At 72.5% G+C, this 113100-nt stretch carries 106 protein-coding genes and 1 riboswitch (1 of these 107 only partly in view); of the genes, 67 read left to right on the top strand and 39 right to left on the bottom strand.

Annotated features, from left to right (window positions below):
- Both J7F03_RS15725 and J7F03_RS15720 read left to right on the top strand, forming a co-directional pair.
- Nucleotides 1-847, top strand: the 3' portion of a protein-coding gene (locus J7F03_RS15725; RefSeq protein WP_214949895.1) for an ROK family glucokinase. The gene continues 95 nt to the left of window position 1, outside the view; the window shows 847 of its 942 coding nt (coding positions 96-942); its start codon lies beyond the left edge, outside the window; its stop codon occupies nucleotides 845-847.
- Between the two features lie 74 nt (nucleotides 848-921).
- A complete protein-coding gene (locus J7F03_RS15720) occupies nucleotides 922-1680 on the top strand; it encodes an endonuclease/exonuclease/phosphatase family protein (protein ID WP_214949894.1) in 759 nt (252 codons plus the stop codon).
- 96 nt (nucleotides 1681-1776) lie between these two features.
- Here the strand turns inward: J7F03_RS15720 and J7F03_RS15715 are convergent, their stop codons facing one another.
- Nucleotides 1777-2346: a hypothetical protein gene (locus tag J7F03_RS15715; protein WP_214949893.1), complete on the bottom strand. Its 570-nt coding sequence runs from the start codon at nucleotides 2344-2346 to the stop codon at nucleotides 1777-1779.
- The gene (locus J7F03_RS15710; protein ID WP_214949891.1) at nucleotides 2339-3118 is read right to left on the bottom strand and encodes a carboxylesterase; all 780 of its coding nucleotides are present in this window, start codon (nucleotides 3116-3118) and stop codon (nucleotides 2339-2341) included. The genes J7F03_RS15715 and J7F03_RS15710 overlap by 8 nt, the downstream gene beginning before the upstream one ends.
- Nucleotides 3119-3417: 299 nt before the next feature.
- Between J7F03_RS15710 and J7F03_RS15705 the strand changes: the two genes are divergently transcribed.
- The 5 genes from J7F03_RS15705 to J7F03_RS15685 all read left to right on the top strand — a co-directional run bounded on the left by J7F03_RS15705 (nucleotide 3418) and on the right by J7F03_RS15685 (nucleotide 8394).
- Nucleotides 3418-4170: a 1-acyl-sn-glycerol-3-phosphate acyltransferase gene (locus J7F03_RS15705; RefSeq protein ID WP_214950017.1), complete on the top strand. Its 753-nt coding sequence runs from the start codon at nucleotides 3418-3420 to the stop codon at nucleotides 4168-4170.
- Nucleotides 4171-4209: 39 nt separating this feature from the next.
- The gene (gene macS / locus J7F03_RS15700) at nucleotides 4210-5418 is read left to right on the top strand and encodes a MacS family sensor histidine kinase (protein ID WP_214949889.1); all 1209 of its coding nucleotides are present in this window, start codon (nucleotides 4210-4212) and stop codon (nucleotides 5416-5418) included.
- A gap of 38 nt (nucleotides 5419-5456) precedes the next feature.
- Complete coding sequence (locus tag J7F03_RS15695) at nucleotides 5457-6119, top strand: response regulator transcription factor (RefSeq protein ID WP_214950015.1); 663 nt, start codon at nucleotides 5457-5459, stop codon at nucleotides 6117-6119.
- A 170-nt stretch (nucleotides 6120-6289) separates the two neighbouring features.
- A complete protein-coding gene (locus tag J7F03_RS15690; protein WP_214949887.1) occupies nucleotides 6290-7318 on the top strand; it encodes a 6-phosphofructokinase in 1029 nt (342 codons plus the stop codon).
- Between the two features lie 83 nt (nucleotides 7319-7401).
- Entirely contained in the window at nucleotides 7402-8394 is a 993-nt protein-coding gene (locus tag J7F03_RS15685) for a 2-hydroxyacid dehydrogenase (protein WP_214949885.1), read from the top strand.
- A 35-nt stretch (nucleotides 8395-8429) separates the two neighbouring features.
- Here the strand turns inward: J7F03_RS15685 and J7F03_RS15680 are convergent, their stop codons facing one another.
- Nucleotides 8430-10313, bottom strand: coding sequence for an anthranilate synthase family protein (locus tag J7F03_RS15680; RefSeq protein ID WP_214949883.1), 1884 nt, complete (start codon nucleotides 10311-10313; stop codon nucleotides 8430-8432).
- 280 nt (nucleotides 10314-10593) lie between these two features.
- Between J7F03_RS15680 and J7F03_RS15675 the strand changes: the two genes are divergently transcribed.
- Both J7F03_RS15675 and J7F03_RS15670 read left to right on the top strand, forming a co-directional pair.
- Nucleotides 10594-11958 carry a class II 3-deoxy-7-phosphoheptulonate synthase gene (locus J7F03_RS15675; protein WP_374104340.1) on the top strand — a complete coding sequence of 455 codons (1365 nt, stop codon included), beginning with the start codon at nucleotides 10594-10596 and terminating at the stop codon, nucleotides 11956-11958.
- Nucleotides 11959-12131: 173 nt separating this feature from the next.
- Entirely contained in the window at nucleotides 12132-12389 is a 258-nt protein-coding gene (locus tag J7F03_RS15670; protein ID WP_214949878.1) for a bacterioferritin-associated ferredoxin, read from the top strand.
- Between the two features lie 24 nt (nucleotides 12390-12413).
- On the opposite strand, the gene bfr is transcribed toward J7F03_RS15670, so the two are convergent.
- The gene (gene bfr / locus J7F03_RS15665) at nucleotides 12414-12893 is read right to left on the bottom strand and encodes a bacterioferritin (protein ID WP_214949876.1); all 480 of its coding nucleotides are present in this window, start codon (nucleotides 12891-12893) and stop codon (nucleotides 12414-12416) included.
- 174 nt (nucleotides 12894-13067) lie between these two features.
- Between bfr and J7F03_RS15660 the strand changes: the two genes are divergently transcribed.
- Nucleotides 13068-13700, top strand: coding sequence for a sulfite oxidase-like oxidoreductase (locus J7F03_RS15660; RefSeq protein ID WP_214949874.1), 633 nt, complete (start codon nucleotides 13068-13070; stop codon nucleotides 13698-13700).
- 36 nt (nucleotides 13701-13736) lie between these two features.
- Here the strand turns inward: J7F03_RS15660 and J7F03_RS15655 are convergent, their stop codons facing one another.
- The 6 genes from J7F03_RS15655 to thiO form a co-directional block, all read right to left on the bottom strand.
- Nucleotides 13737-14270, bottom strand: a complete 534-nt coding sequence (locus J7F03_RS15655) for a DUF4396 domain-containing protein (RefSeq protein WP_214949872.1) — start codon at nucleotides 14268-14270, stop codon at nucleotides 13737-13739.
- Nucleotides 14271-14354: 84 nt separating this feature from the next.
- Nucleotides 14355-15212, bottom strand: coding sequence for a deoxyribonuclease IV (locus J7F03_RS15650; protein ID WP_214950013.1), 858 nt, complete (start codon nucleotides 15210-15212; stop codon nucleotides 14355-14357).
- 9 nt (nucleotides 15213-15221) lie between these two features.
- Nucleotides 15222-17120 (bottom strand): Stk1 family PASTA domain-containing Ser/Thr kinase, encoded by a 1899-nt coding sequence (gene pknB, locus J7F03_RS15645; RefSeq protein WP_214949870.1) that lies wholly within the window; start codon nucleotides 17118-17120, stop codon nucleotides 15222-15224.
- Between the two features lie 164 nt (nucleotides 17121-17284).
- Nucleotides 17285-18079: a thiazole synthase gene (locus J7F03_RS15640; RefSeq protein ID WP_214949868.1), complete on the bottom strand. Its 795-nt coding sequence runs from the start codon at nucleotides 18077-18079 to the stop codon at nucleotides 17285-17287.
- 5 nt (nucleotides 18080-18084) lie between these two features.
- Complete coding sequence (gene thiS / locus J7F03_RS15635; RefSeq protein WP_214949867.1) at nucleotides 18085-18285, bottom strand: sulfur carrier protein ThiS; 201 nt, start codon at nucleotides 18283-18285, stop codon at nucleotides 18085-18087.
- On the bottom strand, nucleotides 18282-19469 hold the full coding sequence (thiO, locus tag J7F03_RS15630; protein ID WP_214949866.1) for a glycine oxidase ThiO: 1188 nt from the start codon (nucleotides 19467-19469) through the stop codon (nucleotides 18282-18284). Before thiO ends, thiS begins: the two co-directional genes overlap by 4 nt.
- A riboswitch (TPP riboswitch) is annotated at nucleotides 19467-19579 on the bottom strand. Its footprint overlaps the gene before it by 3 nt.
- Before the next feature lie 126 nt (nucleotides 19580-19705).
- Between thiO and J7F03_RS15625 the strand changes: the two genes are divergently transcribed.
- From J7F03_RS15625 to J7F03_RS15605, 5 genes are all read left to right on the top strand, one after another.
- On the top strand, nucleotides 19706-20962 hold the full coding sequence (locus J7F03_RS15625) for an NAD(P)/FAD-dependent oxidoreductase (protein ID WP_214949865.1): 1257 nt from the start codon (nucleotides 19706-19708) through the stop codon (nucleotides 20960-20962).
- Between the two features lie 124 nt (nucleotides 20963-21086).
- Nucleotides 21087-21452, top strand: coding sequence for an Rv2175c family DNA-binding protein (locus J7F03_RS15620; protein ID WP_214949864.1), 366 nt, complete (start codon nucleotides 21087-21089; stop codon nucleotides 21450-21452).
- A 111-nt stretch (nucleotides 21453-21563) separates the two neighbouring features.
- The gene (thiE, locus tag J7F03_RS15615) at nucleotides 21564-22214 is read left to right on the top strand and encodes a thiamine phosphate synthase (protein WP_214949863.1); all 651 of its coding nucleotides are present in this window, start codon (nucleotides 21564-21566) and stop codon (nucleotides 22212-22214) included.
- 103 nt (nucleotides 22215-22317) lie between these two features.
- Nucleotides 22318-23232: a methylenetetrahydrofolate reductase [NAD(P)H] gene (gene metF, locus J7F03_RS15610; RefSeq protein ID WP_214949861.1), complete on the top strand. Its 915-nt coding sequence runs from the start codon at nucleotides 22318-22320 to the stop codon at nucleotides 23230-23232.
- 52 nt (nucleotides 23233-23284) lie between these two features.
- Nucleotides 23285-24175, top strand: a complete 891-nt coding sequence (locus J7F03_RS15605) for a hypothetical protein (protein ID WP_214949859.1) — start codon at nucleotides 23285-23287, stop codon at nucleotides 24173-24175.
- Between the two features lie 97 nt (nucleotides 24176-24272).
- Here the strand turns inward: J7F03_RS15605 and J7F03_RS15600 are convergent, their stop codons facing one another.
- The 5 genes from J7F03_RS15600 to J7F03_RS15580 all read right to left on the bottom strand — a co-directional run bounded on the left by J7F03_RS15600 (nucleotide 24273) and on the right by J7F03_RS15580 (nucleotide 28521).
- Entirely contained in the window at nucleotides 24273-25685 is a 1413-nt protein-coding gene (locus J7F03_RS15600) for an NAD(P)/FAD-dependent oxidoreductase (RefSeq protein ID WP_214949857.1), read from the bottom strand.
- A 10-nt stretch (nucleotides 25686-25695) separates the two neighbouring features.
- The gene (locus J7F03_RS15595; RefSeq protein ID WP_214949855.1) at nucleotides 25696-26310 is read right to left on the bottom strand and encodes a DUF4126 domain-containing protein; all 615 of its coding nucleotides are present in this window, start codon (nucleotides 26308-26310) and stop codon (nucleotides 25696-25698) included.
- A gap of 152 nt (nucleotides 26311-26462) precedes the next feature.
- Complete coding sequence (locus J7F03_RS15590; protein WP_214949853.1) at nucleotides 26463-26864, bottom strand: DUF3040 domain-containing protein; 402 nt, start codon at nucleotides 26862-26864, stop codon at nucleotides 26463-26465.
- A 328-nt stretch (nucleotides 26865-27192) separates the two neighbouring features.
- Nucleotides 27193-27951: a methyltransferase gene (locus J7F03_RS15585; RefSeq protein WP_214949852.1), complete on the bottom strand. Its 759-nt coding sequence runs from the start codon at nucleotides 27949-27951 to the stop codon at nucleotides 27193-27195.
- A 72-nt stretch (nucleotides 27952-28023) separates the two neighbouring features.
- Nucleotides 28024-28521, bottom strand: coding sequence for an SAV_6107 family HEPN domain-containing protein (locus tag J7F03_RS15580; RefSeq protein WP_214949850.1), 498 nt, complete (start codon nucleotides 28519-28521; stop codon nucleotides 28024-28026).
- Nucleotides 28522-28762: 241 nt separating this feature from the next.
- On the opposite strand from J7F03_RS15580, the gene J7F03_RS15575 reads away from it, so the two are divergent.
- The 3 genes from J7F03_RS15575 to J7F03_RS15565 are packed head-to-tail and all read left to right on the top strand — an operon-like array spanning nucleotide 28763 to nucleotide 32360.
- Nucleotides 28763-29635, top strand: a complete 873-nt coding sequence (locus J7F03_RS15575) for an ATP-binding cassette domain-containing protein (protein WP_214949848.1) — start codon at nucleotides 28763-28765, stop codon at nucleotides 29633-29635.
- Nucleotides 29607-31691 (top strand): YhgE/Pip family protein, encoded by a 2085-nt coding sequence (locus J7F03_RS15570; RefSeq protein ID WP_214949846.1) that lies wholly within the window; start codon nucleotides 29607-29609, stop codon nucleotides 31689-31691. The genes J7F03_RS15575 and J7F03_RS15570 overlap by 29 nt, the downstream gene beginning before the upstream one ends.
- A 36-nt stretch (nucleotides 31692-31727) precedes the next feature.
- Nucleotides 31728-32360, top strand: coding sequence for a TetR/AcrR family transcriptional regulator (locus J7F03_RS15565; protein ID WP_214949844.1), 633 nt, complete (start codon nucleotides 31728-31730; stop codon nucleotides 32358-32360).
- A gap of 306 nt (nucleotides 32361-32666) precedes the next feature.
- Here the strand turns inward: J7F03_RS15565 and J7F03_RS15560 are convergent, their stop codons facing one another.
- The 4 genes from J7F03_RS15560 to J7F03_RS15545 all read right to left on the bottom strand — a co-directional run bounded on the left by J7F03_RS15560 (nucleotide 32667) and on the right by J7F03_RS15545 (nucleotide 38210).
- On the bottom strand, nucleotides 32667-35090 hold the full coding sequence (locus J7F03_RS15560; protein ID WP_214949843.1) for a DUF3488 and transglutaminase-like domain-containing protein: 2424 nt from the start codon (nucleotides 35088-35090) through the stop codon (nucleotides 32667-32669).
- Nucleotides 35087-36496 carry a DUF58 domain-containing protein gene (locus J7F03_RS15555; protein WP_214949842.1) on the bottom strand — a complete coding sequence of 470 codons (1410 nt, stop codon included), beginning with the start codon at nucleotides 36494-36496 and terminating at the stop codon, nucleotides 35087-35089. Before J7F03_RS15555 ends, J7F03_RS15560 begins: the two co-directional genes overlap by 4 nt.
- A complete protein-coding gene (locus J7F03_RS15550) occupies nucleotides 36496-37506 on the bottom strand; it encodes a MoxR family ATPase (protein WP_214949841.1) in 1011 nt (336 codons plus the stop codon). The genes J7F03_RS15555 and J7F03_RS15550 overlap by 1 nt, the downstream gene beginning before the upstream one ends.
- Before the next feature lie 152 nt (nucleotides 37507-37658).
- The gene (locus tag J7F03_RS15545; protein ID WP_214949840.1) at nucleotides 37659-38210 is read right to left on the bottom strand and encodes a carbonic anhydrase; all 552 of its coding nucleotides are present in this window, start codon (nucleotides 38208-38210) and stop codon (nucleotides 37659-37661) included.
- 342 nt (nucleotides 38211-38552) lie between these two features.
- Between J7F03_RS15545 and rsmH the strand changes: the two genes are divergently transcribed.
- The 16 genes from rsmH (at nucleotide 38553) to J7F03_RS15465 (ending at nucleotide 56569) form a co-directional block, all read left to right on the top strand.
- Complete coding sequence (gene rsmH, locus J7F03_RS15540; protein ID WP_251071996.1) at nucleotides 38553-39482, top strand: 16S rRNA (cytosine(1402)-N(4))-methyltransferase RsmH; 930 nt, start codon at nucleotides 38553-38555, stop codon at nucleotides 39480-39482.
- Between the two features lie 62 nt (nucleotides 39483-39544).
- Nucleotides 39545-39997, top strand: a complete 453-nt coding sequence (locus J7F03_RS15535; RefSeq protein WP_214949838.1) for a hypothetical protein — start codon at nucleotides 39545-39547, stop codon at nucleotides 39995-39997.
- 60 nt (nucleotides 39998-40057) lie between these two features.
- The gene (locus tag J7F03_RS15530; RefSeq protein ID WP_214949835.1) at nucleotides 40058-42067 is read left to right on the top strand and encodes a penicillin-binding protein 2; all 2010 of its coding nucleotides are present in this window, start codon (nucleotides 40058-40060) and stop codon (nucleotides 42065-42067) included.
- 44 nt (nucleotides 42068-42111) lie between these two features.
- Nucleotides 42112-43812 (top strand): UDP-N-acetylmuramoyl-L-alanyl-D-glutamate--2,6-diaminopimelate ligase, encoded by a 1701-nt coding sequence (locus tag J7F03_RS15525; RefSeq protein WP_214949833.1) that lies wholly within the window; start codon nucleotides 42112-42114, stop codon nucleotides 43810-43812.
- Complete coding sequence (gene murF, locus J7F03_RS15520) at nucleotides 43812-45236, top strand: UDP-N-acetylmuramoyl-tripeptide--D-alanyl-D-alanine ligase (RefSeq protein ID WP_214949831.1); 1425 nt, start codon at nucleotides 43812-43814, stop codon at nucleotides 45234-45236. Before J7F03_RS15525 ends, murF begins: the two co-directional genes overlap by 1 nt.
- Nucleotides 45233-46303, top strand: coding sequence for a phospho-N-acetylmuramoyl-pentapeptide-transferase (gene mraY / locus J7F03_RS15515; RefSeq protein ID WP_214949830.1), 1071 nt, complete (start codon nucleotides 45233-45235; stop codon nucleotides 46301-46303). The genes murF and mraY overlap by 4 nt, the downstream gene beginning before the upstream one ends.
- Nucleotides 46285-47742 carry a UDP-N-acetylmuramoyl-L-alanine--D-glutamate ligase gene (gene murD / locus J7F03_RS15510; RefSeq protein WP_251071966.1) on the top strand — a complete coding sequence of 486 codons (1458 nt, stop codon included), beginning with the start codon at nucleotides 46285-46287 and terminating at the stop codon, nucleotides 47740-47742. The genes mraY and murD overlap by 19 nt, the downstream gene beginning before the upstream one ends.
- 76 nt (nucleotides 47743-47818) lie before the next feature.
- Entirely contained in the window at nucleotides 47819-49234 is a 1416-nt protein-coding gene (ftsW, locus tag J7F03_RS15505) for a putative lipid II flippase FtsW (protein ID WP_214949829.1), read from the top strand.
- A gap of 6 nt (nucleotides 49235-49240) precedes the next feature.
- Complete coding sequence (murG, locus tag J7F03_RS15500; protein WP_214949828.1) at nucleotides 49241-50335, top strand: undecaprenyldiphospho-muramoylpentapeptide beta-N-acetylglucosaminyltransferase; 1095 nt, start codon at nucleotides 49241-49243, stop codon at nucleotides 50333-50335.
- Nucleotides 50336-50351: 16 nt separating this feature from the next.
- The gene (locus J7F03_RS15495) at nucleotides 50352-51197 is read left to right on the top strand and encodes a cell division protein FtsQ/DivIB (RefSeq protein ID WP_374104339.1); all 846 of its coding nucleotides are present in this window, start codon (nucleotides 50352-50354) and stop codon (nucleotides 51195-51197) included.
- A gap of 280 nt (nucleotides 51198-51477) precedes the next feature.
- Nucleotides 51478-52677 carry a cell division protein FtsZ gene (ftsZ, locus tag J7F03_RS15490; protein ID WP_214949827.1) on the top strand — a complete coding sequence of 400 codons (1200 nt, stop codon included), beginning with the start codon at nucleotides 51478-51480 and terminating at the stop codon, nucleotides 52675-52677.
- The gene (pgeF, locus tag J7F03_RS15485) at nucleotides 52674-53405 is read left to right on the top strand and encodes a peptidoglycan editing factor PgeF (protein WP_214949826.1); all 732 of its coding nucleotides are present in this window, start codon (nucleotides 52674-52676) and stop codon (nucleotides 53403-53405) included. Before ftsZ ends, pgeF begins: the two co-directional genes overlap by 4 nt.
- Nucleotides 53406-53408: 3 nt before the next feature.
- On the top strand, nucleotides 53409-54128 hold the full coding sequence (locus tag J7F03_RS15480) for a YggS family pyridoxal phosphate-dependent enzyme (protein WP_214949825.1): 720 nt from the start codon (nucleotides 53409-53411) through the stop codon (nucleotides 54126-54128).
- A 151-nt stretch (nucleotides 54129-54279) separates the two neighbouring features.
- Nucleotides 54280-54891, top strand: a complete 612-nt coding sequence (locus J7F03_RS15475; protein ID WP_214949823.1) for a cell division protein SepF — start codon at nucleotides 54280-54282, stop codon at nucleotides 54889-54891.
- A 60-nt stretch (nucleotides 54892-54951) separates the two neighbouring features.
- Nucleotides 54952-55248, top strand: a complete 297-nt coding sequence (locus J7F03_RS15470; protein ID WP_112450285.1) for a YggT family protein — start codon at nucleotides 54952-54954, stop codon at nucleotides 55246-55248.
- Nucleotides 55249-55330: 82 nt separating this feature from the next.
- Nucleotides 55331-56569 carry a DivIVA domain-containing protein gene (locus J7F03_RS15465; protein WP_214949821.1) on the top strand — a complete coding sequence of 413 codons (1239 nt, stop codon included), beginning with the start codon at nucleotides 55331-55333 and terminating at the stop codon, nucleotides 56567-56569.
- A 246-nt stretch (nucleotides 56570-56815) separates the two neighbouring features.
- Here J7F03_RS15465 and ileS read toward each other — a convergent pair whose 3' ends face one another.
- Nucleotides 56816-59974 carry an isoleucine--tRNA ligase gene (gene ileS / locus J7F03_RS15460; RefSeq protein WP_214949819.1) on the bottom strand — a complete coding sequence of 1053 codons (3159 nt, stop codon included), beginning with the start codon at nucleotides 59972-59974 and terminating at the stop codon, nucleotides 56816-56818.
- 614 nt (nucleotides 59975-60588) lie between these two features.
- Here ileS and J7F03_RS15455 point away from each other — a divergent pair.
- From J7F03_RS15455 to J7F03_RS15435, 5 genes are all read left to right on the top strand, one after another.
- Nucleotides 60589-61395 carry a TraR/DksA C4-type zinc finger protein gene (locus J7F03_RS15455; RefSeq protein ID WP_214949817.1) on the top strand — a complete coding sequence of 269 codons (807 nt, stop codon included), beginning with the start codon at nucleotides 60589-60591 and terminating at the stop codon, nucleotides 61393-61395.
- Between the two features lie 134 nt (nucleotides 61396-61529).
- Entirely contained in the window at nucleotides 61530-62093 is a 564-nt protein-coding gene (gene lspA / locus J7F03_RS15450; protein WP_214949815.1) for a signal peptidase II, read from the top strand.
- A gap of 75 nt (nucleotides 62094-62168) precedes the next feature.
- The gene (locus tag J7F03_RS15445; RefSeq protein ID WP_214949813.1) at nucleotides 62169-63110 is read left to right on the top strand and encodes an RluA family pseudouridine synthase; all 942 of its coding nucleotides are present in this window, start codon (nucleotides 62169-62171) and stop codon (nucleotides 63108-63110) included.
- A 47-nt stretch (nucleotides 63111-63157) separates the two neighbouring features.
- Nucleotides 63158-63580 (top strand): GNAT family N-acetyltransferase, encoded by a 423-nt coding sequence (locus tag J7F03_RS15440; RefSeq protein ID WP_214950009.1) that lies wholly within the window; start codon nucleotides 63158-63160, stop codon nucleotides 63578-63580.
- A 123-nt stretch (nucleotides 63581-63703) separates the two neighbouring features.
- Nucleotides 63704-65296, top strand: coding sequence for a Na+/H+ antiporter (locus J7F03_RS15435; protein WP_214949811.1), 1593 nt, complete (start codon nucleotides 63704-63706; stop codon nucleotides 65294-65296).
- Nucleotides 65297-65334: 38 nt separating this feature from the next.
- On the opposite strand, the gene J7F03_RS15430 is transcribed toward J7F03_RS15435, so the two are convergent.
- Together J7F03_RS15430 and J7F03_RS15425 are read right to left on the bottom strand one after the other, a co-directional pair.
- Complete coding sequence (locus tag J7F03_RS15430; RefSeq protein ID WP_374104338.1) at nucleotides 65335-66378, bottom strand: GDP-mannose 4,6-dehydratase; 1044 nt, start codon at nucleotides 66376-66378, stop codon at nucleotides 65335-65337.
- Nucleotides 66375-67565 carry a glycosyltransferase gene (locus J7F03_RS15425; RefSeq protein WP_214949809.1) on the bottom strand — a complete coding sequence of 397 codons (1191 nt, stop codon included), beginning with the start codon at nucleotides 67563-67565 and terminating at the stop codon, nucleotides 66375-66377. The genes J7F03_RS15430 and J7F03_RS15425 overlap by 4 nt, the downstream gene beginning before the upstream one ends.
- A 73-nt stretch (nucleotides 67566-67638) precedes the next feature.
- On the opposite strand from J7F03_RS15425, the gene J7F03_RS15420 reads away from it, so the two are divergent.
- Complete coding sequence (locus J7F03_RS15420; protein WP_214949808.1) at nucleotides 67639-68322, top strand: response regulator transcription factor; 684 nt, start codon at nucleotides 67639-67641, stop codon at nucleotides 68320-68322.
- Entirely contained in the window at nucleotides 68319-69773 is a 1455-nt protein-coding gene (locus tag J7F03_RS15415) for a HAMP domain-containing sensor histidine kinase (RefSeq protein WP_214949806.1), read from the top strand. The genes J7F03_RS15420 and J7F03_RS15415 overlap by 4 nt, the downstream gene beginning before the upstream one ends.
- 77 nt (nucleotides 69774-69850) lie before the next feature.
- Here the strand turns inward: J7F03_RS15415 and J7F03_RS15410 are convergent, their stop codons facing one another.
- Nucleotides 69851-70879: a mechanosensitive ion channel family protein gene (locus J7F03_RS15410; RefSeq protein ID WP_251071965.1), complete on the bottom strand. Its 1029-nt coding sequence runs from the start codon at nucleotides 70877-70879 to the stop codon at nucleotides 69851-69853.
- A 51-nt stretch (nucleotides 70880-70930) separates the two neighbouring features.
- Here J7F03_RS15410 and J7F03_RS15405 point away from each other — a divergent pair, with 51 nt between their 5' ends.
- A complete protein-coding gene (locus J7F03_RS15405; protein ID WP_214949802.1) occupies nucleotides 70931-71500 on the top strand; it encodes a dienelactone hydrolase family protein in 570 nt (189 codons plus the stop codon).
- Between the two features lie 85 nt (nucleotides 71501-71585).
- Here the strand turns inward: J7F03_RS15405 and J7F03_RS15400 are convergent, their stop codons facing one another.
- From J7F03_RS15400 to J7F03_RS15380, 5 genes are all read right to left on the bottom strand, one after another.
- On the bottom strand, nucleotides 71586-72521 hold the full coding sequence (locus tag J7F03_RS15400; RefSeq protein WP_214950007.1) for a zinc metalloprotease: 936 nt from the start codon (nucleotides 72519-72521) through the stop codon (nucleotides 71586-71588).
- Between the two features lie 223 nt (nucleotides 72522-72744).
- Nucleotides 72745-74427, bottom strand: coding sequence for an alkaline phosphatase D family protein (locus J7F03_RS15395; protein ID WP_308379560.1), 1683 nt, complete (start codon nucleotides 74425-74427; stop codon nucleotides 72745-72747).
- Between the two features lie 150 nt (nucleotides 74428-74577).
- A complete protein-coding gene (locus J7F03_RS15390; protein WP_214949800.1) occupies nucleotides 74578-75375 on the bottom strand; it encodes a DsbA family protein in 798 nt (265 codons plus the stop codon).
- Between the two features lie 64 nt (nucleotides 75376-75439).
- The gene (locus tag J7F03_RS15385) at nucleotides 75440-76135 is read right to left on the bottom strand and encodes a hypothetical protein (protein ID WP_214949798.1); all 696 of its coding nucleotides are present in this window, start codon (nucleotides 76133-76135) and stop codon (nucleotides 75440-75442) included.
- Between the two features lie 107 nt (nucleotides 76136-76242).
- Nucleotides 76243-77568, bottom strand: coding sequence for a DUF2252 domain-containing protein (locus J7F03_RS15380; RefSeq protein ID WP_214949796.1), 1326 nt, complete (start codon nucleotides 77566-77568; stop codon nucleotides 76243-76245).
- Between the two features lie 170 nt (nucleotides 77569-77738).
- Between J7F03_RS15380 and dnaE the strand changes: the two genes are divergently transcribed.
- Complete coding sequence (gene dnaE, locus J7F03_RS15375) at nucleotides 77739-81281, top strand: DNA polymerase III subunit alpha (protein ID WP_214949794.1); 3543 nt, start codon at nucleotides 77739-77741, stop codon at nucleotides 81279-81281.
- 94 nt (nucleotides 81282-81375) lie between these two features.
- Here dnaE and J7F03_RS15370 read toward each other — a convergent pair whose 3' ends face one another.
- On the bottom strand, nucleotides 81376-81546 hold the full coding sequence (locus J7F03_RS15370) for a hypothetical protein (RefSeq protein ID WP_214949792.1): 171 nt from the start codon (nucleotides 81544-81546) through the stop codon (nucleotides 81376-81378).
- 223 nt (nucleotides 81547-81769) lie between these two features.
- Here J7F03_RS15370 and J7F03_RS15365 point away from each other — a divergent pair, with 223 nt between their 5' ends.
- The 4 genes from J7F03_RS15365 to J7F03_RS15350 are packed head-to-tail and all read left to right on the top strand — an operon-like array spanning nucleotide 81770 to nucleotide 85782.
- Nucleotides 81770-83122: an NYN domain-containing protein gene (locus tag J7F03_RS15365; protein ID WP_308379558.1), complete on the top strand. Its 1353-nt coding sequence runs from the start codon at nucleotides 81770-81772 to the stop codon at nucleotides 83120-83122.
- A 28-nt stretch (nucleotides 83123-83150) separates the two neighbouring features.
- Nucleotides 83151-84191: an ABC transporter ATP-binding protein gene (locus J7F03_RS15360; RefSeq protein WP_214949790.1), complete on the top strand. Its 1041-nt coding sequence runs from the start codon at nucleotides 83151-83153 to the stop codon at nucleotides 84189-84191.
- Nucleotides 84188-85012, top strand: coding sequence for an ABC transporter permease (locus J7F03_RS15355; protein ID WP_214949788.1), 825 nt, complete (start codon nucleotides 84188-84190; stop codon nucleotides 85010-85012). The genes J7F03_RS15360 and J7F03_RS15355 overlap by 4 nt, the downstream gene beginning before the upstream one ends.
- 50 nt (nucleotides 85013-85062) lie before the next feature.
- Complete coding sequence (locus J7F03_RS15350; protein WP_308379556.1) at nucleotides 85063-85782, top strand: hypothetical protein; 720 nt, start codon at nucleotides 85063-85065, stop codon at nucleotides 85780-85782.
- Between the two features lie 18 nt (nucleotides 85783-85800).
- On the opposite strand, the gene ybaK is transcribed toward J7F03_RS15350, so the two are convergent.
- The 3 genes from ybaK to J7F03_RS15335 form a co-directional block, all read right to left on the bottom strand.
- The gene (ybaK, locus tag J7F03_RS15345; RefSeq protein ID WP_214949786.1) at nucleotides 85801-86289 is read right to left on the bottom strand and encodes a Cys-tRNA(Pro) deacylase; all 489 of its coding nucleotides are present in this window, start codon (nucleotides 86287-86289) and stop codon (nucleotides 85801-85803) included.
- Nucleotides 86290-86299: 10 nt separating this feature from the next.
- Nucleotides 86300-87037, bottom strand: a complete 738-nt coding sequence (locus J7F03_RS15340) for an LON peptidase substrate-binding domain-containing protein (RefSeq protein WP_214949784.1) — start codon at nucleotides 87035-87037, stop codon at nucleotides 86300-86302.
- 97 nt (nucleotides 87038-87134) lie between these two features.
- The gene (locus tag J7F03_RS15335; RefSeq protein WP_214949782.1) at nucleotides 87135-88736 is read right to left on the bottom strand and encodes an oxidoreductase; all 1602 of its coding nucleotides are present in this window, start codon (nucleotides 88734-88736) and stop codon (nucleotides 87135-87137) included.
- A 147-nt stretch (nucleotides 88737-88883) separates the two neighbouring features.
- Between J7F03_RS15335 and hisD the strand changes: the two genes are divergently transcribed.
- Genes hisD through J7F03_RS15290 form a run of 9 tightly spaced genes read left to right on the top strand, consistent with a single transcriptional unit; the run spans nucleotide 88884 to nucleotide 95947 of the window.
- A complete protein-coding gene (gene hisD / locus J7F03_RS15330) occupies nucleotides 88884-90206 on the top strand; it encodes a histidinol dehydrogenase (RefSeq protein WP_214949779.1) in 1323 nt (440 codons plus the stop codon).
- Nucleotides 90203-91345, top strand: coding sequence for a histidinol-phosphate transaminase (locus J7F03_RS15325; protein ID WP_251071964.1), 1143 nt, complete (start codon nucleotides 90203-90205; stop codon nucleotides 91343-91345). Before hisD ends, J7F03_RS15325 begins: the two co-directional genes overlap by 4 nt.
- The gene (hisB, locus tag J7F03_RS15320; RefSeq protein ID WP_214949778.1) at nucleotides 91342-91935 is read left to right on the top strand and encodes an imidazoleglycerol-phosphate dehydratase HisB; all 594 of its coding nucleotides are present in this window, start codon (nucleotides 91342-91344) and stop codon (nucleotides 91933-91935) included. Before J7F03_RS15325 ends, hisB begins: the two co-directional genes overlap by 4 nt.
- A gap of 1 nt (nucleotide 91936) precedes the next feature.
- A complete protein-coding gene (locus J7F03_RS15315) occupies nucleotides 91937-92104 on the top strand; it encodes a hypothetical protein (protein ID WP_214949777.1) in 168 nt (55 codons plus the stop codon).
- Nucleotides 92101-92751, top strand: a complete 651-nt coding sequence (gene hisH, locus J7F03_RS15310) for an imidazole glycerol phosphate synthase subunit HisH (RefSeq protein WP_214949776.1) — start codon at nucleotides 92101-92103, stop codon at nucleotides 92749-92751. Before J7F03_RS15315 ends, hisH begins: the two co-directional genes overlap by 4 nt.
- A complete protein-coding gene (gene priA / locus J7F03_RS15305) occupies nucleotides 92751-93485 on the top strand; it encodes a bifunctional 1-(5-phosphoribosyl)-5-((5-phosphoribosylamino)methylideneamino)imidazole-4-carboxamide isomerase/phosphoribosylanthranilate isomerase PriA (protein ID WP_214949775.1) in 735 nt (244 codons plus the stop codon). The genes hisH and priA overlap by 1 nt, the downstream gene beginning before the upstream one ends.
- On the top strand, nucleotides 93482-93898 hold the full coding sequence (locus tag J7F03_RS15300) for a RidA family protein (RefSeq protein WP_214949774.1): 417 nt from the start codon (nucleotides 93482-93484) through the stop codon (nucleotides 93896-93898). The genes priA and J7F03_RS15300 overlap by 4 nt, the downstream gene beginning before the upstream one ends.
- Nucleotides 93895-94650, top strand: coding sequence for an imidazole glycerol phosphate synthase subunit HisF (hisF, locus tag J7F03_RS15295; RefSeq protein WP_214949773.1), 756 nt, complete (start codon nucleotides 93895-93897; stop codon nucleotides 94648-94650). Before J7F03_RS15300 ends, hisF begins: the two co-directional genes overlap by 4 nt.
- Before the next feature lie 19 nt (nucleotides 94651-94669).
- Nucleotides 94670-95947 carry an MFS transporter gene (locus tag J7F03_RS15290; protein ID WP_214949771.1) on the top strand — a complete coding sequence of 426 codons (1278 nt, stop codon included), beginning with the start codon at nucleotides 94670-94672 and terminating at the stop codon, nucleotides 95945-95947.
- A gap of 69 nt (nucleotides 95948-96016) precedes the next feature.
- Here the strand turns inward: J7F03_RS15290 and J7F03_RS15285 are convergent, their stop codons facing one another.
- Complete coding sequence (locus tag J7F03_RS15285) at nucleotides 96017-96649, bottom strand: TIGR03085 family metal-binding protein (RefSeq protein WP_214949769.1); 633 nt, start codon at nucleotides 96647-96649, stop codon at nucleotides 96017-96019.
- Nucleotides 96650-96733: 84 nt separating this feature from the next.
- On the opposite strand from J7F03_RS15285, the gene hisI reads away from it, so the two are divergent.
- The 11 genes from hisI (at nucleotide 96734) to lgt (ending at nucleotide 105983) form a co-directional block, all read left to right on the top strand.
- On the top strand, nucleotides 96734-97123 hold the full coding sequence (hisI, locus tag J7F03_RS15280) for a phosphoribosyl-AMP cyclohydrolase (protein ID WP_214949767.1): 390 nt from the start codon (nucleotides 96734-96736) through the stop codon (nucleotides 97121-97123).
- Nucleotides 97124-97138: 15 nt separating this feature from the next.
- The gene (locus tag J7F03_RS15275) at nucleotides 97139-98629 is read left to right on the top strand and encodes an anthranilate synthase component I (RefSeq protein WP_214949766.1); all 1491 of its coding nucleotides are present in this window, start codon (nucleotides 97139-97141) and stop codon (nucleotides 98627-98629) included.
- 14 nt (nucleotides 98630-98643) lie between these two features.
- Nucleotides 98644-99327 carry a TIGR02234 family membrane protein gene (locus J7F03_RS15270; protein ID WP_214949765.1) on the top strand — a complete coding sequence of 228 codons (684 nt, stop codon included), beginning with the start codon at nucleotides 98644-98646 and terminating at the stop codon, nucleotides 99325-99327.
- 142 nt (nucleotides 99328-99469) lie between these two features.
- A complete protein-coding gene (locus J7F03_RS15265) occupies nucleotides 99470-99721 on the top strand; it encodes an HGxxPAAW family protein (protein ID WP_214949764.1) in 252 nt (83 codons plus the stop codon).
- 52 nt (nucleotides 99722-99773) lie between these two features.
- Nucleotides 99774-100340 carry a DUF2752 domain-containing protein gene (locus J7F03_RS15260; RefSeq protein ID WP_214949763.1) on the top strand — a complete coding sequence of 189 codons (567 nt, stop codon included), beginning with the start codon at nucleotides 99774-99776 and terminating at the stop codon, nucleotides 100338-100340.
- A gap of 162 nt (nucleotides 100341-100502) precedes the next feature.
- Nucleotides 100503-101312: an indole-3-glycerol phosphate synthase TrpC gene (trpC, locus tag J7F03_RS15255; protein ID WP_214949762.1), complete on the top strand. Its 810-nt coding sequence runs from the start codon at nucleotides 100503-100505 to the stop codon at nucleotides 101310-101312.
- A gap of 7 nt (nucleotides 101313-101319) precedes the next feature.
- Nucleotides 101320-101529 (top strand): tryptophan biosynthesis modulator TrpM, encoded by a 210-nt coding sequence (gene trpM, locus J7F03_RS41015; protein WP_251071963.1) that lies wholly within the window; start codon nucleotides 101320-101322, stop codon nucleotides 101527-101529.
- Nucleotides 101530-101724: 195 nt separating this feature from the next.
- Entirely contained in the window at nucleotides 101725-102972 is a 1248-nt protein-coding gene (trpB, locus tag J7F03_RS15250; protein WP_214949761.1) for a tryptophan synthase subunit beta, read from the top strand.
- A complete protein-coding gene (gene trpA / locus J7F03_RS15245) occupies nucleotides 102969-103781 on the top strand; it encodes a tryptophan synthase subunit alpha (protein ID WP_214949759.1) in 813 nt (270 codons plus the stop codon). Before trpB ends, trpA begins: the two co-directional genes overlap by 4 nt.
- Nucleotides 103782-103913: 132 nt before the next feature.
- The gene (locus J7F03_RS15240; protein WP_214949757.1) at nucleotides 103914-104900 is read left to right on the top strand and encodes a thioredoxin domain-containing protein; all 987 of its coding nucleotides are present in this window, start codon (nucleotides 103914-103916) and stop codon (nucleotides 104898-104900) included.
- Nucleotides 104901-104978: 78 nt separating this feature from the next.
- A complete protein-coding gene (gene lgt / locus J7F03_RS15235; RefSeq protein ID WP_214949755.1) occupies nucleotides 104979-105983 on the top strand; it encodes a prolipoprotein diacylglyceryl transferase in 1005 nt (334 codons plus the stop codon).
- Nucleotides 105984-106068: 85 nt separating this feature from the next.
- Here the strand turns inward: lgt and J7F03_RS15230 are convergent, their stop codons facing one another.
- From J7F03_RS15230 to J7F03_RS15205, 6 genes are all read right to left on the bottom strand, one after another.
- Complete coding sequence (locus J7F03_RS15230; RefSeq protein WP_214949753.1) at nucleotides 106069-106890, bottom strand: CoA ester lyase; 822 nt, start codon at nucleotides 106888-106890, stop codon at nucleotides 106069-106071.
- Entirely contained in the window at nucleotides 106887-108080 is a 1194-nt protein-coding gene (locus J7F03_RS15225) for a CaiB/BaiF CoA-transferase family protein (RefSeq protein ID WP_214949750.1), read from the bottom strand. Before J7F03_RS15225 ends, J7F03_RS15230 begins: the two co-directional genes overlap by 4 nt.
- Nucleotides 108077-109039, bottom strand: coding sequence for a ribokinase (gene rbsK / locus J7F03_RS15220; RefSeq protein WP_214949749.1), 963 nt, complete (start codon nucleotides 109037-109039; stop codon nucleotides 108077-108079). The genes J7F03_RS15225 and rbsK overlap by 4 nt, the downstream gene beginning before the upstream one ends.
- Entirely contained in the window at nucleotides 109036-110589 is a 1554-nt protein-coding gene (locus J7F03_RS15215; protein WP_214949748.1) for an ADP-ribosylglycohydrolase family protein, read from the bottom strand. The genes rbsK and J7F03_RS15215 overlap by 4 nt, the downstream gene beginning before the upstream one ends.
- On the bottom strand, nucleotides 110586-111746 hold the full coding sequence (locus J7F03_RS15210) for an ADP-ribosylglycohydrolase family protein (RefSeq protein ID WP_214949747.1): 1161 nt from the start codon (nucleotides 111744-111746) through the stop codon (nucleotides 110586-110588). The genes J7F03_RS15215 and J7F03_RS15210 overlap by 4 nt, the downstream gene beginning before the upstream one ends.
- Nucleotides 111743-113100, bottom strand: a 1358-nt coding sequence (locus J7F03_RS15205) for an ADP-ribosylglycohydrolase family protein (RefSeq protein ID WP_251071962.1), incomplete at its 5' end; no start/stop codon positions are given. The genes J7F03_RS15205 and J7F03_RS15210, both read right to left, overlap by 4 nt.

Raw genomic sequence — 113100 nt, 5'->3', positions numbered from 1 at the left:
CACCCCGCCGACCCCGGACGGAGTGACGGACGCGATCTGCGCCGCCGTGTCCGAGGTCAGCAGCAACCACACCATCGACGCCGTCGGCATCGGCGCCGCCGGATACGTGGACGACAAGCGCGCGACCGTGCTCTTCGCGCCGAACATCAACTGGCGCCACGAGCCGCTGAAGGACAAGGTCGAGCAGCGCATCGGCCTCCCCGTCGTCGTCGAGAACGACGCGAACTGCGCGGCCTGGGGCGAGTACCGCTTCGGCGCCGGCCAGGGCCACGAGGACGTCATCTGCATCACGCTCGGCACGGGCCTGGGCGGCGGCATCATCATCGGCAACAAGCTCCGGCGCGGACGCTTCGGCGTCGCAGCCGAGTTCGGCCACATCCGGGTCGTCCCGGACGGCCTGCTGTGCGGCTGCGGCAGCCAGGGCTGCTGGGAGCAGTACGCCTCCGGGCGCGCCCTCGTCCGGTACGCGAAGCAGCGCGCCAACGCGACCCCCGAGAACGCGGCGATCCTGCTCGGGCTCGGCGACGGCACCCCCGAGGGCATCGAGGGCAAGCACATCAGCCAGGCCGCCCGCCAGGGCGACCTGGTGGCCGTGGACTCCTTCCGCGAGCTCGCCCGCTGGGCGGGCGCCGGCCTCGCGGACCTGGCCTCGCTCTTCGACCCCTCGGCGTTCATCGTCGGCGGCGGCGTCTCCGACGAGGGGGACCTGGTCCTCGACCCGATCCGCAAGTCCTTCAAGCGCTGGCTGATCGGCGGCGCCTGGCGGCCGCACGCCCAGGTGCTCGCCGCGCAGCTCGGCGGCCGGGCCGGCCTGGTCGGCGCGGCGGACCTGGCCCGCCAGGGCTGAGCCACCGTTCCGTTCGCCTCGCTGCCCGCCGCGCCCTCTGGGGTACGGCGGGCAGTCTGGTTATGTTGCCGGGTATGGAACTCGCCGAGCTGCCGAACTCCCGTACCGAACCTGATGGTTCCGCCGTGATCCGGGTGCTCTCCTACAACGTCCGCTCACTGCGCGACGACGAAGAGGCCCTCTCCCGGGTGATCCGCGCGTGCGCGCCGGACCTGGTGTTCGTACAGGAGGCGCCACGGTTCTTCCGGTGGCGCAAGCACGCGGCGCGGCTGGCGGCGAAGTGCGATCTGGTGGTCCTGTCGGGCGGTGCGCCGGCGGCCGGGCCGCTGCTCCTGTGTTCCCTACGGGCCTTCGTGGAGAGCACGCGGGACGAGCTGCTGCCGCTCACGCCCGGGCTGCACCGGCGGGGCTTCGCGACCGCGGTCGTCCGCGTGGGCGGGGTCCGGCTGGGGGTGCTGAACGCGCACCTGTCGCTGGACGGGCCCGAGCGGCTGGCCCAGTCCGAGCTGCTGCTCGGCCGGCTCTCCGCGATGGACGTGCCGTACGCGATCGCGGCGGGCGACATCAACGAGGGCCCGTCGGGGCCGGCCTTCCGCCGCTTGGCGTCGGCCCTGCAGGACTGCTGGGCGGTGGCGCCGTGGGGCGGGGAGCACACGTGGGCGCGCTCGGAGCCGCCGCGCCGCGTCGACGCGGTCTTCGCGAGTGCGGGGGTGGAGGTGCTGGCCTGCGGTGTCCCCGAGGGGCTGGCCGGGATCTCCTCCGCCGACCTGGCCCGGGCGACCGACCACCTCCCGGTCCTGGCGGCGCTGCGCCTCCCGGCGACGCCTTCTTGACGTACGCCGGGCCGCATCGGCGCCGGGCCGAGGGGAGACCTGGACCCGCGGCTCCTGGTCCCGTAAGGAAGTCCCGCAAGGAAGTCCCGTAAGGAATCAGACGACGGCGCCGCGGCCCGGGTCGTCGTCCTCGTCGTCACCCTGCGACATGCGGGCCACCAGCGTCGCGAAACCGCCCAGGAAGCCGCCGATGCCGAGCGTGGTCAGCCACCACGTCATCTCCCACTGGAGCAGCACGGCCAGGAGCAGCAGCACCGGTCCGCCCACCACCGCGAGCCAGGCGAACTTCGACGTCGCGTCCGCCTCCGGCAGTTCCGGCTCGGGGGGCACGAAGTGGCCCTCGTCCTTGGCGCCGTCGGGGCCCTCGTCCGGGTCCGCCAGCGAGTGGTCGCGCGGGCCGCTCACGCCCACGCCCGGGGCGAACACCACCGAACTGCCCAGGGGCGCCGCCGGGGGCTCCGGAGCCTTCGGCTCGTCGGCCTTCCCCGGGGCGTCGGGGAGCGGTTGGACGTCCTCCTCCGGCAGGAGCAGGTTCTCGATCGGCCGGAACGGTCTCGACCCCGGCGGGTCCGCGGGCTCCTGGCCGTACCCGGCGACGATCGCCGCCCACGCCGCTTCCTCGTCCAGCGGGGGGACACCCCCCGGGGACTCCTCGTGCTCAGCCACCGCTGGCCGCCCCCTCCCTGCCCACGCTCTCCGCCAGTCGACCGACGAACGCGTAACTGTCCGCGAAGATGCGCTCCGCGTCATGGTCCAACGTCGCGACGTGGTAGCTCTGTTCCAGCAGGGTCTCGGTGACGTCGGTGGAGGAGACCCGCGACAGGATCCGCGCCGAGTCGGCCGGCCGTACGACGTGGTCCTGCGGGCTGTGCAGGAGCAGCAGCGGCTGCGTCACCTGCGGCAGCTCGGTGTCCAGCATCTGCAGGAACTTGCGCAGCGAGTGCGCGGCCCGGGTCGGGATCCGGTCGTAGCCGACCTCCTCCGAGCCCTGCTTGGCGATGTCGCTCGCGATGCCCGGCGTCGACCGGACGAAGTGCTTGACCACCGGAAGGGCCACGGCCAGCGGGTCGTGGACCTTGTTGACCGGGTTGACGAGAACGATCCCGCTGATCGAGTCCCCGTGCTTCGCCGCCAGCCGCAGCGTCAGCGCGCCGCCCATGGACAGCCCGAAGACGAACACCTGCTCGCAGCTGTCGAGCAGCTCGCGCAGCGCGCGGTCCACCTCGGCGTACCAGTCCTGCCACCCCGTGAGCTGCATGTCCTGCCAGCGCGTCCCGTGCCCGGGGAGCAGGGGCAGCGACACCGTCAGTCCTCGCGCGGCCAGATGGTCGGCCCAGGGGCGCATCGACTGCGGGGAACCGGTGAAGCCGTGGCAGAGGAGGACGCCGACCTCTCCGCCCTCGTGGCGGAACGGCTCGGCTCCAGGGAGGACGGGCACCAGGGTCTCCTTCAAAGGGGGTGGGGGGTGCGTAGCGCTGTGTGACTTCACCGTACGCGACGGGGGTGGCACCGACCAGGGTCGGCGGCCGGCACCGCCCCTCCCGACCCCCGCCGAGCCGGCCGCGACCGGCGTCCGGCTCCTGGCCGTGGACCTCGACGCCGGCCACCTCCACCGTTCGGGGAGACAACCGGCCAGTCCGGTTTACGGCGCTGCGGCCGACAGCGGCCAACACCGCCGGGACCGGTTAAGGTCTGTTCGACAGACACAGGAAGGCTTTCGAGTTGATCTACGGCGCAATGAAGTTCTCGATCGGCGGTTCCCTGAAGCTCGCCTTCAGGCCGTGGGTGGAGGGCCTCGAGAACATTCCCGCGGAGGGGCCGGCGATCCTCGCGAGCAACCACCTGTCCTTCTCGGACTCCTTCTTCCTCCCGGCCGTGCTGGACCGGAAGGTGACCTTCATCGCGAAGGCGGAGTACTTCACCTCCCCGGGCGTCAAGGGCAAGCTGACGGCCGCCTTCTTCAAGGGCGTCGGCCAGCTCCCGGTGGACCGTTCCGGTGCGCGCGGGGCGGGCGAGGCCGCGATCAAGAGCGGCATCGACGTCATCGAGCGCGGAGAGCTGTTCGGTATCTACCCCGAGGGGACGCGTTCACCCGACGGAAGGCTCTACCGCGGCAAGCCCGGCGGCCTGGCCCGCGTGGCGCTGGCCACCGGCGCGCCCGTCATCCCCGTGGCGATGATCGACACGGAGAAGATCCAGCCGCCCGGCAAGGTGGTTCCGAAGCTGATGCGTCCGGGTATCCGGATCGGGAAGCCGCTGGACTTCAGCCGCTACCAGGGCATGGACGGGGACCGCTTCATCCTCCGCTCGGTGACCGACGAGGTCATGTACGAGATCATGAAGCTCTCCGGCCAGGAGTACGTGGACATCTACGCGACGGCCGCCAAGCGTCAGATCGCCGACGCGGAGAAGTCCGCGGCCAAGAGCGAGAAGATCGAGAAGGCGGACAAGTCCGAGAAGGCCGACCAGGCCGCGGACACCGACAAGTAGCAGCACGCGGGCGCGGACCGCCCGTACGGGGTGGGGGAGATGGCGAAGCGCGAGCGCGTCGTACGCATGTCGGTCGAGCAGCCGCTGTGGCGGGCCCTGACGGCCTATCGGCTGCTCACCATGGTCTACGCGGTGCTGCTGTTCGCCTTCGCCCACAAGCAGTTCGACCGGCCCTGGGTCGCGGCAGGCTACCTCGCCGTCCTCGTCGTCTGGACCCTGGCCACCCTCCCCAAGGTGGCGAACGCCGCCAGCTGCACCAAGCGGTTCCTGTGCGCCGACCTCACCGTCGCCTGCGTGGGGATCCTGCTGACCCCGCTCGCGGACACGCACGAGCGGATCGCGGCCGGCGGCCCCACCCTGCCGTCCATATGGACCGCGGGCGCCGTCCTCGCCTTCGCCATCAAGGGCGGCTGGCGCTGGGCCTGTTTCGCCTCCACCTTCGTCGCCGCGGCCAACCTCGTCCAGCGCGGCGAGCCCACCCGGGACACCCTGCACAACGTGCTGCTGGTCTGGGTCGCCTCCATCGCCATCGGCTACGTCGTCGAGGTCGCCCGGGCCAGCGAGGCAACCCTCGCCCGCGCCCTGGAGATCGAGGCCGCCACCCGCGAGCGTGAACGCCTCGCCCGCGACATCCACGACGGGGTCCTCCAAGTCCTCGCCATGGTCCAGCGGCGCGGCACCGAACTGGGCGGGGAGGCCGCGGAGCTGGGCCGGATGGCGGGGGACCAGGAGGTCGCACTGCGCACCCTGGTCTCCAGCGGGCTGGCGCGCCCCTCCCGGATCTCACGCGACGAGTCGCTCGGCGCGCTCGTGGCCGCGTACGAGGACGAGGAACCCGGCGCCGACGAGGGCGAGCTGGATCTGCGGACCCTCCTCGCCCCGCACGCCGGCTCCCGGGTGAGCTTCGCGGAGCCGGGCACCCCGGTGCCGCTCCCGGTGCCCGCGGCGAGGGAGCTGGCCGCGGCGGTCGGAGCGGCCCTGGACAACGTGCGCAAGCACGCGGGCGAGGGGGCCAGAGCCTGGATCCTGGTCGAGGACTGGGGCGACGAGGTGATCGTGACCGTTCGCGACGACGGCCCGGGCATCCCGGCCGGCCGGCTCGACCAGGCCGAGGGTGAGGGCCGGATGGGCGTGGCCCTGTCGATCCGGGGCCGGCTGCGGGACCTCGGCGGCAGCGCCGAGCTGGTGTCCGTCCCCGGACAGGGCACCGAAGTGGAACTGAAAGTACCGAGGGGGAGCACCCAGTGAACGAGCACAGCGCGACGGATCGCACCGGCGCCGCCGGCATGGCCGGCATCAAGGTCATGGTCGTCGACGACCACCCGATGTGGCGGGACGCGGTCGCCCGCGACCTGGCCGCCGCCGGCTTCGACCTGGTCGCCACCGCGGGCGACGGCCCGGAGGCGCTGCGCCGGGCCCGCGCGGCCGCCCCGCACGTACTGGTCCTCGACCTCAACCTGCCCGGCATGCCCGGGGTCCAGGTCTGCAAGGAGCTGGTCGGCGCCGACCCGGCGCTGCGCGTCCTGGTCCTGTCCGCGAGCGGCGAGCACGCCGACGTCCTGGAGGCGGTGAAGTCCGGCGCGACCGGCTACCTGCTGAAGTCCGCCGGTGCCCAGGAGCTCATCGACGCCGTCCGCCGCACGGCGGCCGGCGACCCCGTCTTCACCCCGGGCCTGGCCGGCCTGGTCCTCGGCGAGTACCGGCGCCTGGCCACCGACCCCGCGCCGGCCGCCTCCGACGAGCCGAAGGCCCCGCAGCTCACCGACCGGGAGACCGAGGTGCTGCGGCTGGTGGCCAAGGGGCTCTCGTACAAGCAGATCGCGGAGCGCCTCGTCATCTCCCACCGCACGGTGCAGAACCACGTACAGAACACCCTGGGCAAGCTCCAGTTGCACAACCGGGTCGAGCTCGTCCGGTACGCGATCGAGCGCGGCCTCGACGACGAGTGAGGCGCGTACGGGGGAACCGGTTCCCCGTACGAGTGAACAGGCGTACGCAACGCCCCGTAATTCCACCGGAATTGCCCCTTCCCGGCACCTTGCTGTGACCTGAGTCACCACTAGCGTGACCGTCATGCGGCCCTGCGGCCTCAGCGGGCCCTGTGGCGAAGGGAAATTCCATGAAGGTCGGAGTGCTGACGGGCGGCGGCGACTGCCCCGGACTCAACGCGGTGATCCGCAGCGTCGTGCGCAAGGGCGTCCAGGAGTACGCCTACGACTTCATCGGGTTCAGGGACGGCTGGCGCGGCGCCGTCGAGGGCAACACCGTCCCGCTCGGCATCTCCGCCGTCCGCGGGATCCTGCCGCGCGGCGGAACCATCCTCGGCTCCTCGCGCACCAACCCGTTCAAGCAGGACAACGGCGTCCGCCGGATCAAGGAGAACCTCGCCAAGTACGAGGTCGACGCCCTCGTCGCGATCGGCGGCGAGGACACCCTGGGCGTGGCCGCGAAGCTGTACGGGGAGTACGGGATCCCCTGCGTCGGCGTCCCGAAGACCATCGACAACGACCTGTCGGCCACCGACTACACCTTCGGCTTCGACACCGCCGTCGGCATCGCCACCGAGGCCATCGACCGGCTGCACACCACGGCCGAATCGCACATGCGCGTCCTGGTCGTCGAGGTGATGGGCCGCCACGCCGGCTGGATCGCCCTGCACTCGGGACTCGCGGGCGGCGCCAACGTCATCCTCATCCCGGAACAGCGCTTCGACGTGGACCAGGTGTGCGCCTGGGTCACCTCGCGGTTCAAGGCGAGCTACGCGCCGATCGTGTGCGTCGCGGAGGGCGCGATGCCCAAGGACGGCGAGCTGGTGCTGAAGGACGCGACGAAGGACTCCTTCGGGCACGTCCGGCTGTCGGGCGTGGGCGAGTGGCTGGCCAAGGAGATCGAGGCGCGGACCGGCAAGGAAGCCCGTACGACGGTGCTCGGGCACATCCAGCGGGGCGGCACGCCGAGCGCCTTCGACCGCTGGCTGGCGACCCGGTTCGGGCTGCACGCGATCGACGCCGTGCGTGACGGGGACTTCGGCAAGATGGTCGCGCTGCAGGGGACGGACATCGTGCGGGTGCCGATCGCCGAGGCCACGGCGAAGCTCAAGACGGTGGACCCGGCGCTGTACGCGGAGGCCGGGGTGTTCTTCGGCTGAGCCGGGGCGCGGAGGCGGACCATGGGTCGTAAGGTGACAAACGGCCCATGGTCCGACATCTTTCGCGCAGTACGGGAGCGAACGTGGAAATCCTGGCATTCGGCGTGCAGGGAGACGAGAAACCGCTCATCGAGAAGGCCTTCGAAGGACAGCACGAGGTGCGCTGCCTGGACGTCTTCCTGAGCGAGGACACCGCCCCCATCGCGGCCGGGTACGAGATCGTCTCGTCGAGCGTGAACGCCGACCTGAGCGGGCGGGTGCTGCGGACCCTGGCGGCGGGCGGGACGAAGATGATCGCCCAGCGCTCCACCGGCTTCAACAACATCGACCTGGACGTCGCGCGCCGGCTCGGACTGACGGTCAGCAGGGTCTCCTCCTACTCCCCGTACTCGGTGGCCGAGTTCGCGTGGACCCTGGCCATGGCCGTGAACCGGCGGATCGTCCGCGCCTCGAACCGGACGCGGGACTTCGACTTCCGCCTGAACGGCCTGATGGGCCGCGACATGCGCGGCCGTACGGTGGGCGTCCTCGGCACCGGCAAGATCGGCGAGGCGTTCACCCGGATCGCGCACGGCTTCGGGATGAACCTGCTGGGCTGGGACGTGGCGCAGAACCCGGCGTGCGTGGAGCTGGGCATGAAGTACGTGGACAAGGAAGAACTGTTCGCGTCCTCGGACCTGATCAGCCTGCACGTCCCGCTGCTTGAGTCCACGCACCACATCATCGGCCCCGAGGCGCTGAAGACGATGAAGGACGACGCGATCCTGGTGAACTCCAGCCGCGGCGGCCTGGTGGACACGGAGGCGCTGGTCACGGAGTTGCGGACGGGTCGCTTCGCGGGGGTGGGCCTGGACGTGTACGAGGCGGAGGCGGGCCTTTTCTTCCTGGACAAGTCCCTGGAGGCGATCGAGGACGACACCCTGGCCCGGCTGATCACCTTCCCGAACGTGGTCGTCACCTCCCACCAGGCGTACTACACCCACGACGCGGTGGGCCAGATCATCGACACCACGGTCGCCAACGTCGCCGACTACCTGGCGGGCCGCCGCTCGGAGAACACCCTTTCGCCTTCTTGAGCGCCCCGCGCAGCGGCCCCCACCCACCCGGCGGGCTACGCGGCGGCGGCGGCGGCCCGGACTCCGGCCAGGAGGTCGCGGACCAGCTCCGCACCCCGCAGGGTCAGCACCGACTCCGGGTGGAACTGGACCCCCGCGAACCCGCCGGCGGCAGAGCGCAGTGCGTGGACCTCACCCGTCGCGGGGTCCCGCGAGACCTCGATGCCCCGCAGCGCCAAGGACTCCGCCTGCTCCGCGGAGCACCGGGCCGCGTACGTGTTGTAGAAGCCCACGACCTCCTGCGCCCCGAAGAACGGGATCCGCGTCTGCGCCCCCTGCGCGGGCTCGGCCTTGCGCACCAGCGCGAGACCCAGCTCCGCCGCCAGCAGCTGGTGGCTGAGGCAGACCCCGAGCAGCCCGCCCCGGTGCGAGGCCAGGAGCTCCGCCGTCAGCCCGCGCATCATCCGGATCTTCGGATCGGAGGCGTCCGCCGGGTCCCCCGGCCCGGGACCCAGCACGATCGGCCCGTCCCAGGCCAGGGCCGCCGCCCGCAGGCCCGGATCGTCGTAGCGGCGTACGGTCACCTCCAGCCCGGCCACCCGCAGCACGTGCCCCAGCATCGAGGTGAAGGTGTCCTCGCCGTCCACCACCAGCGCGTGGCCCGTCGCCTCCGCCGGCCGCTCCTGCATCCGCAGCCAGAACGGCGCCAGGTCGTCGCGCCTGGCGGCCAGTGCCGCCTGCACCCGGGGGTCGGCGGCGAGGCCGGGAACGGCGCGGGCCGCCCGCCGGGCCGCCGGGCGGACGCCCAGCGCCGCCAGCACGCCCGCGGCCTTCGCATGCGTCTCCGCCACCTCGCCCGCCGGGTCGGAGTGCCGCACGAGGGTGGCCCCGACGGGCACCCGGAGCGCGCCGTCCGCCGCGATGTCCGCCGTACGGATCAGGATCGGCGAGTCCAGCGTCTGCGCGCCCGCGGCGTCGAGGCCCAGCAGCGCCAGCGCGCCCGCGTAGTAGCCGCGCCCGCCCGCCTCGTACCGCTCGATGACGCGGCAGGCGTTCTGCACCGGCGACCCGGTCACCGTCGCCGCGAACATGGTCTCCTTCAGGACCTCCCGCACGTCCAGCGAGGACCGGCCGCGCAGCTCGTACTCGGTGTGCGCGAGGTGCGCCATCTCCTTGAGCCGGGGTCCGACGACGACCCCGCCCATGTCCCCGACCGTGCACATCATCTTGAGCTCTTCGTCCACGACCATGGACAGCTCCTCGGTCTCCTTGCGGTCCCCGAGGAAGGACAGCAGGGATTCCACGGAAGGGCCTTCCGCCGGATACCGGTACGTACCGCTGATCGGGTTCATCACGACCGTGCCGCCGGACATCCGCACGTGCACCTCGGGGCTCGCCCCGACGAGGGTGCGCTCCCCGGTGTGGACGACGTACGTCCAGTACGCGCCGCGCTCGCCCTCCAGCAGCCGCCGGAACAGCGCGAGCGCGTCGGCGCGGCCGAAGCCCTCGATCCGGCCCTCGTAGGTGCGCCGGATGACGAAGTTCGCGCCCTCGCCGCGGCCGATCTCGTCTTCGATGACGCGCCGGACGGTGTCCGCGTACTGCTCGTCGGGGACGTCGAAGGCGCCGTCGTCGACCCGCACCTCGTGGGCGGGCAGGGCCGCCAGCACCTCGGCGAGCGGGATCTCGTACGCCTCGTCGGCGACCAGCACGCTCAGCGGCGTCCCGTCGTCGCGTACGTCGAAACCGCGCTCCCGCATCTGCCGGAAGGGGACGAGCGCCAGCGCGGGCCGCTCGCCGACGGGCAGGTCGGCGAGGTGCTCGGCCTCGTGGACCGGGCCGATCAGCACCTCGACGGTGTCGTGGTCGCGGCCGGGGGTGCGGCGGCGCAGCAGCGCGAAGGGCGGGCAGGTGTCGTCGAGCAGTCGGCTCAGTTGCATGGAGTGGGCGTCCTATCCGGTTTCGGTGGGTGGGACGGCCCGGTGTTCCAGCGGAAAACGCGGAAGGCCGCCCCTCGGGGCGGCCTTCGCTTCGCTCGTGTCTTCAGGTACGCGCGAGAGGTGGGCCGCCGGGAGCGGGCCACCACCAGTTCTTGTTGGAGTGCGCGTACATGCGGTGAACCCTAGCCCACAGGGTGTGGTGAACGGGTGAGTAACACAGGGAGAGACATCCATCTCACGTAGTGGTCGTCGGGCCGGACGTGCCGTGTGACGCCGTAATGTGTGTGGGGTGACCGTGAACGCTGAAACCCAAGCCCCCGCCTCCAAGGCGACCTGGCGAGACCTTCCCGCGGCGCAGCAGCCCTCGTACCCCGATGCCGAGGCCCTGCGCGCTGTCGTCGCGGACCTCGAGTCGTATCCCCCCCTCGTTTTCGCGGGTGAGTGCGACCAGCTGCGCGCCCGTCTGGGAGCCGTCGCCAAGGGCGAGGCGTTCCTGCTCCAGGGCGGCGACTGTGCCGAGGCCTTCGACGCCGTGTCCGCCGACCACATCCGCGCCAAGCTGAAGACGCTGCTCCAGATGAGTGCCGTCCTGACGTACGCGGCCTCCGTGCCCGTCGTCAAGGTCGGCCGCATCGCGGGCCAGTACTCCAAGCCGCGCTCCAAGGACACCGAGACCCGCGACGGCATCACCCTGCCGACCTACCGCGGCGACTCCGTCAACGGCTTCCCCTTCACCGAAGAGGCCCGGATCCCGGACCCCGAGCGGCTGAAGCGCATGTACCACGCGTCCGCCTCGACGCTGAACCTGGTGCGTGCCTTCACCACCGGCGGTTACGCCGACCTGCGCCAGGTGCACGCCTGGAACCAGGACTTCGTGAAGTCCTCCCCGTCCGGGCAGCGCTACGAGCAGCTCGCGCGGGAGATCGACAACGCGCTGAACTTCATGAAGGCGTGCGGCACCGACCCGGCCGAGTTCAAGGCCGTCGAGTTCTACGCCTCCCACGAAGCGCTGCTGCTCGACTACGAGGGCGCCCTCACCCGTACGGACTCGCGCACCGGCCGGCTCTACGACACCTCCGGCCACATGGTCTGGATCGGTGAGCGCACCCGCCAGCTGGACCACGCGCACATCGAGTTCTGCTCGCAGATCGCCAACCCGATCGGCATCAAGCTCGGCCCCACCACCACGGTGGACGAGGCGCTCACCTACATCGACCGCCTGGACCCCGAGCGCGAGCCGGGCCGGCTGACCTTCGTCGTCCGCATGGGCGCCGACAAGGTCCGCGACAAGCTCCCCGAGCTCGTCGAGAAGGTCACCGCCTCCGGCGCGACCGTCGCCTGGGTCACCGACCCGATGCACGGCAACACCTTCGAGGCGGCCTCCGGCCACAAGACGCGCCGTTTCGACGACGTGCTCGACGAGGTCAAGGGCTTCTTCGAGGTCCACAAGGGCCTCGGCACCCACCCGGGCGGCATCCACGTCGAGCTCACCGGTGACGACGTCACCGAGTGCGTGGGCGGCGGCGACGAGATCTTCGTCGACGACCTGCACCAGCGCTACGAGACGGCCTGCGACCCCCGCCTCAACCGCAGCCAGTCCCTGGACCTGGCGTTCCTGGTCGCCGAGATGTACCGCGACCAGTAAGCGGGAAAGCTCAGTGTGAGCACCTCATGACGATGGGGCGCGGATCGAATGTGATCCGCGCCCCATCGTCGTATCCAGCTCTTTTAGGGGACCCTAAGTTTGGGTATGGTTAGGTAAGCCTCACCGAATAGGGGAGGGGCTGGCCGACCATTCCTGCCAGGGAGGTGAACCGCGTGTACGTCTGCTCTTGCTTCGGGATCACCGACAAGCAGGTCAAGGACCACGCGGCTGCCGGGGCCTGCACCCCCCGCCAGATCGCCTCGGCCACGAAGGCCGGCACCGACTGCGGTTCCTGCGTGCGCACCATCCAGGGCCTCCTCGGCCGCGGGGCCTGCCCGCGCCGGGAGCTGCTGGAGAAGGGCGACGCCGCCGCCGTACTCGCCGCGGAGCCGCTGGTGTCCGTCGGCGCGGAGCTCGTCGAAGCCGCGTAGGCCCCGCAAGCCCCCTCGTGGCGGCTAGCTCTCCGGCTGCTCGATGAGCTGCGCGATGTAGAGCGGCTCGCCGATGGACTCGATGAGTTCCAGCTGGGTGTCGAGGTAGTCGATGTGGTGCTCCTCGTCCTCCAGGATCTCCTCGAAGAGCCGCGCCGAGGTGACGTCACCCTTGCCGCGCATGACCTCGATGCCGCGCTTGAGGCGGTCGATCGCCTCGACCTCGACCTGGCGGTCGCACTGGAACATCTCCGTCAGCGTCTGGCCGACGCGCACGTGGAAGAGGCGCTGGTAGTTCGGGAGACCGTCGAGCATCAGGATGCGCTCGGTGATCTTGTCCGCGTGCTTCATCTCGTCGATGGACTCGGCACGGGTGTACTTCGCGAGCTTCGTCCAACCCTTGTTGTCCTGGATCCGGTAGTGGAGCCAGTACTGGTTGATGGCCGTGAGTTCGCCGGTCAGCTGCTCGTTGAGAAACTCGAGGACCTCGGGGTCGCCCTGCATCGCAGAGGGCTCCTTCCAAGCAATGTCAGCAATGTGACGGGGCAGGTGCGCGCATCCTTGCACCGCCACAGGTGGTCGTCCAGTAAGTGCCTCCTTAGTGGGAGTTACCGTGACTTGCCCGAATCAACCCGTACCTGGTCATGACCACCCTGCCAAGTCTGTCACCATGGAGGTATGGGTCAGCCGGAAAGCCGGGAATCTCCGGGATCAGAGCAACTGGAGCTTCCCCCGGGGCAGAGGCTGCAGCGAGGCTGGCCGGTCACCCACTACGGGCCGGTCCCCAAGTTCAAGCCGGACCGCTGGGAGTTCCGCGTCTTCGGCGCGACGGCCGACGGTGACAAGCACTGCTGGAACCACGAGGAGTTCGCGGCGCTGCCGTTCGAGTCCGTCGTGGCGGACCTGCACTGCGTGACGAAGTTCAGCATGCCGGGCGCCGAATGGGGCGGTGTGCTCGCGCGCACGATCCTCGACCTCGCCCCGCCGTCCCCGCAGGTCACGCACGTGATGGTGTGGGCCGAGTACGGCTTCAGCTCCAACATGCGCCTCGCGGACTTCGCCTCCGAGCGGACCGTCTTCGCCACCCACCAGGGCGGTGAACTCCTCACGGCCGAGCACGGTTTCCCGCTGCGGCTCGTCGTCCCGCACCTGTACGCGTGGAAGGGCCCCAAGTGGGTCCGCGGCGTCGAGTACATGACCGCCGACCGCCGCGGCTTCTGGGAGGAGCGCGGCTACCACAACATCGGCGACCCCTGGCGCGAGCAGCGCTACTCCTACCAGGAGGAGCCCGGGGACGGCCCCGAGCTGTAGGGCCCGCCCGTCCCGTCCCTCCTGCTCCGTCCCTGTTCAGTGGTGGTACTGGTGGACGACCGCGTGCCCCTTGCCGCGGCCGATCATCCACTTGTTGACCGGCGTCGTGACGACGAAGGCCACCGCGAGCGAGATCGCGAGAGCGATCCAGAACAGCGCGTCCGACAGCATCGCGTCCATCGCGCCCGGCCACAGGACGATCACCCCGTTGTCGATCAGCTCCATGACGGCGATCGAAAGGGTGTCCGCGGCCAGCGCCACCCGGATGGCCGTACGGAGGTCCACGCCGGCCGTGAGGACCCCGCGCAGGGTGAGCGCGTAGCCGAAGAAGAACGCGAGGACGATCGCGAGGACCATCGTCGGGACGTTCCCCCAGCCCAGCGCGGTGCCGATGACCATGCCGAGCACCTCGCCGATGGCGCATCCGGTGAGGCAGTGGAGGGTGGCCCGCGCCGCGGCGGCCCAGGTGACCTTTCCGCCGTCGTGCCCGTCGTGCCCGTCGTGCCCGTCGTGCCCGTGGTGTTCGTGTGCGTGGTGTGCGTGTGCGTGGTGTGCGTGTGCGTGCTCCATGACGACCCCCTGATGGGAAAACCCGAGTAGCGGCTCTGTCGCTATGACAGAACCGTATACCCCCCCGGGGTATTCCTCAACGGGTCATCCGAGCCCGCGGAGCTCCTTGAGCAGTGCCACGTCCGCCGCGTGGCCTTCCTTGCCGCCCGGCGTCTCCGTGATCAGCGGTACGCCGTCCATCGCCGGATGCGTGAACAGCTCGGCGAAGGCGTCCCGGCCGATGTGGCCCTGCCCGATGTTCTCGTGCCGGTCCTTGTGGGCGCCCAGGCCCTCCTTGGAGTCGTTCGCGTGCACCAGCTTCAGCCGGCCCTCGCCCACCGTGTCCACCAGCAGGTCCAGCGTCTGCTTCGTCCCGCCCGGCTCCGCCAGGTCGTGCCCGGCCGCGAAGATGTGGCAGGTGTCCAGGCAGATCCCGAGCTTCGGGTGGTGGTCGAGCGCGTCGAAGTACGGGCCGAAGTCCCAGGTCCGCGAGCACAGCGAGGAGCCCTGCCCGGCCGTGGACTCCAGCAGCAGGAAGGGGTCGTCGTCGTGCGTCAGCTCGTCCAGCAGCGGCAGCATGTGCTCCCTGACCTGCGCGTACGCCGCCTCGCGCGGGCGGCCCCCGGTCGCCGAGCCGGTGTGCACGACCACCCCGAGCGCCCCGATCGCACGGGCCCGGCGCAGAGAGTGCCGCAGCGACTCCACCGACTTCTCGACGGTCGCCTCGGTGTGCGAGCCGAAGTTGATCAGGTACGGCGCGTGGACGTACGCCGGGATCGATCCGGCCGCGCACGCCTCGCGGAACAGCTCGTCCTGCGCCGGGTTGCCGGCCGGGGTGGCCCAGCCGCGCGGGTTGGCGACGAAGACCTGCACGGCCTCCGCGCCCATCTCACGGGCGTAGGCCAGCCCGACCGAGGCGAGCCCGCCCGCTACGGGGACGTGCCCGCCCACTGGATTGCGTATCACGTGCTGTCAAAGCCCCTTGGTCCTGATGGTGATCGTGCTGCCCTCGGCGGCGTTCTGGCCGGCGGGCACCGACTGGGAGTCGATGGTGTTGCTGAAGGAGAGGAAGGGCCTGTCGACCTTCACCTTGAAGCCCAGCCCCTCCAGGGTCTTCTTGGCCGCGTCCACTTCCTGGCCGGTGACGTCCGGGACCGGGATCTGGCGCGGGCCCTTGGACACGGTGAGCGTGACCGTGTCGCCGGTGGCGGCCTGGGTGCCGGCGCCGATCGACTGGTTGGCCACCGCGCCCGCGGGGGAGGGGGAGTTGACCTGCTCGGGGGCAGTCGCCACCTTCAGACCGAGGTCCTCCAGGATGGAACGGGCCTGGTCCACGGGCTTGCCCGTCACGCTCGGCACCGGCACCGGGCGGCCCTTGCTGACCAGCAGCTTGACCTCCGTGTCCAGGGGCCGCTTCTGGCCGCCCGGCGGGTCCGTGCTGATCACCGAGCCCTGGGCGACGTCCTGGCTGAAGGCCTGCGTGAGCGCCCCGGCGGCCAGACCGGCCGAGGCGAGCTCCGCCTTCGCCGCCTCCAGCGGCTTGCCCTTCAGGTCGGGCACCACGACGACCTCGGGGCCGCGCGAAATGGTGAGCGTCACCGCGCCGTTGCCGCGGATGCGCTTGCCGCCCGATGGATCGGTGTTCATCACCGTGCCCTTGGCGAAGGAGTCGCTGAACTTGCGGTCGACCCGCTTCACGCCGAGACCGGCGTCCGACAGCCGGGACTTGGCATCCACCTCGGTCTTGCCGAGCAGGTTCGGGACCTTGGTGAACTGCCCGGAACTGATGTACCAGACGCTGGTGCCCAGGCTCAGGGAGAGCAGTACGCCGACGACGACGAGCAGCAGCCCGCGCCGGCGCGGCCGCCGGGGACCCGCCGGGGGCAGCGGCGGAGCCGCCAGCCGGGAAGTGTGGGACAGCGGCGCGGAGTGCGGGGCAACCGGCCGCGGGATCACGCTGGTGCGGTCCTCGGCGGCGGTCCGCTCCTGGGCGCGCGCCTGCGGCGGTACGAGGTCCAGCTCGGCCTCGCCGAGCTGCGCGCGGGCGTCCAGGACCAGCCCGAGGAGGGCGGCGGCGTCGTAGGGCCGAAGCCCGGGGTCGCGCGCGGTGGCTTGGGCGACGAGCTCGTCCAGCACGGCCGGCAGTCCGGGGACGGCAGCCGACGGGGGCGGGACGTCCTCGCCGAGGTGCCGGTAGAGCACCTGGGCGGGATTGTCGCCGGTGTGCGGCTTGGAGCCGGTGAGCATCTCGTAGAGCACGACACCGCAGGCGTAGACGTCCACGCGGGTGTCGGTGACGCCGTTCTGGATCTGCTCGGGGGCGAGGTAGGAGACGGTGCCGAGGACGGAGCCGGTGGTGTTCGTGACGGAGCCGACGGACCGGACCAGCCCGAAGTCGGCCACCTTGACGCGGCCGTCGTCGCCGATCAGCACGTTCTCGGGCTTCATGTCGCGGTGCACGAAGCCGGCCCGGTGCGCGGAGCCGAGGGCGGCGAGGACCGGCTCGAGGATGTCGAGGGCCGCACGCGGCTGCAGCGCGCCGCGCTCGCGGAGCACGTCGCGCAGGGTGCAGCCGGAGACGTACTCCATCGCGAGGTACGTGTACGGGCCGTGCGTGCCCTGGTCGAAGACGGCCACCACATTGGGGTGGGCGAGGCGGGCCACGGACTTCGCCTCCCGGATGAACCGGTCGACGAAGGCGCCGTCGGCGGCGAGCGCCGGGTGCATCACCTTCAGCGCGAGCACGCGGTCGAGGCGGGTGTCGACGGCCCGGTAGACCGTGGCCATGCCGCCGGCCGCGATACGGGCGTCCACGCGGTAGCGGCTGTCGAGCGTCTGCCCGACGAGAGGGTCGTCCATGGTCGTGTCCACCCGGCGATTCTACGAGGGCCGGGCTCGGGTCCGACCAGGGTGCCGTTCGTTGCAGCGCAGCTGTGACGCGGCCGCCCGCCCGCGGCACCGTTCCCGGGAGCCCGGCCCCCGGACCCGCGCGCCTCGACCCCCGGCGGGGCTGGATCCTCCAGCCCCGCCGGGGGTCAGAACGCCGGGCGTTCCGGGTCGAGGGTGGCGCGGCCCTCCACGGGGGAGGAGGGCTCCGCGAAGCGGCGTTCCGGGATCCGGCCCGCGCGGTACGCGAGGCGGCCCGCCGTCACCGCGTCCCGCATGGCCGCCGCCATCAGTACGGGCAGCTGCGCGCGGGTCACCGCCGAGGCGAGCATCACGGCCGAGCAGCCCAGTTCCATGGCCAGGGCCACGTCCGAGGCAGTGCCGGCCCCCGCGTCCAGGATCACCGGGACCCCCGCCCGCTCCGCGATCAGCTCGAAGTTGTGCGGGTTGCGGATGCCCATCCCGGAGCCGATCGGGGACCCCAGCGGCATGATCGCCGCGCAGCCCACGTCCTCCAGCTTGCGCGCGAGCACCGGGTCGTCGTTCGTGTACGGCAGGACCGTGAAGCCCTCGTCCACCAGGATCTCGGCGGCGTCGAGCAGCTCCACGCCGTCCGGGAGGAGTGTCCGCTCGTCCGCGACGACCTCCAGCTTGATCCAGTCCGTGCCGAGGGCCTCCCGGGCCAGGCGGGCGGTGAGCACCGCCTCGCCCGCCGTGAAGCAGCCCGCGGTGTTCGGCAGCACCGCGATCCCGAGCTTGGTCAGGACGGACAGGACGGAGCCCTGCACCGTCGGGTCCAGCCTGCGCATCGCCACGGTCGTGAGCTCGGTGCCGGAGGCCACCAGCGCCCGTTCCAGGATGTCCAGGCTCGGCGCCCCGCCCGTGCCCATGATCAGGCGCGAGGAGAAGGTCCGGCCGCCCAGGGTGAAAACGTCGTCCGCCATGGTGCTCAGCCTCCCTGGACAGCGGTGAGGATCTCGACGCGGTCGCCGTCCCGCACGGAGGTGTAGGGCCACTGGCCGCGCGGCACCACCGTCTCGTTCAGGGCTGCCGCGACCCCCTTGGTGGCCTGGGTGAGGGTGGCGACCACCGCGCCGAGCGTGGTTCCGGCCGCGATCTCGCGCTGCTCGCCGTTGACGGAAATGGTCATGCGTACGACTCCTGACGCGTGAGGGCGAATCGACGGGGGGTGAAGGGGCGTGCGATCTCCGGGAGTCGGCCGGTGGTCAGCAGCTCCGCCATGACGTCTCCGGTCAGCGGGGTCAGCAGGACCCCGTTGCGGTAGTGCCCGGTGGCCAGGTGCAGGCCCGGCAGGTCGGTCGGGCCGAGCAGCGGGGCGTTGTCCGGCGAGCCGGGCCGCAGCCCCGCCCGGGTCTCCACCAGCGGGAGTTCGGTGATGCCGGGTACCAGTTCGTGGGCGTCGCGCAGGAGCTCGTAGACCCCGCCCGCGGTGACGGTGGTGTCCCAGCCCAGTTCCTCGCTGGTGGCGCCGACGACGAGCTCGCCGTTCTCGCGCGGCACCAGGTACACGTGGCTGCCGCGCACGACGGCCCGTACCGTCCGCGAGAGGAACGGCGCGTACGACGGCGGCACCGCGAGCCGCAGCACCTGGCCCTTCACCGGCCGTACGGGGGCCGCGACCCCCGGCGGTACGCCGTCCAGGCACCCGCTGAGCGAGCCCGCGGCCAGCACCACCTGGTCGGCGAGCAGCTCCGTGGCGTCGGCGTCGTCGAGGACCGCGCCCGAGGCCCGGTCGGCGGTGGTCAGCAGCCGCGCGGCCTTCGCCCGGTGGAAGGCGACTCCGGCCCGCTCGCAGGCGGCCAGCAGCGCGGCCGCGAGCCGCCGCGGGTCGACCTGGTGGTCGCCGTCCACGCGCAGGCCACCGCGTACGCCCGGGGCCAGCATCGGCTCCAGGCGGCGGCACTCGCGCCCGGTCAGCCACTCCGACTCCAGGCCGCAGCGCCGCTGGAGGGCGTGCAGTTCGCGCAGGTGGAGGCGGTCGTCGGAGTCGAGGGCCACGGCGAGGGTGCCGCAGGCCCGGTAGCCGATGTCCATGCCGCCGCTGGCCTCGGCGAGTTCGGCGGCGAACTCGGGGTACCGGGCGGCGGAGGCGACATTGAGCCCGAGCAGCGTCTCCTCGCCGTAGTGCAGCTCGGTGACGGCGGCGAGCATGCCGGCCGCGACCTGGGCGGCGCCGCCGCCGGGCGCCGGGTCGGCCAGTGCGGTGCGCAGCCCGCTGCGGGCCGCCCGCCAGGCGGTGACCAGGCCGATGATGCCGCCCCCGATGACGAGGACGTCGTAGCCGGGACTCCGGCTCTTCCTGGATGAATGCATGGGCGTCCAGCCCCTCCCTTCGCCGGCATGACCCGGATCAGGTTCGTACGGTCGGAGGCCGGCCAGCCTCCCTCTCAGCCCGGTGCGCCCGGACTCCCGCGATAGGTTCGGTGGCCAGAGTAACGCCGAGCCCGACGGCGGGTAAGGCTGCCTCCCCGCTCCCGGTCCGCGCCGGGTCCGCGCAGTGTTCGCGCCCGCTATTCCTGACGGACCGTCAGATGATTAGGCTGGGCCGCGTGAGCGAGCAGACGCAACAGACGGAACACACGCGGCGCGGAGTCGTCGTCGTAGGCGCCGGCATGGCCGGGGTCCAGACCGCGGTCGCCCTCCGGGAACAGGGCTGGACCGGCCCCGTCACCCTGTTGGGCGCCGAACCCCACCAGCCCTACGACCGGCCCCCGCTGTCCAAGGCGGTGCTCCTCGGCAAAGCCGAGGACTCGGCCTTCGACGTCGACTTCGAGGGCCTGGACATCGAGCTCCGCCTCGGCGTCGAGGTCACCGGCCTGCGGCCCGCGGCCCACGAGGTGGACACCGAGGCGGGCCCGGTCCCGTACGGGGTCCTCGTACTGGCGACCGGCGCGCGGCCGCTGACCCTGCCCGGCGCGGAGGGCGTCCCGGGCGTGCACCTGCTGCGCACCCTGGACGACGCGGCCAGGCTGCGGCCCGTGCTCGCGGCGGGCTCGGCGGTGGTGGTCGTCGGCGCGGGGTGGATCGGCGCGGAGTTCGCCACGGCGGCGCGCGAGGCCGGCTGCGAGGTGACCGTGGTCGAGGCGGCCGACCGGGTCCTGGCGGGCGCGCTTCCGGCGGAGGTGGCCGAGCCGATGGGCCGCTGGTACGCCCAGGCGGGCGCCGCTCTGCTGACGGGCGCGCGGGTGGCCTCCGTGGAGGAGGGCCGCGTGCTGCTGGCGGACGGGCGGGAGCTGGCGGCCGGCGCGGTCGTGGTGGGCATCGGCGCCCGGCCCGCGACGGACTGGCTGGCGGGGTCGGGCGTCGAGCTGGGCCCGGACGGGGCGGTCGTCGCCGACGAGCACCTGTGCACCTCGGTGCCCGGGGTGTACGCGGTGGGGGACTGCGCGTCGTTCCCCTCCGGGCGGTACGGGGCGCGGCTGCTGGTGCACCACTGGGACAACGCGCTGCAGGGGCCGAGGGTGGTGGCGGCGAACATCCTGGCCGCGGGCTCCGGGGGAGCGGATGCGGGAGCGGACGCGGAGCAGCGCTACGACCCGGTGCCGTACTTCTGGTCCGAGCAGTTCGGCCGCTTCGTGCAGTACGCGGGCCACCACGGCGCGGCGGACACGCTGGTGTGGCGCGGCGACCCGGCGGCCGCGACCTGGTCGGTGTGCTGGCTGCGGGACGGCCGGCTGGTCGCCGTCCTCGCGGTGGGCCGACCCCGCGACCTCGCCCAAGGCCGCCGCCTCGTCGAATCGGGCGCACAGGTGGACCCGGCCAAGGTCGCCGACCCCGCGACCGCGCTGAAGTCGACGACCGTCTAGGTCGCGGAGGAGGGGCGGCCGGGGAGGTGCGCGAGGGGCGCGGGCGCCCTGCCGGACACCGGCCGGACCCCGGACGGGGCCGCTCGGGTACCGGCAGCGAGTCCGAGATGGCAGGCTTGTGCCCGTGACCGAGATTGACGCAAAGATCGATGCCCTTGTTCCCGCCTGGCTGTACCTCCCCGACATCGCGGAGATGCTCGACATCGAAGTGACCAAGGTTCGCCAGCTGGTCAAGGAGGGTCAGCTGCTCGCGGTGCGCCGCGGCGAGAACCGATCCCTCCAGGTCCCCGCCGCCTTCATCGACGGCGACAAGATCGTCAAGGGCCTGGTCGGCTTGCTGACCGTGCTCCGCGACGACCGCTTCACCGACGTGGAGATCCTGGAATGGCTGTTCACCGCCGACGACACCCTGCCCGGCACCCCGGTACAGGCGCTGAGCGAGAATCGCGGCACGGAGGTGAAGCGCCGCGCTCAGGCGCTCGCCATCTGACCTGACTCCGCCTCTCACGAGGTACACGCAGTGCAACGCCACGCGCGGTGTGCGGGCCCCTCCCGGGGCCCGCACACCGCGTACGTACGACACACCACCCCGGGGGTACCCATGTCCGCCATCGCCGCCCAGTTGTCCGACGCCCGGCTCTACCTGTGCACGGACGCCCGCAAGCGGCAGGGCGACCTCCCCCAGTTCCTCGACGCCGTCCTCGCCGGAGGCGTCGACATCGTCCAGCTCCGCGACAAGGGCATGGAGGCGGGCGAGGAGCTGGAGCACCTCCAGGTCTTCGCCGACGCGGCCCGCCGCCACGGCAGGCTGCTCGCCGTGAACGACCGCGCCGACGTCGCGCACGCCATCGGCTCGGACGTACTGCACCTCGGCCAGGGCGACATCCCGGTGCCCGCCGCCCGCGCCATCCTCGGCCGCGAGGTCCTCATCGGCCGCTCCTGCCACTCCGAGGCCGAGGCCGACGCGGCCGCCGCCGAGCCCGGCGTCGACTACTTCTGTACCGGCCCCTGCTGGCCCACCCCCACCAAGCCCGGCCGCCACGCCCCCGGACTCGCGCTCGTGCGCCACGCGGCCTCGCTCGCGCAGGACCGGCCGTGGTTCGCCATCGGCGGCATCGACGCATCGAATCTGGACGAGGTGCTGGACGCCGGCGCCTCCCGCGTCGTGGTGGTCCGCGCCCTGACCGAGGCCTCCGACCCCGGCGCCGCCGCCGCCGACCTGGCCAAGCGCGTCCGCGCCCGGCTCGCCTAAGGGCTGTCACCCTCCCGACGCTCCACCGACCGGCTGTCTCATTTCCATGTCCAATGCGTGGACACCGCTTCGGTGTCCACGGGACCGCGTCTAACCTGCCCGTATGGCCCTTGGTACCGCTTCCACCTGGTCGGACCGTGCACACACGGTCCGAGACCTCCTCGCGTCCGGGCGCTCGTACTCCTTCGAGTTCTGGGCACCCAAGACCGAGAAGGGCGAGCGCAACCTCTGGAACGCCCTGCGCCGGATCGAGGCGGTGGCCCCGAGCTTCGTCTCCGTCACCTACGGGGCCGGCGGCTCCACCCGAGGCGGGACCGTGCGGGCCACCGAGCAGATCGCCGCGAACACCACGCTGACCCCCGTCGCGCACCTCACCGCCGTGGACCACTCCATCGCCGAGCTGCGCCACGTCATCGGCCAGTTCGCCGACGCCGGCATCCGCAACATGCTCGCCCTGCGCGGAGACCCGCCGGGCGACCCGATGGGCCCGTGGGTGGCGCACCCCGAGGGCGTGCACTACGCCGCCGACCTGGTCCGGCTGCTCAAGGAGTCCGGCGACTTCTGCGTCGGCGTCGCGGCCTTCCCCGAGATGCACCCGCGCTCGGAGGACTGGGACACGGACATCCGGCACTTCGTGGACAAGTGCCGCGCGGGCGCCGACTATGCGATCACCCAGATGTTCTTCGACCCCGAGAATTATCTGAGGATGCGCGACAGCGTCGAGAAGGCGGGCTGCGAGACCCCGATCATCCCCGAGGTCATGCCTGTTGTGGGCATCAAGCAGCTCGACCGGCTTCCGCAACTCAGTACCGCGGTCTTCCCCGCAGCAGTGAAAGAGCGCATGCTCGCCGTCAAGGACGATCCCGCCGCTGTACGCTCCATTGGCATCGAGTTCGCCACGGAGTTCTGCGCGCGGCTGCTGTCCGAGGGTGTCCCGGGACTGCACTTCATCACGCTGAACAACTCCACGGCGACTCTCGAGATCTACGAGAACCTGGGCCTGCACCAGCGGGCCTGACCGGCGGGCCCCCCGTTCCCTGGGCGGTCGGCCGCACCGAGAGGGGCCACGCATGGGAATGACGGTCCTCTACATCGCGTTCGGATTCGTCGCGCTGTGGCTGCTTGCCGAGGTCCTGATGCAGTACAAGGCCCGGCTGCGCTGGCGTCTGCTCGCCTTCGCCGGCTTCCTCGGCGTCGTCGCCGGCGTCGTACTGCCGTCCGTGCTCGTCATCGGCGCCGGCGCGGTCGCGTTCGCGATCGGCCAGACCCTGGTGACCCTCTCCTTCCGCAAGGGCTTCGTGGCCGGCTGGGCGCTGCGCCGGGACAAGCCCGCGCCCGCCGCGCCGCAGAGCCGGCGCCGCCGGGCAGGCGGACCGCGGCAGGAGCCCGCGCTCCAGGTGACGGCCCTGGAGTACGGCCCCGAGGCGGTGGCGGCCGACGAGGACGAGGACTCCGCGGCGTTCGCCGACTCCGGTTCCGCACACGCCGGGGCCCAGGACTTCTACGCCGTGCAGCCGGTGCCCGAGGAGACGGGCTCGTACGGGATCCAGAGCATCCAGAGCACCGGCGCCTTCGCCTCGCCTTTCACCACGGCCGAGCAGGACTCCCACCAGTACGCGGCGTACTACGACCCGCAGGTCCAGGGCGGCTACGACTACACCACCGGCTACCCGGCCCCCGGCGAGCAGCAGGTCTACGCCGCCTACTCGGACCCCTACATCGGCACCGGCGGGGCCGTCGCCCCCCAGCAGCCGTACGGCTATGCCCCGTACGGCGACTACGCCCCGGACCCCTACGCGGCCGCGCAGCAGCAGGAGCAGTACTCCATGGACACCCCGCCCGGCGGGGTCTGGGTCCCGCAGCAGCGCTCCACCGACGGGGGCGCCCAGCCCTACCCGGTGGACGAGCAGCAGCAGTACCCGTACCAGGGCACCGGCGAGTACGAGCAGTACCGCTACTAGGCCCTGTCGTCACAGTGGAGCGGCCCAGGCGCCACTTCGACGACTGGGCCTGGAGCGCCGCCGGCCCGGCCGGGAGGCCGGGTCCCCAGCAGACCGCCTACCGCGAGCCGCGGAAGTCCGCGCCCTCCACGATCAGCCCGGCCACCAGGGCCCCCGTCATCCCCGCGTGCGCCAGCCCGCCGCCGGGATGCGCCCAGCCACCGGCGAGGTAGAGCCCGGGCAGGGCGGTGGTGTTCGCGGGATGCAGCAGCCGGCCCCCGGCCCCGGCCAGCGAGGGAGCGGGCACGGCGCCGCCCACGGCGCCGGTGGCCGCCTCGATGTCGGCCGGGGTGCGCAGTTCGTGCCACAGCAGCCGCTCCCGCAGCCCGGGGACCGCGCGGCCGGCCGCGGCCAGCAGCTCCTCGGCGGACGGCGCGGGCCCGCCGGTCACCACGGCGTGCACGGTGACCGCCTCGTGGTCCGCGTCGGGCCGGGTGGCGGGGTCGTCGGGGCGCAGCACGGTGACGGACCGGTGGGGCCGCAGGGCCGCCGGCATCGTGCGGTGCGCGGCGTCGCCGTCACGGGCCCCGCGCAGCGCGGCGAACAGGGTGTACCAGCGGGCGGGTTCCGGGCGGGCGGGCGCGGCGCCCGGGCCCGAGGGGATCCGCAGCCGCCGCGGGTCGGCCGCGCAGACCACGGAATCGGCTTCCACCACGTCTCCGTCGGCGAGCACCAGCCCGGCCGCGCGGTCCTCCCGTACGAGCACCTCCCGGACCTCGGCGCCGAAGACGAAGCCGACCTTCCGCTCCAGGCACCGCTCGTACACGGCGGTGGCCAGCTCCCGCATCCCGCCGCGCACGTACCAGCTGCCGAAGGTCTGCTCCATGTAGGGCAGCACCGCCGCGGAGGCGGGCGCGGTCGCCGGATCGATCCCGTAGGCGCGCACTCGCTCGGCGAGCAGCTCGCCGAGGCCGTCGCCGCCGAGCTCGCGCGCGGCGACCTCGGCCAGCGTCGGCGGCCGGCGGCGCAGCAGCCCGCTCCCGCGCAGCGCGGGATAGGGATCGCGGCCCAGTGCCTGGTGGTCGGGGCGCAGCGGCTCCTCCAGCAGTGGGCGGCGGGTGGCGTCCCAGGCGTCCCGGGCGCGGCCCAGGACCGCGCTCCAGCGGTCGCCCGCACCGGACCCGAAGGCCTCGTCCAGGACGGCCGCCGCACCGCCGTGCGATGCGCCCGGGAGGGTGACCGTACGGCCGTCAGCGAGCACGTGACGGACGGCCGGGTCGGCCTGGACCAGCTCGGCGCACTCCTCCAGCGGCCGCTTGCCGGTCTTGACGAACAGATCGCGGTACACGGCGGGCAGGTGCAGCAGCCCGGGGCCGGTGTCGAAGGCGAAGCCGTCGCGCTCGTAGCGGCCGACGGCGCCGCCGTAGGTCTCCCCGCGCTCGTACACCGTCACTTGATGCCCCGCCACGGCCAGCCGGGCCGCCGTAGCCATCGCGCCCATCCCGGCGCCGATCACCGCAATTCGTGCCATGCGGCTGAGCCTATCGAGCGACGCGGGCGACCTCGGCGGCGAGCCGCTTCTCCTCGCGGCGCTGGGCCCGGCGGCGCAGGAAGCGGCGGATCCTTGCCCAGAGGTAGATCAGCAGGGCGAGTCCGGTGACGAGCAGGACGGCCGCGATGATCGCGGCGGCCTCCGGGTTGAACATCGCGAAGGTGACGATCCCGGCCACGCCGAGGTCCTCGGCGGTGCTCATGACGACATTGCTGAAGGGCTCGGGCGAGGTGTTGATGGCCATGCGGGTGCCGGCTTTGACGAAATGGCTGGCCAGGGCGGTGGAGCCGCCGACGGCGCCGGCGGTGATGTCGGAGAGCGAGCCGCTCTGCCCGGCCAGCAGCGCGCCGACCACCGCTCCGGACACCGGGCGGATCACGGTGTGGACGGTGTCCCAGAGCGAGTCCACGTACGGGATCTTGTCGGCCACCGCCTCGCAGAGGAAGAGCACCGCCGCGACGATCAGCACGTCGGTGCGCTGCAGGGAGGCGGGGACGTCGTCGGTCAGGCCGGTCGCGCCGAAGATGCCGAGCAGGAGGACCACCGCGTACGCGTTGATCCCGCTGGCCCAGCCGCTGGTGAAGACCAGGGGGAGGACACTCACCCGATCATCATGCCGTACGGGGGTGTCTCTCGGCCGGAGACCGGGGGCCGGGGGCCGGGGGAGGGGGGCGATCCGGCGGGGCGGCGGACACAGCGGTGAGGGGACGGCCGCCTTCCGGCGGCCGTCCCCTCACCCGAGTCTGTCGGCGGGGCCTACTGCCCCTGTTCGTCACGGCGGCGCTGCCACCGTTCCTCGATACGGGTCATCATCGACCGACGCTGCCGGTTCTGGCCATGGGCCGAACCGCCTGCACTACCGGAGGCGGGCTGCTCACCAGGCTTGGGTGCCTTGCGCCAACCGGTGACCACGAGAACCGTGCAGCTCAGCATGACGAGGAACCCCACCACGCTGATCCAAAGCACGTTCGGCACGATCACACCGGTCATGAGGAGCGCGATACCCACCACAATGCCTGCGACTGCCTGGTAGACCCGTCGCCGGGTGTACGTGCGCAGTCCGCTTCCCTCAAGCGCTGTAGCGAATTTGGGATCTTCGGCGTACAGCGCTCGCTCCATCTGCTCGAGCATTCGCTGCTCGTGCTCCGAGAGCGGCACGGGAGTCCTCCTCATCCGTCGGTCGCGGGGGGTAGCGACCAGGGGTCCCCTTCAGGATAGGCGGGGAATCGCCCCCGTGATACCCGCCCTCTACGCCACGTTCTAAAAACACTGCCCTTGGAAAGTACCGAGGAAAGCACAGTGCCGTCTTGAAGACGGTGCTGTCACAAACGAGTGTTGCGCGAAGCCGGACCACCCTGCGAGCGGTCCTTGAGGGCGTTATTCCCCAGAGGTCCGCGCGGCATGCCGGTCACTGACCCCGATCATACGGGTCACGGCGCCGGTTCGGAGGGTGAGTGGCCCACCGCGTTCCCGGAAGGTTCGCAGATCAGGCGGGCTTCTCGCCGAGGACGTGCAGCTGGGTGGCGACCGCGTGGAAGGCGGGCAGCTCCGCGGCGGCCTCTTCCAGGCGCAGCAGGGCCTCGACCGCGCCGGGCTCGGTGTCCACCAGGCCACCCGGAACCAGGTCGGCGAAGACCCGGACGCCGTGCACCGAGCCGACCGTCAGACCGGCGTCGCCGACCAGCGCGGCGAGCTGCTCGGCGGTGAAACGGCGCGGTACCGGGTCGCCCGGTCCCCAGCGGCCGGCCGGGTCGGTGAGCGCCGTACGGGCCTCCGTGAAGTGCCCGGCGAGCGCGCGGGCCAGGACGGCCCCGCCGAGCCCGGCGCCCAGCAGGCTGAGGATGCCGCCGGGGCGCAGGGCCGCCACCGCGTTGGCGACGCCCTCGGCCGGGTCGTCCACGTACTCCAGCACGCCGTGGCAGATCACCACGTCGTAGGCGTCGCGCTCGACGACCTCGAGCAGGCCCTGGGCGTCGCCCTGCACCCCGCGGACGAGGTCTGCCACACCGGCTTCGGCGACCCGGCGCTCCAGTCCGAACAGCGCGTTCGGGCTGGGGTCGACCACGGTGACCCGGTGGCCGAGGTGGGCCACCGGCACGGCGAACTTGCCGGTGCCGCCACCGGTGTCGAGCACGTCCAGCACGTCCCGCCCGGTCGCCTTCACCCGGCGGTCGAGTGCCTCCTTGAGGACCTCCCACACCACGGCGGTGCGGAGGGAGGCGCGGGGGCGGGAAGTGTCCGACACGGCTGATGGCTCCTCGGCGCGTTTTGGGCGAGCGGTTCGTGCCCACCCTATGGCCTTCGGCTGCCGGGCAGGTCATCCCGCGTCGGGACGCTCCGCCCGTGGCAGTGGCAGGCCCTGCGACGGGCCGGCGGGCGTGATCGGCCGGAGCGCGAGCATCCGCTCCACCAGGCGCAGGAACATCGCCACCTCACGCACCAGGTCGTCCGCGTCCCGGTTGGTCGCCGCGCCCGCTATCCCCGCCTCGGCCCGCGCCCGGCGGGCCGCGCCGGAGGCGAAGAGCGCGCTCCACTCGGTCAGTTCGGGCGCTATCTCCGGGAGCACCTCCCACGCGCTGCGGATGCGCGGCCTGCGCCGCGGGTTCACCGGCTCGGGCCGCCCGCGCGCGGCGAGCACGGCCGCGGCGGCGCGCAGCGCGGCGAGGTGGGCGGTGGCGTACCGCTCGTTGGACCGGGTCAGCCGGGCGGCTTCGGCCAGGCCCTCGTGGGCCTTGACGAGCAGATCGAGTGCGGCGGGTGGTGCCGCCGACTTCCGCGGGACGGGGTGGACAGGGGACGGGGACGGTGTGGCCATGACGAACCTCCTGTCGTTGCGTGCGCTTTCGCGCTGCCTGGTGTGGCTCCGTGCGGTGCCGTGCTGTGCGTGTTCCGTGCGTGTCCCCATCGTGAAGGCCGCCACTGACAATCGCGCTGACCTGCGCTTTCGCCTCATCGGCAGGGGCCTTGCCCGGGCAACTTCCCCCCGGTGCGCACCGGATGCCGCCAAGGATGCTAGTTTTTGAACTGACTGGTCAGTTCAAAAGAAGGAGGACGGCGTGGACAGCCCGCACGGCGCGGCCGTCAAAGCCGAGGGCTTCGGACTCAAGGGCCCGCGCGGCTGGGTCTTCCGGGGCGTCGGGATCGACGCGGCGCCCGGCTCGCTCATCGCGGTCCAAGGCCCCTCCGGAAGCGGCCGGACCTGCCTGCTCCTCGCCCTCACGGGCCGGATGAAGCCCACCGAGGGACACGCCGAGATCGGCAGTCACCGGCTGCCGAAGAGGATGGCCGCGGTCCGCCGCGTCGCCGCCCTCGGCCCGGTATCCGGGGTCAACGACCTCGACCAGGCCCTCACCGTCGCCGAGCAGCTGCGCGAGGGCGCCCTGCTCCAGCGCCGCTACGAGGGCCCCGTCCGCGCCCTGCTCCGCCCGCGCGGCGAGCGCCGCAGCTCCACCGCGGCCCGGATCGCCGCCGCGCTGGCCGCCGCCGGACTGGACCTCGCGACCCTGCCCAAGGGCCCGCGGACCTCCGTACGGGACCTGGAACGGCTGGAATCCGTACGGCTGTCGGTGGCCATCGCGCTGCTCGGCTCACCGCGCCTGCTGGCCCTGGACGACCTCGACCTCAAGCTCTCCGACGCCGAGCGCGCCGAGGCCTGGGACCTGCTCCGCTCGCTCGCCGCCCGCGGCACGACCGTCCTCGCTGTGTGCAGCGAGGCCCCGGCCGACGCGACGGTGCTGCGGACGGTCGCGGACGCCGCCGCCGACCCGGAAGCCGACCCGGAAGCCGACCCGGACGCCGCGGAGCCCGCCGCCGTGCCCCGGCCCATGGACTCCGAGATCACCTGGGGTTCCCCCGAGGGCACCGGCACCACCGACACCGACGAGACGAAGGGGGACGACGATGCGCTCACCGAAGCTGGCCGCGCTTGAGCTGAAGCGGTTCGGGCGGGGGAAGCTGCCCCGGGCCGCGCTCGTCGCACTGCTCCTGCTGCCGCTGCTCTACGGAGCGCTGTACCTGTGGTCCTTCTGGGACCCCTACAGCCGCCTCGACAAGGTGCCCGTCGCCCTCGTCAACTCCGACCAGGGCGCCACCGTGGACGGCAAGCGCATCGACGCCGGCGACGAGATCACCCGCAAGCTGCACGACAGCAAGACCTTCGACTGGCGCGAGGTCAGTGCCGAGGAGGCGGCCGAGGGGCTGGAGGACGGTACGTACTACCTCTCCCTCACCATGCCCGCCGACTTCAGCACGAAGATCGCCTCCAGCTCCGGCGAGGACCCCGCCACCGGAGCCCTCCAGGTCCGCACGAACGACGCGAACAACTACATCGTCGGCTCCATCTCGCGCACCGTCTTCTCCGAGGTCCGCTCGGCGGCGTCCACCAACGCCTCCCGCGGCTTCCTCGACAAGATCTTCGTCAACTTCTCCGACCTCCACGACAAGACCGCCGAGGCGGCCGACGGGGCCGACAAGCTCACCGACGGCGCCGGCAAGGCCCAGAAGGGCGCCAAGGACCTCGCGGAGGGCCTGGAGACGGCGAAGGAGAAGAACGGCGAGATCACCGGCGGCCTGAAGAAGCTGAACGGCGCCGCCGGACAGCTCGAGACCGGTACGAAGGACATCGCGGCCGGTACCCAGCGGCTCGCCGACAAGGTGGGCGGCGCCGCCGACAAGGCCCGCCCCTTCCTCAAGGACCCCAAGCAGCTCGCGGACAGCGCCGAGCTCGTCGCCGACACCGCCAAGGTCGTGGGCAACCACCTCGAGACCTTCACCAAGGCGGCTCCCGCCGCCGCCACCGTCACCCAGCGCGTCTCCACCGGCGCCGCCGACGTCTACGCGAAGACCTGCACCACCGGCACCAAGCCGCTGCCCGCCACCTGCCCCCAGCTCAAGAAGCTCAAGGACGACGCCGCCGAGGGAGCCGAGCTCGCGGGCGACGTCAACACGCTCGTCAAGGACACCGGCGGCGACATCGGCACGCTCCGCACGCAGCTCTCCGACCTGGAGCGCGAGGCCCGCAAGCTCGCCACCAAGGCCCCCGGCCTCTCCGCCGACCTCGATTCGGCCGTCGCCCAGGTGAACGCCCTCAACGACGGAGCCCACAAGGTCGCCACCGGCATGGCCAAGCTGCACACCGGCATCGGCACCGCCACCGAAGGCTCCGGCGCCCTCGGCGTGGGCGTCGGCAAGCTCGGCGACGGCGCGCACAGCCTCGACGGCGGCCTGGTCAAGCTCGTGGACGGCAACGGCGAACTCGCCGGCGGACTGCACGACGGCGCCGGCAAGATCCCCGACTACGACCAGCAGCAGCGCGACACCCGCACCGAGGTGATGGCGGACCCGATCCAGCTCGCCAACCAGTCCCTGCACAAGGCGCCCAACTACGGCACCGGCTTCGCCCCCTACTTCATCCCGCTCTCCCTGTGGGTCGGCGCGATGGTCGCCTACATGCTGATCGCACCGCTGAACCGGCGGGCGCTCGCCGCCGGCGCCTCACCCTGGCGGATCGCCCTCGCCGGCTGGCTGCCCGTGGCCGGGCTCGGCGCCGCGCAGGTGGCCGCGCTGATGTCCGTACTCCACTGGGGGCTCGGCCTGCAGATGGCCCGGCCGGCGCTCACCGTGGCCTTCCTGATGCTGGTCACCGGCTGTTTCGCCGCGATCGTCCAGTGGCTCAACGCCAAGTTCGGCGCCGCCGGGCGGATCCTGGTGCTGGCCGTCCTGATGCTCCAGCTGACCTCGGCCGGCGGCACCTACCCCGTCCAGACCAGCCCGGGGTTCTTCAACGCCATCCACCCCTACCTGCCGATGTCGTACGTGGTCGAGAGCCTGCGCCGCCTCATCACCGGCGGCGACCTCGCCCCGGTCTGGCAGGGCTGCGCCGTACTGGCCGCCTTCACCGCGGGCGCCCTCGCCCTCACCGCGCTCGCCGCCCGCGGCAAGCAGGTGTGGACGATGGACCGGCTGCATCCCGAACTGAGCCTGTAGCCGGTGGAGAGCGGCCGACCTGTGAGAATCAGCGCCATGGAACGCAGCAGCACCGGTACGGCCGCGGGCGGCGGCCGCCGCCAGGCCACACGGCAGAAGCTCTACGAAGCCGCCGTCACCCTCATCGCGGAGCAGGGATTCTCGGCGACCACGGTCGACGAGATCGCCGAGCGGGCGGGCGTTGCGAAGGGCACCGTCTACTACAACTTCGCCAGCAAGAACGACCTCTTCGAGGAGTTGCTGCGGCACGGGGTCGGGCTGCTGACCGAGTCCCTGCGGTCGGCGGCGGAATCGACCGAGGCCAGGGGCGGGAGCCGGGTCGAGGCGCTCGACGAGATGATCCGGGCCGGGTTGGTGTTCATCGACCGGTACCCGGCCTTCACCCAGCTCTACGTCGCCGAGCTGTGGCGGACCAACCGGACCTGGCAGTCGACCCTGATGGTCGTCCGGCGGGAGGCGGTCGCCGTCGTCGAGACGGTGCTGCGCGAAGGCGTGGAGCGGGGGGAGCTGAGCGCGGAGATCGACGTGCCGCTGACCGCCGCCGCACTGGTCGGGATGGTGCTCGTGGCGGCGCTGGACTGGCAGTCGTTCCAGAGCGAGCGGTCGCTGGACGACGTGCACTCGGCGCTGTCGCTTCTGCTGCGGGGACGGGTCAGCGGCAACCGCTGACGGGTACGCCCGATCGGCGGTGCCGCTGGGACGCGGCGGGCGCGTAGAACTGGTGGGGCGGCTGAGTATCCGTACCTAGGCGCGGAAATGAGTACGCGCGCGGATGGGCCCCGACCCGCGGCACGCCAGACTGGGGGCAACGGACAGGGACCCGGTTCGCACCGCCGACACGGGGCGGCAGGTGTGGACCGGGTCTCTCTGACCGGTGGGATGGGAAGCGGCCGGCGCGGGGCTCGGGGGGATCGAGCCCTAGCGCCGGCCGCTTTTTTTTGCGGGTAACCGCGCCGTTGCCGGGTGCGGGCACCGTCAGCCGCGGCCCCGTAGCGGGATCCGGGTGCGGGCCCGGGAGACGGCGGCCGAGACCAGCTCGGTCAGCGCCGCCCAGCGGGACGAGGCCGCCCAGCGGACGCGGGCTCCCGAGCGCGGGAGGAACAGCGCGCGCAGACGGGTCGTCCGGGAGACGCCGGCGAGCAGGCCGGCCCGCGCGAGCAGGACGTCCGGCCCCGCGGCGCCGTACGCGGGCTCCGCGCCCGGCGGGGCGTACAGCGCGCGCTCGACCGCGCCCGAGATCCGGAGGACGGCATCGGCCGCCTCCGGCCCCAGCCGGCCCAGCTCCACCACCCGGTCCGCCACCCCCCGCGGGGACAGCGCCTCGTCCGGGGGGATCCCGACGTCCCACGCCGCGTCCCCGAGCTCGCGCCAGGCGGACAGCACATCGCCCGAGGCGAGCCGCCGGGCCCGCAGCCGGCCGCGCCACAGGAACGGCAGCAGCGGGAGCCCCAGTACCAGCAGAGCGGTGGCCGTCCAGGCGAGGACGGTGGCCGCCGACGGTCCGTCGCCCCCCGAACCCGCGTTCTGGTTCGGCGCGGTCGGCCCGCACTCGCCCAGCCTCTTCTGGTCCGGCGGGCAGTCCTCATCGGCCGACGGCGCGGCCGAGGGCTGCGCCGTGCTCGCGGACGGGGCCGCCGTCGGCGCCGCCGGCTCGTTGCGCGGGGCCTCGGACCGGCTGTAGTCCGGCACCGTGATGCCCGACCGGGGCGTCGGCTCGAAGCGGGTCCAGCCCACGCCCTCGAAGTACAGCTCCGGCCACGCGTGCGCGTCCCGCATCGAGACGTTGATGTTCCCGTCCGACTGCTTCTCACCCGGGGTGAACCCGACCGCGACCCGCGCCGGGATCCCGACCGACCGCGCCATCGAGGCCATCGAGAAGGCGAAGTGGACGCAGAAGCCCTCCTTGTCCTCGAGGAACCGGGCGATGGCGTTCGAGCCCGTACCCGAGGACACCTTCGTGTCGTAGCGGAAGCCGCCGCTGACCGCGAAGTAGTCCTGGAGCTTCACCGCCGCCGTGTAGTCGTCTTGTGCGCCCCGCGTGACCTCGCGGGCCGTCTTGACGACGATCTCCGGCAGGTTCTCCGGCAGCTTCGTGTACTCGGCCCTGATCGCCTCGTTCGGCGGCGGCGCCTTGCGCAGCTGCGCCGCCGTCGGCTTCAGCAGCAGGCTCCGCACGGTGTACTGGGCGCCCTGGGCGTTCTGGAACTTGTCCTTCCCCAGCTGGTCCCCGACGAGCGTGCGCCCGACCGGCTCGAACCGCCACTTGCCGCCGATGTCCACCTGGGTCGCCGGATACGGCATCGGCAGGTAGCGCTGCGCGTAGGTCTGGGCCGACGAGACGTTGGTGACCACCTCGACCGCGCCCTGCAGGACCGCGCCGCTCACGCCGGGCGGATCCGGCAGCCGCTTCGGGACGTCCGTCAGGGCCCGCCCGGAGGCCTCCCACTTGACGCCGTTGAACTCGTCCAGCGCCAGGATCCGCAGGTACTGCTCGCTCAGGTCCGGGTTGTTCGTGCGGTACTTCAGCACCACCCGGTTGTCCTGGGTGTTCAGGCTGGACTGCAGCGAGACCAGCGGGTTGACCGCCTGGATCGAGGGGCCGAGGCCGGTTCCCTCGCCGCCGCCCCCGTCGCCCGTGCCCAGCACGCCCCCGCCCAGCGCGGGCAGCACCGCCGGAACGGCCAGTGCCAGGCCCAGCGCGAGAGCGCCGATCCGGCGCCCGGTGCGCACGGGGGCGAGCGCCTGCCCGCTGCCCGAGTAGCCGGCGGCGACCCGCCCGCGCGGCGCCGCGCCGAAGACGCGGCCCCACTGGGCGAGCCGGTCACGGCCCTCGGCCAGCAACAGCAGCAGATAGCCGCAGCCCGCCAGCACGAACGCGAACCAGGAGGCGCCGCCGGAGCCGGAGGCGGCGCCGGACAGGCCCGCCGCCACCGAGTAGAGGGCGAGCAGCGGCAGCCCGGCGGCCGCGGCCATCCGCAGCGTCACCGCCAGCAGGTCCACCAGCAGCCCGATCAGCAGCACCCCGCACACCAGCAGCAGCCGGATCCCGTCCGTCAGCGGCGCCGGGATCGCGAACTCGTTCACGTCCCGGACGCCCTGGCCGAACAGGGCGCCGAAGTCCGTCACCAGGTAGTCCAGCAGCCCGTCGCCGGTCGAGGACTGCGCCTTCCCGCCGAACAGCAGCATGAGCGCCAGCAGCGACACGAGCAGCTGCGCCGCCACGGTCAGCGACCGTGTCAGCGGCACCCGCCGCGCCCCGGCGCCCACGGCGCTCTGCAGCGCCAGCAGCAGCGCCGCCTGCGGCAGCCAGCTGCCCGTCTCCACGAGAGAGTTCAGCGACCAGGCGGTGAACAGCGTCGCCAGAGCCGCGAAGACCGTCAGTCTCGCCCGCCCGCTCATCCCCAGCCCCCCGCCGAACCCGAACCGGTACCCGTGCCGATCGGGGCGTGGCCGGCCTGGCGCCACAGCTCCCCGAAGGCCACCCCGGGCGGGGCGGCCAGCGCCGTCCAGCCCGCGTCGCGCAGCCTGCCCAGGCGCTCCTCCAGCGGAGGCAGCCCCCGCGACATCACGGAAGCCAGCCCCGGCGGCCGCCCGGACCAGTCCGCGGAGTCCAGTACGAACGCCACGGCGCCCCCGCTGCGCCGGCACATCTTGGCCGCCAGTTCCGTCTGTACGTCGTCCAGGTCTCCGAAGAAGGCGATGAGGAGCCCGTCACCGCCGGCTCCGCCGAAGCCGCTGCCGATGCCGTTGCCCCGTACCGCGTCGTAGGCCCGGGACAGCCCGGCGCCGTCGGAGTGGGTGACCACCGCGAGGGTGTCCATCATCAGGCCCGCGGCCTCGGCGGACTCCTGACCGCCGGAGGTGAAGCCGCCGCCCTCGCGGGGCACGCAGTCCCCGGTGTCGGTCAGCAGCCGCACCGAGAAGCCCTGCTCCAGCAGGTGCACCAGGGCCGACGCGGTGCCCGAGACGGCCCACTCGAAGGCCGAGTCGGGGCCGGCGCCCTCGTAGGCGAGGTGCCGGGTGTCCAGCAGCACGGTGGCCCGGCTGCGCTGCGGCTGCTCCTCGCGGCGCACCATCAGCTCGCCGTAGCGGGCGGTGGAGCGCCAGTGCACGCGGCGCAGGTCGTCGCCGCGCCGGTAGCCGCGCGGGATCACGTCGTCCTCGCCGGCCAGGGCCAGCGAGCGCCGGCTGCCGTCGCCGTAGCCGGAGGACTCGCTGGTGAAGCGGACCGCGGGCAGGGCCTCGGTGCGCGGGATGACCGTGAGGGTGTCGTACGCGGAGAAGGAGCGGGTCAGCTCGACCAGTCCGAAGGGGTCGGTGAGGCGCAGCTGCAGCGGGCCCAGCGGGTAGCGGCCGCGCAGGTCGGAGCGGACCCGGTAGGACACCTCGCGGCGGCCGCCCGGCTCCACCCGGTCCAGGACGAAGCGGGGCCGGGGCCCGAGCACGTAGGGCACCCGGTCCTGGAGCATCAGCAGGCCGGTGGGCATCCGGGAGGTGTTGTCGATGCGCAGCTGCACCCGGGCCTCGGCGCCGGCGGGCACCCGCACCGGGGTCAGCCGGCGGGTTCCGGAGACCCGGTAGCGGGTGCGGTGCAGGGCGAGGACGCAGATCAGCGGCAGCACGGCGAGCAGCAGCCCGACCCGGAGCAGCTCCGACTGGCCCAGGACGTACGCGCACAGCGCGGCGGCGATCCCGGCGGCCAGGAAGGAGCGGCCGCGGGTGGTCAGGCCGGCCAGCGACGCGCGGAAACCGCCGCCGTCGTCCGCGCCCGGTCCGCCGGCGCCGTGCGGTGCGCCGGCGCTCATCAGAAGCCCCGGATGCCCGCGCCGGGCGGCATCTCGCCGCGCGCGTGCGCGGCCGGTACGGGGGTGCGCTGCAGGATGTCGGCGACGACCTGCTCGGCGCTGCGCCGGCTCAGCTGGGCCTGCGCGGTGGGCAGCAGCCGGTGCGCGAGGACGGGGCCGGCCAGCGCCTGGACGTCGTCGGGCAGGACGTAGTCCCGGCCGGCCAGGGCGGCGGAGGCCTTCACGGCGCGCAGCAGGTGCAGGGTGGCGCGGGGCGAGGCGCCCAGACGCAGGTCCGGGTGGCTGCGGGTGGCGGAGACCAGGTCGACGACGTAGCGCCGGACGGGTGCGGCCACGTACACCTCGCGGACGGCCTCGATGAGCTTGACGATGTCGTGGGCGTGCGCGACGGACGTCAGGTCGTCGAGCGGGGAGAGCCCGCCGTGCACGTCGAGCATGCGCAGCTCGGCGTCGGGACTGGGGTAGCCGACGGAGACGCGGGCCATGAAGCGGTCGCGCTGGGCCTCGGGGAGCGGGTAGGTGCCCTCCATCTCCACCGGGTTCTGGGTGGCGACCACCATGAAGGGGCTCGGCAGCGTGTAGGTGGTGCCGTCGATGGTGACCTGGCCCTCCTCCATCGACTCCAGCAGCGCCGACTGGGTCTTGGGGGAGGCGCGGTTGATCTCGTCGCCGATGACGATCTGCGCGAAGATCGCGCCCGGCTTGAACTCGAACTCCCGGCGCTGCTGGTCGTAGATGCTGACGCCCGTGATGTCGGAGGGCAGCAGGTCGGGCGTGAACTGGATGCGCTGCACCGAGCAGTCGATGGACTTTGCGAGCGCCTTGGCCAGCATGGTCTTGCCCACGCCCGGCACGTCCTCGATCAGCAGGTGGCCCTCGGCGAGCAGGACGGTCAGCGCGAGGCGGACCACTTCCGGCTTGCCCTCGATCACGCTCTCGACCGAATCCCGCACCCGCTGCACCGTGCTCGTCAGATCCGCGAGGCTCGCTCGGTCGTCATACGTGGTCACCTGGTTCTCCTCGACCCAATCCCAGGGCCGACGCGCATGACGCGGAGCGGCCCACCCCGAAACACCTCAAAAGCGAGAGTGCGGACACCGGCCCGGAGGTCCTCCGGGTGACGTCTCCCCGCATTCTTGACGGCGTTGCGGCCTTGTGTCACTCACGAGGTGGGGTCGATCTCCCGCAGGAGCCCGGTGTGCACGTCGAAGACGAAGCCTCGCACATCGTCCTTGTGGGGGAGGAACGGGTTCGTACGAACCCGCTGCATGGACTGGCGGACGTCCTGGTCGACGTCCCGGAAGGCCTCCACGGCCCAGGCGGGACGCTGCCCGACCTCGTCCTCCAGCTCGTGGCGGAAGTCCTCGGTCAGGCTTTCGAGACCGCAGCCGGTGTGGTGGATGAGTATCACCGTGCGGGTGCCGAGCGCCCGCTGGCTGATGGTGAGCGAGCGGATGGTGTCGTCCGTGACCACTCCGCCCGCGTTGCGGATCGTGTGGCAGTCGCCAAGTTCGAGGCCGAGGGCGGCGTGCAGGTCGAGGCGGGCGTCCATACAGGCCACGACGGCCACCTGGAGGACCGGACGGGCGTCCATGCCGGGGTCGGTGAACTTCGCGGCGTATGCGTGGTTTGACTCCACCAGCCTGTCGGTGACGGAGCGGCCGCCGGTGGTCTCGGGGGCGGACTCGGCGGGCACGGGTACGGAAGTCGTCATGGATACGACGTTAGTGGTCACAGCACGTCCAGGCATTGAGTGAGGGTGGACAAAGAAGGTCACGACAACCTGTTGTGAGCTAACCCACAGGGGTGAGGCACAGGCGGCCGTCCGGGTGATTCGGGGCATTTGCCGGTTCGTGGGGAGAGGGCCGCACGGCGCGCGGGGCGGTTCGTTGACCGCGGCGACCGTTGCACTAAAGTGACGCGAACCGGCCGGAGCCCGGCCCTGACCGGCCGCCCGGCCACTTTGGTAAGACTCCGCGTGCGCGGCGCGGCGTATGCCTGCCGCGCCGTTATCTGAGAGGGCGCTTTGACTAGCGAGTCCCGACACGTCCCGGTGATGCTCCAGCGGTGCCTGGACCTGTTGGCCCCGGCGCTGGAGAGGCCCGGGGCCGTCGTCGTCGACTGCACCCTCGGCCTCGGCGGCCACAGCGAGGCCCTGCTCACCCGGTTCCCCGAGGCCCACCTGATCGGCCTCGACCGCGACAAGGAGGCCCTGCGCCTCTCCGGGGAGCGCCTGGCGCCCTTCGGAGACCGGGCCACCCTCGTCCACGCCATCTACGCGGACCTGGCCGACGTACTGGACAACCTGCGCATCCCCACCGTCCAGGGCATCCTCTTCGACCTCGGCGTCTCCTCCATGCAGCTGGACGAGGCCGACCGCGGCTTCGCCTACGCGCAGGACGCGCCCCTGGACATGCGGATGGACCAGACGACCGGCATCAGCGCGGCCGAGGTGCTCAACACCTACCCGCCCGGCGAACTGGTCCGGATCCTTCGCCAGTACGGCGAGGAGAAGCAGGCCAAGCGGATCGTCTCCGCCGTGGTGCGCGAGCGGGACAAGGACCCCTTCACCAACAGCGCGCGCCTGGTCGAACTGATCCGCGACTCCCTGCCGCAGGCGGCGAAGCGGACCGGCGGCAACCCCGCCAAGCGCACCTTCCAGGCGCTGCGCATCGAGGTCAACGGCGAGCTGTCCGGTCTGGAGCGGGCCATCCCGGCCGCCGTGGACCGGATCGCGGTCGGCGGCCGGATCGCGGTGCTCTCCTACCACTCGCTGGAGGACCGCCTCGTCAAGCAGGTCTTCGCGGCCGGCGCGACCTCGACGGCCCCGCCCGGGCTGCCGGTCGTACCGGAGAAGTACCAGCCGAAGCTGAAGCTCCTCACGCGCGGCGCGGAACTGCCGACGGAGGAGGAGATCGCGGAGAACCGGCGTGCGGCGCCGGCCCGCTTCCGCGGGGTGGAACGGATCCGGGAGGCGCGGCTGTGAGTCCACGCGGGGGACGCTTCGGGCGGGTCCTTGCCGGGAGCCCGGCCGGGCAGGCGGCGAGGATGCCGTTCGTCCTGCTGGTGGTCGCGCTGCTCGGCGGCGGGCTGATCAGCCTGCTGCTGCTGAACTCGGCGCTGAACCAGGGCTCCTTCCAGCTGAGCAAGCTGCGCAAGGAGACCACCGTGCTGACGGACGAGGAGCAGGCGCTGCAGCGGGACGTGGACGGCTACTCGGCGCCCGACGCGCTGCAGCGGCGGGCGCACGAGCTGGGCCTGGTGCCCGGAGGCAGCCCGGTCTTCATCGGGCCGGACGGCAAGGTCGCCGGTACCGCGTCCGCCGCGGCGGAGCCGCCCCCGCCCTCCCCGCCGCCGTCCGCGGCTCCGCCCGGCGGAGCCGTCCCCAGCCCGGCCGGCTCCCCGGCCCCGGCTCCCTCGGGCTCGGCCACCCCCGTGGTGCCCGCCGCCCCGCCGGCCTCGCCCGGAGCCTCCCAGCCCTCCCAGACCCCTGGACGGTGACGTCGTGACGCGTACCCCTGCGGGAACCGCCCCCACAACCGCCCCCCGGGGGGCCGCCGCGTGAGCCCGCAGGAGCCGCCGCGGCGGCGGGTGCCCGGGCCGGGACGGGGCAGGCCCGGCGGGGACCGGGCACGGGCCACGGCCCGGCCGGCCTCCAGGCCCGCCACCCGCAGGCCCGCCCCCGCGAGCACACCCCACACCATCCGCCTCGGCGCCCCCAAGCCCCGCCTGCGGCTGGTCAGCGTGGGGCTGACGCTCGTCATGCTCGCGTTCGTCGTACGGCTCCTCCAGGTCCAGGCCGTCGACGCGTCGGCGTACTCCGCCAAGGCCTCCGAGAACCGTTTCGCCAGCTACACCCTGGCCGCCGAGCGCGGGGAGATCACCGACCGCAAGGGCGTGGCGCTCGCCACCAGCGTGGACGCGTACGACATCACGGCCGACCCGCACATGTTCACCCCGCAGGAGAGCAAGGCCCCCGACGCCCCCGAGCAGGCGGCCGCACTCCTCGCGCCGATCATCGGCAAGGACGCCAAGGAGCTCACCGAGCGCCTGAAGACGAGGAACACCCGCTACGTCGTCCTCGCCCGCCGCCAGACCCCGCAGGTCTGGAACCAGATCAAGGACCTCAAGAAGGTCTTCGCCGACAAGGCGGCCGCCGACAAGAAGAACAACGGCCCCGGCGCCAACGTCCTGGGCGGCGTGTTCAACGAGAACAGCAGCAAGCGCGTGTACCCCAACGGCGACCTCGCCGCCGGGATACTGGGTTACGTCAACGCCGACGGCAAGGGCGGCGGCGGACTGGAGTCCTCCCTCGACAAGAAGCTGGCGGGCAAGGACGGCGAGCTCACCTACGCCCAGTCCGGCGGCCGCCGCGTGCCGACCGCCGGTTCCAGCGAGAAGCCCGCCGTGCCCGGCCAGGACATCGAGCTGACCATCGACCGCGACATCCAGTGGGCCGCGCAGAGCGCCATCACCGAGCAGGTCGCCAAGTCGGAGGCCGACCGCGGGTACGTCATCGTCCAGGACACCCGCACCGGCGAGGTCCTCGCGATGGCCAACGCCCCCGGCTTCGACCCCAACGACCTGTCCAAGGCCAGCTCCGCCGCCATGGGCAACGCGGCCCTCCAGGACGTCTACGAGCCCGGCTCCACCGCCAAGGTGATGTCGATGGCCGCCGTGCTGGAGGAGAAGAAGGCCGGCGCCGACACCCACGTGGAGGTCCCCAACCGGCTGCACCGCGGCGACCGCCTCTTCAAGGACGACATCGACCACCCGACCTGGTACCTGACCCTCAACGGGGTCCTCGCCAAGTCCTCCAACATCGGCACCATCCTGGCCACCGGCCAGCTCGGCCCGACGCAGCCCGAGGCCAACAAGGTCCTGTACTCGTACCTGGACAAGTTCGGGATCGGCCAGCCCACCGGCCTGAACTACCCGGGCGAGTCGCGCGGCATCCTCGCCAAGCCCGAGAAGTGGTCCACCTCCCAGCAGTACACGATCCCCTTCGGCCAGGGCCTGTCCCTCAACGCCATGCAGGCGGCCTCCGTGTACTCGACCATCGCCAACGGCGGCGTCCGCGTCCAGCCCACGCTGGTCCGCGGCACCAAGGGCCCCGACGGCCGGTTCACCCCGGCCCCGGCGCCCGCGCAGCACCGCGTGGTCAGCCCCGAGACCGCCAAGACCCTCGCGGAGATGCTGGAGTCGGTGGTCGACGACCAGGAGGGAACCGGCACCAGGGCCCGCATCCCCGGCTACCGGGTCGGCGGCAAGACCGGCACCTCCAACCGGGTGGATCCGGCCACCGGCCGCTACAAGGGCTACACCGCCTCCTTCGCGGGCTTCGCGCCCGCCGACAACCCCCGCATCACCGTCTACTGCGCCATCCAGAACCCCATCAAGGGCAGTTACTTCGGTGGCCAGATCTGCGGGCCCATCTACAAGAAGGTCATGGAGTTCGCCCTCAAGACCCTCCAGGTCGCCCCCACCGGAACCGCCCCCGCCGGGCTCCCGGTCACCTACGAATCCGGCGCGCAGCCCGGCCCCCAGCCGAGCCCGCAGCCCGGCCAGTGACCCTCCCCCCAGCGGCCCGCCCAGAAACGCGTGAGGCACCACCAGTGACAACGATCACCCCGGAACCCGGGAACCAGACGACGGCCGGCTCCGCGGCCGGTCCCTCACTTCGCGAGCGGCCCGCCGGGCCCGGTACGCTCACCGCCGTGCCCCACGCTGAACAGCCCAGAACCACCCAGAACGACGCCCCGGCAGCGCCGCCGGGAGCGCCACGCCCCGCGTCCGCCCGCCCGATCCCGCTCGGCGAGCTGGCCGGCCTGCTGGGGATCGAAGCCCCCGGCGCGCCGCCGCAGATCACCGGCATCACGCACGACTCCCGTGCCGTGCGCCCCGGAGACCTGTACGCGGCCCTGCCGGGCGCCAGGCTGCACGGCGCGGACTTCGCCGCGCAGGCGGCCGCCCTCGGCGCCGCGGCGGTGCTGACCGACCCGGCCGGCACCGAGCGCGCCGAAGCCACCGGACTCCCGGTCCTCACCGTCGCCGACCCGCGCGGCCGGATGGGCGAACTGGCCGCCACGATCTACGGACGGCCGGGCACCGGCCTCCTCCAGATCGGCATCACCGGCACCTCGGGCAAGACCACCACGGCGTACCTCGTCGAAGGCGGCCTGCGCGGCAGCGGACGCACGACGGGGCTCATCGGCACCGTCGAGACGCGCATCGGGGACGAGCGCATCAAGTCCGAGCGCACCACCCCCGAGGCCACCGACCTGCAGGCGCTCCTCGCGGTCATGCGCGAACGCGGCGTCGACGCCGTCGCCATGGAGGTCTCCAGCCACGCCCTGGTGCTCGGCCGGGTCGACGGCTGCGTCTTCGACGTCGCCGTCTTCAACAACCTGAGCCCCGAGCACATGGAGTTCCACTCCGACATGGAGGACTACTTCCAGGCCAAGGCGCAGCTCTTCACCGAGCGCCGCGCCCGCCTCGGCGTGGTCAACGTCGACGACGAGTACGGCCGGCGCCTCGCCAAGGAGTCGCCGATCCCGGTCGTCACCTTCTCCGCCACCGGCGACCCTGCCGCCGACTGGCGCGCCGAGGACGTGGTCTCGGGCCACATGGACTCGACCCTGACCCTGGTGGGTCCGCAGGGCGAGCGGGTACGGGCCACCGCCCCGCTGCCCGGCCCGTTCAACGTGGCCAACACCGTCGCCGCCATCGTCACGCTCGCCGCGGCCGGCCTCGACCCGCAGAGCGCCGCCGACGGCGTCGCCGCGGTCCCCGGCGTCCCCGGCCGGCTGGAGCGCGTCGACGCGGGACAGCCGTACCTGGCCGTCGTCGACTACGCGCACAAGACCGACGCCGTCGAATCGGTCCTGCGCGCCCTGCGCGAGGTCACCACCGGCAAGCTGCACATCGTGCTCGGCTGCGGCGGCGACCGCGACACCACCAAGCGGGCCCCGATGGGCGCCGCGGCCGCCCGGTTCGCCGACACCGCCGTGCTGACCTCCGACAACCCGCGCTCCGAGGACCCCCTCACGATCCTCGCCGCGATGTTCCGAGGCGCCGTGTCCGTACCCCCCGCCGAGCGGGGCGCCGTCCTCGTCGACGCCGACCGGGCGGCGGCCATCGCCGCCGCCGTCGCGCGCGCCGAGGCGGGCGACACCGTGCTGGTGGCCGGCAAGGGCCACGAGCAGGGCCAGGACACCGCGGGCGTCGTACGACCCTTCGACGACCGTGCGGTCCTGCGCGCGGCCATCGAGAACCAAGCGCGCCTAAGTCCCCGACAGGCCGAGGTGAACCAGTAGTGATCGCCCTTTCCCTCGCCGAGATCGCCGAAATCACCGGCGGGCGGCCCCACGACATACCGGATCCGTCCGTACGCATCACCGGGCCCGTCGTCATCGACTCCCGCCAGGTGGAGCCCGGCAGCCTCTTCGCCGCGTTCGCCGGCGAGCAGGTCGACGGCCACGACTACGCCGAGCGCGCGGTCGCCGCGGGCGCCGCGGCCGTCCTCGCGGCCCGGCCCGTCGGCGTACCGGCCGTCGTCGTCCCCGACGTCGAGAAGGCGCTCGGCGCCCTCGCCCGGGCCGTCGTCGAACGCCTGGGCACCGACGTGGTGGCGCTGACCGGCTCCGCCGGGAAGACGTCCACCAAGGACCTCATCGCCCAAGTGCTCCAGACCCACGCGCCCACCGTGTGGACGCCCGGCTCCCTCAACAACGAGATCGGCCTGCCGCTCACCGCGCTGAAGGCCACCGAGGACACCCGGCACCTGGTGCTGGAGATGGGTGCCCGCGGGATCGGCCACATCGACTACCTCACCGGTCTGACGCCGCCGCGCATCGGCCTCGTCCTGAACGTCGGCACCGCCCACATCGGGGAGTTCGGCGGCCGGGAGCAGATCGCCCAGGCCAAGGGCGAGCTGGTGGAGGCCCTGCCGGCCGAGGCGGACGGCGGAGTCGCCGTACTGAACGCCGACGACCCCCTGGTGCGCGCGATGACCGCCCGCACGAAGGCCCGTACGGTCCTCTTCGGGGAGGCCGAAGACGCCGAAGTGCGGGCCACCGAGGTGCGGATGACACCGGGGGGACAGCCCTCCTTCACACTCCACACACCGACCGGGTGCAGTGATGTGACCTTGCGGCTGTACGGTGAGCACCACGTGTCGAACGCGCTCGCCGCGGCCGCCGTCGCCCACGTACTGGGCATGTCCGTCGACGAGATCGCCACCGCGCTCTCCGGGGCGGGCACGTTGTCCCGGTGGCGGATGGAGGTCACCGAGCGGGCGGACGGCGTCACGATCGTCAACGACGCCTACAACGCGAACCCCGAGTCCATGCGGGCCGCTCTGCGCGCACTTGCCGCGATGGGCGGCGCCGCCAGGGCCAACGGGGGACGTACGTGGGCAGTGCTCGGTCCCATGGCCGAGCTCGGTGACGCGTCGCTGGCCGAGCACGACGCGGTGGGACGGCTTGCCGTCCGGCTCAACGTGAGCAAGCTCGTCGCAGTCGGGGGCAGGGAAGCGTCCTGGCTGCAACTGGGCGCATATAACGAGGGTTCGTGGGGTGAGGAGTCGGTGCTCGTGTCCGACGCGCAGGCGGCGGTCGACCTGTTGCGCAGTGAACTGCGCCCGGGTGACGTCGTGCTGGTGAAGGCTTCCAGGTCCATCGGTCTGGAGCGGGTCGCGCTGGCGTTGCTGGAGCGCGAGGGCGAGGTCGCCGGCCGATGAGGCAGATCCTGTTCTCCGGAGTCATCGGACTCTTCCTCACGCTCATCGGCACCCCGCTGCTGATCAAGGGTCTGGCCCGCAAGGGCTACGGCCAGTTCATCCGCGACGACGGCCCGCGTGGCCACGCGGGGAAGAAGGGCACGCCCACCATGGGCGGCATCTCCTTCATCCTGGCCACGCTGATCGCGTACGCCCTCACCAAGGTGATCACCTCGAGCGATCCCTCCTTCTCCGGTGTCCTCGTCCTCTTCCTGATGGCGGGCATGGGTCTGGTCGGGTTCCTCGACGACTACATCAAGATCGTCAAGCAGCGCTCGCTGGGACTGCGGGCCAAGGCGAAGATGGCCGGCCAGCTGATCGTCGGCACCGCCTTCGCGGTGCTCGCCCTTCAGTTCTCGGACTCGCGAGGGCTGACCCCGGCCTCCACCAAGCTGTCGTTCGTCACGGACTTCGGCTGGTCGATCGGCCCGGTGCTGTTCGTGGTCTGGGCGCTGTTCATGATCCTGGCCATGTCCAACGGCGTGAACCTGACCGACGGTCTGGACGGCCTGGCCACCGGTGCCGCCGTGATGGTCTTCGGTGCCTACACCTTCATCGGCGTCTGGCAGTACCAGGAGTCCTGCATCAACGCGGAGACCCTGACCAACCCGGCCGCCTGCTTCGAGGTACGGGACCCACTGGACCTCGCGGTCGTCGCCTCCGCCCTGATGGGCTCCTGCTTCGGCTTCCTGTGGTGGAACACCTCGCCCGCCAAGATCTTCATGGGCGACACCGGCTCGCTGGCCCTCGGCGGCGCGCTCGCCGGCCTCGCGATCTGCTCCCGCACGGAGTTCCTGATGGCGCTCCTCGGCGGCCTCTTCGTCCTGATCACCATGTCGGTCGTCATCCAGGTCGGCTCCTTCAAGATGACCGGCAAGCGGGTCTTCCGGATGGCGCCACTCCAGCACCACTTCGAGCTCAAGGGGTGGTCCGAAGTCCTTGTCGTGGTCCGCTTCTGGATCATCCAGGGCATGTGCGTGATCGTGGGCCTCGGACTCTTCTACGCGGGATGGGCAGCCGACAAGTGACCGCCTGGCACGGCAAGAACATCACCGTCGCCGGTCTCGGCGTGAGCGGCGTCAGCGCCGCCCGCGCCCTGGCCGGCCTCGGCGCTTCGGTGACCGTCGTCGACAACGGCGACGGCGATGCCCAGCGCGCGCGGGCCGCCGAGCTCGCGGAGCTGGGCATCGAGGTCCGCCTCGGCCGCCTGGACGGCGGCGCCCGGGCGGGCGAGGTCCTGCCCGAGGGCACGGACCTCGTGGTCACCTCGCCGGGCTGGAAGCCCGACAGCCCGCTGTTCGCGGCAGCCGCCGCGGCCGGCGTGGACGTCGTGGGCGACGTGGAGATCGCCTGGCTGCTGCGCGGCCCCGATGCCGCGCCGTGGCTCGCGATCACCGGGACGAACGGCAAGACCACCACCACCCAGATGCTCGCCTCGATCCTGAAGGCTGCCGGGCTCAAGACGGCGGCCGTCGGGAACATCGGCACCCCGATCATCGACGTGGTGATCGGCGAGGAGACGTACGACGTCCTCGCCGTCGAGCTCTCCAGCTACCAGCTGCACTGGGCGCCCTCGCTGCGCGCCCACTCCGCGGCCGTCCTCAACCTGGCCCCGGACCACCTCGACTGGCACGGCTCGATGGAGGCCTACGCCGCCGACAAGGGCCGGATCTACGAGGGCAACTCGGTGGCCTGCGTCTACAACGCGGACGCCGCCGACAACAAGGCCACCGAGAACCTGGTCATGGAAGCCGACGTCGAAGAGGGCTGCCGGGCGATCGGCTTCACCCTCGGCGCCCCCGGCCCCTCCATGCTCGGCGTCGTCGACGGGATCCTCGTCGACCGCGCCTTCGTGGAGAACCGGCAGAAGAACGCCCAGGAGCTCGCCGCGGTCGCGGACGTCAACCCGCCGGCCCCGCACAACATCGCCAACGCCCTCGCCGCGGCCGCCCTGGCCCGCGCCTTCGGCGTGAAGCCGAGCGCGATCCGCGACGGGCTGCGCGCCTTCCGGCCGGACGCCCACCGCGTCAGCCACGTGGCCGAGGTGGACGGGGTCACCTACATCGACGACTCCAAGGCCACCAACACCCACGCCGCCGAGGCCTCCCTGGCCGCCTTCGAGCCGGTCGTCTGGATCGCCGGCGGCCTCGCCAAGGGCGCCACCTTCGACGAGCTCGTGCAGAAGTCCGCGAAGCGGATGCGCGGCGTCGTGCTGATCGGCGCCGACCGGGCGCTGATCGCCGAGGCACTGGCGCGACACGCGCCGCAGGTCCCGGTCGTGGACCTCGGGCAGACCGACACTGGGGCGATGCTCGCGGCGGTCCGGGAAGCGGCCCGGCTCGCGGAGACCGGCGACACGGTTCTGCTGGCACCCGCCTGCGCCTCGATGGACATGTTCGCGAACTACAACGAGCGTGGGGACGCGTTCGCCGACGCGGTGCGCGAACTGGCCGCCGAGAAGGCCTAGGGCCGGCTCGATCCAGGGCCGGTTCACTCCGGCCGACCGGCCGCTCGCCTCGTACGAGTGGAGGGGAAGATCACAGATGCCGGCCAAGCAAATGCTGCCGGGGCGGCGGCCGTCCGCGGACAAGACCGCCAAGGCCGCCAAGGCCGTCAGAGCTCCCAAGGCCGCCAAGGCCGACCGGACATCGGGCCTGGTCCGCCCCGCCGCGCGCGTGAAGCGGCCCGCCACGGGCGGGCCGCTCGCCGGTCTGCGGCGTACGCAGCGGCAGTTGCGCCGGGCCTGGGACCGGCCGCTCACGGCGTATTACCTGATCTTCGGCAGCTCGTTGCTCATCACCGTGCTCGGCCTGGTGATGGTCTACTCCGCTTCGATGATCAAGGCGCTCCAGCTCGGCCTGGGCGACGCGTACTTCTTCAAGAAGCAGTTCCTCGCCGCCCTGATCGGCACCGGACTGCTGCTGCTCGCCTCCCGGATGCCCGTCAAACTGCACCGGGCGCTGTCCTATCCCGTGCTCGCCGGCACGCTCTTCCTCATGGTCCTGGTCCAGGTCCCGGGGATAGGCGTATCGATCAACGGCAACCAGAATTGGATCTCCCTTGGCGGTCCGTTCATGCTCCAGCCCAGCGAGTTCGGCAAACTGGCACTCATCCTCTGGGGCGCCGACCTGCTGGCGCGCAAGGGCGGGAAGGACCTGCTGAGCCAGTGGAAGCACCTGCTGGTGCCGCTGGTCCCGGTCACCTTCCTGCTGCTCGGGCTCATCATGCTGGGCGGGGACATGGGAACCGCGATGATCCTCGGGGCCATCCTGTTCGGCCTGTTGTGGCTGGCCGGGGCGCCCACGCGGATGTTCGCGGGGGTACTGGCCGTCGCGGGCGTGCTCGTCGTCCTGCTCATCAAGACCAGCCCGCACCGCATGGACCGGCTCGAGTGCATCGGCGCGACCGAGCCGGGCAAGAACGACCTGTGCTGGCAGGCGGTCCACGGAATCTACGCACTCGCCTCCGGCGGATGGTTCGGTTCCGGTCTGGGTGCCAGTGTGGAAAAATGGGGGCAACTGCCAGAGGCCCACACCGACTTCATCTTCGCCATCACCGGCGAGGAACTGGGGCTGGCGGGGACGCTGTCGGTACTCGCCCTGTTCGCGGCCCTAGGCTATGCGGGTATCCGCGTGGCCGGACGCACGGAGGACCCCTTCGTACGGTATGCCGCGGGAGGCGTGACCACCTGGATCACGGCGCAGGCCGTGATCAACATTGGTGCGGTGCTCGGTCTGCTGCCGATCGCCGGGGTCCCGCTCCCGCTGTTCTCCTACGGCGGGTCGGCCCTGCTGCCGACCATGTTCGCGGTCGGACTGCTCATCGCGTTCGCGCGTGAGGAGCCGGCGGCACGCGCGGCGCTCGCGATGCGGAAGCCGAAGAACGGCCGTCCGCGGACCGGGCAGAGATGGAAGTCGATGAGACGGCGCGTCAAGAAGCGTCCGTCCGGAGAGCGGTGAATTTCGGTGCATGTCGTACTCGCCGGTGGGGGGACCGCCGGCCACATCGAGCCGGCGCTCGCCCTCGCGGACGCCCTGCGCAGGCAGGACCCTTCCGTGGGCATCACCGCCCTCGGCACGGAACGCGGACTCGAAACCCGCCTGGTGCCGGAGCGCGGCTACGAGCTGGGACTGATCCCAGCCGTCCCGCTGCCCCGTAGGCCAACGCCCGAGCTGATCACCGTCCCCGGACGGCTGCGCGGCACCATCAAGGCCGCCGAGGAGATCCTCCTGCGCACCAAGGCCGACTGCGTCGTCGGCTTCGGCGGCTACGTGGCCCTGCCCGGCTACCTCGCGGCCAAGCGCCTCGGGGTGCCGATCATCGTCCACGAGGCCAACGCGCGGCCCGGACTGGCCAACAAGATCGGCTCCCGGTACGCGCACGCCGTCGCGGTCTCCACCCCCGACAGCAAACTGCGCGGAGCCCGCTACGTGGGCATCCCGCTGCGCCGCACCATCTCCACCCTCGACCGGGCCATGGTCCGCCCGGAGGCGCGCGCCGCCTTCGGCCTGGACCCCAACCTGCCGACGCTGCTGGTCTCCGGCGGCTCGCAGGGCGCCCGGCGCCTCAACGAGGTGATCCAGCAGGTCGCGCCGACCCTCCAGCGCTCCGGGATCCAGATCCTGCACGCGGTCGGGCCGAAGAACGAACTGCCGCGTGTCGACAACATGCCCGGGATGCCGCCCTACGTGCCGGTACCGTACGTGGACCGGATGGATCTCGCGTACGCCGCCGCCGACATGATGCTGTGCCGCGCGGGCGCGATGACCGTCGCCGAACTCTCCGCCGTCGGGCTCCCCGCCGCCTACGTACCGCTGCCGATCGGCAACGGCGAACAGCGGCTCAACGCCCAGCCGGTGGTCAAGGCCGGCGGCGGCCTGCTCGTGGACGACGCGGAACTGACGCCCGAGTGGGTGCTGGGCCAGGTCGTCCCGGTCCTCACCGACCCGCACCGCCTCTACGAGATGTCCCGCGCGGCCGCCGAGTTCGGCCGCCGGGACGCGGACGAACTGCTGGTCGCCATGGTGTACGAGGCGGTCGCCGCCAACAGGAAGCACTGACGCAGGAGGCACAGGAGTGGCCGGAGCGAGCACCGCACAGCGCGGCAGTCCCGGGGCCGCGGGGAAGGGGGCCGGCTCTTCGGGCCGGCCCCGGACCCCCAAGTCGCCGAAGCCGCCCCGGCGATCCGGCCCGGGCGGGCCGCGCATCCCGCGCGGCCCGCGCCGGGGCCCCGTCCTGGTCGCCGGGCTCGTCCTGGTCCTGCTCCTGGCCGCGGGCCTCACGTGGGTGTTCTACGGGTCCTCCTGGCTCCGGGTCGAGAAGGTCACCGCGGGCGGCACCGAGGTCCTGACCCCGGAGCAGGTGCGCCTCGCGGCGGCCGTGCCGGTCGGGGCGCCCATGGTGTCCGTGGACACCGACGAGATCGAAGCGCGGCTCCGCGCCCGGCTGCCCCGCGTCGATTCGGTCGACGTGGTGCGGGCCTGGCCGCACGGCATCGGGCTGAAGGTGACGGAACGCAAGCCGGTTCTGCTCATCGAAAAGGGCGCGGAGTTCGTGGAAGTGGACGCTTCCGGTGTGCGATTCGACACTGTCGCGAAAGCACCCGAAGGCGTTCCGGTCCTCGACCTGAGCGCCGGGCAGTCCCCGAGCGGCCGCCGTTTCGACGAGGAACGGCTGCTGCGCGAGGCCGTCGGCGTCGCCGGCGACCTCCCGGAAGCCGTCCGCACGGAGACCGTGCAGGTCAAGGTCCGGTCCTACGACTCCGTGGTGTTGGAGCTGACGCGGGGCCGGTCGGTGGTCTGGGGGAGCGGCGAACAGGGTGAGGCGAAGGGCCGAGCTCTGACGGCGCTCCTGAAGGCCTCGCCCAAGGCTGACCACTTTGACGTGAGCGTCCCCACCGCCCCAGCGGTGTCCGGTAGTTGACGTCAGGTCGAACACCATCGCACCCTGGTTGGCCAGCGATACGGGTGATCACATAGGGTGAAAAGAAAAACGGGAGGTTCGGCGTGTTCGTTGAACACGCGCTACTTGTCGACTTAGTGTCCTGTTCGGAAGAGTCCAAGGAACAGACACACTCATAACCCTAAACTTCAGGGTTAGGGTTCGGGTCGGCGTGTACGGACCGTCCCAATTTCGGCATCAGTCGTCGCACCGCAGGCCCGCGAGGCGAACGACACGTAACTCGAGGCGAGAGGCCTTCGACGTGGCAGCACCGCAGAACTACCTCGCAGTCATCAAGGTCATCGGTGTCGGCGGCGGTGGTGTCAATGCCATCAACCGAATGATCGAGGTCGGTCTCAAGGGCGTCGAGTTCATCGCCATCAACACGGACGCCCAGGCGCTGTTGATGAGCGACGCCGACGTCAAGCTCGACGTCGGCCGGGAACTCACCCGGGGTCTTGGCGCCGGCGCCAACCCGGATGTCGGCCGCAAGGCGGCAGAGGACCACCGCGAGGAGATCGAGGAGGTCCTCAAGGGGGCCGACATGGTCTTCGTCACCGCCGGTGAAGGCGGCGGCACCGGAACGGGCGGCGCACCCGTCGTCGCCAACATCGCGCGCTCGCTGGGCGCCCTGACGATCGGTGTGGTCACCCGGCCGTTCACCTTCGAGGGCCGGCGCCGCGCGAACCAGGCCGAGGACGGCATCGCCCAGCTCCGCGAGCAGGTCGACACCCTCATCGTCATCCCCAACGACCGGCTGCTGTCCATCTCGGACCGCCAGGTCAGCGTGCTCGACGCCTTCAAGTCGGCCGACCAGGTCCTGCTTTCCGGCGTCCAGGGCATCACCGATCTCATCACCACCCCGGGTCTGATCAACCTCGACTTCGCGGACGTCAAGTCCGTGATGTCCGAGGCGGGCTCGGCCCTCATGGGCATCGGCTCGGCCCGCGGCGACGACCGCGCGGTGGCCGCCGCCGAGATGGCGATCTCCTCGCCGCTCCTCGAGGCGTCCATCGACGGCGCCCGCGGTGTGCTGCTCTCCATCTCCGGCGGCTCGGACCTCGGTCTCTTCGAGATCAACGAGGCCGCGCAGCTGGTGAGCGAGGCCGCGCACCCCGAGGCGAACATCATCTTCGGCGCCGTGATCGACGACGCGCTCGGCGACGAGGTGCGGGTCACCGTCATCGCGGCCGGGTTCGACGGCGGACAGCCCCCGGCCCGCCGGGACAACGTCATCGGCGCGGCGTCCACCAAGCGCGAGGAGCCGGCCCCGGCTCCGGTCCGTTCCGCCGAACCGGTCCGCCCGGCCTTCGGCGGACTCGGCTCGGTCACCCCGCGCGAGGAGCCGGTCCGTGCCGAGCCGGTCCCGGTCGCCGAGGCGCCCGCGCCGCAGGTCCCGACGGCCCGGCCGTACCAGGACAGCCCGGCCGAGGAACTGGATGTCCCGGACTTCTTGAAGTGACCCTGGAGCAGCACAGCGAGAGCGGCGCCCACTTCGCCTTCACCGACCGGTGGGGCGGGGTGAGCGCCGTTCCGTACGAAGAGCTCAATCTCGGCGGCGCGGTCGGAGACGACCCGGCCGCCGTTCGCGCGAACCGGGCCGCCGCGGCCAAGGCCCTGGGCATCGACCCGGACCTGGTGGTCTGGATGAACCAGGTGCACGGCCGCGACGTGGCGGTGGTCGACGGCCCGTGGGCCGCCGGCGCCCCCGTCCCCTCCGTGGACGCGGTGGTGACCACCCGTCGGGGGCTCGCCCTCGCGGTCCTCACCGCCGACTGCACGCCCGTCCTGCTGGCCGACCCCGTGGCCGGAGTCGCGGGAGCCGCCCACGCCGGGCGGCCCGGGCTGGTCGCGGGAGTCGTGAGCGCCACCGTCGAGGCGATGGTCTCGCTGGGCGCCGACCCCGCGCGCATGGTCGCCCGTACCGGACCCGCGGTGTGCGGGCGCTGCTACGAGGTCCCGGCCGAGATGCGGGCCGCCGTCACCGAGGTGGTTCCGGCCGCGTACGCCGAGACCAGCTGGGGGACACCCGCCGTCGACGTGGTCGCCGCAGTGCACGCGCAGCTGGCAGAGGCGGGGGTGGCCGACTCGCGCCGATCCGCGGTCTGCACACTGGAGTCGCGGGACCACTTCTCGTACCGCCGCGACCGGGTGACCGGGCGGCTTGCCGGATATGTCTGGTTGGACTGACGAATGACGGACCGTAAGGCCGAGCTGGCCGAGAACCTCGCGCGCGTGGAGGAACGCATCCGCGCCGCCTGCGCGGCCGCCGGGCGCAAGAGGGAAGAGGTGACCCTCATCGTGGTCACCAAGACCTACCCGGCGAGCGACGTACGACTGCTGGCGGACCTGGGTATCCGTCACGTGGCGGAAAACCGGGACCAGGACGCGGCCCCCAAGGCCGCGGCCTGCGCGGATCTGCCGCTCAGCTGGCACTTCGTCGGTCAGTTGCAGACGAACAAAGTCCGTTCCGTGGCGGGATACGCGCAATTCGTGCAGTCGGTCGACCGGCCGAAGCTCGTCACCGCGCTCTCGCCGGCCGCGGAGGGCGCCGGACGGGAACTGGGCTGCCTGGTGCAGATCGCCCTCGACGCCGAGGCGGGCGGGAGAGGGGACCGCGGCGGCGCCGCGCCTGAGCAGCTCGCCGAGTTGGCGGACCTCGTGGCGGCGGCGCCCGGACTGCGGCTCGACGGGCTGATGACGGTCGCGCCGCTGGCCGGGCCCTACGCGGGACGCGAACAAGCGGCCTTCGAGCGGCTGATGGAATTGTCATCCCGCCTGCGCGGGGACCATCCTGCTGCCACGATGGTGTCCGCCGGGATGAGCGCGGACCTGGAAGAGGCTGTTGCGGCCGGTGCGACACATGTACGCGTCGGCACTGCGGTACTCGGCGCGAGACCCCGGCTCGGGTAACGTCGCGAAGAAAGTCGGACCACAGCAGAAAATATGGTCATTTCCGCAGATGAGCGGACGGACCACGTGGATCGCGGGCAGTTGGTGACATTCGTGACACGGCGAGACACCTGCGACAGGGCGATCCACCACAGAGCGGAGGACTCAGAGAATGGCCGGCGCGATGCGCAAGATGGCGGTCTACCTCGGCCTCGTGGAGGACGACCGGTACGACAGCCCGGGGTACGACCCCGACGACGAGTTCGAGCCCGAGCCGGAACCGGAACGGGAGCGTCGGCGACAGCAACCCGTTTCGCACCAATCGCCCGTATCGGACGAACCGGTACGAGTTGCACAGCCTCCGGCACCAAGAGAACCCCTCCCAATGCCGGTTGAAAATGGACGTCCTGCGCGAATCGCCCCCGTGGCATCCATCACACCCGACCGCTCGAATCTGGAGAAGAACGCCCCCGTGATCATGCCCAAGGTCGTCTCCGAGCGGGAGCCGTACCGCATCACGACGCTCCACCCCCGGACCTACAACGAGGCCCGTACCATCGGGGAACACTTCCGCGAGGGCACTCCGGTGATCATGAATCTCACGGAGATGGACGACACGGACGCGAAGCGTCTGGTCGACTTCGCCGCCGGCCTCGTGTTCGGCCTGCACGGCAGCATTGAACGCGTGACACAGAAGGTGTTCCTGCTGTCGCCTGCTAACGTCGATGTCACGGCGGAGGACAAGGCCCGCATCGCGGAGGGCGGGTTCTTCAACCAAAGCTAGACCGATCCGTCAGATACGGGACCGGGAACAGAGCGGGAGCAGGGGAGAGGGAAGCGCGGGATGGGCGTCGCACTGCAAGTGGTCTACATCGCGCTGATGTGCTTCCTCATCGTGCTGATCTTCCGACTGGTCATGGACTACGTGTTCCAGTTCGCACGTTCATGGACACCCGGCAAGGCGATGGTGGTCGTTCTGGAGGCCACCTACACTGTCACCGATCCACCGCTCAAGCTTCTCCGGCGGCTCATCCCGCCGTTGCGTCTCGGGGGCGTGGCACTCGACCTGTCCTTCTTCGTTCTGATGATCATCGTTTACATCCTCATCAGTTTCGTGAGCACCGCTGCGAGAAGCGTGTGAACGATGAGCTTCCCCGCAGGCGCGGGGACAGTCCCGATACGGTCTTGCCGACTGCCGACGACTACGTAGAGGTGAAGAAGACATGCCGCTGACTCCCGAGGACGTGCGGAACAAGCAGTTCACGACCGTCCGCCTGCGAGAAGGCTATGACGAGGACGAGGTCGATGCCTTCCTCGACGAGGTCGAGTCCGAGCTGACGCGTCTGCTGCGCGAGAACGAGGACCTGCGCGCCAAGCTCGCTGCCGCCACGCGTGCCGCCGCGCAGAACCAGCAGCAGCAGGGCATGCGCAAGCCGGAACCCCAGGACCAGCGTGGCCCCGGCGCCCCCGTGCCCGCGGCCATATCCGGCCCGCCGCAGCAGCAGCAGCCCCAGATGGGTCCCCCGCAGCTTCCGGGCGGCCAGCCCCAGCTGCCGGCCGGCCCCGGCGGACACGGACCGCAGGGTCCGGGCCCGATGGGCGGCCCCATGCAGCAGCACACCATGGGCGGCCAGCAGCAGATGGGCCAGCAGGGCATGGGCCAGCAGGGCCCCGGCCCGATGGGCAACCCCATGCAGCAGCAGTCCATGGGCGGCCAGAACCAGCTCGGCCAGCAGATGGGTCAGCAGATGCAGCCGATGGGGCAGCAGATGCAGCCCATGGGCCAGCAGATGCAGCCCATGGGCCAGCAGATGCACCAGCAGCCGCAGCAGCTTCCGCAGCAGGGCCCCGGTGGCGACAGTGCCGCCCGCGTCCTGTCGCTCGCGCAGCAGACCGCCGACCAGGCGATCGCGGAGGCCCGTTCCGAGGCCAACAAGATCGTCGGCGAGGCCCGGTCGCGCGCCGAGGGCCTGGAGCGGGACGCCCGCGCCAAGGCCGACGCGCTGGAGCGGGACGCGCAGGAGAAGCACCGCGTCGCGATGGGCTCCCTGGAGTCCGCCCGCGCCACGCTGGAGCGCAAGGTCGAGGACCTGCGGGGCTTCGAGCGCGAGTACCGGACCCGTCTGAAGTCCTACCTGGAGTCGCAGCTGCGCCAGCTGGAGACCCAGGCCGACGACTCGCTGGCTCCGCCGCGGAACCCCGCCGGTCCCGCGCTGCCGCCGTCGCCGACTCCTTCGATGGCCCCGGCCGGTGCGATGCACTCCATGGGCGGTCCGTCGATGGGTGGCCCCTCGCCGATGGGCGGTCCGTCGCCGATGGCCCCGTCCTACGGTGGCGGCCAGCAGCAGATGTCCCCGGCGATGACGCAGCCGATGGCTCCGGTGCGGCCTGCCGCTCCGCAGCCGATGCAGCAGGCGCCGTCTCCCATGCGGGGCTTCCTGATCGACGAGGACGACAACTAAGCGGTAACCCGTCGGCAGACGGTCGGGCCGGGCCCGGTTCCCCTTCGGGGGCACCGGGCCCGGCCCGTTTGCGTACCCGGGCTCCCGGGGCTCCGCCCAGACCCCGGGCCTCGGACGCCGGCGGGGCTGATCCTCAGCCCGTACGGGGCCCGGGGCGCGGTCGCGGGAAACGGTGAAAGGGCGGGCGGAACAGCGAAGCGGCCCGCGCCCCCGGGCAGGGGGACGCGGGCCGCTGGGGCCGGGCGGCTACGCCTTGCGCAGGCGGAACGTCAGGCCGAGGGGCTCGTCCTCGAACGGGTCGCCGTACGTGGCGTCCGCCTCGGCGGACGCGTAGTCCGTGGCGAGGACCTCGTCCGCGATGAGGGCCGCGTGGTCCGTCAGGGCCTGCACGACCTCCGGGGACTCCGAGGTCCAGCGCAGGGCGATGCGGTCCGCCACGTCGAGGCCGGAGTTCTTGCGGGCCTCCTGGATCAGGCGGATCGCGTCACGCGCCAGGCCCGCGAGCCGCAGCTCCGGAGTGATCTCCAGGTCCAGCGCGACCGTCGCGCCGGAGTCGGACGCAACCGACCAGCCCTCGCGCGGGGTCTCCGTGATGATGACCTCCTCCGGGGTGAGGGCGACGCTCTCGCCGTTCACCTCGACCGACGCCTCGCCGGAGCGCAGCGCCAGCGACAGCGCCGCCGCGTCCGCCACGGCCACGGCCTTGGCCACGTCCTGCACGCCCTTGCCGAAGCGCTTGCCGAGCGCACGGAAGTTCGCCTTCGCCGTCGTGTCGACCAGCGAGCCGCCCACCTCCGAGAGGGAGGCCAGCGAGGAGACGTTCAGCTCCTCCGTGATCTGCGAGTGCAGCTCGGGGGAGAGGGACTCGAAGCCCGATACGGCGATCAGCGCGCGGGACAGCGGCTGGCGGGTCTTGACGCCCGACTCGGCCCGAGTGGCGCGGCCCAGCTCCACGAGGCGGCGTACCAGCAGCATCTGCTGGGACAGGACCGGGTCGATCGCCGAGGCGTCCGGGGCCGGCCACGTGGAGAGGTGCACCGACTCCGGGGCGTCCGGGGTGACCGGGACGATCATGTCCTGCCAGACCCGCTCCGTGATGAAGGGGGTGAGGGGGGCCAGCAGGCGGGTGACCGTCTCCACGACCTCGTGCAGGGTGCGCAGCGCGGCCGCGTCGCCCTGCCAGAAGCGGCGGCGCGAGCGGCGGACGTACCAGTTGGAGAGGTCGTCCACGAAGGAGGAGAGGAGCTTGCCGGCGCGCTGGGTGTCGTACGCCTCCATGGCCTCGGTGACCTCGGTCGTGAGGGTGTGGAGTTCCGAGAGGAGCCAGCGGTCCAGGACCGTGCGGTCCGCCGGGGCCGGGTCCGAGGCGGACGGCGCCCAGTTCGACGTACGGGCGTAGAGCGCCTGGAAGGCGACCGTGTTCCAGTACGTGAGGAGGGTCTTGCGGACCACCTCCTGGATCGTGCCGTGGCCCACGCGGCGGGCCGCCCACGGGGAGCCGCCGGCCGCCATGAACCAGCGAACGGCGTCCGCGCCGTGCTGGTCCATCAACGGGATCGGCTGCAGGGTGTTGCCCAGGTGCTTGGACATCTTGCGGCCGTCCTCGGCGAGGATGTGGCCCAGGCAGACCACGTTCTCGTAGGAGGACTTGTCGAAGACGAGGGTGCCGACCGCCATCAGCGTGTAGAACCACCCGCGCGTCTGGTCGATGGCCTCCGAGATGAACTGCGCCGGGTAGCGCTTCTCGAAGATCTCCTTGTTCTTGTGCGGGTAGCCCCACTGCGCGAACGGCATCGAGCCCGAGTCGTACCAGGCGTCGATGACCTCCGGCACGCGGACGGCTTCCAGGGAGCAGCCCTCGTGCGTGCAGGTGAAGGTGACGTCGTCGATGTACGGGCGGTGCGGGTCCAGGCCGGAGAGGTCCGTGCCCGTCAGCTCGCTCAGCTCCGCGCGGGAGCCGATGCACGTGAGGTGGTTCTCCTCGCAGCGCCAGATCGGCAGCGGGGTGCCCCAGTAGCGGTTGCGGGAGAGCGCCCAGTCGATGTTGTTGTTCAGCCAGTCGCCGAAGCGGCCCTGCTTGACGGAGTCCGGGAACCAGTTGGTCTTCTCGTTCTCCCGCAGCATCGCGTCCTTGACGGCGGTGGTGCGTACGTACCAGGACGGCTGCGCGTAGTAGAGCAGCGCGGTGTGGCAGCGCCAGCAGTGCGGGTAGCTGTGCTCGTAGGCGATGTGCTTGAAGAGCAGGCCGCGCGCGTCGAGGTCGGCGGTCAGCTTCTCGTCGGCCTTCTTGAAGAAGACGCCGCCGACGAGCGGGACATCCTCCTCGAAGGTGCCGTCGGGGCGGACCGGGTTCACGACGGGCAGGCCGTACGCGCGGCAGACCGCGAGGTCGTCGGCGCCGAAGGCGGGGGACTGGTGGACCAGACCGGTGCCGTCCTCGGTCGTGACGTACTCGGCGTTCACGACGTAGTGGGCGGGCTCCGGGAATTCGACGAGGGAGAACGGGCGCTCGTACGTCCAGCGCTCCATCTCCTTGCCCGTGAAGGACTCGCCGGTGGCCTCCCAGCCCTCGCCGAGGGACTTCTCCAGCAGCGGCTCGGCGACGACCAGCTTCTCGGAGTCCTCGACGCCGGTACGGCGCGCGACGACGTACGTGACGTCGGGGTGCGCGGCGACCGCGGTGTTGGACACCAGGGTCCAGGGGGTCGTCGTCCAGACCAGCAGCGCGGCCTGGCCGGCCAGCGGGCCGGAGGTCAGCGGGAAGCGTACGTAGACCGAGGGGTCCACGACCGTCTCGTAGCCCTGCGCCAGCTCGTGGTCGGAGAGGCCGGTGCCGCAGCGCGGGCACCAGGGGGCGACGCGGTGGTCCTGGGTGAGCAGGCCCTTGTTGAAGATCTCCTTCAGCGACCACCACACGGACTCGACGTACTCGGGGTCCATCGTGCGGTAGGCGTCGTCCAGGTCGACCCAGTAGCCCATGCGGGTCGTGAGCTCGGCGAACGCGTCGGTGTGGCGGGTCACGGACTCGCGGCACTTGGCGTTGAACTCGGCGATGCCGTACGCCTCGATGTCCTTCTTGCCGTTGAAGCCGAGTTCCTTCTCGACGGCGAGCTCGACGGGCAGGCCGTGACAGTCCCAGCCGGCCTTGCGGGCCACGTGGTAGCCGCGCATGGTGCGGAAGCGGGGGAAGACGTCCTTGAAGACGCGGGCCTCGATGTGGTGCGCGCCGGGCATGCCGTTCGCGGTGGGCGGGCCCTCGTAGAAGACCCACTCGGGGCGGCCCTCGGACTGCTCCAGGGTCTTGGCGAAGGTCTTGCTCTCGCGCCAGAAGTCGAGGACCGCGTGCTCGAGGGCAGGCAGGTCGACCTGGGCGGGTACCGGGCGGTATTGCGGCGGTGTGGTCATGAGGCTGAACTCTTCCTCCGGCGGGGTGTCACTTCCGTCCGGAGGGACGAGAGCCGACGTGCGCTCCCGCGGTACCACCCTCCTTGGCCTCCGGACGTGTGGTCCGGGGGCCCCCTCATTGGGGTGCGAAGCCGGTTCTACGGTCCGTACGGGGCCCGTGCGGGCTCCCTACGGCTTTCTTCCGGCGGCTCCGGGGTGATCCTTCGCATCGCGCTCGCCCCCGGGCTCTCACCGTCCCCGGGTCGCTCCTGGCTGCGTCCGACGCTACTCGTCCCCATCCATGCCTCTCGCTGGGCCCAGTGTACGGGCCGGGGCGCGGCTCGGCAGACCGGTTTACGGGGCGTGGCGCGGGGGTGCGGGAGCGCCCCGCGGAGGGGCCTGCGCAGGGCGCCGCAGAGGGGGCCGCGGAGCGGGCGGGGATGACCCGAATGGGCCGATGCGGCGCTCCGGGGTGCGGTGGGGCGGGAGGGGCGGATTACCGGGCCCCCGGCTGGGCACAACGGATGCAGGTTGACCTCGATGGACGCGTGCCCCGTTGCCGCGGGGCCGGAGTCGATTTATCGTTCCGGCACGATTCGCGAGCAATGATCACAGTATGTGAAGGGGCCGCGGCCATGGTGGCGAAGAAGACCGCCGGGAGTACACCTGAGAAGGCTGCGGAGAAGGCTGCCGTGACGGAGGAGGCGGACGCCGTCGAGGCGCCGGCGACGGCGCCGGCGAAGAAGGCGCCCGCCAAGAAGGCGCCCGCCAAGAAGGCGCCCGCCAAGAAGGCGCCCGCCAAGAAGGCGCCCGCCAAGAAGGCTGCCGTCAAGAAGACGGCCGCCACGAAGACGGCCGCCGTCAAGAAGACGGCCGCGAAGAAGGCCACGGCCAAGACGGCCGGGGCCGAGGGGGCGGCGCACGCCGCGCGACAGACGGGAGCCCGGAAAGTGGTCGCCAAGAAGAGCACCGGCACGGCCAGGAAGACGGCCGCGACAGCGACGAGCGGGCTGCCCAAGGCTCGGGGCACGGCGGTGGGCTCGCCGGGCGAGCTCGCCGTACGGCCCGGCGAGGACCCGTGGACCCAGGAGGAGGTCGTCGAGGCCCGCAGCGAGCTGATGAGCGAGGTGCTGCGGCTGCGCGCCGAACTCGAGGCCTCCGAGGTCGCCATCTCGGGCCTGATGCGGGACTCGGGCGACGGCGCGGGCGACGACCAGGCCGACACGGGCACCAAGAACATCACCCGGGAGTCCGAGCTCGCGCTCGCGGCGAACGCCACCTCGATGCTGGAACAGACGGAGCGGGCCCTGGAACGCCTGGAGGCGGGCACCTACGGGATCTGCGAGAACTGCGGCCAGCCCATCGGCAAGGCCAGGATGCAGGCCTTCCCGCGGGCCACCCTGTGCGTGGACTGCAAGCAGAAGCAGGAGCGGCGGCACTAGGCGGCGGCGGGCGGGCGGGTGTCGACGCCGGGCGGCGGCCGGCGGGTGCCCTGACGTACCCTCGTGTCTCGTCAGGGTCCAGGAACCTGGCGGGGCGGTCGGCAACCTGGTTCGAGCTAGTTCGAGGGACTCACGTGACAGAGGCGGAGCGCATCATCGGTACGCCGGAGGCCGGGGAAGACGGCACCCGGCCGGAGTCCGCCGCGCCCAAGGGACGGCGACGGATCGTCGCGCTGCTCGTCGTGGCGGTGCTGGCCTACCTGCTGGACCTCGGCAGCAAGATGCTCGTCGTCGCGAAGCTGGAGCACCAGCCGCCGATCCACATCGTCGGGGACCTGCTGAAGTTCGAGGCGATCCGCAATCCGGGCGCCGCCTTCGGCTTCGGCGAGGCCTTCACCATCATCTTCACCTGCATCGCCGCCACCGTGATCCTGGTGATCGTGCGCCTCGCGCGGAAGCTGTACAGCCTGCCGTGGGCGATCGCGCTCGGCCTGCTGCTGGGCGGTGCGCTGGGCAATCTGACCGACCGGATCTTCCGTTCGCCGGGCGTCTTCCGGGGGGCGGTCGTCGACTTCATCGCACCCGCCCACTTCGCCGTCTTCAACCTCGCGGACTCGGCGATCGTGTGCGGCGGGATCCTGATCGTCCTGCTGTCGTTCCGGGGCCTGGACCCGGACGGCACCGTCCACAAGGACTGACCGGGAAGGGCCGCGGGGCCGTTCGCGGGAGAGATCGCGGGACCGGGCGTCTGTCCGGTCCTGCATACTCGACAGGTGAGTACGATTCCCGAGATCCGCACCCTGCCCGTTCCCGATGGCCTAGAGGGCGAGCGCGTCGACGCCGCCATCGCCCGTATGTTCGGTTTCTCCCGGACGAAGGCGGCCGAGCTCGCGGCCGCGGGGAAGGTGTCGGTCGACGGCAGTGTCGTCGGGAAGTCCGAGCGTGTGCACGGTGGCGCCTGGCTCGAAGTCGAGATGCCCGCGCCGCCGCGCCCGGTCGAGCTCGTCGCCGAGCCCGTACCCGGCATGGAGATCGTCCATGACGACGACGACATCGTCGTCATCATGAAGCCGGTCGGCGTCGCCGCCCACCCCAGCCCCGGCTGGACCGGTACCACGGTCATCGGCGGCCTCGCCGCCGCCGGCTACCGCATCTCCACCTCCGGTGCCGCCGAGCGCCAGGGCATCGTGCACCGCCTCGACGTCGGCACGTCCGGCCTGATGGCCGTCGCGAAGTCGGAGCGCGCCTACACCTCTCTGAAGAACCAGTTCCGCGAGCGGATCGTCGACAAGCGCTACCACGCGCTGGTCCAGGGCCACCCGGACCCGATGAGCGGCACGATCGACGCGCCGATCGGCCGGCACCCCAGCGCGGACTACAAGTGGGCCGTGACGAAGGACGGCAAGGACTCCGTCACCCACTACGACCTGATCGAGGCCTTCCGCGCCGCCTCGCTGCTGGACATCAAGCTGGAGACCGGGCGTACGCACCAGATCCGCGTGCACATGTCCGCGCACCGCCACCCGTGCGTCGGCGACCTGACCTACGGCGCCGACCCGACCGTCGCGAAGCGGCTCGGTCTGACGCGGCAGTGGCTGCACGCGGTGCGCCTCGGCTTCGAGCACCCGTCGGACGGCCAGTGGGTGGAGTTCGAGAGCACCTACCCGGCGGACCTGCAGCACGCGCTGGACGTGATCCGGAAGGAAAGCGAGTGACCGACGCCCCTGCCGTCTCGGTGCGGGTGGCCTCCACGGAGGCCGACATGAAGGCCTGCTTCGCGGTACGGACCGAGGTGTTCGTGGTCGAGCAGTCCGTGCCCGAGTCGATCGAGTACGACGCGTACGACGCGATCGCGGTCCACGTACTGGCCGAAGGGCCGGACGGCGTCGCGCTCGGGACCGGCCGGCTGCTGCACGGGCCCGAGGCCCTGGGCAAGACGGGATCGCCGGACGTCGGCTCGCTGGGCCGGCTGGCCGTCACCAGGTCCGCGCGCGGGCTCGGCGTCGGGGTCGCGCTGGTGCGGGCGATCGAGGCGGAAGCGGCGGGGCTCGGCCTGGCGGCCGTCGACCTGGGCGCGCAGACGCATGCGCTGGGCTTCTACGAGCGGCTCGGGTACGTGGCCTACGGGCCGGAGTTCGAGGACGCGGGCATCCCGCACCGGTCGATGCGGCGAGCTCTGCCGTAACCCCGGCCGGGAGTGGGCGTGGCCCCGCGGGGCTCGCCCCTTGCCGTCCTTCGACCGCTCTCTGGGCTCCGCCCGGCCCCGCGCCTCGAACGCCTACGGGGCCGGGGGTGGCAGGGTGAGGGAGTGGATCAGCTAGCTCTGCTGTTCGTGTTGTTGCTCGGGGCCGTGGTGACAGTCCCCCTCGGGGACCGGCTGGGGCTGCCCGCGCCGGTGTTGATGACGCTCGGCGGGGTGGGGCTCGCGCTCGTGCCCGCCGTGCCCAACGTCGACATCCCGCCCGAGTACATCCTGCCGCTCGTGCTGCCCCCGCTGCTCTACGCCTCCGTGCAGCGGACCTCCTGGCGCCAGTTCGCCGCCAACGTGCGGCCCATCCTGCTGCTGGCCGTCGCGCTCGTGTTCGTGACCACCGCCGCCGTCGCCGCAGTGGCGCACGCCGTCGTGCCCGGGCTGCCGATCGCCGCCGCCGTCGCGCTGGGCGCGCTCGTCGCGCCGCCCGACCCCGTCGCCGCCACCGCCGTGGCCGGGTCGCTCGGGCTGCCCCGGCGGATGGTGTCGATCCTGGAGGGCGAGGGGCTCTTCAACGACGTCACCGCCATCGTGCTCTACCACGTGGCCATCGCCGCCGCCGTGAGCGGGAGCTTCTCGTGGCCCGGGGCGCTCGGGGAGTTCGTGCTCTCCGCCGTCGTCGCCGTGGCCGTCGGGCTCGCGCTGGGCTGGGCCGCCAACCGGCTCATGGGGCGCCTCGGCGACGCCACGCTCCAGATCGGGCTGACGCTGCTGGTGCCGTTCGTGGCGTACGTGGTGGCCGAGGAGTTCCAGGGCTCGGGCGTGCTGGCCGTGCTGACCACGGCGCTGTTCCTCGCCGAGTACGCGTCCGACGCCGACGACGTCCTGGGCCGGCTGGCCGGGCACACCTTCTGGGAAGTCGTCGACATGCTGGTCACGGGCGTCGCGTTCGGCCTGATCGGGCTGGAGCTGCACAACGTGTTCGGCGTCGCCCGCGGCCGGGAGTGGGAGATGACCGGATGGGCGGCGGCCGTGGTCGCGGTGGTGATCGCCGTACGGCTGGTGTGGCTGCTGCCCGCCGGCTGGCTGGCGAAGCGGCTGCACTCGCGGCGCGACTACGAGGAGGAGATCCCGCTGAGCTGGCGGGAGTCCGTGGTGATGTGGTGGGCGGGCATGCGGGGCGTTGCCTCGGTGGCACTGGCCCTGGCGATCCCGTTCCGGACGGACGCCGGGGAGGCGTTCCCCGGTCGGGACCAGATGATCTTCATCGCCTTCGCCGTGATCATGGTGACCCTCGTGGTCCAGGGGCTGACCCTGCCGTGGCTGGTCCGCCGGCTCGGCGTGGAGGCCGATACCGACGCGGAGGCGGAGATCGCGCGGACCCTCGCGATCCGCGCGGCCAAGGCCGCCAAGCGGCGGCTGAAGGAGATCGAGGAGGCGGAGGACCTCCCCGAGGACCTGGTGGAGATCCTCTACCGGCGGGCGTACGACGTGGGGGCGAGGATCAGCCCCGACATGGTCGACGAGGAGCGGCGCGAGGCGTACGCGAAGCGGGTGGAGCGGATCCGCGACGTGCAGCGCGTCCAGCGGGAGATGATGTCCGCCGCCCGCCACGAGGTACTGGCCGCCCGGAGCGAACCCGGCGCCGATCCGGAGATCGTCGACCGGGTGCTCCGGCACTTGGACGTCCGCAGCCTGCGCAGCCCGTAGCGGCGGGGCGTGTGGCGCGTGGGGAGGAGGGGCGCCCCCTATACCTGGTAGCGGTCCGGGGCGAAGAGGTGGAGGTGGGAGGCTATCCAGTCCGAGGTGCGGGTCAGGCCCTCGCGGAGGGAGACCTCGGGCTTCCAGCCGGCCCAGTCGCGGGCGCGCGTGTTGTCCGACAACAGGCGCTGGACCTCGCTGCCCGAGGGCCGCAGCCGGGTCGGGTCCACGACGATCTCCGCGTCCCGGCCCGACGCGGCGATCAGGGCCCGGGCCAGGTCGCCGATGGAGATCTCCTCGCCGGCGCCGAGGTTGACCACCTCGCCCAGCGCCCGGTCGCACTCCGCGACCGCCAGGAAGCCCGCCGCCGTGTCCGTCACGTACGTGAAGTCCCGGGTGGGGGTCAGGGAGCCCAGGCGGACCTCCCGGGCGCCCGAGTGGAGTTGGGCGAGGATCGTGGGGATGACCGCGCGCGCAGACTGGCGGGGGCCGTAGGTGTTGAACGGCCGGACGACCGTCACCGGCAGCCCGAAGGCGTGGTGGAACGACAGCGCCATCATGTCCGCGCCGATCTTCGACGCGGAGTACGGGGACTGCGGCTGGAGCGGGTGGCTCTCGGAGATCGGGGCCGTCAGGGCGGTCCCGTAGACCTCGCTGGTGGAGGTGTGCACGAGGCGGCGCACGCCGTGGCGGCGGCAGGCCTCGGCCATGTTCTCGGTGCCGGTGACGTTGGTCTGGACGTACGCGCCGGGCGAGGCGTAGCTGTACGGGATGCCGATCAGCGCCGCCAGGTGGAAGACCGTGTCGCAGCCGGCCACGGCGTCGCTCACGCGGCCCGCGTCGCGGATGTCGCCCGCCCACATCTCGACCGGGGCGTCGGCGCCGGCCGGGCCGGCCAGGTACCGGGCCAGGTGGCCCTTCTCCGCGTACGGCTTGTAGTGCACGAAGGCGCGGACCTTCGCGCCCCGCTCCACCAGCAGGTCGACGAGGGTGGAGCCGATGAATCCCTCGGCCCCGGTGACGAGCACCGTGCGGCCCGTCCAGTCGAAGGAGGCGGGGGCGGACATCGGCGTGGACATCGGCGTGGTCATGCGAACTCCAGGGGAGAGGGGGAGAAGGAGGGGAAGCCGGCGACGCGCAGCACCTGCGCCGCCAGCAGTTCGGCGGCCCGCGCGTGCGGGCCGGGGTCGGCCGCGCCGGCCATCGCGGACAGCCGCGCCGGGTCGGCCAGCAACGGGGCGAGCAGATCGGCGAGGCGGCCGGCCGTCGCGTCCTCGTCCGCCAGCAGCAGCCCCGCGCCCGCGTCGGACAGCACCCGGGCGTTGTGGGTCTGGTGGTCGCCGGGGGCGTGCGGGTACGGGACGAGGACGGCCGGGACGCCCGTCGCGGCGAGCTCCGCCACCGTCGCCGAGCCCGCCCGGCACACCACCAGGTCGGCGGCCGCGTAGACCAGGTCCATCCGGTCCAGGTAGGGCACGGCCCGCGCGATCCGCTGCCCGCCCGAGGCCGACAGCCGTGCCACCGTGTCCGCCAGCACGGCCGGACCCGTCTTGATCAGCAGCTGTACGTCGGCCCGCGCCTGCCAGGCGGCGGCCAGTGCGGCCGCGGCCTCCGTGAGGCGGACGGCGCCCAGGCTGCCGCCGTTGAACACCACCAGCCGCCGTCCGTCCGGCACCCCGAGCTCCCGCCGGGCCTCGGCGCGCAGCGCCGCCCGCTCGCGGGCGGGCAGGACCGAGAGCCCCGCCAGCGCCGCCGAGATCGGCATACCGGTGGTCAGCGCCCGCGCCCCGCCCGCCAGATGCGGCCGGCTGCGGTCGAAGGCCACCGCCATGTGCGGGGTGAGGCGGGCCGCGAACCGGTTGGCCCGCCCCGGCACCGCGTTGGACTCGTGGATCACCGCGGGCAGCCCCGCCATCCGGGCCCCGAGCACGGCGGGCGCGCTCGGATAGCCGCCCATGCCGACGGCCACGTGCGCGCCCTGCGCCCGGATCACGGCCCGCGCCTGTCCCGCCGAGCGCAGCAGAGCCGCCGGAAGCAGGTAGCGGGCCGCGCCCAGCGCCGGGTCGAAGGGGATCATGTCGACGGTGTGCAGCCGGTAGCCGGCGGCCGGGATCAGCTCGGTCTCCAGGCCGCGTTCGGTCCCGATGAACGAGACCACGGCGCCGGGCACCGCGGCGCGCAGCGCCTCGGCCAGGGCCAGCCCCGGGTAGATGTGGCCGCCGGTGCCGCCCGCGCCGATCACGACGGAAAGCGGTGAAGGTGTGGGTGAGGTGGTCATGGACGCACACTCGCGGTGCGTCCTAAGAAGGTTCTAAGAGGTTCCCCGCGAACCGTTTGGCAGGCTTTGCGGCATGCAGCGGATTCTGGTGGTGGACGACGAGCCCGAGGTGCGGGCCGCCGTCGAGGACGGCCTCGCCGTCGAGGGGTACGAGGTGCGCGGCGCGGCCGACGGACTGGCCGCGCTGTCCGAGGTGGCGCTCTGGCAGCCCGACGTGCTGGTCCTCGACGTGATGATGCCGGTGCTGGACGGGCTCGGTGTCTGCCGGCAGCTCCGCGCGGTGGGCGACCGTACGCCCGTACTCGTGCTCACCGCCCTCGGCGCGGTCAGCGACCGGGTCGACGGACTGGAGGCCGGGGCCGACGACTACCTGGTCAAACCGTTCGCGCTCGACGAGCTCGTGGCGAGGGTACGGGCGCTCCTGCGCCGGGCCGCCCCCGAACCGGCCGGGTCCGCGCCCGAACTCTCCTACGGGGACCTTGTCCTCGACCCGGAGACCCGCACCGGGCGGCGCGGCGGGCGGCCGCTGGAGTTCAGCCGCACCGAGGCGGCCCTCCTCGAACTGCTCCTGCGCCACCCCGGACAGGTGCTGCCGCGCGAGCTCCTCCTGGAACTGGTGTGGGGGCGGGACTTCGGGCCGGACTCCAACTCGCTGGCCGTCTACGTCGGCTACCTGCGGCGGAAGCTGGAAGCCGGCGGCGAGCCCCGGCTGGTGCACACCGTGCACGGGGTCGGCTACCGGCTGGACGCCGCGTGAGCGGCGCGGGCGGTACGCGTGGTCCGGGCGGTACGCGCGCTGCGGGCGGGCGCAGGCTCGCAGTGCCGTGGCGGCGCAGGCGGCCGCTGCGGACCCGGCTCGCGCTCGCGGCCACGGCGGCGGTCGCGCTGGTCGCCGTCGGCGTGTGCGCGGCGGCCTTCTTCGTCGTGCGCGGCGCGCTGTACCGCCAGCTCGACCTCAACCTCACCCAGTCGGCCCGCCTCGCCGCCCAGCGCAACCCGGACTCCGGACCCGGGACCCTGAGCGGGGAGTGCCGGTTCCTGGCGGCGCCGGCCTGCGCGGAGGTCGTGCCGGCGGATCCGGCGAGCGACCCCGCCGCGCCGTACCTGCTGCCGGTGGCCCCCGCCGCGCGGGCCGTCGCGGCGGGCACCAAGGCCCCCTACTACACCAGCATCGTGCACGCCGGGCACCCGGCGCGGATGCTGACCACCGACTACACCAAGGGGCGGGCGCTGCAGGTGGCCCTGCGGGCGGACAGCGTGGAGGACGGCATCGAGGAGGCAGCGTGGTGGCTGGCGCTGACGGCGGCGGCGGGCATGCTGCTGGCCGCGCTGCTCGGCTACTGGGTCGCGCGGACCGGCCTGGCACCGGTCACCCGGCTCACGGCCACCGCCGAGCGGATCGCGGCGACGCGGGATCCCCGGCACCGGATCGAGCTGCCGCCGCCGGGGCCCGGGCGCGGCGCGGAGGACGAGGTCACCCGGCTCGCCGGGAGCTTCAACACCATGCTGGGAGAGCTGGAGCAGTCCGTGACCGCGCAGCGCAGGCTGGTCGCGGACGCCTCGCACGAGCTGCGGACACCGCTGACGGCGCTGCGGACGAACGCGGAGCTGCTGGCGCGGGGTGAGCGGCTGACGGCCGGGCAGCGCGAGCGGGCCTCGCTGGCGCTCGGGCGGCAGTTGCGGGAGGTGACGGGGCTGGTCAACGACCTAATCGAGCTGGCGCGGGACGAGGAGCCGCAGCTGCTGGTGGAACAGGTGCGGCTGGCTCCGCTGGTGGAGTACTGCGTGGGGGCCGCGCGGGCGCATTGGCCGGGGGTGGAGTTCCGGGTGCGGGCGCAGGAGGAGGTCGTGGTGGCGGGGGTGCCGGCGCGGTTGAGCCGGCTGCTGGGGAATCTGCTGGACAACGCGGCGAAGTTCAGCCCGGCCGGGGCGGAGGTGGAGGTGGACCTGACCGTGCGGGGTGCGGGTGGAGGTGCGGGTGGGGCTGAGGTGACCGTGCGGGACCACGGGCCCGGGATCGCGGAGGGGGATCTTCCGTACGTCTTCGACCGGTTCTACCGGGCGGGGGCGGCGCGGGCCCTGCCGGGGTCCGGGCTGGGGCTGGCGATGGCGCGGCAGATCGCGCGGGCGCACCGGGCCGAGCTGACGGCCGAAGCCGCTCCGGGCGGGGGTGCGATGTTCCGGCTCACGTTCGGCGCGGGCGAGTGAGAGTGCGGTGCCGCGTGCGGCGCCGCTGCCGGGGCCGGCCCCCGGACCCCCGCGCCTCAGACGCCGGCGGGGCTGGGTTACGCCGGCGGTCGTGGGGGTGCCTCGGTCGTCGTGATGTGGGGGAGGGCGTACGGGTGGTGGGTGAGGAGCCAGGTGATCAGGCGTTCGCGGACCGCGCAGCGCACGGTCCAGACGTCGTCGGCGTTGTTCGCCGTGACCACCGCGCGGACGTGGATCGTGTGCGGGGTGGTGTCCGTGACGGCGAGGGAGCCGGTGCGGCCGTCCCATTCCGGGATGTCCGTCAGGATCTGCCGGAGCTGCTCGCGCATCAGGTCCACCGGAGCGCTGTGGTCCAGGTGCCAGAACACGGTGCCCGTCATCTGCGCGCCCCCGCGCGACCAGTTCTCGTAGGGCTTGCTCGTGAAGTACGACACCGGCATCGTGATCCGGCGCTCGTCCCAGGTGCGGACGGTGAGGAACGTGAGGGTGATCTCCTCCACCGTGCCCCACTCCTTGTCCACCACCACCGTGTCGCCGATCCGGACGGTGTCGCCGAAGGCGATCTGGAGTCCGGCGAAGAGGTTGCCCAGTGCCGACTGGGCCGCGATGCCCGCCACGATGCCGAGGACGCCCGCCGAGGCCAGCATCGAGGTGCCGACCGTCCGCATCTCGGGGAACGTGAGCAGCATCGCCCCGAAGGCCACCACGATGACGGCCGCCGTGGCGACCCGCTGGATCAGCGTGACCTGGGTGCGGACGCGGCGGACCCGCGCGTCGTCCGGGCTGTCGGCGGCGTAGCGGGCGTAGGTGGAATCCACGATCGCCGTGACGATCCCTACCAGCAGCCACGCGGCCGCGGCGATCAGGACGAGGGTCAGCACGTGGCCCGCGCCGTCCGCGCGGCGGCGCATGCCCTGGAGCAGTGAGGCCGCCAGGACCACCAGGAACGGCGGGCGGCAGCGGCGCAGCAGCCCCCACAGCGGGGTCTCGCCGTGCCGGGCGTCGGCGCGGCGCAGGAGCAGGTCGAAGAGCCATCCCGCGAGCAGGGTGACGGCCAGGGTGCCGGCGACGGCCGCGGTCGGGCGCAGGAACGAGTCCGTGTCCATGGACGTCAACCGTAGCCGGACGGCGTCCTGGGGAGCTGGCACGATGGAGGCATGAACATCATGCTTTTCCATTCGACCTACGGGCTGCGGCCCGCGGTGCGGGAGGCGGCCGACCGGCTGCGCGCGGCCGGACACGAGGTCCAGGTGCCGGACCTCTTCGAGGGACGCACCTTCGAGACCGTCGAGGAGGGCATGGCCCACCAGGACGAGATCGGCCGTGACGAGCTGCTCAAGCGCGCCGTGCTGGCCTCGGCCCCCTACTCCGACCACGGGCTGGTCTACGCGGGCTTCTCCTTCGGCGGCTCGATCGCCCAGCACCTGGCGCTCGCCGACGAGAAGGCGCGCGGGCTGCTGCTCCTGCACGGGACGGCCGACCTGGCGGACGGCGTCTCGGTAGACGAGCTGCCGGTGCAGCTGCACATCGCGGACCCGGACCCCTTCGAGCCGCACGACTGGCTGACGGCCTGGTACCTGCGGATGCGGCGGGCCGGGGCGGACGTGGAGGTCCACAGCTATCCGGGGGCCGGGCACCTGTTCACCGACCCGGGGCTGGACGACTACGACGCCGAGGCCGCCGAGCAGGCCTGGACGGTCGCCCTCGGCTTCCTCGACAGCCTGTAGGGGAGAACGCGGACGGGGCCCCACGGACGTGGGGCCCCGTCGTCATATGTGCGTCAGCGCGTCAGCGCGTCAGCGAGGCAGAGCGTCAGGCGCGGTAAACCGTCCACATGCTCTTCATGCGGGTCACCTGGCCCGCGCTGAACTGGTACATGCACGAGTCGTACGTGTAGTCCATGAAGTTGTGGATCGGGTCGACGCCCGCCTTGCTGGCGCAGCTGTCACGACCGGTCGGGCACTCGAAGGCCGCGCTCTTCTCGGCCGGGGTGTCCGAGACGGAGTCGCCGCTGCCGTTACAGCCGCCCTGGAAGGTGTGGTAGAGCCCCATCCAGTGGCCGACCTCGTGGGTCGCGGTGTCGCCCTCGTTGTAGTTGGCGGCGGAGCCGCCCGGCAGCGAGGTGTCCAGGACGACCACGCCGTCCATCATCGGCTGCGAGGCGTAGGAGCTGGGGAAGGTGGCCCAGCCCAGCAGCCCGCCGGAGAGGTTGGCGGTGTAGAAGTTGAGGGCTTCCGGGCCACCCTTGCGCAGCGTGTTCTTCATGGTCTTCTCGGCCGTGGAGCCGGAAGCCAGGTTGTACCAGCTCGCGTTGTCCGTGTAGTCGGTCGCCGCCAGGGTGAACTGGTAGGTGGTGTCCACGTTTCCGGTGCCCTGGCCGGCGTAGGCCGCGTTGAGGACCGCCAGCTGATTGCTGATGTCGGTGGACGTCAGCTTTCCGGTGGTGCCGGAGTGGACGACGTGGAAGTACACGGGGATGTTCGTGACGGCCTCGGCGACGCGCAGGCTGCGCGGCTCCTTCGAGGACTTGTCCAGCTTCGCCTTGAGGTCGGCGTCCATGGCCTTGGACTGGACCTCGGTGACCTCGTTGGGCTCGGCCGCGTGCTGGTCCTTCGGGCGCGCCACGCGGGCGTTGGCCGCGCCGGCCTCCTCTGCGCACACCTCGGCGCCGGTCTTGGCGGCGGCGAGCGTGGTGGGGGTGGCGAGGGGGGTGAAGGCCAGGGTTCCGGCCAGCACGGCCGTACCCATCAGGCGGCGGCGAAGAAGGGGGGATATGCGGGCAAGAGCGCGCACGTGTGCTCCTCGCGAGTGGGGGTATGACGGGAAGGATCTCCTCCCGACTGGCGCGAAGCTTACGTGCGCATGTCATAAACAGGTCAAGGGTCTTACGTAAAAGATTTGTTGCTTTTGATGCCGAAGGGGCGCCTGGTCTGCACCAGGCACCCCCTAGAACAGCAAATTTGACGGTATGTCAGCGAACCGGCTGGTCGGCCCGTTCCACCTTCTGGGTGCCGTTCAGTGTCCGGTAAGAGCGCTGCCAGGCGGCCGTGGCGTCCTGGCGCCGCTTGTCGGAGACCGTGTAGTAGTCCATCTGCGACCGCTCGGCCGTCACGTCCAGTACGCCGTATCCGTGAGCGTCCATGTCCAGCCACTTCACGTGCCGGTTGGCCGCCTTGATCGCCGCCTCCGCGACCAGGGAAGCGGTGTCCGCCGGGACGTGCAGGAGGTCGTCGATGTTGTCGGAGGTCACCGAGGTCACCACGAACTCCACGCCCGCCGACCGCGACCACGGGTACGTGGCCGCCGTCACCGGGACGTCGTTCGCCCACGCCATGTGGATGTCACCGGTCAGGAAGACGGTGTTGCGGACGGACCGGTCCGTCAGGTGGCCCAGCAGCTCCCGGCGGTCGTCCGTGTAGCCGTCCCACTGGTCCACGTTGATCGCGAGGCCGCCCTTGGGCAGGCCGAGCAGCTCCGCGAGCGGCTCCAGCAGGTGCGCGGGCAGGGAGCCGAAGGCCACCGGCGAGATCATCACCGAGGTGCCCACCAGCTTCCAGGTCGCCTGCGAGCCCGCCAGACCCGCCTTCAGCCAGTCCAGCTGCGCCCGGCCGGTGAGCGTGCGCTCCGGGTCGTCCACCTTGCCGCTGCCGATGCCCGCCTGCTGCGAGCGGAAGCTGCGCAGGTCCAGCAGGTGCAGGTCGGCGAGGGTGCCGAAGCGCAGCCTGCGGTAGACGGTGCCCTCGGTGGAGGTGCGGACGGGCATCCACTCGAAGTACGCCTGGCGGGCGGCTGCCGCGCGGGCCGCGAAGTCGCCCTCGGTGGCCGGATCGTGGTTCTCGGCGCCGCCCGACCAGGTGTCGTTGGCTATCTCGTGGTCGTCCCATATCGCGATGATCGGGTGGGTCAGGTGCAGGGCCTGGAGGTCGGCGTCCGTCTTGTACTTGCCGTGGCGCGTGCGGTAGTCGGCCAGGGTGAGGATCTCGTGCGCCGGCTCGTGCTGCCGTACGACGTACTTGGCCTCGGGGTAGCCGCCGGTCTTGTACTCGTAGATGTAGTCGCCCAGGTGCAGGACCGCGTCGAGGTCGGCCCGCGCGGCCAGGTGGCGGTACGCCGAGAAGTAGCCCGACTCCCAGTTGGCGCAGGAGACCACGCCGAAGCGGACCCCCGGGGTCGTGGTCTCGGCGGCGGGAGCGGTACGGGTCCGCCCGGCCGGGGAGACGGCGGCGCCGGCCGTGAACCGGTACCAGTACGCGGTCTGCGGCCGCAGCCCGCGCACGTCGGCCTTGACGGTGTGGTCGCGGTAGGCGCCGGTGGCGACGGAGCCGCTCGCGACGACCCGGGAGAAGGCCTTGTCCTCGGCGATCTCCCAGCCCACCTGGAGGGCCGGTCCCGCGCCGGAGCCCGGCACGGCCTCGGGGGTCGGGGTGACGCGGGTCCACAGCAGGATCCCGTCGGGCAGCGGGTCGCCCGAGGCGACGCCGTGCACGAAGGAGGGGGCGGCGGCCGCGCTCGTGGCGGCGTGGGCCGGGCCGGCGGCCAGCGCGGACATCGGGGCGAGCGCGGCGGTGGCCGCCGCGGCCAGCACGACCGTGCGGCGGCGCGGGGTCGGCGCGGACGCCGAATCCGGTACGGAAGAGGAGAGTTGACTGGTCACGGATCATCATATTACCGACGGGTATCGACTCCGGAACAGCCCTGGGAAAGCAACGGGCGGGCGAACTCCGAGAGTTCGCCCGCCCGTGCGGTTCGACCGGTGCGGTTCGGCCGATGGGTTTCGGCCTGTGGGCCGGCCGGTGGTGGCGCGTCAGCCCGCCAGAGCCTTGTCGACCGCCGCCGTGAACGCCTCGGGGGTCTGCGGCAGCGGGTCGATCTTCTTGCCGTCGATCTTCAGCGTCGGCGTACCCGTCACACCGCTCTTCTCGAAGGTCTTCGACATCTCCAGGGCCCAGCGGTTGTACGTGCCGTCCTCGACGGCCTTCTTGAACTCGGCGTTGTCCTTGAGCGCCGGAACCTGGTCCGCGATCGTCAGCAGGTAGTCGTCCTTGGCGAACTTGTCGTCCTTCTCCTGCGGGTGGTTCGCCGCGGAGTAGAGGGCCGTCTTGTACTCGAGGAAGGCCTCGGGGCTGACGTTGAGGGCCGCGCCCAGCGCGCTCAGGGCGTTCTTGGAGCCGCTGCCGGGGAAGCCCTTGTCGAGGAAGGTGGCGCCGACGTACTGGACCTTGTACTTGCCGGCGTCGAGGTCCTTCTTGACCTGCGGGCCGACGGACTGCTCGAAGGTCGCGCAGATCGGGCAGCGCGCGTCCTCGTACAGCTCCAGCGTCTTCTTGGCGTCGGCCTTGCCGACGATCACGGTCGTGCCGTTCTCGCCCGTGGTGTTCTTCGGCGCGACCAGGGCGGTGTCCTTGGCCTTGTCCCACTCGCCGGGCTCGTTCGCCCGCACGACCAGGTAGCCGACGCCGCCGACCAGGGCGAGGGCGGCCGCGACACCGCCGGCGACGAGCACCTGGCGGCGGGCCCTGGCCTTCTTGGCCTGCTTCTCGCGCTCGGCGCGCAGCTTCTCGCGGGCCGCAGCCTTGTTCGCCTGGCTGTTGCGTGCGCTCATGGTGATCTCCGTGGGGTGTGGCTTCGGAGGGAAGCCGGATGGAAGGGGGGACTGCCTGCGTACGTCAGGCGCGAGCGAGCGCGCCGTGTACGCGAGGGGGTCCCCGCCGTCCCACGGAATGTGCCGGGAAGCGGGTACGGGCCCGCGTGCCCGATGAAGCCGGGCCGGGCGCCCGCAGGGGCGCCGGGCCGAAGGCCGCCGCCACCCCGGCCGAGGCCAGCAGCACCGGCCGGAAGGCGCAGGCGGCCGCCGCGCCCAGCAGCCGGCCCAGCGCCCGCTCCCCGTGCCGCAGCCACACCGAGGCGAGCAGTCCGACGACGACGTGCGCGCCCAGCAGCAGCCAGGGCGTCCAGGGTTCGGTCGCGGCCAGGAGCAGCGCCGGGTCGGCGGCGGGCCCGCCCGCCTCGGCCAGCGGGCCGCCGACCGGCGGGCCGCCGCACAGGGCGGTCAGGCCCAGGGCGCGCAGCGGGCCCGAGACGGGCCCGCCGGAAGGCCCGTAGCAGAGGTGCTGGCCGGCGGTGAAGGCGGTGTCGGCGGCCAGCTCCAGCGGTACGAGCAGTCCGGCGATGGGGCCGAGGCCCCGTTCCCGCCCGGCCAGGGCGTAGGCGATCGCGAACACGGCGGCGAAGGCCCCGCCCACCAGGGCGGGTGGCAGCGGCGTCCGGGACATCAGGACGTGCGAGCCGGCCGAGAGCAGCACGACGAACGCGCTGAACAGCGCGGCCCGCAGCCCTCGTAGCCCTACCCCGGATATGTCCATCGCCGCGAGTGTGCCATGCGACCCTGTGGATGCGGGCCGCAGGTCCCGAATCGGACAGCGCCGGGAGCCGGGTACGAGGGGCGCCGGGGGCCGGGGACGGCCCGCGGCTACGGCATGATCCGCCCGTTGCGGAAGAGGTCCACGAAGATCTGGTGGTCGGCGCGCGCCCGGGCCCCGTACGCGTGGGCGAAGTCCACCAGCAGCTGCGCGAAGCCCTCCTCGTCGGCGGCGATGGCCGCGTCGATGGCCCGCTCGGTGGAGAAGGGCACCAACGTCTGGCCGCTCTGCTGCTCGTCCGCCGCACCGTGCATGGTCGCCGTCGCCCGGCCCAGGTCCGCGACCACGGCCGCGATCTCCTCCGGGTCGTCCAGGTCGGACCAGTCCAGGTCCACCGCGTACGGGGAGACCTCCGCCACGAGCTGCCCGGCCCCGTCCAGCTCCGTCCAGCCCAGCCACGGGTCGGCATGCGCCTGCAGGGCCCGCTGCGAGATCACCGTGCGGTGCCCCTCGTGCCGGAAGTACTCGCGCACCGCCCGGTCGGTGACGTGCCGGGACACGGCCGGGGTCTGCGCCTGCTTGAGGTAGATCACGACGTCGTTCTCCAAGGCGTCGCTGTGCCCCTCCAGCAGGATGTTGTACGAGGGCAGCCCCGCCGAGCCGATCCCGACGCCCCGGCGGCCCACCACGTCCTTGACGCGGTAGGAGTCCGGGCGGACCAGGGACTCGTCGGGGAGGGTCTCCAGGTACCCGTCGAAGGCGGCGAGCACCTTGTACCGGGTGGCCGCGTCCAGCTCTATGGTCCCGGCGCCGGGGGAGAAGCGGCGCTCGAACTCGCGGATCTCGGTCATCGAGTCGAGGAGCGAGAAGCGGGTGCGCCGGCGCGCGTCGCGCAGGGCGTCCAGCAGCGGCCCGTCGGCGGTGTCCAGGGTGAAGGAGGGGACCTCCTCGTTCTTGGCGCCGGTCGCCAGGGCGTGCACGCGCTCCCGGTAGGCGGCCGCGTAGGTCCGCACCAGCTCGCTGATCTGCTCGTCGCCGAGCGCCTTGGTGTAGCCGATCAGGGCGATGGAGGCCGCGAAGCGCTTGAGGTCCCAGGTGAAGGGGCCGACGTACGCCTCGTCGAAGTCGTTGACGTTGAAGACCAGCCGGCCGTTCGAGTCCATGTAGGTGCCGAAGTTCTCGGCGTGCAGATCGCCGTGGATCCACACCCGGCCGGTGCGCTCGTCCAGGTAGGGGCCGCCGTGGCGCTCGTGCTCCAGGTCGGCGTAGAAGAGGCAGGCCGTACCCCGGTAGAAGGCGAAGGCGGAGGCCGCCATCTTCCGGAATTTGACCTGGAAGGCGGCGGGGTCGGCGGTGAGCAGCTCACCGAACGCGATGTCGAACACGTCGAGTATCTGCTCGGCGCGCTGCTCGTCGGTCGTTTCGGGAACCGCCATGGCGGGTGCCTCCTGGTGGCGCTGGGTGGATCACGTTTTCGATCACGAGGGGTCGGACGTGCCGTTGGTCGTGCAACGCATGACCGTACCCGTCAGTGCCCGTGATCTGTCACCCGGGAGACGTAGGATTCAGAGCTGCCGCCCCTCTCTCCCCGCCGGAGGCCCCCACCGTGACCAAGACGCCGTTCACGCACCTGCACGTCCACACCCAGTACTCCCTGCTGGACGGTGCCGCGCGGCTCAAGGACATGTTCAACGCGTGCAACGAGATGGGCATGACGCACATCGCCATGTCCGACCACGGCAACCTGCACGGGGCCTACGACTTCTTCCACACGGCCCAGAAGGCCGGAATCACCCCGATCATCGGCATCGAGGCGTACGTCGCCCCCGAGTCCCGGCGCAACAAGCGGCGCATCCAGTGGGGCCAGCCCCACCAGAAGCGCGACGACGTCTCCGGTTCCGGTGGTTACACCCACAAGACGATCTGGGCGGCGAACGCCACCGGCCTGCACAACCTCTTCCGGCTGTCCTCCGACGCCTACGCCGAGGGCTGGCTCACGAAGTGGCCCCGCATGGACAAGGAGACCATCAGCAAGTGGTCGGAGGGTCTGATCGCCTCCACCGGCTGCCCCTCCGGCGAGCTCCAGACCCGGCTGCGCCTCGGCCAGTTCGACGAGGCCCTGAAGGCCGCCTCCGAGTACCAGGACATCTTCGGCAAGGGCCGGTACTTCCTGGAGCTGATGGACCACGGCATCGAGATCGAGCGCCGGGTCCGTGACGGCCTGCTGGAGATCGGCAAGAAGCTCGGCATCCCGCCGCTGGTGACCAACGACTCCCACTACACGTACGCGAGCGAGGCCGGCGCCCACGACGCCCTGCTCTGCATCCAGACCGGCAAGAACCTCTCGGACCCCGACCGCTTCCGCTTCGACGGCACCGGCTACTACCTGAAGTCCACGGAGGAGATGTACGCCATCGACTCCTCGGACGCCTGGCAGGAGGGCTGCGCCAACACCAAGCTGGTCGCGGAGCAGATCGACACCGAGGGCATGTTCACGTTCCGGAACCTGATGCCGAAGTTCGACATCCCGGACGGCTACACCGAGGTCACCTGGTTCCGCGAGGAGACCATGCGCGGCATGCACCGCCGCTACCCCGGAGGCATCCCGGACGACCGGATGAAGCAGGCCGAGTACGAGATGGACACGATCATCTCGATGGGCTTCCCCGGCTACTTCCTCGTGGTCGCCGACTTCATCATGTGGGCCAAGAACCAGGGCATCGCGGTGGGCCCGGGCCGAGGCTCCGCGGCCGGCTCGATCGTCGCCTACGCCATGGGCATCACCGACCTCGACCCGATCACCCACGGCCTGATCTTCGAGCGCTTCCTGAACCCCGAGCGCGTCTCCATGCCCGATGTCGACATCGACTTCGACGAGCGCAGGCGCGTCGAGGTGATCAGGTACGTGACCGAGAAGTACGGCGCCGACAAGGTCGCCATGATCGGCACGTACGGCACCATCAAGGCCAAGAACGCGATCAAGGACTCCGCGCGCGTCCTGGGCTACCCCTACGCCATGGGCGACCGCCTCACCAAGGCGATGCCCGCCGACGTCCTCGGCAAGGGCATCCCGCTCTCCGGCATCCTCGACCCGAAGCACCCGCGCTACGGCGAGGCCGGCGAGCTCCGGGGGATGTACGAGAACGAGCCGGACGTCAAGAAGGTCATCGACACCGCCCGCGGCGTGGAGGGCCTGGTCCGCCAGATGGGCGTGCACGCGGCCGGCGTGATCATGTCCAGCGAGACGATCACCGACCACGTACCGGTCTGGGTCCGCCACTCCGACGGCGTCACCATCACCCAGTGGGACTACCCGAGCTGCGAGTCGCTCGGCCTGCTGAAGATGGACTTCCTCGGCCTGCGCAACCTCACGATCATGGACGACGCCGTCAAGATGGTGAAGGCCAACAAGGGGATCGACATCGATCTCCTCGGCCTGCCGCTCGACGACCCCAAGACCTTCGAACTGCTCGGCCGAGGCGACACCCTCGGCGTCTTCCAGTTCGACGGCGGGCCCATGCGCTCCCTGCTGCGCCTGATGAAGCCCGACAACTTCGAGGACATCTCCGCCGTCTCGGCCCTGTACCGGCCGGGCCCGATGGGCATGAACTCGCACACGAACTACGCGCTGCGCAAGAACAAGCAGCAGGAGATCACCCCGATCCACCCGGAGCTGGAGGGGCCGCTCGAAGAGGTGCTCGCGGTCACCTACGGCCTGATCGTCTACCAGGAGCAGGTCCAGAAGGCCGCCCAGATCATCGCGGGGTACTCGCTCGGCGAGGCCGACATCCTGCGCCGCGTGATGGGCAAGAAGAAGCCCGAGGAACTGGCGAAGAACTTCGTCATCTTCGAGGCGGGCGCCAAGGACAAGGGCTTCAGCGACCAGGCGATCAAGGCGCTGTGGGACGTCCTGGTCCCCTTCGCCGGCTACGCCTTCAACAAGGCCCACTCGGCCGCGTACGGCCTGGTCTCCTACTGGACCGCCTACCTCAAGGCCAACTTCCCGGCCGAGTACATGGCCGGCCTGCTCACCTCGGTCAAGGACGACAAGGACAAGTCCGCGATCTACCTGAACGAGTGCCGCCGCATGGGCATCAAGGTGCTCCCGCCGAACGTGAACGAGTCGGAGCCCAACTTCGCCGCCCAGGGCGACGACGTGATCCTCTTCGGCCTCACCGCCGTGCGCAACGTCGGCCAGAACGTCGTCGAGTCGATCATCAAGACCAGGAAGGCCAAGGGGAAGTACTCCACCTTCCCCGACTTCCTGGACAAGGTCGAGGCCGTCGTCTGCAACAAGCGCACCGTCGAGTCCCTGATCAAGGCCGGCGCCTTCGACGAGATGGGCCACACCCGCAAGGGCCTGGTCGCCCACCACGAGCCGATGATCGACAACGTGGTCGCCGTCAAGCGCAAGGAGGCCGAGGGACAGTTCGACCTCTTCGGCGGAATGGGTGACGAGAGCGCGAGCGACGAGCCCGGCTTCGGCCTCGACGTCGAGTTCTCCGACGTCGAGTGGGAGAAGTCCTACCTGCTCGCCCAGGAGCGCGAGATGCTCGGCCTCTACGTCTCCGACCACCCGCTCTTCGGCCTGGAGCACGTCCTCTCCGACAAGACCGACGCCGGCATCTCCCAGCTCACCGGCGGCGAGCACTCCGACGGCGCCGTCGTCACCATCGGCGGCATCATCTCCGGCCTCCAGCGCAAGATGACCAAGCAGGGCAACGCCTGGGCCATCGCCACCGTGGAGGACCTGGCCGGCTCCATCGAGTGCATGTTCTTCCCGGCCACCTACCAGCTCGTCTCCACCCAGCTGGTCGAGGACACCGTCGTCTTCGTCAAGGGCCGCCTCGACAAGCGCGAGGACGTCCCCCGGCTGGTCGCGATGGAGATGATGGTCCCCGACCTGTCCTCCGCCGGGACCAACGCCCCCGTCGTCCTCACCATCCCGACCGTCAAGGTCACCCCGCCGATGGTGACCCGACTGGGCGAGATCCTGCGCCACCACCAGGGCAACAGCGAGGTGCGCATCAAGCTCCAGGGGCCGCGCACCACCACCGTGCTCCGCCTCGACAAGCACCGGGTCAAGCCCGACCCCGCCCTCTTCGGCGACCTCAAGGTGCTGCTCGGCCCGTCCTGCCTGGCCGGCTAGTACCGCCGTCCGTGCGCCTGCGCGTACGGACCCCCGCACGCGCGAGGGCCCGCCCCGGTCGACCGGGGCGGGCCCTCGCGCATGCGGGGAGGCCTCAGTTGTGGCCGAACTTCTTTTCCTTGCGCTTGCCTGCCATGTGCAGCGGGCTCGGCGCCGCCGACGGTGAGGGCGTGGGCGCCGATTCCATCGAGGTCTTCGCCGGATCCTGCGAAGCCGAGCGCTCTTGGGACTTGGCGGGCTGCTGGCGGTTCTTGTTCTTGGCCATGGGAAGCCTCCGTGGGGGTTGTAGGGGCCAGGGCCGCCTTCACACTCACACAACGCCGCATACGCCGCATTTTGGATCATTACCCCGCGTAGTCGGCGGCCCTCCCCGGGCGCCCGGGAGATCCGCCACGCCGATGATCGAGTTCCGGCCGTCAACGCCCTTGTGGTCGGGCAGACTCGGGGGACTCGCCGAGAAACACACCAGAGGACCCCCAGGGAAGAGGGTGGTACGCGTGGACCGCTGCGTCGTCCTGGTGGACGCCGGCTATCTGCTGGGCGCCGCCGCGAGCCTCCTCGCGGGGGAGCCCTCGCGCTCCCGGATCACCGTCGACCATGCCGCCCTCATCCAGGGCCTGCGCGAGCGCGCCGAGGCCGACACCGAGCAGCCGCTCCTGCGGATCTACTGGTTCGACGGGGCACCCGACCGGGTGCCCCAGCCCGAACACCGCCGGCTGCGCGTCATGCCCCGCGTCACCGTCCGGCTCGGCGCCCTGACCCGAAGCGACGGCCGCTGGGCCCAGAAGGGCGTCGACGCGGCCATGCACGCGGAGCTCACCGAGCTCGCCCGCAACCGCGCCTGCTCGGACGTCGTACTCGTCACGGGCGACGGAGACCTGCTGCCCGGGCTGATGTCCGCCAAGGAGCACGGGGTCGCCGTCCACCTGTGGGCCGTCCAGGCCGCCGACGGCGACTACAACCAGTCCGAGGACCTCGTCGCCGAAGCCGACGAACGCCGCGTCCTGGACCGCACCTGGATCACCCGCGCCGTCCGCGCCCGCGACCTCACCGGACTGTGCGCCCCGCCGCCGGCCCCGCGCCCCGAGATCGCCGCCATCCTCTCCGCCCCGCTGCCCGAGGCCGCGCTCGCCGAGGCCGCGCGCGGCAACGGCAACGGAAACCGCCCCCCGGCGCCCGTGGAGCCCGAGGAGGGCGGCGTACCCGCCGCGGCATCGCCCGCCGCCGCCAACGGCAAGACCGTCCCGACCCCGAAGGACCTCGCCGGCGCCCTGCGCGCCCCCGGCGCCACCGGGCCCGCGCCCACGGCGGCCCAGGCCCTCGGGTCCGCCCCGGCCGGCAGCGCCCTGCGCTGGTCCTCCGACAAGGGCTGGATCGACCGTGCCGGGCCGCTCGGCGAGCCCGCCGAGACCGCCTCGCTGCCCACCCTCGCCCAGCTCACCTCCGCCGAGCAGCGCTGGGCGGACCGCGAGGAGGACATCACCACCGTCGGCGGCGACCCGTTCGAGGTCGGCCAGGTGTTCGCCCGGCGCTGGATGGAACGCCTCCCGGAGACCGTGCACCTGCAGAAGCTCGCCACGATGTACCCGCGGATCCCGCACCGGATCGACGGGGAGCTGCTGCGCTACGCCGCCCGGTTCGGGCTCCTCGCCCACAAGGACGACCAGATCGACGAGCACGACCGCTACGCCATCCGGGCCGGTTTCTGGCGCGAGATCGACGTGCGGGCGGCCGCCGAACACGTGGCCGCCTCCGGTGCGGCTTCCGCCCATGTCCCGGCGCCCTCCGCGGCCCCGACGGCCCCGGCCGGGGTGGCCCCGACGGCCCCGGCAGCCGAGTAGGAGCCGGAACCCCGTAGGCTGCTCCCTCGTGAGTACGGGCACAGCACAAGCTGATACGGGCACGGCAGCGGCCGCGGGAGCGGCCCCCGACGTGGTCTGCGCGGTGCGTGACCTGGTCAAGACGTACCCCGCGGTCCGGGGACGGCGCGGGGCCCCCTCTCTGCCCGAGACCCGCGCGACCGACGGGATCTCCCTGGACGTGCGGCGCGGCGAGATTTTCGGCCTGCTCGGCCCCAACGGCGCCGGCAAGTCCACCCTGGTCCGCCAGCTCACCGGGCTGATGCGGCCGGACTCGGGCTCGGTGACCCTGCTCGGCCACGACCTCGTACGCCACCCCGAGCGGGCGGCCCGGCTGCTGTCCTACCTCGGACAGGAGTCCACCGCACTCGACGAGCTCACGGTGTCGCTGGCCGCCGAGACCACGGGCCGGCTGCGCGGACTGGGCCTGCGGGCCGCGCGGGCCGCACGGGACTGCGTACTGGAGGAGCTCGGACTGACCGAGATCGCCGGGCGGCCCCTGAAGAAGCTCTCCGGCGGACAGCGGCGCCTCGCGTGCTTCGCCGCCGCGCTGGTGGGGGAGCGGCCCGTGCTCGTCCTCGACGAGCCCACGACCGGCATGGACCCGGTGGCCCGGCGGGCCGTCTGGACCGCCGTCGACCGCCGCCGCGCCGAGACCGGGGCCACCGTGCTGCTGGTCACCCACAACGTCATCGAGGCCGAGACCGTCCTCGACCGGGTCGCCGTCATCGACCAGGGCCGGGTCATCGCCTGCGACACCCCGGCCGGGCTCAAGGCCGAGGTCTCCGGCGAGGTCCGCCTGGAACTCGTCTGGCGCACCGCGCCGCCGCTGGAGATCCCCGAGGTCGCCGCGCTGGCCGCGTCGGCCACCGGATCGGGGCGGCGCTGGGTGCTGCGGCTCGGACCGGACGAGGCGCGGACGGCGGTGGCCGCCGTGACCGGCGGCCCGGCCTTCGCCGCCCTCGACGACTTCACGCTGGCGACGCCGAGCCTGGAGGACGTGTACCTCGCACTGGGCGGGCGTACGTCGAAGGGACTGGTGAAGGCGTGAGCTCCACTGCCACGGGCGCTGCCCCGGCCACGGCCACGGCCACGGCCGCCGGCGCGGCCGCCGCCGTGGGCGTACTGGCTCCGCGCGCCCGGTTCTTCCCGGCCCTCGCCGCCGTCTACCGGGCGCAGCTGTCCCGGGCCCGGGTCTCGCGGATCCCGCTTCTCTTCGTGGCCACCTTCCAGTCCGTCGGGATCATGATCCTGATGCGGGGAGTGGTCGACGGGGGCTCCGAGGCGCGGGCCGTCGTCGCCGGCTCCTCCGTGCTGGTCGTCGCCTTCGTCGCGCTGAACCTGCTCGCGCAGTACTTCGGACAGCTCAGGGCGAGCGGCGGGCTCGACCACTACGCCACCCTGCCGGTGCCGCCCGCGTCGGTCGTGCTGGGCGCGGCGGCCGCGTACGCCTCCTTCACGCTGCCCGGCACGCTGGTCACGGCCGCCTTCGGGTGCGTGCTGTTCGGGCTGCCCATGAGCGGACTGTGGATCCTGGCGGCCGTCGTGCCGCTGGCCGGGGCCGCGCTCGCCGGTCTCGGCGCGGCGCTGGGACTGCTCGCGCCGAGGCAGGAGCTGGCCACGCTCGCCGGACAGCTCGGCATGTCCGCCGCGCTGCTGCTGGGCGTACTGCCGCCCGAGCGGATGCCGGACGTCATCGTGTGGGCGCGGGACCTGCTGCCGTCCACATACGGCGTGGAGGCCTTCGCCCGCACCTTCGAACCGCACCCGGACTGGGCGGCGGTCCTCCTCGACCTCGGCGTGTGCGCGGCGGTCGGCGTACTGTCCCTGGCCGTGGCAACCTGGGCGTACCGGCGGGCGGCGGTCCGCTGACGCCGGGGGCGCCCGGCCCCCACGCGTTCGAGAACTGGCACGATGTGGGGGTGACCGAAGCCGTGACCCCTTATGACAAGGCCGACCAGCCGCCGCTGCCGTCGCCCTCGCCTTTCCCCGAGCCTTCGCCCGAGCCCGTCGTCTCCCCGGCCGACGTCCGTGACGGCGCCGCCATCACCCTCGTCGTGGGCGTGGCCGGTGTGCTGCTCGGGGTGCTGTGGGCGTGGCTGGCGCCGCGCGTGCAGTACGTCTCGAACGGCGAGGCGGTGTTCCTGCGGAACACCGAGAGCGAGGCCCGCATAGGGGCGGACGGAACGTTCTTCCTGCTGTCGGCCGGTCTCGGCGTACTGAGCGCCGTGGCGGTCTTCCTGTGGCGCAGGGCGGGGGGAGTCCCGCAGGTGGTCGGGCTCGTGGTCGGGTCCGCCTTCGCCGCGCTGGTGGGCTGGCGGGTCGGCTTGTGGCTGGGCCCCTCCTCGGACCTGGCGGCGGTCGCCCGGCGGGCGGGCAAGGGAGTCCCCTTCGACGCCCCGCTGGAACTGATGGCGCACGGGACGCTGCTCGTCTGGCCGATGGCCGCGGTGATCGTCCACCTGGCGCTGACGGCCCTGTGGGGCCCGCGCGACCCGGCGCCGGCGCCGGCCTGGCCCGCCGCGGGGTACTACGCCGCGCCCGGGACCGCGCCCGACGCCACGGGCTCCGCCACGAGCTCCGGACCCGGCTTCCCGGCCCCGGCGGCGGACCCGTCCGCCGAGGAGCCCCCGCGCCCCTGACCCGATGGACCCGGGTTCCTACACGCGGGCGATCGGGGCCAGCGAGGCCGCCGTCAGGCCGGTGAGGTCCGAGGGCGCGAGTTCGACCTCCAGGCCGCGCCGGCCCGCCGACACACAGATCGTCGGGAACTCCGCGGCCGAGGCGTCCAGGACCGTGCGCAGCCGCTTGCGCTGGCCCAGCGGGGAGATCCCGCCCAGCACGTAGCCCGTGGTGCGCTCCGCCAGGGCCGGGTCGGCCATCGCCGCCCGCTTGCCGCCGACGGCGGAGGCCAGGGCCTTCAGGTCGAGGCTGCCCGAGACCGGCACCACCGCCACCACGAGCGAGCCGTCCACATCGGCCAGCAGCGTCTTGAAGACCCGCGAGGCCGAGACCCCGAGGGCCTGCGCGGCCTCCTCGCCGTAGGACGGGTGCGCCGGGTCGTGGTCGTAGGCGTGGACGGTGAAATCGGCGCCGGCCGCCGTCAGGGCCACGATCGCCGGGGTGCCCGCCGGCTTCTTCCTCGCCATCGGTACTCCGTCAGTTCGGGCTCGTCGGGGCGCGGGTCAGGTCCACGGCCGGGAGCGACGGGAGATGGCGGATCACCGCCGTCTCCGCGCGCAGCAGCTTCAGCTCCTCCGCGAGGCGGGTCGCCGTGTCCGGGGCCTGGAGCAGGCGCTGCTTCGCCGGGATGTCCAGCACCGCCGCCGCCGCGACCAGGTACGAGACCACGGACGGCTCGTCGGGCAGGTCCATGCTGGTCAGGGACCGCTCGCGGGCCCCCGCCAGGCGCTTTTGATAGTTCCGGAACGCCCGCAGCACGCCCTCGGCCAGTGCGCCCGCGCCGTCGCCCGCGTCCTCCGGGAGCTCCTCCAGCTCCGCCACCAGGAACGGACCGGAGGCGTCGACCGACAGCAGGCGGACCCGGACCGTGCCGGTCGCCATCACCTCGAAGCTGCCGTCCTCGCGTTCCCGGATCGAGGCCGCGTCCGCGATGCAGCCCACCCGGTGGAAGGCCTGGACCGGGTCCGCGCCGAAGCCCGCGGCCGGGCCGCGCTCGGGCAGGGACGTCTGGTCCGGCAGACCGGGCGCGGTCGGGGCGACCTCCCGGCCGTCGCGGATCGCGACGACCGCGAAACGGCGCGGCTCGTCCTCGCCCGCTGTCAGCAGCTCGCGCATCATGGCGCGATAACGCTCCTCGAAGATGTTCAGCGGGAGGACGAGTCCCGGGAACAGCACCGAGTTCAGCGGGAAGAGTGGCAGGCGAACGGTGGTCACGTGGCACAGGGTAGTGGCCGCGGCGCTCGGGGGTGTCCCAGGGATCAGAGCGGGCCCGGCCTGATCCCTGGGACACCCCCGACGTCACCCCCGACCGTCACCCCCGCCTCAGCAGCCGGGACGCGCCCGCCGCCACCGTCGTGGCCAGGATCCAGCCCACGACGACCAGCCCCGCCACGCCCCACTGCCAGCCGCCCGTCAGCTTCCACTGGTCCTGCTGGCCGAGGTCGATCACCGGAAGCAGCAGGTCCAGGGCGTACAGCGAGGGGTTCCAGACCGGATGCTCCTCCGCCTTGATCGGGTCGGGCTCGCCGTGCAGGTGGAAGAGCACGGCCCCCGCCGCCCACAGGACGGCCATCCACAGCGCCGCCCGCCCCGGCCGGTAGCCGTAGACCACCGTCCAGTCCTGGAGGTAGCCCCAGGCGCGCAGCGCCGGGGGCAGCGTCGTGCGCCGCCGGCGCTGCTTGGCCAGCAGCACCTCCCGGGCGTCCGCGTCCTCCCCCGAGGCGCGCAGCACGGCGGCGAGGCGCTCGTACGGTTCGGGGGAGTACTCCGGGGTGGCCGCCTCGACCCACTCCAGTCGGCGTGCCAGTGGGAAATGACCCCGGGGCGCGAGGCTCTCGTAGCCGAAACCCTCCATCGAGACCCGGCCCGGGCCGGGCCAGCTCGCGGAGGTGTCGACGAGTTTGACCACCCGGGCCCCCGACAGCACCACCCGCCCCAGCTCCGGCCGCTCGCCCACGAACCGCAGCTCCGGGGTGTGGATCCGGCGCAGCGAGACCTCCTGGTCGTCCGTGAGGGTGAACCTCGCCCCGTAGAAGTCGACGGCGTCGCCGAAGCGGCCGTCGTCCAGGCGCAGGCCGCCCCGGCACTCGAAGCGCTGCGCCCGCTGGCCCCGGGCGGGGGTCCGGCCGAAGCCGTACGGGGGAGTGGAGGAGTCGGAGTCGCCCTGCGCGTAGTCCAGCGCGATCGAGGTCAGGTACAGCGTGCGCTCGACGGTCAGCTGCGGGGCGTTGAGCGCGCGCCGCCCGTACGGGTTGCGCAGGCGGGCCCCGCGCAGGTTCATCGACACGCCGACCTTGGCGCCGCGCAGGCTCACCTCCCCGTACGTCTGCAGCAGCTCCCCCTGGAAGTCCTGCGCGACCGACAGCCCGTCGGCGGCCACGGCCCGCCCCTTGCTGTCGCGCTGCACCACCGCCTCGCTGATCAGCAGGTCCGTGCCGATCTGCGCGTCGGTCAGCCGGATGCCCCGCGCCACCCGGCAGCGCGGCAGGTGCAGGTCACCCTCGGTGTGCAGGCGGGCCGCGTCGAGCCGGGGTATCGCGCAGTTCACCAGGCGCAGGGTTCCGAAGCGGGTCTCGGAGAGCTGGATCTCGCCGTCGAAGCGGCAGGACTGGAGCTCCATGTACGGGGAGACCGTGCCCCCGGAGAGGTCGAGGCGGCCGGTGATCCGCACGCCGCGCAGTTTCAGCGAGGCCACCCGGCCCGGCACCGGGGCCGGCCCGTGGAGCAGCAGCAGCGCCACGACCTGCGCGCGGACGCTGCGCTCGGGCCCCCAGACCGTGTCGCCGTGCGGATCGTCGCGGTTCGCGGCGCGGGCGCTGAGGTCGCAGACGCTGCCCGTGCGGTAGGCGCTCCACATGCGCCGTTCGGGATCGGTGAGATCGGCCGGTTCCTCGCCCGCGCGTGCTTCGGCCATGGCGGTCCCCCTCCGCTGTCACGGCGGATGCCACCGCGTGTAGTACGAACGCTAAACGGCCTCTGTGGCATCCGGGAACGTCCGGGGCGTGTATCAGCCAGTGATACAGGCGAACGGTCGCGCGAGGCGGTCTGAGAGAATTGGCAGGTGATCTCTCGTATCGACCTGCGCGGTGACGCCCTCCCCGAGGGTGGCGCCCTGCGCGATCTGCTGCCCCGTGCCGAGTTCGACGTGGAAGCCGCCCTGGAGAAGGTGCGGCCCATCTGCGAGGACGTCCATCATCGTGGGACGGCGGCGCTGATCGAGTACGCGCAGAAGTTCGACGGGGTGAAGCTCGAGCAGGTCAGGGTGCCCGCGGAGGCCCTCAAGACCGCCCTCGACGAGCTCGACCCGGCTGTCCGCGCCGCCCTCGAGGAGTCGATCCGGCGCGCCCGGATCGTGCACCGCAACCAGCGCCGCACCGAGCACACCACCCAGGTGGTCCCCGGCGGCACGGTGACCGAGAAGTGGGTTCCGGTGGAGCGCGTGGGGCTGTACGCCCCGGGCGGCCGCTCGGTGTACCCGTCCTCCGTCGTCATGAACGTCGTACCGGCCCAGGAGGCGGGCGTCGGATCCATCGCGCTGGCGTCCCCGCCGCAGAAGGAATTCGACGGCCTGCCGCACCCGACGATCCTCGCCGCGTGCGCGCTGCTCGGCGTCGACGAGGTGTACGCGGCCGGCGGGGCCCAGGCCGTCGCGATGTTCGCGTACGGGACCGAGGAGTGCCTGCCCTCCAACATGGTGACCGGCCCCGGCAACATCTGGGTCGCCGCGGCCAAGCGCTACTTCACCGGCAAGATCGGCATCGACACCGAGGCCGGCCCGACGGAGATCGCGGTCCTCGCGGACTCCACGGCCGACCCGGTCCACGTCGCCGCCGACCTGATCAGCCAGGCCGAGCACGACCCGCTGGCCGCCGCCGTACTGGTGACGGACTCCGAGGAGCTCGCGGCGGCCGTCGAGAGGGAGCTGGAGCCGCAGGTCGCGGCCTCCAAGCACGTCGACGACCGGATCAAGCCCGCGCTGGCCGGCCGCCAGTCCGCGATCGTGCTGGTCGATTCCCTGGAGGACGGCCTCAAGGTCGTCGACGCGTACGGCGCCGAGCACCTGGAGATCCAGACGGCCGACGCTGCCGCCTGGGCCGCCCGCGTCCGCAACGCCGGCGCGATCTTCGTCGGGCCGTGGTCCCCGGTCTCGCTCGGCGACTACTGCGCCGGCTCCAACCACGTGCTGCCCACCGGCGGCTGCGCCTGCCACTCCTCCGGCCTGTCCGTGCAGTCCTTCCTGCGCGGCATCCACATCGTCGACTACACGCGCGACGCCCTCGCCGAGGTCACCCACCACGTGGTGACGCTGGCCGAAGCCGAGGACCTGCCCGCGCACGGCGCCGCCCTCAAGGCGCGCTTCGGATGGAAGGTCCCTCAGTCATGAGCGGCAGCATGAGCTCCGCCGCCGCCGCCGACGGCATCGGCATCGACGACCTCCCCATCCGGGACGAGCTGCGCGGCAAGACCCCGTACGGCGCCCCGCAGCTGGAGGTGCCCGTCCAGCTGAACACCAACGAGAACCCGTACGGGCTCCCCGAAGGGCTCGTCGCGCGCATCGCCGAGCGCGTCTCCGAGGCCGCCCGCACCCTCAACCGCTACCCCGACCGCGACGCGGTCGAGCTGCGCACCGAGCTGGCCGCCTACCTCACCCGTACCGGCAAGCACCCGGTCGCGCGGGAGAACGTATGGGCCGCCAACGGCTCCAACGAGGTCCTGCAGCAGCTGCTGCAGACCTTCGGCGGGCCCGGGCGCACCGCGATCGGCTTCGAGCCCTCGTACTCGATGCACGCGCTGATCGCGCGCGGCACCGGGACGGAGTGGATCTCCGGTCCGCGCCGCGAGGACTTCACCATCGATGTGGAGGCCGCCGAGCAGGCGATCGCCGCCCACAAGCCCAACGTCGTCTTCATCACCTCGCCCAACAACCCCACGGGTACCGCGGTCGGGGCGGAGACGGTCCTGGCCCTCTACGAGGCCGCGCAGGCGGCCGGGCCCTCCCTGGTCGTCGTCGACGAGGCCTACGTGGAGTTCAGCCACCGGGACTCGCTGCTCCCGCTGATCGAGGGCCGCCCGAACCTGGTGGTCTCCCGGACCATGTCCAAGGCCTTCGGCGCGGCCGGCCTGCGCCTGGGCTACCTGGCCGCGCACCCGGCCGTGGTCGACGCCGTACAGCTCGTACGCCTGCCGTACCACCTGTCGGCCGTCACCCAGGCGACCGCGCTGGCCGCCCTGGAGTACACCGACACCCTGCTCGGCTACGTCGAGCAGCTCAAGGCCGAGCGGGACCGCCTGGTCGCCGAGCTGCGGGGCATCGGCTTCGAGGTCACCGAGTCCGACTCGAACTTCGTGCAGTTCGGCCGGTTCGAGGACTCCCACACCGCTTGGCAGAAGATCCTCGACCAGGGCGTCCTGGTCCGGGACAACGGCGTACCGGGCTGGCTGCGGGTCACCGCCGGCACCCCGGCCGAGAACGACGCGTTCCTGGAAGCGGTTCGCGCACTGAAGAAGGAGCAGCACGCATGAGCCGCATCGGACGGGTCGAACGGACGACGAAGGAGACCTCGGTCCTCGTCGAGATAAACCTCGACGGCACCGGCAAGGTCGACGTCTCGACGGGCGTGGGCTTCTACGACCACATGCTCGACCAGCTCGGCCGCCACGGCCTCTTCGACCTCACGGTCAAGACCGAGGGCGACCTGCACATCGACAGCCACCACACCATCGAGGACAGCGCGCTCGCGCTCGGCGCCGCCTTCAAGCAGGCCCTCGGCGACAAGGTGGGCATCTACCGCTTCGGCAACTGCACCGTGCCGCTCGACGAGTCCCTCGCCCAGGTGACCGTCGACCTGTCCGGCCGCCCCTACCTCGTGCACACCGAGCCCGAGAACATGGCGCCGATGATCGGCTCGTACGACACGACGATGACCCGGCACATCTTCGAGTCCTTCGTCGCGCAGGCCCAGATCGCCCTGCACGTCCACGTCCCGTACGGGCGCAACGCCCACCACATCGTGGAGTGCCAGTTCAAGGCGCTGGCCCGGGCCCTGCGCTACGCCGCCGAGTTCGACACGCGCGCGGCAGGGATCCTGCCTTCCACGAAGGGCGCCCTCTAGCGTGAACGGGCTCAACACGATCCTGATCGTCCTCGGCCTCTTCCTGGCCGGCGGCGTCTACTCCTTCCAAAAGCAGCAGATGCCCAAGTCGGTCATCGTCCTTCTCGCCATCGGCTCCGTGATGTGTCTCGTCGCCGGAGTCCTGCGGATCCAGGGAATTTGGGAATGAGCGCAGCCAGCCCCACCAAGAAGGTCGTCGTCTTCGACTACGGCTTCGGCAACGTCCGCTCCGCGGAGCGCGCCCTCGCGCGCGCCGGCGCGGACGTGGAGATCACCCGCGACTACGACAAGGCCATGGACGCCGACGGACTCCTCGTCCCCGGTGTCGGCGCCTTCTCGGCCTGCATGAAGGGCCTCAAGGACGCCCGCGGCGACTGGATCATCGGCCGCCGGCTCTCCGGCGGCCGCCCGGTCATGGGCATCTGCGTCGGCATGCAGATCCTCTTCGAGCGCGGCATCGAGCACGGCGTGGAGACCGAGGGGCTCGACGAATGGCCCGGCACGGTCGGCCCGCTCAAGGCCCCGATCGTCCCCCACATGGGCTGGAACACCGTCGAGGCACCGGCCGACAGCCAGGCCTTCGCCGGCCTGGACGACGACGCCCGCTTCTACTTCGTGCACTCCTACGCGGCCCACGACTGGTCGCTGGAAGTCACCAACCCGCTGATCCGCGCCCCCAAGGTCACCTGGGCCACGCACGGCGAGCGGTTCGTCGCGGCAGTGGAGAACGGCGCCCTGTGGGCCACCCAGTTCCACCCCGAGAAGTCCGGGGACGCCGGCGCCCAGCTCCTCACCAACTGGATCGAGACCCTGTGATGACGACCTCGAAGAAGCTCGAGCTGCTCCCCGCGGTCGACGTCCGCGACGGCCAGGCCGTACGCCTCGTCCACGGCGTGTCCGGCAGCGAGACCTCTTACGGCTCCCCGCTCCAGGCCGCCCTCGCCTGGCAGGCCTCCGGCGCCGAATGGCTGCACCTGGTCGACCTCGACGCCGCCTTCGGCACCGGTGACAACCGCGCGCTCGTCGCCGAGATCACCGGCGCCATGGACATCAAGGTCGAGCTGTCCGGCGGCATCCGCGACGACGCCACGCTCGCCGCGGCCCTCGCCACCGGCTGCACCCGCGTCAACCTCGGCACCGCCGCCCTGGAGACCCCCGAGTGGGCCGCCAAGGCCATCGCCGAGCACGGCGACAAGATCGCGGTCGGCCTCGACGTACGCGGCACGACCCTCAAGGGCCGCGGCTGGACCAGCGAGGGCGGGGACCTCTACGAGACCCTCGCGCGCCTGGACTCCGAGGGCTGCGCCCGGTACGTCGTCACCGACATCGGCAAGGACGGCACCCTCACCGGCCCCAACCTGGAGCTGCTGAAGAACGTCTGCGCCGCCACCGACCGGCCCGTCGTCGCCTCCGGCGGCATCTCCTCCCTCGACGACCTGCGCGCGCTGGCCGCCCTGGTCGGGGCCGGCGTCGAGGGCGCGATCGTAGGCAAGGCCCTGTACGCCAAGGCGTTCACGCTCGAAGAAGCCCTGAAGGTGGTCTCCGCATGAGTTCCGAGACGAGTTCCACGACGAGCTCCGGCATCCGGCGCATCTCCTCCGGCGGCGCGTACGAGGACGTCCTCGGCTACTCGCGCGCCGTGCAGCTCCCCACCGGGCTGGTCCTGGTCTCCGGCTGCACCGGAGCCGACGCGGGCGGCCCGTACGACCAGACGGTCAAGGCCTTGGGCGTGGCCTTCAAGGCGCTGGAGCAGGCCGGGCTCGGCCCCGAGCACGTGGTCCGCACCCGGCTGTACCTCACGCACGCCCGGGACGTCGACGAGGTCGGCCGCGCCCACAAGGAGCTCTTCGACAAGATCCGCCCCGCCTCGACGCTGATCATCGTCAACGGGTTCGTCGACCCGAGCATGGTCGTCGAGGTGGAGGTCGAGGCCTTCGGCCCCGTCGCGGGAGGCTCCGCATGACCCTCGCCGTACGGGTGATCCCCTGTCTTGACGTCGACAACGGCCGGGTCGTCAAGGGCGTCAACTTCCAGAACCTGCGCGACGCCGGCGACCCGGTCGAGATGGCCAAGCTCTACGACGCCGAAGGCGCCGACGAGCTGACCTTCCTCGACATCACCGCGTCCTCCGGGAACCGGGAGACGACCTACGACGTGGTGCGCCGCACCGCCGAGCAGGTCTTCATCCCGCTGACCGTCGGCGGCGGCGTACGCACCGCCGACGACGTGGACAAGCTGCTGCGGGCCGGCGCCGACAAGGTCGGCGTGAACACCGCCGCCATCGCACGGCCCGAGCTCATCCAGGAGATCGCCGAGCGCTTCGGCCGGCAGGTGCTCGTCCTGTCCGTGGACGCGCGCCGCACGGCCTCCGGCTCGTTCGAGGTGACCACCCACGGCGGCCGGCGCAGCGCCGGCATCGACGCCGTCGAGTGGGCCCACCGGGCGGCCGAACTGGGCGCCGGGGAAATCCTGTTGAACTCGATGGACGCGGACGGTACCAAGGACGGCTACGACACCGAGATGATCGCGGCCGTGCGCAAGCACGTCACGGTCCCGGTGATCGCCTCGGGCGGCGCGGGCAAGCTCGCGCACTTCCCGCCGGCGATCGCGGCGGGCGCCGACGCGGTGCTCGCGGCGTCGGTGTTCCACTTCGGCGACCTGCGCATCGGTCAGGTCAAGGACGCGCTGCGCGAGGCGGGCCACCCGGTCCGCTGAGGTTCCACCTGGGGGCGGGTTGAACGGGAGAGGCAAGGGTGAGGGCGGGGGAGACCGCGGCGGCGGCAACGTCTGGCGGGACGCCAACGTGCTGCGCTGGCTGGCCGCCTACGGGTCGTCGCTCGTCGGGGACGGGGTCTACTTCCTCGCCCTCGGCTGGGCGGCGGCCCAGAGCGCCGGCCCGGCCGAGGTCGGCCTGGTCATGGCCGTCGGCGCGGTGCCGCGCGCACTGCTCATGCTGGGCGGCGGGGTCGTCGCCGACCGCTTCGGCCCGCGGCTGGTCGTCATCTCCTCGGACGCCGTGCGCTGCGCGGTGATCCTGGCGCTGGCCCTGCTGGCGGCCCTCACCTCCCCGGGCCTGTGGGCGCTGGTCCTGGTCGCACTGGTCTTCGGCGTCGTGGACGCGCTGTTCATGCCGGCCGTCGGGGCTCTGCCGCCGCGGATCGCGGCTCCGCGGCAGCTGGTACGGGTCCAGGGGCTGCGCAGCGTCGCCGAACGCGTCGGCCACACGGCCGGGCCGCCGGTGGCGGGCCTGGCGATGGGCCTCGGCGGGCCGGCGACGGCGTTCGGGGTGGCCTCGGCGCTGTTCGGGCTGTCGCTGGTGCTGCTGGTGGCGGTACGGATCTCCCCGCCTGCGGAATCCGTGGCTTCGGCGGGGACACCCCGGGGCGCCGGGACCGCCGAGACGCCTTGGCGACAGCTCAGGTCGGGTCTCGGGTACATCCGCCGGCACGGGCTGATAGGGCCGCTGGTCCTGTCCGGGGCGCTGAGCCAGCTCGGCACGTCCGCGCCGATGACGCTGGGGCTGATCCTGGTCGCGGGGGAGCGGGGCTGGGGCCCGGGCGGGGTCGGCTGGATCGTCGGCGGGATGGGCGTGGGCGCGGCGGCGAGCGCGCTGCTGCTGACCCTGATTCCGCGCTTCCCCCGGGCCGGGGCGGTCCAGAACCTCACCCTGATCGCCGGCTCGGCGGGCATCGGCGGGCTGGTCCTGGCGCCGAGCCTGCCCGTCGCGGTCGCGCTGGCCGTGCTGACGGGGCTGGTCTGCGGGATCTGCGGGGGCCTGGCGGTCGCTCTCATCCAGACGGCCACGGATCCCTCGTACCTGGGCCGGGTCAGCTCGGTGATGGCCTTCACGGCGGTCGGGCTGGCGCCGCTGGCGTATCCGCTCTTCGGCTTCGCGGCGGGCCTGTGGGGGGTCACGCCGGTCTTCCTGGCGGGCGCCGCGGTGAGCATGGCCGGTGCGATCGTCGGGACGTCGGCCCCCGCGGTCCGCCGCGCGGAGCTGGCCTTCGCCTGAGGCGCTTTCCTCTTGAGGCGTCCCTCGCGCGGCTCGGTCCCGGCGGGCCTTACCGGCTTCGGGCGCGGGTCAAATGCCCAGCTTCGCCACCGTGAGCTTCGCGACGGCCTCCTTCGGGCCGTCCAGTTCCACCGCGGCAGCGGCCTGGCGGCCGAAGCAGAACAGCGTCAGCTCGCCCGGCTCGCCGGTCACCGTCACCACCGGCGCGCCCTTGTGGGCCACGGCCGTCTGGCCGTTCGGGCGGCGCAGGACCAGGCCCACCGGGGAGCGGCGGCCCGTCAGGCGGGCCAATTTCTCCAGGCGGGCCCACAAGGAGTCGGAGAAGACCGGGTCCAGCGTCCGCGGGGACCAGTCCGGCTGCGCGCGGCGGACGTCCTCGGAGTGGACGAAGAACTCCACCGCGTTCGTCACTTCGTCGATCTGCTTCACCGAGTACAGCGACATCTTCGGCGGCCCGGTGCGGATCAGCTGGATGAGCTCCTCGTACGGCTTGGCCCCGTACTCCTCCATCGCCTTGTCCAGGCGGGTCTTCAGGACGTTCAGCAGAAGCCCGCCCGCCGCGTCCGGGCGGCGCTCCCGGACCACCACGTGCGCGGCGAGCTCGCGCGTCCGCCAGCCGTCGCACAGCGTCGGCGCCTCCGGACCCGCGGACTCCAACAGATCGGCCAGCAGCAGTCGTTCACGCTTCGCATGGGTAGACATGGAGGCAAGCCTACGGCTGGAACCCGCCCCGTGCCTGCTCATCAGGCGGACAGGGATCCATGATCGTCCCCCCGGCGCGGCACAATGGCGTCCATGAGTACGTCCTCCCTCGATCCCGCCATCGCCGCCCGCCTCAAGCGCTCCGCGGACGGTCTGGTCCCGGCCATCGCCCAGCAGTACGACACCGGTGAGGTGCTCATGCTCGGCTGGATGGACGACGAGGCCCTTCATCGCACCCTGACCACCGGCCGCTGCACGTACTGGTCGCGCAGCCGTCAGGAGTACTGGGTGAAGGGTGATACTTCCGGCCACTTCCAGCACGTGAAGTCCGTCGCCCTCGACTGCGACGCCGACACCGTGCTCGTTCAGGTGGACCAGGTCGGGGCGGCCTGCCACACCGGTGCCCGTACGTGTTTCGATGCCGACGTCCTGCCCCTGGCCGGTTCCACCGGCCCCACCGCCGAAGCCGAATAGGTAAGGTGCCACGCAATGGATCTTGAGACGTTCCGCAAGCTCGCGGCCGACCGCCGCGTCATCCCCGTGAGCCGCAAGCTGCTGGCGGACGGGGACACGCCCGTCGGGCTCTACCGCAAGCTGGCCGCCGAACGTCCTGGGACGTTTCTGCTGGAGTCCGCGGAGAACGGCCGCTCCTGGTCGCGCTACTCCTTCGTCGGCGTCCGCAGCGCCTCGACCCTGACCGTCCGGGACGGCCAGGCGCACTGGATCGGCACCCCGCCCGTCGGCGTCCCCACCTCCGGCGACCCCCTGGAGGCCCTGCGGCAGACCGTGGAGGCCCTGCACACCCCGCGCGACCTGGCCTCCGGGATGCCGCCGTTCACCGGCGGCATGGTCGGCTACCTCGGCTACGACATCGTGCGCCGCCTGGAGCGCATCGGCGAGCACACCGAGGACGACCTGCGGCTGCCCGAGCTGACGATGCTGCTCACCTCCGACCTGGCGGTCCTGGACCACTGGGACGGCACGGTCCTGCTCATCGCCAACGCGATCAACCACAACGACCTCGACGCGGGCGTGGACGAGGCGTACGCGGACGCCGTCACCCGCCTCGACGCGATGGAGGCCGACCTCGCGCGGCCGGCCCCGTACGCGCCGATGCCGCTGCCCGCCTCCGAGCTGCCGGAGTTCTCGGCCCTGTGGGGCGGCGAGAAGTACCAGGCCGCCGTCGAGGACGTGAAGGAGCGGATCCGGGCCGGCGAGGCCTTCCAAGTGGTGCCCTCGCAGCGCTTCGAGACCCCCTGCCGGGCCTCCGCGCTCGACGTCTACCGGGTGCTGCGGGCCACCAACCCGTCCCCGTACATGTACCTCTTCCGCTTCGAGAACGGCTTCGACGTGGTCGGGTCCAGCCCCGAGGCGCTGGTCAAGGTCGAGGACGGCCGGGCCATGGTCCACCCCATCGCCGGCACCCGGCACCGCGGCGCCACCCCGCAGCAGGACCACGAGCTCGCCGAGGAGCTGCTGGCCGACCCCAAGGAGCGCGCCGAGCACCTCATGCTCGTCGACCTGGGACGCAACGACCTGGGGCGGGTCTGCGAGCCGGGCTCCGTCGAGGTCGTCGACTTCATGAACATCGAGCGGTACTCGCACGTCATGCACATCGTCTCGACCGTGACGGGGCGCGTGGCCGAGGGCAAGACCGCCTTCGACGTCCTCACCGCCTGCTTCCCGGCCGGCACCCTGTCGGGCGCGCCCAAGCCGCGCGCCATGCAGATCATCGAGGAGCTGGAGCCCACGCGCCGCGGCCTGTACGGGGGATGCGTCGGCTACCTCGACTTCGCCGGGGACTCCGACACCGCCATCGCCATCCGCACCGCGCTGCTGCGCGACGGGAAGGCGTACGTCCAGGCGGGCGCCGGGGTCGTCGCGGATTCGGTGCCCGCGCTGGAGGACGCCGAGTGCCGCAACAAGGCCGCGGCGGTGCTGCGCGCGGTGGGAGCGGCGAACCGCCTCCACGGCGCCTGAGCCCGTAGGGGATAGTGGGGTACGTGAGTGCCGTACCCCCGCCCCGGACCGACAACGCCGACGCCGCCCCCGGGCCCGACCCCGAGGCCGGGCGAGAACAGGGCGGCGGCCGCCGCAGCGTGGCCGTCGCCCTGCTGCTCGGCACGCTCGGCGCCACCGTCGTCCTGCTCGCCTCCGGCCGCGTGTGGGCCCGGGGCGTCGCCGCCGTCGGCGGCGGATCGCTGCCGCTGAGCGTCGACGGGCGGGCCGTCACGGGCCTGCCGGCCGCGCTGGCCATCGTGGGCCTCGCCGCCCTGGTGGCCGTCTTCGCCGTCCGCGGCAAGAGCCGGCTGCTGGTGTCGGCGCTGCTCGCGCTGAGCGGCCTGGGCGCCGGGGCGGCCGCGCTGGTCAACGCCGACGGCCGCCGGGCTCTGGACGCGGAGGCGGCCCGTACGACGGCGGACACCGCCGCGCACGTGGCGGGCCTGACCCAGACGGCCTGGCCCTACGTGACGGCCGCCGCCGCGGCCCTGATCCTGGTGGCGGGGCTGCTGGCCCTGCGTTTCGGCCACGCCTGGCCCGCCATGGGCGGCCGCTACGAGCGCGACGGCGGCCCGCGGCCCCGCAAGGCGGCCGTGGTGGACCCGGACCGGCCCGAGGACTTGTGGAAGGCTCTGGACCGGGGCGAGGACCCGACCGGCCGGGACAAGGCCCTCTAGGGGCCGCCCAGGCCCGCCGGGAGCCCCACCGGGGCGGCCGGGCGGACCCCCGTTAACACCGCTGCCACCTGGTGCGGGACAATGACCATCGAGCGTTCGACACAGCACGTGCGACGTGCGACAGAGCAACGAGGAGCAACTCATGGCGGGCACTAGCCACGGACACACCCGGGCCGCCTGGACCGGTGTCATCATCGCCTTCATCGGTTTCTGCGTCTCCGGCGCCTTCATGGTGCTGGCGAACCCGTGGGGCTTCTGGGCCGGCCTCGTCGTCGTCGCGCTCGGCGGTGTCGTGGGCATGGCGATGAAGGCCGCGGGCATGGGTGCGCCGAAGGCCACCCGCACCGACCTCTCCGAGGTCATCGCCGCCAACCGCCTCGCCGCCAAGGTCTGAGCCGGACCGTAGGCACCGAAAGGCGCGGCCCTGTCGGGCTGCGCCTTTTGTCATGAGCGGAGAGAATCAGCGGGTGGACGCCTCTCGCACTCCCGAACTCGCGCCGTCCGCGCCGTCCGCGCCGTCCGCGCCATCCCCGGCGCCCCCGGCGCCCCCGGCGCCCGCGGAGCCCGCCGTGCCCGCGGTGACGCCCCGGGGCGGTCCCCCCGCCGTGCCCGCCTCCAGGGCCCGGCGCCTCGCCACCCCGGCGCTCACACTGGCCGCGGCCGCCGCGGCGCTCGCGTACGTGGGCACCGTGGACCCGAACGAGCCCGGCCACTATCCGGTCTGCCCGCTGTTCCGGCTGACCGGGGTCCTGTGCCCGGGATGCGGCGGGCTGCGCAGCGCACACGCGTTCGCCCACGGCGATCTCGCGACAGCTTTCGGGGCAAATGCCCTGGCGGTCGTCGGCTACTTCGTCTTCGCGGGCTTCATGGTCCTGTGGCTGGTTCGCGCCTATCGCGGCGGACCGGCCCCGAGGCTCGCGATGAGGCCGTTGTACTGGTGGGGGACCGGTGCGGTGGCGCTCGTCTTCTCGGTTGTCCGGAACCTGCCCGCAGGGTCGTTCCTGGCCCCCTGACCTGCAGGTGAAGGTCAGATTCCGTATGTCCACTTAATGGGACGCCGACCATCGCGTGCGGAGGGCGGGGCGTCCTGCGGATACCATTTGAAGTGCTGACCTTGCAGTTGTACGTGTCTGCAAGGCGGCCGACCGTCATCGACCCGGAAGGGGGCCGCTCGCGTGAGTGTGCTCGACGAGATCATCGAAGGGGTCCGCGAAGACCTTGCCGAACGGCAGGCTCGCGTCAGCCTCGACGAGCTCAAGGAGCGTGCCGCCAAGGCGCCCCAGGCCAAGGACGGCGTCGCTGCCCTGCGCGGCGACAGCGTCAAGGTGATCTGCGAGGTCAAGCGCTCCAGCCCGTCAAAGGGCGCGCTGGCCGCCATCGCCGATCCGGCCGGGCTCGCCGCCGACTACGAGGCGGGCGGTGCGGCGATCATCTCGGTCCTCACCGAGCAGCGCCGTTTCGGCGGCTCGCTGGCCGACCTGGAGGCCGTCCGCGCCCGCGTGGACATCCCGATCCTGCGCAAGGACTTCATCGTCACGGCGTACCAGCTGTGGGAGGCCCGCGCCTACGGCGCCGACCTCGTGCTGCTGATCGTCGCGGCCCTGGAGCAGGAGGCCCTCGTCTCCCTCATCGAGCGGGCCGAGTCCATCGGCCTCACCCCGCTCGTCGAGGTCCACGACGAGGAAGAGATCGAGCGTGCGGTCGCGGCAGGCGCCAAGATCATCGGCGTCAACGCCCGCAACCTGAAGGACCTCAAGGTCGACCGCTCCACTTTCGAGCGGATCGTCGGCGAGATCCCGGCCCACATCGTCAAGGTTGCCGAATCCGGCATCCGCGGGCCGCACGACCTGATCGCCTACGCCAACGAGGGCGCGGACGCCGTCCTCGTCGGGGAGTCCCTGGTGACCGGCCGCGACCCGAAGGCGGCCGTGGCCGACCTCGTCGCCGCCGGCGCCCACCCCGCCCTGCGCCACGGGCGGAGCTGACCGTTCCATGACCCACGACCGCCCCTCCGTCCGCACCCGGCCCGGCTCCCGCCTGGCCGGAGTGCCGACGGCGCACGCGCCCCTGGCGCGCGGCTGCCGCCCTCGCGGCTGCCGTGCCCCGGCCCGGCGCGTGCACGGGCGACGGGTCCGGTACGTGATCGGCTCCGAGCCCGGTCAGGTCAACGGCATGCGATGGCGACCCGGAGTCGCGTCGTAACGAGGCCGCCCCGGACGGTGTACATCTGCACCGCGTCCGTCGGCGTCCCCTTGCGGTCTGCCGCCCGAGCCGCCGGCTCCGGCGCGGACCGCCCCGTACCGTACGTTCTGCACGCCCCAGCGGGGTGTGCGCGTCGCGGGCGGGCGGCGCAATACGGTGAAGACATCCGCGTCGCATCCGTAGGAGTACCTGGGCATGTCCAGCGCCAGCAGTTTCTTCATCCCGGACCCCGAGGGTCACATCCCCAACGCCGAGGGCTACTTCGGCGACTTCGGCGGCAAGTTCATCCCGGAGGCGCTCGTCGCCGCCGTGGACGAGGTCGCCGTCGAGTACGAGAAGGCCAAGGGCGACCCGGCCTTCGCGGCCGAGCTCAATGACCTGATGGTCAACTACACCGGCCGCCCCAGCTCCCTCACCGAGGTGCCCCGGTTCGCCGAGCACGCCGGCGGCGCGCGGATCTTCCTCAAGCGCGAGGACCTGAACCACACCGGCTCACACAAGATCAACAACGTGCTGGGCCAGGCGCTGCTCACCAAGCGCATGGGCAAGACCCGCGTCATCGCCGAGACCGGCGCCGGCCAGCACGGCGTGGCCACCGCCACCGCCTGCGCCCTCTTCGGCCTCGAATGCGTCATCTACATGGGCGAGGTCGACACCCAGCGCCAGGCCCTCAACGTGGCCCGCATGCGCATGCTGGGCGCCGAGGTCATCTCCGTGAAGTCCGGTTCCCGGACCCTCAAGGACGCCATCAACGAGGCGTTCCGCGACTGGGTCGCCAACGTGGACCGCACCCACTACCTCTTCGGCACGGTCGCCGGCCCCCACCCCTTCCCGGCCATGGTCCGCGACTTCCACCGGGTCATCGGTGTCGAGGCCCGCCGCCAGATCCTGGAGCGCGCCGGCCGCCTCCCCGACGCCGTCGCGGCCTGCGTCGGCGGCGGCTCCAACGCCATCGGCCTCTTCCACGCCTTCATCCCGGACGCCGACGTCCGCCTGGTCGGCTTCGAGCCCGCCGGACACGGTGTGGAGACCGGCGAGCACGCGGCCACCCTGACCGTCGGCGAGCCCGGGATCCTGCACGGCTCCCGCTCCTACGTCCTGCAGGACGAGGAGGGCCAGATCACCGAGCCGTACTCGATCTCGGCCGGTCTGGACTACCCGGGCATCGGCCCGGAGCACTCCTACCTCAAGGACGCGGGCCGCGCCGAGTACCGCGCGGTCACCGACGACCAGGCGATGCAGGCGCTGCGGCTGCTCTCGCGCACCGAGGGCATCATCCCGGCCATCGAGTCGGCGCACGCGCTGGCGGGCGCGCTGGACCTGGGCAAGGAGCTCGGCAAGGACGGGCTGCTCGTCGTCAACCTGTCCGGCCGCGGCGACAAGGACATGGACACGGCCGCCCGCTACTTCAACCTGTACGACTCCGAGGGGGAGACCAAGTGAGCGGCAACATCGAACTCCTCTCGGCCACGCTGGCGAAGGCGAAGTCCGAGGACCGCGCGGCCCTCGTCGCCTACCTCCCGGCCGGCTTCCCGACCGTGGACGGGGCCATCGAGGCCGTCAAGGCCGTCATCGCCGGCGGCGCGGACGTGGTCGAGATCGGCCTCCCGCACAGCGACCCGGTCCTGGACGGCGCGATCATCCAGACCGCCGACGACATCGCCTTGCGCGGCGGAGTCAAGATCGCGGACACGATCCGGACCGTCCGCGAGGCGCACGAGGCCACCGGCGCCCCGATCCTGGTCATGACGTACTGGAACCCCATCGACCGCTACGGCGTCGAGCGGTTCACCGCCGAGCTCGCCGCGGCCGGCGGCGCGGGCTGCATCCTGCCCGACCTGCCGGTCCAGGAGTCCGCGCTGTGGCGCGAGCACGCGGCCAAGCAGGGTCTCGCGACCGTCTTCGTCGTGGCCCCCAGCAGCAAGGACGAGCGCCTCGCCACCATCACGGCGGCCGGCTCCGGCTTCGTCTACGCCGCCTCCCTCATGGGCGTCACCGGCACCCGCGAGTCGGTCGGCGACCAGGCCGCCGACCTGGTGCGCCGCACCCGCGCCACCAGCGAACTCCCGGTCTGCGTCGGCCTCGGCGTCTCCAACGCCACCCAGGCCAAGGAGGTCGCGGGCTTCGCCGACGGGGTGATCGTCGGCTCGGCCTTCGTGAAGCTGCTGCTGGACGCGCCGGACCTGCCGGCCGGGCTGGCCGCCGTACGGGCGCTGGCGGGCGAGCTGGCGGAGGGCGTCCGCAGGAGCTGACGCGCGTTCGATCGCGGCGCGTTCGATCAAAGACGCGGACCCCTGAGCGGGTTCTGTAGCCCGATCGGGTGGAAGTAGGGGCAGGGAGGCACGAGAGTGCCTCCCTGCTTCGTTTGGCCGAACGTGAGCGACATGAACGACGGTGCGAACCGCGATGCGACGAAACGATCGGCCCGCGAGCGACTCCAGCTGGAGCGCGAGAGGCAGAAGGCCAAGGACAAGCGCCGGCGGACCCTCGTCGTGTCGGCGGCGGTGGTCGGCGTACTCGGCCTGGCGGCCGTCGTCGGCCTGATCGCGGCGAACACGGGCAAGGGCGGCTCCTCCGCGAAGGGGGGCCCGCTGGTCGCCCCCTCGGGGGCCACCGGCACCGACGCGCTCGCCATCCAGACCGGCAAGAGCGAGGCCCCCTCGACACTGACCGTGTGGGAGGACTTCCGCTGCCCGGCCTGCAAGTCCTTCGAGACCAACTACCGGGACACCGTCCACGAGCTGGAGGGCAAGGGGCTCCTCAAGGTCGAGTACCACCTCGTCACCCTGATCGACGGGAACATGGGCGGCAGCGGCTCGCTCAGGAGCGCGAACGCGGCCGCCTGCGCGCAGGACGCCGGCACGTTCTCCCCGTACCACGACGTCCTCTTCGAGAACCAGCCCGAGGAGACCGATGACGCCTACGGGAAGAACGCCAAGCTGCTGGAGCTGGCCGGCAAGGTCGACGGGCTGGACACCCCGGCGTTCCGCACGTGCGTCGAGGACGGCACGCACGACAGCTGGGTGAAGAAGTCGCAGGACGCCTTCCGTGCCGGGAGTTTCCGCGGGACCCCGACCGTGCTGCTCGACGGCAAGGACATCTTCGGGGACAAGGCCAACCCGCTGACCCCGCAGAAGCTGAAGGAGAAGGTCGAGGCGGCCGGCACGGGCGGTGCCAAGACCTCCGCGTCCCCGTCCGCCTCCGCGTCGCCGTCCCCATCGGGCTCGGCGAAGGCCTCGTCCGGCCGCGCGGCCTCTCCCGCGGCCCCGTCCTCCTCCGCTTCGGCGCGCTCGGCCGGGCGTACGTCCACGGGATCCGCGGGCTCCGCCGACCGCTCCCCGGCGCACTCCGGGATGCCCATGGACCACTGACGGCCGTCTCGATTCGGCAGCAGCTTGCCGGACGGGTTGCCGTCCCCACCGTCCGGCAAGGTAGCGTCGGGTCTTGCCATGAACCTTGCCTTCATTCCCAGTCCGTCGACGGGCGTGCTCCATCTCGGACCGATCCCGCTGCGCGGCTACGCGTTCTGCATCATCATCGGCGTCTTCGTCGCCGTCTGGCTCGGCAACAAGCGCTGGGTAGCCCGGGGCGGAAAGCCGGGCACGGTCGCGGACATCGCCGTGTGGGCGGTGCCGTTCGGCCTGGTCGGCGGTCGCCTCTACCACGTGATCACCGACTACCAGCTCTACTTCGGCGAGGGCCGCGACTGGGTCGACGCCTTCAAGATCTGGGAGGGCGGCCTCGGCATCTGGGGCGCGATCGCGCTGGGCGCGGTCGGTGCCTGGATCGGCTGCCGGCTGCGCGGGATCCCGCTGCCGGCCTGGGCGGACGCCCTGGCTCCCGGTATCGCGCTGGCCCAGGCCTGCGGGCGCTGGGGCAACTGGTTCAACCAGGAGCTCTACGGCCGCGCCACCGAACTGCCGTGGGCGGTGGAGATCACCGACGGCCCCAACCGGGTCGCGGGCACCTACCACCCGACCTTCCTCTACGAGTCGCTCTGGTGCGTCGGCGTCGCCCTGCTGGTGATCTGGGCCGACCGCCGCTTCAAGCTCGGACACGGGCGGGCGTTCGCGCTGTACGTCGCCGCGTACTGCCTGGGCCGCGTCTGGACCGAGTACCTGCGGGTCGACGAGGCCCACCTCATCCTGGGCCTGCGGCTCAACGTGTGGACCTCGATCGTGGTCTTCGTGCTCGCCGTGGTCTACCTCGTGCTGTCGGCGAAGCTGCGGCCGGGCCGCGAGGAGATCGTCGAGCCGAACGCCGGCGCCGTGGCCGGGGCCAAGGACGGGGACGCCCCGGCCGAGGACGGTGGAGCCGAGGCGAAGGACGGCGAGGCCGAGGACGGGCCCGAGGACGAGCCGAAGGACGCCGAGGCCGAGGTCGAAGGCGAAGCCGCCGGCGCCGAAGCCGACGGCAAGGACAAGGCCGAGGCCACCGAGGCCAAGAAGCTCTGACCGGGGTTCCGGTCGAAACGGGAGGGGCGCCGCGCATCCGCGCGGCGCCCCTCCCGTTTTCCGCGGGCGGCCGACGCCCCGTCGCTCAGGAGAGTACGGGCGCGTCCCGGCGGGCCAGGGCGACGACCCGTTCCGCGCCGGCCAGCATCGCCGGGTCGACGAAGCGGCCGTCGGGGAGGGCCACCGCGCCCGGAGTGCGCCGGGCCGCGGCCACGATCTCCTCGGCCGCCACGACCTCCGCCGGGCCGGGCAGGTAGGCCCGCTCGATCACCGGGAGCTGGCGCGGATGGATCGCCGCGCGCCCGAGGAAGCCCAGCGAGCGGCCCCGGGCACAGGAGGCGGCCAGCGCCTCCAGGTCCCGGATGTCGGGGAACACGGACTGGGCCGGCGGCGCGAGCCCGGCCGCGCGGGCCGCGACGACCACCCGCGAGCGCGGCCAGTCCAGGCCCGCCTCCGAGGTGACGCCGAGGTCGGCCCGCAGGTCCGCCTCGCCCAGGGACAGCCCGCGCAGGGCGGGGTGCGCGCGGGCGATCTCGTAGGCCCGTTCCACGCCGATCGCCGATTCCAGCAGGGCGTGCAGGGGCACCCCGCCGGCGCGTTCGGCCGTGGCGACGATCTGCCCGGGCGCGGAGATCTTGGGCAGCCGCAGGCCGGCGAGGCCCCGGAGCCCGGCGAGGGCGGTGAGGTCGGCGCCGCCCCAGGGGGAGTCCAGGGCATTGACGCGGACGTGGACCGGTACCGGGTGGCGGGTGTCGAGCAGTTCGGCGGTGGCGCGGCGGGCGTACTCCTTGCGGGAGGCCGACACCGCGTCCTCCAGGTCCACGATGACGGCGTCGGCTCCGGCGTGCAGGGCCTTGGCGACCACCTCGGGGCGGTCGCCGGGGACGTAGAGCCAGGTCAGGATCACAGGGCCCCTTCCGTGCGGAGAGCGGTGATCTCGGCCGCGGACAGACCGAGTTCGGTGAGGAGGGCGTCGGTGTCCGCGCCGTGCGGGCGGCCCGCCCAGCGGATGGAACCGGGGGTCTCGGAGAGCCGGAAGAGGACGTTCTGCATGCGGATCGGGCCGAGTTCGGGATCCTCGACCTCGGTGACCGTGTCCAGGGCCGCGTACTGGGGATCGGCCATCACGTCCCGTACGTCGTAGACCAGCGCGACGGCCGCCTCGGCATCCTCGAACGCCGCCACCACCTCGTCCGCCTTGTGCCGGGCGATCCAGCCGCCGACCGCGTCGTCGAGGACGTCCGCGTGGGCGGCCCGCCCGGCGCCGTCCGTGAACCAGGGCTCGGAGATCAGCTCGGGCCGGCCCACGAGCCGCATCACGCGCTCGGCGATCGACTGGGCGGAGGTGGAGACCGCCAGCCAGCGCCCGTCCGCGCTGCGGTAGGTGTTGCGGGGGGCGTTGTTGGTGGAACGGTTCCCGGTGCGCGGCTGGACGTAGCCGAGCTGGTCGTACCAGAGGGGGTGCGGCCCGAGGACCGTCAGGATCGGCTCGATGATCGCGAGGTCCACCACCTGCCCGTGCCCGGTGCGGTCGCGGCCGGCGAGCGCCGTCATCACGGCGTACGCGGTGGTCAGCGCGGCGATCGAGTCCGCGAGCCCGAAGGGCGGCAGCGTCGGCGGCCCGTCCGGATCCCCGGTGATCGCCGCGAAGCCGCTCATCGCCTCCGCCAGGGTGCCGAAGCCGGGCCGGTGGGCGTACGGGCCCTCCTGGCCGAAGGCCGTCACGCGGGTCAGGATCAGCCGCGGGTTGGCGGCGGACAGCTCGGCCCAGCCGAGCCCCCAGCGCTCCAGGGTGCCGGGGCGGAAGTTCTCGATGACCACGTCGGCGGTGGCGGCCAGCCGCAGCAGGGTGTCCCGGCCGCCGGGGGTGGACAGGTCGAGGGTCATCGTCCGCTTGTTCCGGCCGAGCAGTTTCCACCAGAGGCCGATGCCGTCCTTGGCGGGGCCGTGGCCGCGGGAGGGGTCGGGGCGGCGCGGGTGCTCGACCTTGACGACCTCGGCGCCGAAGTCGCCGAGGAGGGTGGCGGCGAAGGGGCCGGCGAAGAGGGTGGCGAGGTCGAGGACGCGGAGCCCTCGCAGGGGGGCGGGGCCTTTCACGCCTGGGCCTCCCGCTCCAGGAAGTCCGACAGCTCAGCGGAGTCCGCGGGATCCGTGGGATCCGCGAGGTCCCCGAAGGCGGCGTCGGTCTCCGCGCGGCTCGGCATCGAGTCCTGCGCGCCGGGCCGCTGGACCGACAGCGCGGCCGCCGCCGAGGCCCAGCGCAGGGACTCCGGCATCGGCCGGCCCTCGCCCAGCGCCACGGCGAGCGCGCCGACGAAGGTGTCCCCGGCGGCGGTGGTGTCCACGGCCCGCGCGCGGGGGGCCGGCACGGTCAGCGGCTCGCGGCCGCGGGCGGCGTACAGGGCCCCGGCCGCACCGAGGGTGACGACCACCTCCGGCACGAGGTTCAGCAGTGCTTCGGCGGCCTGGCGGGGGTCGGTGAGGCCGGTGAGCGTGGCGGCCTCGTGCTCGTTGGGCACCAACAGGTCGGTCGCGGCGAGGAGTTCGGCCGGCAGCGGCTGGGCCGGGGCCGGGGTGAGGATCGTACGGACGCCGTGGGCGCGGGCGGCCAGAGCGCCGGCGAGCACGGCCTCCAGGGGGAGTTCGAGCTGGAGGAGGAGGGAGTCGGCGGCGCCGATGCGGGAGGCGTCGCCCGCCTCCAGGCCGGTGACGCGGGCGTTGGCGCCGGGGATGACGATGATGCTGTTGCCGCCCTCGTCGTCCACGGTGATGTGCGCGGTGCCACTGGCACCCTCGACGGTGCGCAGGGCCGAGGTCTCCACCCCGGCCGCCGCGAGCGCGGAGCGCAGCCGTACGCCGAACTCGTCGGTCCCGACCGCGCCGATCATCACCACCTCCGCGCCGGCGCGGGCGGCGGCGACGGCCTGGTTGGCGCCCTTGCCGCCGGGGACCGTGCGGAAGGCGCGGCCGGTGACGGTCTCCCCGAGCCGGGGGGCCTTGGGGACGTAGGCGACGAGGTCCATGTTGGTACTGCCGAGCACGGCGATGGCCGTCATGAGCGTGCTGCCTCCTGTGCGGTGAGGTGGGCGAGGGTGTCGAAGCCGATGCCGTCGAAGCCGGGGACGGTGGTGGCGAGGCGGTCCTTCAGCGGGGCGGTCCACCGGTGCGGAATGTTCTCGGGGCTCCCGGCCAGGAGTCCGGCGAGGGCCCCGGCGGTGGCGCCGTTGGAGTCGGTGTCCCAACCTCCGGACACCGCACGGCAGATGGAGTGGGTGAAGTCGCCGTCGGCGTGGGTGAGGGCGGCGGAGATCAGGGCGGTGTTGGGGACGGCGTGGACCCAGTGGTAGTGGCCGAAGCGGGCGTGGAGGTGGTCGACGACCGTATCGAAGTCGGTCTCCCGCGCGGCTGTCCGGATGCCGAAGCGGACGGCTTCGGCGAGGCGCGAGCGGGGCGGTACGACGGCCAGCCCGGCCCGGAGCGCGGTGTGTACGTCGGCCCGGCCGGTGGCCGCGGCGGCGGTCGCGGCGGCGACGAACAGGGCCGCGTAGACGCCGTTGCCGGTGTGGGTGAGGGCGGCGTCCCGGTACGCCTGGGCCGCGGCGGCGGCCGGGGCGCCCGGATTGGTCCAGCCGTGCACGTCGGCGCGGATGAGGGCGCCGATCCACTCGCGGAAGGGGTTGTGGTGCGTGGCGGTGAGCGGCGGCTCCAGCCCTTGGAGCAGATTGCGGTACGCGACGCGCTCGGCGGTGAAGGTGCGGCCGGCCGGGAGCTCGTCCAGCCAGAGCCGGCCGACGTCGGCGGTGGTGAACCGCTTGCCGTGGCGCCGCAGGAGGACCAGGCCGAGCAGGGGGTAGTTGAGGTCGTCGTCCTCGGGGGTGCCGTCGATGTTCTCGGCGAGGGAGGTGGCGGCGGAGCGGCGGTTCCAGGGGTGCGCGGCGAGGAGCTCCGCGGGGACCCCCTCGGCGGTGAACCAGTCGTCCAGCGGCCAGTTCCCGGCGGCCCGGGCCAGCGCCCGGATCGCGCCGAGCGGCAGCTTCTCGACGGGCTTGCCGAGCACACACCCGACGGCCCGCCCGACCCAGGCCGCCTCCAGCCTGCGGCGCAGCGGGGTGTCGGGGCCGGGGCCCGCGGGGCCGGCCGCTGTAGTACCCGGGGCCGCGGGGGCGGGCCATTGGGCGGCGGCCGGTCCCGCGACTGCCTCGGGCCCGGGCCCGGTGTCTTCGGGCCAGGTGGCGGTGATGCCGGGCCAGGAGTCGGGCTCGGTGGCGGCCGAGGGGCGGGGCAGGGCCGCCAGGGCCGTCAGGACGTCGGCCGCCAGGGCGCGGAGTTCCGGCGGGGCCGGGGCGGCGGAGGCGCCCGCCCGGGCCGGGGCGGTGTGGCCGCCCGCCGCGAGCCAGACGCGCAGCAGCGGCTCCGCCGCGTCCGCGCGGCCGTCCTGCTCGGCCTGCCGGAACTCGTGGCCGACCAGGTCCTCCGGCTGGACCCAGGTCAGCCGGACGGGCTCGCCGCACGTGGCCGGCGGGTGGGTGGGTGTGCCGGCCGGGGCCGTGCAGGTGGTCGGCGGGTGTGTGGGGGTGTCGGCCGGGTTCGCGCAGGTGGGTGTCATCGGGGGGCCGTCAGGGTGGCGAAGGCCGACTCGTGGGCACGGCGGCGGGAGCGGTCACGGGCGAAGACCTCCCGGGTCACCGCGGCCAGCGCCGCCGCAGGAGCGTGCAGGTCGAGGCGGCTGGCCTCCGCGACCTGCTTGGACCAGGCCGACGGGATGGCCGCCTCGCCGGACAGGGCGCCGGCGATCGCCCCCGCCATGGTGGCGATGGAGTCGCAGTCCCGGCCGTAGTTGACCGAGCCGAGCACGGAACCCTCGTACGCCCCGTCGGCGACGAGGAGCATGCCCAGCGCGATCGGGAGCTCCTCGATCGAGTGCAGGCGTGACGGCCGGCGCGCGCCCAGCGACGGCTTGCGGTAGTCCGGGCCCACCGAGTCGTACGGGGCGACCGCCGCGCGCAGCGGCGTCAGGGCCGACTCGAAGTCCCGGTGGCCGGCGGCGGCTTCGCGGACCGCCGCGATGGCCGAGCGGGTGCCGTCCTTGGCCAGGGACAGGGCGTGGTCGACGACCGAAGCGGCCGTGGCGCCCGGCACGCAGGCCGCCGCCACCGCCGCAGCGAAGACGCCCGCCGCCTCCCGCCCGTACGAGGACTGGTGCGCGCCGGTGACGTCCAGCGCCTCCGCGTACGCCCCCGCAGGGTTGCCCGCGTTGACGAGGCCGACCGGCGCCATGTACATCGCGGCGCCGCAGTTGACGATGTTGCCGCTGCCCGCCTCGCGCGGGTCCACGTGCCCGTAGTGCAGCCGGGTCACGATCCACTTCTCGGCGAGGAAGATCCGCTGGAGGGGGAGGGCGTCCGCCTCCAGTTCGGGGATCCAGCGGGGGGTGGTCATGAGGTCCGGGACGAGGTGCTCGGCGACGGCGTAGGCGTCCAGATGGTCCCGTACGGCCGCGTAGACCCGTACCAGGGCGTGCGTCATGAGGGTGTCGTCGGTGACGTGGCCGTCGCCCTTGTGGTACGGGGCGATCGGCCGGGCCGTGCGCCAGTCCTCGTGCCACGGTCCGACGATGCCGCGCACGCGGCCGCCGTGCCGTTCCACGATCCGTTCCGGGCTCCAGCCCTCCACCGGGCCGCCCAGCGCGTCGCCGACGGCGGCTCCGACGAGTGCGCCGGTGATCCTGTCGTCCAGGGTGGGAGTGGGGTCGTCGATCGTCATGTTCGGGTCATTCCTTGGGGCTTCGGAGACGTGAGTTCCGTACGGGTGAGCAGGGCGGCGAGTTCGACGAGGTCGGTGCCCGCCAGGCGGGGGAGGGCGCAGCCGGAGAGGGTGCGGCAGGCCTCGCGCCAGGCCTCGGGGAGCGAGTCGCCGCCGCCGAGGGCGCCGGTGAGCGCGCCGGCGAGGGCGGGGGCGGAGTCCGCGACGCGCGAGAGACAGGCGGCGGCCGGGACCGCCTCGCACACCCGGCCGCGCGCGGCGGTGGCGAGGGCGAGGGCCACGGGGACGGTCTCGGCGGCGGCGATGCCGTAGCTGTAGACGTGGTCGACGATCTGGTGTTCCAGGAGCGGGACGATGGCGAAGGCGCCGCCGGTCGGCTCCGCGCGGGCGAGTTTGACGGCGTGGCGGGCGTTGCGGCCGATCTCGGTGGCCTCCGGGAGCTGTTCGAGTGCGGCGTCGACGGCGGCGTCGGTGCCCGCGCCGGCGAGGGCGGTGGCGATGGCGGCGGCCATGGCGCGGGCGCCGTGGACCCCGTCGCCGTCCTGGGTGTACCGGGCGTCGAACTCGGCGAGGTCGGCGGCGGCGTGGGGGTCGCCGGGGTGGACGACGGCGAGGACGCAGGCGCGGATGCAGGCGGCGTCGTCGAAGTAGTGCGGGTTGTCGTGGCCGGTGGCGGGCGGACGCAGGCCGGCGGCGAGGTTGCCGAGGCCGGCGCGGACGGAGATCCGGGCGCGCAGGGGGAGGACGGCGGACTCGACTTCGGGCGCGCGCTCCGCCGCCGCCGCGACCTCGCTGGCCAGGGCGTTCCAGGCGAGGTCGATGGCGGCGCGCATCCTCCTGGACCGGGAGAGGTCGCTGAGCAGGACCCCGGCGGCGCTGAGGACGGACTCGGCGGCGAAGGCGGCCCACTCGGCGTCGTCGCTCGGGCCCAGGCGCAGGGGTTCCGGGGGCTGGTTGAGGGCGATGGGGACGGGGAGGGTGGTGGTGGCGTTCTGCTCGGCGAAGGTGTCGAGCTCGCGGGTGAGCCGGCGGGTCCACTCGGGCATCCGGCTGGCGCGATGCCGCGCGGCGGGCCAGCCGGCGGCGTCGCCGGCGGCGAGGCCGAGGAGCAGCCCCTCGATCCGGCGATCCCCTGCGGGGGGCTGTTGCGGTTCGGGTGCCGGGGCGGCGGAGCTGTGGGTGGCCGTGCTCGCGGATCCCCGGCCGGGTGCGGTCGCCTCCGGGGCGGTACGGGTCCGGGTGCGCGGCTGGGCGCTGCCTTGCGGGTCTGCGGTCGCACCCGGGTTCCGGGCCGCATCGGGCTGGTCGGGCGGGGGGCCGGCCCCGTCCGGGTGCCGGGCCGGGGCGCGGGTCG

Origin of the sequence: Streptomyces sp. ISL-43 (assembly GCF_018614195.1) — a bacterium.
Taxonomy (GTDB): domain Bacteria; phylum Actinomycetota; class Actinomycetes; order Streptomycetales; family Streptomycetaceae; genus Streptomyces.
This window is presented reverse-complemented; position numbering and strand designations above follow the sequence as displayed.

Bases quoted from the DNA above. Each gene is read 5' to 3' on its own strand.
- J7F03_RS15440 (WP_214950009.1), top strand. From the start codon at position 63,158: ATGAAGGCCTGCTTCGCGGTACGGACCGAGGTGTTCGTGGTCGAGCAG.
- J7F03_RS15285 (WP_214949769.1), bottom strand. From the start codon at position 96,649: ATGTCTACCCATGCGAAGCGTGAACGACTGCTGCTGGCCGATCTGTTG.
- hisB (WP_214949778.1), top strand. From the start codon at position 91,342: ATGAGCCGCATCGGACGGGTCGAACGGACGACGAAGGAGACCTCGGTC.
- J7F03_RS15655 (WP_214949872.1), bottom strand. From the start codon at position 14,270: ATGGAGCACGCACACGCACACCACGCACACGCACACCACGCACACGAA.
- J7F03_RS15535 (WP_214949838.1), top strand. From the start codon at position 39,545: ATGCCGTTCGTCCTGCTGGTGGTCGCGCTGCTCGGCGGCGGGCTGATC.
- J7F03_RS15695 (WP_214950015.1), top strand. From the start codon at position 5,457: ATGGCCGGCATCAAGGTCATGGTCGTCGACGACCACCCGATGTGGCGG.
- J7F03_RS15430 (WP_374104338.1), bottom strand. From the start codon at position 66,378: ATGACCACGCCGATGTCCACGCCGATGTCCGCCCCCGCCTCCTTCGAC.
- priA (WP_214949775.1), top strand. From the start codon at position 92,751: ATGACGACCTCGAAGAAGCTCGAGCTGCTCCCCGCGGTCGACGTCCGC.
- mraY (WP_214949830.1), top strand. From the start codon at position 45,233: ATGAGGCAGATCCTGTTCTCCGGAGTCATCGGACTCTTCCTCACGCTC.
- J7F03_RS15260 (WP_214949763.1), top strand. From the start codon at position 99,774: ATGAGCGGAGAGAATCAGCGGGTGGACGCCTCTCGCACTCCCGAACTC.
- trpB (WP_214949761.1), top strand. From the start codon at position 101,725: ATGTCCAGCGCCAGCAGTTTCTTCATCCCGGACCCCGAGGGTCACATC.
- thiE (WP_214949863.1), top strand. From the start codon at position 21,564: ATGTCCGCCATCGCCGCCCAGTTGTCCGACGCCCGGCTCTACCTGTGC.
- hisH (WP_214949776.1), top strand. From the start codon at position 92,101: ATGAGCGCAGCCAGCCCCACCAAGAAGGTCGTCGTCTTCGACTACGGC.
- J7F03_RS15480 (WP_214949825.1), top strand. From the start codon at position 53,409: ATGACGGACCGTAAGGCCGAGCTGGCCGAGAACCTCGCGCGCGTGGAG.
- J7F03_RS15580 (WP_214949850.1), bottom strand. From the start codon at position 28,521: ATGGCCACACCGTCCCCGTCCCCTGTCCACCCCGTCCCGCGGAAGTCG.
- ileS (WP_214949819.1), bottom strand. From the start codon at position 59,974: ATGACCACACCGCCGCAATACCGCCCGGTACCCGCCCAGGTCGACCTG.
- J7F03_RS15275 (WP_214949766.1), top strand. From the start codon at position 97,139: ATGGATCTTGAGACGTTCCGCAAGCTCGCGGCCGACCGCCGCGTCATC.
- metF (WP_214949861.1), top strand. From the start codon at position 22,318: ATGGCCCTTGGTACCGCTTCCACCTGGTCGGACCGTGCACACACGGTC.
- murD (WP_251071966.1), top strand. From the start codon at position 46,285: ATGGGCAGCCGACAAGTGACCGCCTGGCACGGCAAGAACATCACCGTC.
- J7F03_RS15370 (WP_214949792.1), bottom strand. From the start codon at position 81,546: ATGGCCAAGAACAAGAACCGCCAGCAGCCCGCCAAGTCCCAAGAGCGC.
- J7F03_RS15380 (WP_214949796.1), bottom strand. From the start codon at position 77,568: ATGGCGGTTCCCGAAACGACCGACGAGCAGCGCGCCGAGCAGATACTC.
- thiS (WP_214949867.1), bottom strand. From the start codon at position 18,285: ATGACCATTTCCGTCAACGGCGAGCAGCGCGAGATCGCGGCCGGAACC.
- hisI (WP_214949767.1), top strand. From the start codon at position 96,734: ATGGCGTCCATGAGTACGTCCTCCCTCGATCCCGCCATCGCCGCCCGC.
- rsmH (WP_251071996.1), top strand. From the start codon at position 38,553: ATGCTCCAGCGGTGCCTGGACCTGTTGGCCCCGGCGCTGGAGAGGCCC.
- J7F03_RS15560 (WP_214949843.1), bottom strand. From the start codon at position 35,090: ATGAGCGGGCGGGCGAGACTGACGGTCTTCGCGGCTCTGGCGACGCTG.
- J7F03_RS15600 (WP_214949857.1), bottom strand. From the start codon at position 25,685: ATGGCACGAATTGCGGTGATCGGCGCCGGGATGGGCGCGATGGCTACG.
- J7F03_RS15565 (WP_214949844.1), top strand. From the start codon at position 31,728: ATGGAACGCAGCAGCACCGGTACGGCCGCGGGCGGCGGCCGCCGCCAG.
- J7F03_RS15720 (WP_214949894.1), top strand. From the start codon at position 922: ATGGAACTCGCCGAGCTGCCGAACTCCCGTACCGAACCTGATGGTTCC.
- lgt (WP_214949755.1), top strand. From the start codon at position 104,979: ATGAACCTTGCCTTCATTCCCAGTCCGTCGACGGGCGTGCTCCATCTC.
- hisF (WP_214949773.1), top strand. From the start codon at position 93,895: ATGACCCTCGCCGTACGGGTGATCCCCTGTCTTGACGTCGACAACGGC.
- J7F03_RS15420 (WP_214949808.1), top strand. From the start codon at position 67,639: ATGCAGCGGATTCTGGTGGTGGACGACGAGCCCGAGGTGCGGGCCGCC.
- J7F03_RS15555 (WP_214949842.1), bottom strand. From the start codon at position 36,496: ATGAGCGCCGGCGCACCGCACGGCGCCGGCGGACCGGGCGCGGACGAC.
- J7F03_RS15680 (WP_214949883.1), bottom strand. From the start codon at position 10,313: ATGCAACTGAGCCGACTGCTCGACGACACCTGCCCGCCCTTCGCGCTG.
- J7F03_RS15215 (WP_214949748.1), bottom strand. From the start codon at position 110,589: ATGACACCCACCTGCGCGAACCCGGCCGACACCCCCACACACCCGCCG.
- J7F03_RS15605 (WP_214949859.1), top strand. From the start codon at position 23,285: ATGGGAATGACGGTCCTCTACATCGCGTTCGGATTCGTCGCGCTGTGG.
- J7F03_RS15385 (WP_214949798.1), bottom strand. From the start codon at position 76,135: ATGGACATATCCGGGGTAGGGCTACGAGGGCTGCGGGCCGCGCTGTTC.
- ybaK (WP_214949786.1), bottom strand. From the start codon at position 86,289: ATGGCGAGGAAGAAGCCGGCGGGCACCCCGGCGATCGTGGCCCTGACG.
- J7F03_RS15325 (WP_251071964.1), top strand. From the start codon at position 90,203: ATGAGCGGCAGCATGAGCTCCGCCGCCGCCGCCGACGGCATCGGCATC.
- J7F03_RS15210 (WP_214949747.1), bottom strand. From the start codon at position 111,746: ATGACGATCGACGACCCCACTCCCACCCTGGACGACAGGATCACCGGC.
- J7F03_RS15335 (WP_214949782.1), bottom strand. From the start codon at position 88,736: ATGGCCGAAGCACGCGCGGGCGAGGAACCGGCCGATCTCACCGATCCC.
- rbsK (WP_214949749.1), bottom strand. From the start codon at position 109,039: ATGACGGCCATCGCCGTGCTCGGCAGTACCAACATGGACCTCGTCGCC.
- J7F03_RS15240 (WP_214949757.1), top strand. From the start codon at position 103,914: ATGAACGACGGTGCGAACCGCGATGCGACGAAACGATCGGCCCGCGAG.
- J7F03_RS15390 (WP_214949800.1), bottom strand. From the start codon at position 75,375: ATGAGCGCACGCAACAGCCAGGCGAACAAGGCTGCGGCCCGCGAGAAG.
- J7F03_RS15545 (WP_214949840.1), bottom strand. From the start codon at position 38,210: ATGACGACTTCCGTACCCGTGCCCGCCGAGTCCGCCCCCGAGACCACC.
- J7F03_RS15400 (WP_214950007.1), bottom strand. From the start codon at position 72,521: ATGGGTACGGCCGTGCTGGCCGGAACCCTGGCCTTCACCCCCCTCGCC.
- J7F03_RS15405 (WP_214949802.1), top strand. From the start codon at position 70,931: ATGAACATCATGCTTTTCCATTCGACCTACGGGCTGCGGCCCGCGGTG.
- macS (WP_214949889.1), top strand. From the start codon at position 4,210: ATGGCGAAGCGCGAGCGCGTCGTACGCATGTCGGTCGAGCAGCCGCTG.
- J7F03_RS15640 (WP_214949868.1), bottom strand. From the start codon at position 18,079: ATGGCGGACGACGTTTTCACCCTGGGCGGCCGGACCTTCTCCTCGCGC.
- trpM (WP_251071963.1), top strand. From the start codon at position 101,320: ATGACCCACGACCGCCCCTCCGTCCGCACCCGGCCCGGCTCCCGCCTG.
- ftsW (WP_214949829.1), top strand. From the start codon at position 47,819: ATGCCGGCCAAGCAAATGCTGCCGGGGCGGCGGCCGTCCGCGGACAAG.
- bfr (WP_214949876.1), bottom strand. From the start codon at position 12,893: ATGCAGGGCGACCCCGAGGTCCTCGAGTTTCTCAACGAGCAGCTGACC.
- J7F03_RS15465 (WP_214949821.1), top strand. From the start codon at position 55,331: ATGCCGCTGACTCCCGAGGACGTGCGGAACAAGCAGTTCACGACCGTC.
- J7F03_RS15660 (WP_214949874.1), top strand. From the start codon at position 13,068: ATGGGTCAGCCGGAAAGCCGGGAATCTCCGGGATCAGAGCAACTGGAG.
- J7F03_RS15705 (WP_214950017.1), top strand. From the start codon at position 3,418: ATGAAGTTCTCGATCGGCGGTTCCCTGAAGCTCGCCTTCAGGCCGTGG.
- J7F03_RS15475 (WP_214949823.1), top strand. From the start codon at position 54,280: ATGGCCGGCGCGATGCGCAAGATGGCGGTCTACCTCGGCCTCGTGGAG.
- J7F03_RS15570 (WP_214949846.1), top strand. From the start codon at position 29,607: ATGCGCTCACCGAAGCTGGCCGCGCTTGAGCTGAAGCGGTTCGGGCGG.
- J7F03_RS15455 (WP_214949817.1), top strand. From the start codon at position 60,589: ATGGTGGCGAAGAAGACCGCCGGGAGTACACCTGAGAAGGCTGCGGAG.
- J7F03_RS15690 (WP_214949887.1), top strand. From the start codon at position 6,290: ATGAAGGTCGGAGTGCTGACGGGCGGCGGCGACTGCCCCGGACTCAAC.
- J7F03_RS15300 (WP_214949774.1), top strand. From the start codon at position 93,482: ATGAGTTCCGAGACGAGTTCCACGACGAGCTCCGGCATCCGGCGCATC.
- J7F03_RS15410 (WP_251071965.1), bottom strand. From the start codon at position 70,879: ATGGACACGGACTCGTTCCTGCGCCCGACCGCGGCCGTCGCCGGCACC.
- thiO (WP_214949866.1), bottom strand. From the start codon at position 19,469: ATGCATTCATCCAGGAAGAGCCGGAGTCCCGGCTACGACGTCCTCGTC.
- J7F03_RS15425 (WP_214949809.1), bottom strand. From the start codon at position 67,565: ATGACCACCTCACCCACACCTTCACCGCTTTCCGTCGTGATCGGCGCG.
- J7F03_RS15470 (WP_112450285.1), top strand. From the start codon at position 54,952: ATGGGCGTCGCACTGCAAGTGGTCTACATCGCGCTGATGTGCTTCCTC.
- J7F03_RS15265 (WP_214949764.1), top strand. From the start codon at position 99,470: ATGGCGGGCACTAGCCACGGACACACCCGGGCCGCCTGGACCGGTGTC.